Here is a 115,343-nt window from a genome sequence, read left to right as displayed (position 1 = left end):
TCGCTTCGGGTATGTCGTCGATCCCGCGAGAATCTGGTTGGGCCTCGGAACGCGTTTCTGACATGTGTCAGAGCAGCAGATCGTGATCATGCCGTATCTCGTCCGGACGGCGACGAATGCGAGTATCAATCGCACCGTCTCTAGGGGCCCGGCCATATGGGGGATGCGGCGCCGTCGGTCATCGCGATTCGGGCAATGCGGCCATCCCGCTCATAGCGAACCCGGTCAATCGCGACCTGACGCTCGCCTTTGAACGGTGCGGGGCCAGCTTGCCGATCCCAACGATGATAGGCGATCATCCAATCCCCCGACGGTGATTGAACGAAACTGTGATGGCCGGGTCCCTGATGCCGTGCGTCGCTCCCAAGTATCTCGCCTCGATAATGCCACGGCCCTGTCGGCGAGGAGGCGGTGGAATAATGCACCGAATAGTCATCCGCGTTCCAGCGACCGTGACTGTATGACAGATAATAAGTGCCGTTGCGTTCGTGCATGAACGCACCTTCCGTGAAACGCCGGGGTTGCTGTATCGTTACTTCCCGACGGATCGATACCATGTCCGGCGCCAGCTCCCATATGCGGAGCCGCGCCCCTGCGCTGCCGCCGGCATATAGATAGATGCGACCCGATCTGGGGTCGGAGAAGACCATCGGGTCGATCGCTTCGAACGGCTTCGGATCCTTTTCCGCCTTGCCGACGAGCGGACGACCGCTGTCGCGATATGGGCCTTCAGGCCGATCTGCGATGGCGACCCCGATACGGCTGGGCGTGGGATTCTGTGGGCCTACCGAATAGTAGAGATACCATTTGCCGGCTCGCGTCGCGACGGCGGGCGCCCATAGGAAATGCTCCCGTGCGCCGTCCTCGCCTATCCAACCGATCTCGTCCCGCTGGATCAGCGTACCGCGGCTGCGCCACTCCTTCAGGTTTGCCGAGGAGAAGGCACCAAACCGGTCCGCCTCCCATGCCCCACCGGGCCCGCCGGTCGGAAAGATCCACAATTCGCGGCCGATCACCATTGCATGGGGATCGGCACCCTGAAATTGCGAATTGTCAGCCAAAGCCGCTGTGGCGAACAGCCCTGTTGCCGACAGGGTCGATAGAAACGCGGAAAGGCTGCGCATGATCTGCTTCATCCTGATGATCGTCAGAACCGGAACCGCACACCTAATGAATAGGTCCGCTCCAGATACACGATCTGGCGGGCATATTGATCGCCGGCGTCGTTGAACTGGCGGTAGCGACGCAGCGGATTGCCGAGCAGGTTAACGATATCGAAGGCCAGGCGACGCTGGGGATGAGCGAGCGGCGGGCGTGCATGGTCGTCGGGGCAGACCGCACGAACATGCGGTATCGCTCGTGTCGAGGAGATGATGGCGACCTGCGGTCGCGTTTGCGTGAGCTGGCGTAGCAGCGCCGGCGGTTCGGCTATCGGCGTCTGCACATCCTGCTGCGCCGGGACGGCATTACGATCAACCGCAAGAAGACCGAGCGGCTCTACCGGGAGAACGAGCTGACGGTCAGGCGCCGGAAGGGACGAAAGCGCGCGGTTGGCGCACGGGCGCCCGCGTCGGTGCTGGCGCTCCCAAACCAGCGCTGGAGCCTGGACTTCGTGCACGACCAGCTTGTTACCGGCCGACGGTTCCGCATGCTCAACATCGTCGACGACGTCACGCGCGAGTGCCTCCGGGCGGTGGTGGACACGTCGATTTCGGGCCGGCGGGTCGTGCGCGAGTTGACCGATCTGATCGCCGAACGTGGCAAACCGACGATGATCGTCAGCGACAACCCTGTCTCGAGCTCTTCGAGAGGGGAACCGAACTGACGTCGAACGCGGTGCTCGCCTGGTTCGGCGACGTAGGCGTCGAGTGGCATTACATCGCGCCGGGCAAGCCGACGCAGAACGAGTTCGTCGAGAGCGTCAACGGTCGCATGCGCGACGAGCTGCTTAATGAGACGCTGTTCCTCACTATCGGTCAGGCCCGCTCGATCCTCACCCGCTGGGTCGACGACTACAACACCGAGAGACCGCACTCCTCGCTCGGCTACGCTACCCCGGCCGCATTCGCTGCCGGGCTCGAACAGCAACGGGCGGGGTTGACCCCGCCCGTTGCTTCACCTGCGCTCATGCGTAACAAAACCGTTCTGTCTCTGGCCGCAATTGGATGAAAGACTGGTGTCACGTCACGCCCATGCGGGGGTCGTATCAAATAAATCCTTATGCAGCCAAAAATGACAGCTTGGGGGCATAAGTTGCCAGCATATAGGTGTCAGGTGACGATGTGGTTTATTTCATTTCCAACGCGAGCCTTTGATTGGTTCAACTATCGCGCCTTGTTAATGCATAAAATGGGGATGTCACCCGCAACGAAGGACTGCATCGCTCCGATCCTGCTCTGCCCCATCATGCATCAGCCAACTCGACTGGCCCAACCGTGTCGTCGTCCCAGTCCGGGTCCTCGGTACAGCATCCCGACGCAGGATCAGCTGAATGTCGAAGTTCGCGGTGGGTCCGGCCACTTGTCGGATCGTCGTGATCATCCGCTCGCGCAGATTGCTGCCATCGAAGAACGCGTCGAATTGGGCACGTGCGAGAGGTCCTATCTTCACGCGGAATCGACCCGCGACGTCGATTGCCGTGGCGCCAAGCACTGCATCGGTCGCAAGCCGTGCGTAGGCTGCAGCCGTCTTTCCCCCACCAAGCCGCGTTTGTTCATTTGGGCCAATGCGGATGCGGCGTGGCTCCAGTTCGATCACCTCGACCGGCACGTCGTACAGCGAGGCCAGTGTGCGGCGCAGCGCGTCGGGGGAACGGACACGCCGCGCCAGTAGCCCCGCCGCCCCCAGGATACGAGGGTCCTCGCCCGGCGCGGTTAGCCCGGCCAGTGCCGCCAGCGCGCGCGACACGGGATCGGTCAGCGACCCCTTCGTCTCGCCGAACCCCACCGGCACCCGGTATTTCGCCCAGGCGCGGTAGAACAGGCTGATCGCGCGGTGGTTGAACAGATCGACGAACGCGCCGAACGCTTCGTCCCGCGCGCGGTCACGGGCGACGACCAGTTCGGTGTAATGATCGGGCATCACCCCCATCGGACCAGTCAGCCCCATGAATGCAGCCTCCATCCGGACATGTCCGCCCGGCGCGACCTGCGTCGCTGCCCCCAGTTCCGCATCTGGGTGCCGCGAGCCGCGCATGGCGACGAAGCGGACCGGCTCCGCCGCGGGGCGCACGTCGCCACCGATCGCCGGGCCACCGATCGCGGGTCCGGCGGTCGTGATTCCGGATGCGGCGATCACCTGCCGCACCGCCTCGAAAAATTCCGCGCGCAGTCCCTCCGGCAGATCGGCGGGGGATACCGGCAGCGCCGCGCTCACGACAAGGTCCGCGTGCCCGTGCGCGCGGGCCATTGCTGCCAGACCTCGCGGTCGCCCGCCAGCGTCAGGCGCAGGCGGCTGAACGCGTTGATCGCCGCCATCGCCGCGAACAGCCGATCGAGCAGCGTTCCCAGCAGGAACGCGCCCGATCCGGACAGGCGACGATCCTCGAACTCGGCGATCACGTCGATCCCGCTGATGAAGGCAATATGCCCCCCCGCCGGTGCCCGCGCGCTCGATACCGTGGTGGTCAGCGTCTTCAGCCGTTCGCGCAGGATGCGGCTGGCGGTGCTGGGCTGATATTCGTGCAGGACCAGCAGTTCCTTGACCAGCGACAGCGCCAGCGCCGGCTCCGCAATGCTGATCTGCCCCAGCGACAGGTGCGAAATCAGCCGCCACAACGCCCCCGCCCCGCGCTGTGGACGCAGAGTCGGCGACGGCGCGGTGATCAGTTCCGCACCCGACACCAGCGAGGCGGCCGTACTTAGCATCAGCTTCGGCCGGCCGCCGCCGAACGGCAGCGCGGCGGCCAGATTGCGGTTGGTGCAGGTCAGGTCGATCGAGGCGACGTGATCCGCATCCGCCACCACCGCGCCAGCGGTATCGGTCAGCGTCAGGAACATGTCATCGCCCCCAGTCGGCGCGGTGGCGGTGCGCCGAGTCAGGTGCCAGTAGCGCAGGCCCGGCGATCCGCGATCCTCGCCGGTGCCGAAGAACGGGCTGTACGCCTGTTCGCGACCGGTGCGATCGGCCACAATCAGCCGGTCGACCGAATAGACCTCGGTCGTCGCCTCCCGCCGGGCATCGGGGATGATGCGATGCTCGAACCGGCCGGGGACGAGGCGGATCGGTTCCGCCGCCTGTTCGAACAGGTTGACGACGGGCGTGGCGAACAGGCGGAAATCGCCGGCGGTAACCAGCCGTTCCAACGCCGGATCGAACCGGTCGAGATACAGGAACGCCTCCATCGTCCGCTTGCCGTCGCGCAAAGTCTTGGCGGCCATGCCGGTGATGTCGAAGAACAGGAACTTGTCGGGAAAGCCGTGATATTCGCTGAGCAGCGCGTGCGCCGGATCGCTGACCGCGCCCAGCGGCAACAGTACCTCGTCTGCCGAAAAGCCAACCGCGCGGATCGCGTCGCGACCAAGGATCACCGGATCGGCATCCACCGCGCTGTCCGCCAGCGCGACGGAGATCGTGCCGCCGACCACCAACTCGTACAGCATCTGCGACACGCGCGGTTCGGCATGGATGTGAAACCGCAGCCGGTCGATCCCCAGCGACCCGAAATCGGCGTCGCCCAGACACGTCAGCGACAGGCGCAGCACACCGGTGGCATGGCCCGCCGCGCGGTTCAGCGGCGCATCCAGCGGCAATCCGCCAACCGCGGCGGCGGTCAGCTCGATCGGCCACAGTTCGATCGGATAACCGGTGCGGAAACGGACCGGCTCCCCCTCCACCGGCTCGGTCAGCACCTCGGTCCGCGCGGGCAGCGTCGCCGACCCGCGCATCCCCGGCCGGGGCGTCACCTGCATGATCGACATGGCGGGGAACGGGCGCAGATAATGCGGATAGAGGATATCGAGCAGCGCGGTGGTCAACTCGGGGAAATCGTCGTCCAGCTTCATCCGCGTGCGCGCGTTGAGGAAGGCGAACCCCTCCAGCAGGCGCAGCACATGCGGATCGTCGATCGTGTCGGCGGAAATGCGCAGCTGGCTGGCGACCTTGGGATTGGCGGCGGCGAACTCACCCGCCATCGCCCGCATGAAGCGCAGCTCGCTGTTGTAATAGGGCAGGATGTCGTCGAACATGCCGGTCAGCCCCCGATCACCAGTTGCGCGCGGACAGGATCGACATGGCTGTCGAAATACATCTCCTCGCGCTTGGTCCCCAGCATCACCGTGCCGGTAACGCGGAAGCGCAGCGTGGCATCCAGTTCGTCGCGATTGGGCAGCACCGTCACCTCGAACCGGCCGAGCCGGGGTTCCAGCCGCCGCAGCTGCTTCTCCGCCTCCTCGACGAAGCGCGCGCGGAAATCGGCGGAGGCGAGGCTTTCGTTGGTCAGGTCGTCGAGCCCATAGGCGAGCAGCGAGCGGTCCAGTTCCTCGAACCAGACCGGCCAGCTGAGCAGGTGCCGACGGCTGTTCAGCATCGCCTCGATATCGCGGCGCAGGCTTTCGCGCTGCGCGGCGATGCCGCCGTCGCCGGCCTGATGGATGCTGGTGCGGTCGAGCAGGCTGCCAGCGATCATGCGGCGGTATCCGGGGCAACGCTCAATTCCTCGAATCCGTCGAGCGTCAGGATATCATCGCCCGCCAGCCAGCCGCGCTGGCCGATGCCGCGCAACCGCCCGTCCGCCTCCTCGACCCAGTCGGTCGCGCGGCCCAGCCGGTGGGTGGCACCGCCGTCGCCGCCCGCGAACGGGTAGAGCGCGGGGATATAGACGGTGCCGCCCGGCCCGCCCGTCACCTCGATCTCGGCGGGGCGCCATACCAGATCGCGCAGCCGTTCCGGTTTGGCGGGGCGGAGTGCGGCGACCTGCGACAACGGCACCCACAGATAACGGCCGTTGCCGGTCAAGACCTCCAGCACACCCGCCACCCGGTCGTCGAGATCGCGGAATCCCTCGTGCCGCTGGCCGTCCACCGTCACCGTCAGCGCCGGGGGTTCGTCGGCGAGCGGCGCGGTGCCCGCCAGCAGCGCGAGCGCGGCGACGACGCCGGCATCCGGTTCGGTCACCAGATCGGGCGGGCGGCGCTCGGCAAAACTCTGGTCGCGCCATGTTGCCGCGCGGATCAACTGGCGCAGCAGCGCGAGGCCCACTGCGCGCGACGGATCATAGGTGCCGGCCAGATCGGCGTGGTTGTCCGCCTTGTCCCACTCCCCCAGCACGATCAGGATATCAGCGAGGTCGAGCCGGGCGCGGGCATCGTCGGGCCTGGCCCGCACCCGCGCAGCGGCCAGCGCGCGCGCCTCGTCCAGCCGCGCGTCGCGGAGCAGGGCGGCGAGTTCGGGATCGGACGGGTGGGTCATGCCGCGCGCGGCTCCTGAATGGTGGTGACGAGGTGGAATTCGCTGACGACCTGATCGAGCTGGAAATGCGGTTTCAGCGCGATCCGGCATTCATAGGCGCCGGGCTTGCCCGCGATGTCGGCGACGGTGATGCGGCCTTCGCGCAACGGGAACCGCGCCTTGGCGTCGTAATCCATGTCGTCGCCGCCGCTGGTGTAATCGTTCAGCCAGCGTTGCAGCCGCATCTCGCATTCGGTGGCGGACTGGAACGATCCGATCCATTCGCGCCCGATCACCTTGATGTAATGGGCGAAGCGCGCGACGCACAGGATGTAGTTGAGCATCGTGCCCAGCCGTTCGTTGACCCGCGCCACCTCCGACCCGAACACGCGGGCGGGGCGGTGGAGCGAGGGCATGTTGTGGATCGCCAGGAACGGCGTGTCCTTCACCCGGCGGATCGCGATGAACCCCGCCTCGGCCAGTTCGCGGTCGATCGTTTCCGATACATGCACCTCGACCGGGGGTTTCACGATCTTGCCCGGCGCGTCGGTCGCGAAATCGACCGGGGGCAGCGTCGCCACCACCCCGCCTTCCAGCCGGTCGCGCACGGTGCCACGGATCGCCGCCAGCCAGCGATGATCGCGAAACGCGCGCAGGCAGATGTCGCCGAACGCAAGCGCCCCCGGCCCCCACAGCACCTGCCGGTCGTCCGCGTCGTAGCGAAAGCCGATATCCCCGGCGCTGCGCCCCCGCCAACTGCCGCGCAACCGCACCCGCGGCACCACCAGCCCCAGAAAGCGCGAGTCCGGCAGCTGTTGCAGGCTGTGCAGCCGCAGGTAATCGGGCTGGCGGAAATCGGCGGCGATCGACTGGCGGCGATCAAGTTCGGCGAACCCGTCCAGCCCGAACAGGCCGGGCGCACCATCCATCACGATCGGCGCGAAAGCGGCGGCGGCGACCTGCGCCAGCATCCGCAGTGCGCCGACATCGTCGCCGGGATGATCGCGCGACGGCCGGTGCTGCACCGCATAGAGCGCAAGGATCATGGAGAACGGCACGCCGCCGGGCATGTCGAATTCCTGATTGTAGACGATGTCGAACAACGCGCTGTGTTCCACATCGACGCTGCGTTCGAAATCGCGGACCAGTTCCGCCCAACGCGCATCGAACAGCCGCAACCGCGACAGGCCGTCCGCACCCAGCCCCTGCACCAGCCATGCGATGCCGCGCCACGCCGCCTCCAGCGTAGCGAAGCGGGGATGGACGAGGATCGCGTCGACCTGCACCGACAGCATCGTGTCGATTGCCGCGACCGCGCGGTCGATCCGCCGCCGCAACGCCCGCCGCGCCGCCGCCTCACCGCCGGGATCGGGCGTGACATCCGGTGGCGGCACGAGCAACCCGCCCGCATCGCCACCGCCCAGATCGGTGAAGCGATCCGCCCCCGGCTCTGCCGCCGGATCGGGTACCGCGCCGTTCGCGTGGCCGGTGTCGAACCCGGCGACCTTGCCGGCATCGGGTGCGCGATCTACTGGGGCGACGTCTGCGCCGGCCCCGTCGTCGTCCGCCCCCGTTGCTCCCCCCGCCGGCGTCATGCCTTTTTGGGAATACGCGCCACCAGCCGGAGGGACGCACTCAGTTCCTCCATCTGCAACCATGGCCGCAGATAGGCGACCGCGTTGTACGATCCCGGCGCGCCCGGCACCGGCGACACCTCGATCCGCGCCTCGCGCAGCGGGAACTTGGCGCGGATTTCCTGCCCGCCGCCCTCGGCCGCGTTGACGTAGTTCAGGATCCAGCGGTTCAGCCAGCCCGACACGTCGTCGACCTCCATGAACGAGCCGATCTTGTCGCGCGCCATCACCTTCAGATAATGCGCGAACCGCGACGAGGCGAGGATGTAGGGCAATCGTGCCGAGATCGCGGCATTCTCGGTCGCCTCCGCCCGGTCGTACTTCTTGGGCCGCTGCGTCGTCTGCGCGCCAAAGAACACCGCGTAATCGGTGTTCTTGTAATGCGACAGCGGCAGGAAGCCGAGATCGGACAGTTCCTTTTCCCGGCGCGAGGTGATCGCGATCTCGGTCGGGCATTGTTCGGACATGTCGCCATCGTCCGACTGGAACAGGTGCGTCGGCAGGTTGCTGACCTTGCCGCCGCCCTCGGCCCCACGGATCGCGGTCGTCCAGCCGCTTTCGGCGAAGGCGTTGGTCATACGCGTGCCCAGCGCATAGGCCGCGTTCATCCAGCAATAATCGTCATGCGCCAGCGGCCGGGTGGCACCGCCGCCCGATACCGGTGCCTCCTCATAGGCGAACTCGTCGATCCGCTTGGTATCCTCGCCATATGGCTGGCGGGCAAGGACGCGCGGCATTGTGAGCGTCACGAAACGCGAATCGTCGGTGTCGCGGAACGCCCGCCACTTGGTGTAGTCCGCGGCCTGAAACTTCTCGCTCAGGTCCCGCGGCTTGGACAGTTCCTCGAACGTATCGAACCCGAACATCTGCGGCCCCGCTGCCGCGACGAACGGGGCGAATGCCGCCGCCGCCACGCCCGACAGGTTGCGCAGCAGTTCGACATCCTCCTGACCCGCACCGAAATAATAATCGCCGATCAGCGCGCCATACGGCTCGCCGCCCGGCGTGCCGAACTCGTTCTCGTAGATCTTCTTGAACAACGTGCTCTGGTCGAACTCAGTCGCGCGTTCCAGATCGCGGGCGAGATCGCGCTTGCTGGCGTTGATGACGCGGATGCGCATGTCGCGCCCCGTCTCGCTGTTGGTCACCAGATAATGCAGCCCGCGCCAGCTGCCCTCCAAAGCCTTGAACTTCTCGTCGTGCATAATCGCGGCGAGCTGCGCCGACATCTTGGCGTCGATCGCGGCGATCGCGTCCCGCATCGTTACGGTGAAGTTGCGCGAATAGCTGACCGTGCCGGCCAGCGCCTCGTCGGTAAATGCGCGGAGCAGTTCGGCGACCTGATCGGGCTCGGTCTGGCGAGTCGCGCCGATCACCTCGTCGAGCAGGCTGCGCCCCTCGGTCAGCGTCGTGGTGGTGGCGGGCGAGGCAAGGCCGCCGCGGTTGATGTCGCTCATCGGTCAGGCGTCCTTTCCGGGGGTCGGCGCGGCCGGTCCGTCGCGGCCCAGTTCGGCATGCAGCGCCTCCAACTGGCCGCTGTCCTGCAATACCTGCTCCAACAGCGTCTCTAGCTGTTCCGAACTGTCTGCCTTGGTCATCAAATCGCGCAGCTTGGTGCGCGTCTCCATCAGGCGACGCAGCGGTTCGACCTGCTGGACGATCCGGCCGGGCTCGAAATCCTCCATCGATTCGAACTTCAGATCGACCGGCAGGGTGCTGCCATCGTCCTTCAACGTATTCTCGACGCGCAGTTTTAGGCCTGGCGACATGCGCTGCATGACCTGATCGAAATTGTCGCGATCGATCTGGATGAACTTGCGATCGCGCAGCGGCTTGAGCGGCTCGGTCGGATCACCTGAGAAATCGCCCATCACCCCCATCACGAAGGGCAGTTCCTTTACCTCGACGGCACCCTCCGTCTCGACGTCATAGGTGATGTGGACACGGGGCTTTCGCACCCGCTTCAGCTTGTCGTGAACGCTTTCGGCCATGTTCTCACCCCGTTAGTAACCGTTGTCGTCATTGCCGCCATCCGCGCCACGACCGATGCCGGCCCGCAGCAGGAACAGCGCACGTTGCTCACCGTCCGGCAGGAGTTCCGCCAGCAGTTCGACCGCCGTCAAATTCGCCCGCCGCACCACATGCCTCAGGCTTTCCCCCACGATGGATTGTGGTTCGTTACGGTCGAAGAACGCTGCGACCTCCAAGAGGGTTGCAAGCGCCCGTTCACGGTTCATCGGTTCGGGTGCCGGTGGTGGGGCGGCGACTGGAATCGCCTCCCCCTCCGCACCGGTCGGCGCGACGACGACCGGTTCCTCCACCGCCGCCGCCTCGACCTCGCCTAAGTCGTTACCGGGACCATGGACGCGCAGCAGGGCCGCCGCGTCCTCTAGTGGGCGTGATACCTGCGAGCCGAAGCGGCCGAACGGCGTATGCGCGTCGATCACCCCCATCAACCGGTCGAGCGCGGCCAGCGCCGCCGCGATTCCCGCCGCCGCTTGCCCGGCGAAATCGGGCGAGGCGCGGTGGATCGCATCCTCCATCGCGGTGATCTGGGCACGGCGGCGCTCTACCAGTTCCTCGGCCAGATCGGGGTCTTCGTGCCGGGTGCTCTGCGCCTGCACCGTCTCCACCGTCCACAGCGCGACGGCGGGATGCTCGTGGTCGCTCAGTGGCAGCAGCTTGATCGGTTGCAGCAGCGTGCCGACATCGCCGTTGCCGAACAGGCCGAACAGCGGTGCGACGCGGGTCTCGACGCCGTCCTCGTCTTCCTGCGGGTGCAGCCCCTCGTTCCAGAACCGCTCGACCAGCCCGGCGAGCAGATCGAACCCCGCCGCCACCCCGGGAAAGCCGTCGCTGCGCAACCATGCCTCGGTCAGCCAGGCGGCGACCTGCAGGTCCTTGGTTTCCGCCAGCAGCGCGGTGCCGCCCTGCGCCACCGTTTCCCAGGCGCGGATGCCCGCCAGCAACGGCACCGCATCGGGATCGCCGGAGGTGATCGCGTTGCGTTCCGCCAGCCGCGCCTCGTTACGCGCGTCCTTGATCGCCAAATACAGGCCGGAGCCGCTGCCGCCGCCGCCACGCACGTCTGGGCCGGCGCCCGTCAGTCCGTCCGGCCCCTCGATCGGGGCGAGCAGTTCCTCGATGGCGAAACGATCATTCATCCAGGCTTCCCCCACCGGTGTCATGAGGTGCCATCGCCCATGATGGCCGTCAAGCTGCGGGTCGCACTGGCAAAGTGCGCTGCCCCCTGATAATCGCACGCACAGGGTGCCCGCGTCGGCCGAAGGGGAAAATCGCGTGCTGGAACTCGTCGGGCGTTACCGGATCCTGGAACAGATCGGCGAAGGCGCGATGGCCGACGTCTACCGCGCCTATGATCCGCATATCGATCGCGCGCTGGTGGTGAAGGTCCTGAAGGCCGAATATCGGCAGGACCGCGAATATTCGATTCGCTTCCTGCGCGAGGCACGGGCAGCGGGCGCGCTGTCCCATCCCGGCATCGTCACCATCTTCGATGTCGGCGAGATCGACGGCTATCCGTTCATCGTCATGGAATATCTTGACGGCGAACCGCTGTCGGAAGTGATGAAGGCTGGTGCGCTGACCGCGCCGGAGGTGATCTCGATCGGCATCCAGCTGTCGTTCGCGCTCGGCTATGCCCATGCGCAGGGCGTGATCCATCGCGACGTGAAGCCGTCGAACATCATCGTGTCGCCGGATCGCAAAACGGTGAAGCTGCTCGATTTCGGTATCGCCCGCGTGGCCGAAGGCGACCTGTTCGAACAGGAATCGCTCAAGACCCAGATCGGCCAGGTGGTCGGCACGCCGCGCTACATGAGCCCCGAACAGGCGCTGGGCCGCGATCTCGACGGGCGGTCGGACATCTTCTCCCTCGGCGTCGTGCTGTACGAACTGGCGTCGGGCCGCCGCGCCTTCCCCGCGGTGAACGCCGCCACGCTCGCCACCCAGATCGTGCAGGCCGATCCGGAACCACTGGCCAACGTGGCGCACGATGTGCCGCGCGGGTTGCAGTTCATTATCGGCAAGGCGATGAGCCGCGATCCCGCGCAGCGTTTCGCCGACGGCCACCGCATGGCGGAGGCATTGCGCCGCGAACTGTCGGTCAACCGCACCGTCGCACGCGAGGCACTTGAGCGGCGTCAGTATATTCCGTTCGCCGTGAAGCTGGCGGTGCTGCTTACGCTCATCACCGCCGTCGTGCTCGGCGCGTCGGTGGTGACCGCGATCGTGACTCAACGGCGCGCGATGCGCGACGTGGCGCTGGCATCGGGGCAGGCGATCTCGTCGTTCGTCGCCAACAACGCCGCGCTTCGCGCGGTAGACAACGCATCGCTGCCGCCGGAGGCGCAGGACTGGCTGCCGGTGGAGATCTTCGTCCGCTCCGCCGCGGCCGATCGCGGCATCCGGGGGATCACCGTCGTGGATGCCGGCGGGGTCGTGCGCGCGGCCAGCGACGCGACCCGGGTCGGCCGCCCCTACCGCGCCCCGACCGGGGAAAAGGCAGTGGAAAGAAACGACGGCATCACCGTCACCTCCGTGGCGGGGGGCGAGGGGTTCCGCTTCGTCCGGCCGATCACCTATGCCGGACGCGGGTTCGGCAAGGTCGACGTGGCGGTGGATGCCACCGCGCTACGTGCCGCCTCGCGCACGTCGGAACTGGCATTGCTGCTCGTCTCGATCGTTACGCTCGGGGCGGTGGCCGCCGCCGCCTATCTCAGCGGCCGGATGCTGAAATCCCCGATCGAGCGGCTGCGCGACGCGCTGTACGACATCGCCCGCGGCAATCTCGACTTCCGCATCTCGCACAGCCGCAAGGACGAATTCGGCGAATTGTTCGACGGGGTGAACATGGTCGCGCAGAGCATGGAGGAACGGCTCAATTCGGTCGAGGCGCTGCTGCTAGACCCGCCGTCGACCCCGGCCGAGCGGACCGAGACCGCCCCTGCCCTCGAAACCGTCATTCTCGCGCAGGTTGAAGGCGTCCGCCGCCCTGAACCGACCCCAGACCCGGCGGCGACCGATGCCGATCCCGACGCGCCCCCGCCCGAACGCGTCCGCACCTGGGCGCATGACGATGACGAGGACAGCACGCTGGCCGGCGAATTGCCGGACAACCGGATGTAGGGTCGTCGGGCCGCCGGCCATATCGGCCAGCGTGGGATGCCACGGCCTGTCCCATTCCGTCATTGCGAACGCAGCAAAGCAATCCGGAGCCCAGCGCGTGACGCACTGGATTGCTTCGCTACGCTTGCAATAACGGATGGATGAGTTTCACGCCATCATACGCTAAAACCGTCCCGTCGTCGCGAGCGGAGGGCGCCATGACAGGGCGGGGATCGAGTGATCCCCGCCCTGTCACGCCACCTAGCGCGTCTGAACCGCGCCCTGGATACGCCGCGCCCGCGCCAGATCGGCGGCGATGGCGCGGTTGTCAGGATCATATTGCAACGCCCGGCCGAGCAGGGAGACGGCGCGGTCGATCCGACCGGCGGTCATCTGCTCCAGCCCCTGGCGGCGATAGCGCAACGCGGTGGCAGGATCGTTCTGGGGGGCGGCGGGTGCCGCGCCGGTCGCTGGCGTGGCCCCGGTCGCCGGCGCGGTCCGCCGCGGCGGCCGGACCCGCGTCACCGGCGGGCGCGACCGCTGCACGCCGGGGCGTGACGGTTCGCGTACCCGGCCCGGCATCTGGATGATGTCGCCGGGCTTCAGCATGTTCGGCGCGATGCCGCTGATTCGCGCAAGCGCATAGAATTTGTAGGAGTCACCCAAATAGTCGAGCGCGAGCGTGATGAAGGTATCACCTGGCGCAACGACGTAGCTAAAGCTGTTGCGTGGCACCATCGCATAGGGATTACCCTTGATCGACTGTTCCAGCACCTTCGCCTCGCGACGGCCGGGGTCCTGCGCCAGCAGCGCGTCGAGTTCCACCCGTGCGGCCTTCTCGTCGTTGCGGTTGAGCAGATCGACCACGCGTGCCAGCCGCTGCGTCGGGTTGAGGCCGGGCGTCGCCTGCGGCATATCGCCGGTATTCCCGGTCGCGGGGGCGACCGGTGCCGCTTCCGGCGGGGCTGGCAGCGGCTGCAGTTCGGCCTTCTTACCACAACCGCCCAGCAGCGTCAGCATCGCCGCCGCCGCCAGCATCGTTCCCGTCCGCGCGGCGCGCGGCTGACCTTCATTTATCATCATGACACCCCTGATTGGCCCGACTTCGCGGACATTCCCTATCGCCCTAACCTATCGCAAACGTTGCAGCGTGTCGTCCTGCGCCGCATCCGCCCGGATCAGGACGAAACTGACATTGTCCTTCGCGCCGTGTGCCAGCGTCAGTTCCAGCAGCCGGTCTGCCGCCTCATCCAGGCTCTGGCTCGTCGTCAGCACATCGGCGATGCCGTGATCGTCGATCATCCCGGTTAGCCCGTCCGAACACAGCAGGAAGATGTCGTCGCCCTCGATCGGCCCGCTGTGCAGGTCGAGCGCCAGACTTTCCTGCACGCCGACCGCGCGGGTGATGACGTTGGACCGGCCGAAGGCGGGCGCATCGGCGCGGTTCAGGGCACCCGAATCGATCAGTTCCTGCACCATGCTGTGATCGCGCGTAATCTGGTCCAGCCGGCCGCCACGCAACAGGTAACCGCGGCTGTCGCCCGCCCACAGGCAGGCATAATGACCGCCAAAGGCAAGCAGCACGACCACCGTCGATCCGATTACCGTGCCGGGCGCGGACAGCCGGGCATGGGCGACCAGTGTGCGGTTCACCCGCTGGATCACGTCCTGTACATTGTCCAGAAAGGCAAATCCCGAATCCATCGGATCGATCGCGACCAGCGCATCGACGATCATCCCGCTGGCGAGATCGCCGCGCTGGTGCCCGCCCATCCCGTCCGCCACCGCCCACAGGCCGAGCGCGGTGCGCGAGAGGACGCGGTCCTCGTTCAGCTTGCGCACCCGCCCGACATGGGTGCGCTCCACCGCCACGAATGCGAGATCGCGCCGTTTCATCCCGTCCTCCCCGACAGCAAGGCGCGGAAGGCGTCGCCGACCGGCAGCCGCGCATCGTCACCGGCGGGCGCATCGGCCCCCGGATGCCACCAGCCGGTCGCCGGCGCCGCCGCGTCGCCCGGCGGGTCGATCGCCGCGACCGCCGCCAGCGCCGCCAGCGCCGCATCCGCCCCCTGCCCCGCATCCCGCACCGCGACCAGCGCATCCGCCGCCGCCGCGCACCATGTTTCCGCGGCCTCGCGTCCCGCCGCTGCGCTGGTCACGGTCGCGACCACCGGGAAGATGCGCCCGACCCCGTCGCCGCTGGCGACCGCCACCGCGATCACCAGTCCTTCCGCGCTCGCGACGGCAAAGCGCCAGCCGTCGAGCGCAGCGACCGCCGCGTCCAGCGGCGTCCCCGCCGCCACCGCGCCGCCCAGTTCGCCGTCCAGCCAGTCGTCGATCCGGGTCAGCACCGCCCCCGGCCCGCCCCGGCGCACGAAATCGCCATGCGCGGGCAGCTTGCCGACGATCCCGACGATCGGCGTAGGGGCGGATGTCATCACATCGCCGCCGGACATTGGAAACTCGCCAGTTCGGGCAGGCGGAACGGGCTGGGGCCGGACAGCACCCGGATGCGGAACGACGCGGTCGCGCCGCCATCGGTCACGCTGACGACCAAGCCGCTGGCCGTGACGTTGCTGACCGGATTGTCGCGCAGGAAGCGGAACAACGCCCAGTCGCCGTTCCATTGCCGAATGCTGGGAGTGGCCGAGCCGCTGTGCTGCACGCTCATCGTCACGCCTGGCGCATTGCCTGGCCAGCGCATCTCTACCCCGCGCCGATTGACCCGGTCGAACGCAGCTGGCGCGCCATCGACGGTCAGCGTGACCGCGGAGGCATCACCACCGACCTGGATCGGCTCGATCAGGAAACGCAGGTTGGGGCGGATATCACCGGGCTTGAAGAACACGTCGCGGATGCGCCCCGCCTTGCCCAGTTGCGCCACCGCCTGCGGCGACAGGCCCAGCGCGCGACCCGACTGGGTCAGTGCCCAGTTGCGCCGCGACGTATCGATCTGCCCGGACAGGTTGGTCGTCACGAACGCGTCGATCAGGCCGGAGGGGCGGAACAGCCGGCTGAAATCGTCGACCGTCGCCTCGCGCGGGGATTGGCGGAACGGGAAGCCCATCGCGGTGATGCTGCGGCATTCCGGCCCCAGCTGCGCGGCATATTGCGTCTTCAGCCCCGTCCGCGCGTCGCGGTTGAGCTGCGTGGTGGAGGCAGAGACGAAGCCGTTGAACAACCGTCCGGCCGCCGGCGGCATCGTCGCCGCCACCTGTCCCAGCCGCGCGGTCGCCGCCATCGCGCCGGCCTGCCGGTCGCGCTGGAGCAACGGATCGCCCAGCCCGGCGGCGGAGCGCACGGCGGTGCCGGTATCGCCCACCGCGGTCAGCGCGTTCAGCGCATCGTCGATCGGCGCGGGGCCGGTCGCCGGGTTCATCTCACGCAGCCAGCGGAAATGCTCGACCACCTCGTCCAGCGGTCCCGGCGGGCCGGCGGGCGCGGTGGCGGCGGCGTTGCCGACCTGATCGGCACGCTGCATCCCGCGATAGATGTTGCGCGAGAAGATCGATCCGACCCGCAGCGCCGCCGATCCCTTGCCCTTGCGCAGCGACGGCGGCGTCAGGTTCGTCTCGTCCGCCCAGGACTGGAACAGCGCCTTGACCGGCGAGGGCGGGCGCACCGCCATCCGCAACCGTTCGTCCATCGGCATCTCGCCGCTGACGACTACGTCGTCGATCGTCTCGTCCCAGCGGCGCGTGAAATCGGCGAGATAGGTGGTCAGCAGTGCATCCTTCACTGCGCCCGCGCGACTGTCGAGCAGCCCGCCGCCCGCCATCGCCGGCCCGCCCGTGACCCATGACTCGTCCGCCGACTGGGTGGCGTAGCGCCCGATCGCGGGCACGACGTTCTGATAGAAGAACCGCCGCCGGAACATGCCGGGGATACCGGCGGTCAGCGCTTTGCTCGACCGGCGCGTGAACAGCCGCGACGTGCCGACGCCCGGCACCTGCGCCAGCGTCCATTCGGGCAGGTTGCGTAAGGCCGGGTCCGCCAGCATCTGCGCATAGACCCGCTCCCCCGGCCCCAGCGAGGCGACGCGCGCGCGCGCATCCGCGATCACCGTCGCGCTCAGACGTGGCGGTTGCATCGGCCCGGCCAGCAGCGTGGCGAGGTGGCGGTGGAGCGCGGCGCGCGCCGGCGCCTGTTCCTCACCCGGCAGCCGTTCCGCCCAGTCGTCGTCGAACGCGGCGAGGATGCCGGCGCGGTCGAGCGGCGCGCCGGGCGCGCGGCCCAGCATCAGATAGAGGCGCAGCGCCGCATAGATCGCCGCACGATTGTCGCGTCCCTCCGCCGGTGCCTCGCCGGCAAGACCCGACAACCGGTCCTCCAGCCCCAGCAACAGGCGCGGCAGGAACTGGCGGTTGAGCAGGTTGCGGTACGCACCGTCCACCTGCACCCGGAAACTGTCCGCGCGGCCGATGCCCCATGAGAAACCCGGCGAGCGATCGTCGGGCGCGGCGGTGGAGGCGAAGGGCAGCGCGCGTGCCGCCTCCAGCGCCTCCAGTACCTGCAACACGTCGCTGTCGCTGACCGGGCCGGGCGGCAGGGTCGCCACCTGTTTGCCCAGCGCGGTGGCGCGCACGCCCAGCCGCTCGATCAGCGCGGCATTGCGGAAATAGCTGTACGTCCACAGCCCCAGCAGCAGCACCGCCGCCGCCGCCGCGCCGCCGATCGTGCCCAGCCGCACCAGCCGCGCCCGGCGTTCCTCCTTCGGATCGCGTCCGGCGAGCGCGGATTCCGGGAACACCACCTTGGTCAGCAGATCGCGCAGGAAATAGCTGCGCCCACGCGCCGGCTCCGCCCGGCCCGTCGCCAGCGGCAGGCCGAATCGCGCCGACAAGGCCCCCAGCAACCGGTCGATCGGCCGCCCGAACTGGGTGCCGCTGGTGAAATAGAAGCCGCGCACGAACGGGCGCGGTTCGTACTTCGTCTCGCGCGTGATCGTCGCCAGCATATGGCCGAGCGGCTGGCGCAGCGAGGCGAACTGCTGCGGAAACGCGAAGATCAGCCCGCGTCGCACCATGTCCTGTTCGGCCTGCACCCGCATCAGCACGCGCGCGTCGAGCCGCTCGACCAGTCGGTCGAACGCCACGTCCAGCGCCTGCGGGCTGGCGGCGGCATGGCCGAGGGGCGCGGTGGCGGCATCCGCGACCGACCACGTCTCGCCCCACACCTGCTCGCGTTCGTGGCTCGACATGTCGTCGAAGAATTCGGTGAAGCCGGCCAGCAGATCGAGCTTGGTCAGCAGGATGTAGATCGGCGTCCGTACCCCGAACGCGGTCTGCACCTCGTTGATCCGGGCGCGCACCGCGCGGCCATGCGCCACCGCCGCGCTCTCGTCCGCCCCGGTCAGGTCGGTGACGGAGATCGCGACGATGATGCCCGTCACCGGCTGGCGCGGGCGATATTTGCGCAGCAGGTCCAGGAACCCCTTCCACGCCTGCGCATCGACCGCCTCGTCGCTGTCCTGCGTGGTGTAGCGGCCGGCGGTGTCGATCAGCACCGCCTGATCCGTGAACCACCATTCGGTCGTCCGCGTACCGCCCAGCCCGCGCACCGGCTCGTCGCCCAGCGCCTGCGCAACCGGGAAATCGAGACCGCTGTTCTTCAGCGCGGTCGTCTTGCCCGCGCCCGGCGGGCCGATGATGATGTACCAGGGTAGTTCATAGACGAACTCGCCCTTCTTGCCGACCCGCGTCTCGCGCATCAGCTCCAGCGCGCGGGCGGCGCGTTCCTCCATCGCGGCGACGTCGGCGGCGGCTAGCGTTCCCTGCGGATCGGGGGAGGCCTGCGTCTCGCCCAGTTCGGCGATCATCGCCTGATTCTGGCGCTTCGCCTTCGCCCGCGTCCACCACAGCCGCACGCCATAGCCGGCGAACACCAGCGCGATCAGCGCGAGGCGCACCCACGCACTGCCCAAGGGCACCTTGCCCGCGATGGCGATCAGCGGTCCGACGAACCAGATCAGCAAGCCGACCAGCAACAGCCCGGCGACGGTCAGCACCCAGCGCGGCGGGCTGCGCCGCAGCCAATAGGGGATGTGCGGGCGGATCATCGGGTCGGCCCTTCGGCATAGGTCTTCGGAATCGCGACTTCGACGCGGCGGTTCTGGCGTCGGCCGGTTTCGGCGGCATTGTCCGCGACGGGTTGCGTCTCGCCGACGCCCGCCGGCTGCAACCGGTCGGCCGGCACGCCCGCCGCCTGCAACGCGGTGACCACCGCCGCCGCCCGCGCCTGGCTCAATGCCTGGTTCGAGGGGTAGCGGAGCGAGGCGATCCGCTGGTCATCGGTATGGCCGGTCACCGGCACCGGCCCCTCGGTGATGCCGATCGCCTGCGCGATCCGGCCCATCGTCTTGCCATACCCGGCATCGAGATCGGCGGAACCGGAGGCGAACAGCCCCCGGTCCTTCAACCGCACCGCCACCGCATCGGGATCGTCGGTCACGCCGACGCGGCCGGCATCGATATCGGGTTTCAATATGTCGAGGATGGTCAGGTACAGCTTGCTGTCACCCTCCGGCGCGGGCGCGGTGCGGTTCAGCTCCGCCGGGCCGGTGCGATAGACGGCGGACAGCGGCGCCAAAGCGTCGTCGCCCAGCGACGACAGGCGGAACAGGAAACCGGCGTAACAGGCCAGCAACAGAACCGCGAAGCCAGCGGCATAGACCCAAGCAGGAATCTCCCGCGTGATCGGCCGGTACGCCGCCTCCACCCCGCGCCATGCCGGCGACAGGCTGCGTTCGACCGGCCCGCGCAGGTTGCGGATCGCGGCGTAGAGCCGGTCGCGCAACTGCACCAGTCGGCTGGCGCCGCCGCGTTCCAGCCGCATCCGCCCCTCGAACCCGAACGACAGGCAGAGGTAGATCAGTTCCAGCAGGTTGGGCGACCGGCCCGGCCGCGCCTCCAGCGCGTCGGCCACCTCGAACATGCGGTCGCCGGACACGACCTCGTTGTGGAAGGTCGCGACCAATGTCTGCGCGCCCCAGCCGCTCTTCGCGCCCCACGGCGTCGACAGCACCACCTCGTCGATCAGCGCGCACAGGGCATAATGGCCATAACGCGATTCCTCGTCGCTGACCGCCAGTTCGCGGGTGCGGGTCTGGAACCGGCGCAGTTCGTCCACCACCGTCCGCCGCAGCCGCACCATGTCGTCGTGCGCCACCACGGAGCGCAGCGAATTGGCCAGCACGATCAGCGGCGTTCCCGCCGCCAGCAGCGGATTGGTGCTGGTGCCGGCAAAGCTTTCCAACGACGGCGCGGCGGGAGTGAACGGGCTTGCCGCCTCGCGCCGGGGCGGTTCGGAAGGGGTGGCACGCGGGGACGTAGTGGCGGGTCGCGCGAACGGGCCGGTGGCCGGCGCGCCGATCATCGTCCGGTCGCCATCGTCGCCGCCCGGTGGGGGCGGCGTATTACCACGGCCGATCATCGTGCGGTCGCCATCCTCGGGCGGATCGAAGGGGTTGCGACCGCCGCTCACCGGACGCGTCCGCGAATAGCCCACAACTCAAGGTCAAGATCGGGCACGTCGCCCGACACATGCACCGCCGCCGCTCCCGATCGCTCGATCAGCCGCCAGTCCTCCGACGTCGTGTTGATCTCGAAATAGACCATGCCGGCGCGGAACGGGATCTGGCGCGGTTCGGCCTGTAGCGGCCGGATCGGCGCGCCGCCGACCTGGAGATTGACGAGGTCGCGAATCCGCTCGACCCCGCCGATCTTGGTCCGCTTGGGCATGTTCTGGCGCAGCAGATCGGCATCGATCGACGAGCGCGCGGCGATCACGAAGGTGCAGTCCGCGAACAGCGACCGGTCGCTGATCCGAGCGACGCGGATGCCGTAGGCACGTTCCTCCAGCGGGATCGGGATCGCGGTCTGCTCGAACACCGCGCTCAGCGATTCGCGCAGGAACCCGATCACCGGCGTGAAGCTCGCCTGCAGATCGTTGTGGTTATACGCGCCCAGTTCGGGCGGCCGGTTGCTGCCCGTCTCAGTGAAGGTGGCCAGTTCACCCGCCAGCGCGATCAGCGCGCGGTACAGCTCGATCGGGTGAAGCTCGCCCGTCGCGGCGAGGTGGCGGATCACCGTCTCGTTGCGGTTGACCAGCATCAGGATCAGGAAATCGGTGATCTCGGCGATGCTCTTGCCGCCCGGATCGGCCAGCCGCCCCGCGATCGCCGCGCCGCGATGCTGCAATAACCCGCTGATTTCGGCCAGGAAGCCGCGCAGTTTCGCCGACACGTCGCAACTGACGGTGGTGGGGATGAAATCGGGGTCGATCACCAGCGATCCGTCCGCCCGCCGTTCCACCAGCCGCGCCACCGGCAGCGTGACGTACCCGGCCAGTTCCTGATGATCGTCGATCAGCCGCAGATTCAGTTTCGCCACCGTGATCGGCGCGGCGCCATCGGAGCCGGCGATGACGTCGTTCACCTCCACTTCCTGCCCGATCCAGCGCAGCGGCGGGCCGCCGGCCACGTCCAGCCGCGCCTCGTACCCGCCGGCGCGGCGGATCGGCACCGCCAGATGGATCAGGCTGTTGCGCAGCGATCCCGGCACCTCCAGCGGCAGCGGATGGTCGTCCGCCCCCGGCGCGTCGAACATCGTGCCGTCGGGCATGATCCCCGCCGCGCGCGACAGCGCGATCTTGCCGGTGCGCAGCAACGCCTCGTCGATTTCCAGATCGGCGAAGCCATAGCCGACCGGGTTCAGCCAGCGCAGGCCGTTTTCCGACCGGCGATCCAGATACCGTTCCAACTGCTGGAAATGCTGGGTGCGCAGGAACATTCCCTCCGCCCAGAGAACCTTGTTGTTCCAGTACATCGTCTCAGCGTTCCCCGCTTCGCTTGAACCGGCCGGTCAACGCCCATGCCCCGGTGCATCGATCTGCCGCAGTTGGTCTTCGTAGGATTCGCGGAACGCCCGGTTGATCGGGCCGTCCACGCTGTCGTCCGCCTCGCGCCGCTGCGCCGCGAACTGTTCGACATAATCGCTCCACGCCGCCGCACTGCGCTGTCCCGGCATCACGAAACCGCGATTGGCGGTGCGCGCCTCGATCTCGGCCGGCGACAGCAGGTCGAACGTCGCGCCGATCGCGCCGCGCATCCCCGCCAGCACGCACAGCATATGCGCCTTTACGTCGTGCAGCGCCTCGCTCAGCGCGCGTTCGCCGGTGATGTAGCCGGAACCGTCTTCGCTGCGCAGCAATTCGATCGCGATCCGCTGCGGCGGCACCCATTTGAACGGATTGTTGCCCTCCGGCCGGATCGTGGTGCGAACCATGCGGAAATCGTTCTTCAGCGCGGTCCGCTCGCTCATCAGGTCGGCGACGCCCAAGATCGCCTGCCGATAGACCGCGCCCAGCCGCTCCATCAGCAGCGCACGGTCCTCCCCCGCGAACGCGTTGGGCGACAACCGCGCCCCCGCGCAGAAACTGTCGAACAGCGCATCGTCCCCGTTGGCGGGGACGGTGGTCGGTGCAAGTGCGGGGGCCGAAGCCGGCGGCAAGATCGGATCGGCCACGGGCGCCGCCACCGGCAGGATAGGATCGTCCGCCATCACCGGCGGCGCGGGCGGCACCGGCAGGATCGGATCGACGATCGCGGCTGGTAACGGCGTGACCGGCGGCTCGCTCCGTTGCACCGGTGCGGGTGGGGGCGCGGCTGCGGGCGTCACCGGCACGGCATCCCAGTCGGAGGGGATGGCGATGTCGCCGGGCACCGCCGGTCCGGGTTCGCGCAGGATCGGACTGACGAACGGCGCGTCGAAGCCCAGCCCGTGTTCGCGCGCGGGCGGCGGCGGCGGTTCGGCCCAGCCCTGGGGTGTCCCGATCAATTCCGTATGATCCGGCCGGCGATGCGGCGCCACCGGGTCCCAGTCGCCCGCCGTGAATTCGCGCCGGCGTTCCCACGCGTCGACACCGTCACCCGGTTCGTCGTCCAGCTTGATCGGATCGGGGCGCAACGCGCTGCCGAACGGGTCGCGCGGCTTGGGCGGCGGGGCGTCCGCATCGTCGCGCGCCAGCGAGAAGGGATCGTCCCCCGCCACCGGCTTCTCCTCGACGACCGCGCCGGCATCCTCCTCGGCGACGATCATATAGGGGCCGAACACGATGCTCTCCCCGCGCGACACGGAAACCGGCCGGTCATGGTCCAGCCGGGTGCGCGGATTGCCGACGAACACGCCGTTGGCGCTGGTGTCGCGGATCGTCAGCATCCCGCCCCGCACCGCGACGGTCAGGTGCAGGCGCGACATGTCGCGTTCGGGATCGGGCACCTGCCAGTCGGCCTTGATGCCGCGGCCGATCGTCATCTCCCCCTCGTCCAGCACGCGGCTGTCGATCTGGCGCGACGGGTCCTGCCGGTGGAACAGGCGCAGCCGGATCATGCGCGCCCGCGCCCCAAGATACTGCAATCCCGCATTCTCACCGTTCCCTGAAAGGTTTCACGAACACCGATCCGCCCTGCGGGATCGGCCCGACATGGCGTGCGACCGTCCCGTAATCGCGATCGCCCGGCCGATCGCGGATCAGCGCATCGCCGATCACGCCGCCATCGGTCGTCGCCCGCAATTCGAGCACGATGGTGCCATCAAGTTCCTGCGTCGCCACGCCGATCGTCTCCTCACCCTTCGGTACCTGCACAGCCGCGATCAGCAGCGCGGCGACGGGCAGGCCGATGGCGGTCCACCGTTCACGCATCGCCGGACCATTCGTCCAGCCGCTTCGCCACCTCGGCACGCAGTTCGTCCAGCTTCGGCACCCATTGCTCGTCGAACGTCGCATCCCACACCAGATCGCGCCACGCGAAGGTCGCGCTGCACGTTCCGCTCTGCCCATCTTCGGAACGGCACGACACCGCGACGCCGCCGTCCTCGCCTTTGTACACGTACCGGTTCACCGTGGCGCCGGCCGACCGCGCCACCCTGGTCAGCCTGCCCGTCTTCGGCTGGGGTGCCTGCCCCCTGGCGACCGCACAGGCGCGCGGCACCTGATCGATGACCGGCGGCGTGTTGAAGTTACAGAATTTTTCAGTCGTTCCCAGGATCACCCGAACCTGCTCGGCCGGGGCGGTTTCCGATCCCAGCACGAAGTACAATCCATCGTAATCATCCTTGGGCAGGAAGAAGACGTTCTCCTCCTCCAACGCCTGCTCGGGCAGATTGAAGACGTGGCCACCCACCTTCTCCTGCTTCATGGCCGCACCTGAACAGCCGGCAGCCAGTAGCGCCAGTAACCACCCAGTGGCTGCCCGCATCGCACGCTCCCCATCATCGCGCCTCGTTCATCCAGATTTGTTCGTACATGTCCGATTCCCACTCGGTCCCGGTAACGGCCGTGCCGCCGAAGGTACGCTTGGGCAGGCCGTTCGCGACGAAGACGTCGTGGTGATAGCGACTGACCAATGACGGCGTCGGTGTCACGCCGCGTTCGATCAGGTCGGTATGGGCATGCATCAGTTCCCGCCCGATCTTCTCCACCTTCGCATCGGCGACGGCTTCGGGCATGTCCCAGCCGTCCGCCCGCTTGATGAAGTTCTTCAGCCGCCAGTTCGAGAACTGACCCATCGCGGTGTCGTTCCTGACGATGCCGATCGCGGTTTCACCGATCGGATCGCCGCGCTTCATCCGCGATTCCCAATAGGCTTCGCGCTGGTTCGCTTCGTCGAACGCCTTTTCCTGTGGCGAGATCGGGGGCGTCGCCCATCGCGCATCCTCGCCACCGGCAGCGGCCGGCGCGCCGGCCCCACCCGCGCTGGCCCCACCCGCGCCACCGGCACCGGCACTCCCGGCTCCGCTGCCCGACAGCGCCATCACCGGATCGCCCGTAGCGACCTTCTTGCCCCCCGCTCCCGGCCCGCCGCCGCCCGGTGCCGCCGCCGCGCCGCCGGACAGCGCCATCGCCGCGGTCGCCGCCGCCTTGGCGGGCGGCGAGACGGCGGCGACCGGAAAGGACGGGCCGCCGCAGTTCAGGTTTACGGTCGGCGCATCGATCCACACCCCCTCGGGCGAGATCACGATCGTGCTGGCGCCGACCTTCAGAGTCACCGCCTCCATCGATTCGATCAGGATGGGCTTTTTCGCGAACAGGCGGCTGGTCGTGTCGACCGTCACCTCCTGCAATCCCTTCACGTGCGCGAACTCGTCCTTGGTCACCTCGCGCCGGAAATCGCGGCCGGAGCGCAGATAGACCTCCTCCGCCCCGCCCTTGTCCTCGAACAGGAACTCGTGCGCCAGCCCGCCCTCGCCAAACGTGCGGAAACCCGCCTGCGTCAGGTTGGCGGGTACCTTGTAGCTGTGCTGGTTGCTGCCATTGTACAGGCACCCGACCACCACAGGCCGGTCGGCGCGACCCTCGACGAAATCGACCAGCACCTCCATGCCGGGGCGCGGCACGAACTGCGCGCCCATCTGGTTACCCGCCCATTGTTGCAGCACCCGGACCCAGCAGGTGGAGGCGCCCGCCACGTCCCAATGGAACTTCACCTTCACCCGGCCATGGCCGTCGGGATCGTTTTGATCGACCACCACCGCGGTCTGCGGGCCACGGCTGGAGGCGCGCGGCGTGCTGCGCTCGGGGCGGAAGGTCTGCGCGCTCGGCTGCGCCTCGAACTGCTGCTCGTACGAAGGCTCGCCCTCGTCCTGCCCGTAAGGGTCGAACGCGTCGTGACTGACCGAGCGGACGACGATCCGCCGTTCGCGCGGCGACAGCCGGGGATCGTCGACCTGGAAGCGCGCGGCGGGGGCGAAGGCGACGTACGAGCCGCTGCCCTGCATCGTCACCGCACCGCTTTCCGATCCCTCGATGCGCAGCTTCGCGCGGTCGCGGCCGGCGCCGGGATCGGTATAATCCTCGGCGTATCGATAAATCTGGCCGCTGCCGGCCGCCCAGTCCAGCTTGCTGGGTGCGGTCACCGGGCTGAGATCGCCGGGCTTCGCGAAATCATAGTCATGCGTCACGACCTTCGCGGGCGTGCTGGCATAGCCCATCTGCAGGTCGCGCAGGCCGCGCAACAGATGATCGCGCCGGAACGACAGGTCGAATGGATCGCCGTCATAATAGCCGGACGGATCGCCCGCCAGGAACATGCGATGCTTGTAGGGGGCCGCGCCCTCGTCGAAGCGGAAGTGATAGAAGACGCCCTCGTCCTCCATCAGCCGGCTGACCAGCGCAAAATCGCTTTCGTCCTGCTGGACGATATAGGGCCGGGTGGCCGATGCCCCGTATTTGCCGTCGTCGAAGGCGATGCGATGTTCGCCGAGAATTGTCGCGATCACCTGACGCGCACTCTTGTCGGTGAAGATGCGGCGGTTGCGGGTCAGCGTCAGCGCCTCGAACGCCGGGGCGACCTCGATCGCGAACTCGACGTAGCTGCCCTTCTGATGGACGTGCCGGAACGATTTGCAGCGACCGTTGATCCGCCGCGATTCGGCCATGTCCGACGTGCCGAGCGAAAAGGTGATGGGCGCGTTGATCCACGCCGCAGCGGGCGGGATATCGCCCTGCGACCGCAACGTCAGGTGGAACAGGAACGGCGTGGAGATGCGTTCCTCGCCGGTCAGGCGGAACAGCTTGTACTGATCGATCGACCCCGGCGCTTCCAGGATATGCAGGAAGTTGTTGCTGTCGCGGTCACCCATGATGAACCTTGTTCCCTGCGGGGCATCGCGTGCGGGTGCCGGACGCGATCGTCGCGGCCGCCGATGGCAACGTGGGCGGCATCGCTGCCGCCCGCGCCGTCACCCGGATCAGACCTTGGCGGCCTTGGTGAAGTCGTAGCCGCCGCGCACGGCGCGCTCGTTATTCGCCTCGTCCTTGAGGAACTGGTTGAATTCCACCGACGAGAAATTGAGCGTGATGTTCTCGGTCGGCTCGCCGCCCTGGCCGCTGCCGGACGTGGAGAAAGATGAGCAGATCACGTTCTTCAGCACATATTCGATGTACTTCGTCTCACCCGTCTCGGACGCCTGTACCGTCACCGCCAACGTGGCAGTGTCGGTGTTCTTGCCCTGCAATGCCTGGAGCATGAACGGGGTCGTCGTGTCGTCCTGCCGCTTGACGAGGTGCAGGTCGCCCGGTGTCACCTTACCGGCCGACAGACGGTTGCCCGCCGCGCCGACGGTGGTCTGCACCGCGACCGAAAAGCCCCAGTTATAGGCGTCGATCTCGATCCAGCCCTTGTACGGACCGGCAGTCACCGCGCCCTGCAGCGAACCAAGCTTCATATAAATCGGCATAACTAATCTCCTAGGGGGGTGGTGGGTAATTTAGCCGAAGCATCAACGTGCTACATGATTATGAACTGTTCAACCCATCTTTAAAGGTTAACGCGATACTTCCGGTGGTATCGACGCCCAGTTCGATGCGGTCGCAGACGGTGCCGTCGCCCCGCGCCGCCAGGATACGCGCGGCGAGATCGGGGGCGATCGTGCCCTGGATCACCGCCTCCACGTTCCGCGCGCCGCTTTGCGTTTCGGTGCACAGCGCGGCGATCGCATCGACCGCCGCCTCGTCCCACGTCAGGGTGGCGCCGAAACTATCCGCCACCCGCCGCCCCAGCCGACCCAGCGCCAGTCCGACGATCTCGCGCAGCACGTCGGGCGTCAGCGGCAGATAGGGTACGATGGTGGTGCGGCCCAGAAACGCCGGGCGGAAATGGGCAAGCAGGTCCGGGCGCAACGCCGCCACCAGCCCGGCGGAATCGGGCATCGTGTCGGGATCGGCGGCCAGCTTCTCCAACGTGTCCGACCCCGCATTCGACGTCATGATGATCATCGCGTTGCGAAAATCGATCTCGCGACCCTGCCCGTCCTTCACCCGGCCGGCGTCGAACATCTGGTAAAAGATGTCCTGCACGCCGGGATGCGCCTTCTCCATCTCGTCGAGCAGGATCAACGAGAAGGGCTTGCGGCGCACCGCCTCGGTCAGCACCCCGCCCTCGCCGAACCCGACATAGCCCGGCGGCGCGCCGAGGAGCATTGATACCTTATGCTCCTCCTTGAACTCACTCATGTTGATGACGGTCATGTTCTGCGCGCCACCGAAGAAAGTGTCGGCCAGCGCCACCGCCGTCTCGGTCTTGCCGACGCCCGACAGGCCGACCAGCAGAAACACGCCGGTGGGCTTGCGCGGATCGGCCAGGCCGGCGCGCGACACCCGCACCGACCGCGCGATCGCGGCCAGCGCCTGATCCTGCCCGCGAATCCGTTCCGCCAGCACCGTTTCCAGTTCCATCGCGTTGCGCAGTTCGTCCGTCATCATCCGGCCGACCGGGATGCCGGTCCACTGCGCCACCACCTCGGCGATGGCATGGGCGTCGACCATGTCGAACACCATCGGCCGCTCGCCCGCCAGCGCGGCCAGCGCGGCGCGGTGGGTGGCGATCGAAGCGCGCAATTCGCCGGCCGCCTCGTCGCCATCGGCGGCGTCCAGCGCGGCGCGATCCGCCTGCATCGCCTGCACCAGCTCGCGTTCCCGCGCCCAGCGTGCCTCCAGCGCGGCACGCTCGTCGGCGACGGCGGCGATCTCGGCGTCCAGCGCCGCGATCCGCTCGCCATGATCCGCACCGCCCGTCGTTTCGCGCAGCACGATGCCGTGTTCGACCGCCAGCGCGGTGCCGCGCCGCGTCGCGCTCTCGATCGCCGCCGGGATCGCCGCCTGGCTCATCGCCACCCGGGCGCACGCGGTATCGAGCAGGCTGATCGACTTGTCGGGTAGTTGGCGCCCGAAGATATAGCGATGCGACAGCCCGACCGAGGCGGTCACCGCCTCGTCGAGGATGCGGACGCCGTGATGCTTCTCCAGCGTCGCAGTCAGCCCGCGCATCATCTCGACCGCCGCCGCCTCGTCCGGCTCCTCGACCTTGACGACCTGGAAGCGGCGGCTGAGCGCGGCATCCTTCTCGAAATATTTCTTGTACTCGGCCCAGGTCGTCGCCGCGATCGAGCGCAGTTCGCCGCGCGCCAGCGCCGGTTTCAGCAAGTTGGCGGCATCTCCCTGCCCTTCCGCCCCGCCGGCACCGACCAGACTGTGTGCCTCGTCGATGAACATCACCAGCGGCTGCGGCGACGCCTTGGCCTCCTCGATCACCTGCTTCAGCCGGTTTTCGAACTCGCCGCGCACCCCCGCGCCTGCCTGCAACAGACCGAGATCGAGCGACAGCAAGCGCACGTTCTGCAAGGCCGGCGGCACATCGCCCGCCACGATGCGTAGCGCAAACCCCTCGACCACCGCGGTCTTGCCCACGCCGGCCTCGCCGGTCAGTATCGGGTTGTTCTGGCGACGACGGGTCAGGATATCAGCGAGCTGCCGGATTTCGGTGTCGCGACCGATCACGGGATCGATCCCGCCATCGCGCGCCCGCTGGGTCAGATCGATGCAATAGGTATCCAGCGCCTTGCCGGACTGAGCCATCGGCGCCGCGCCAACGCCTTCTGGTTCCGCAGACGCGGCAGGACCATCTGGATGCCCTGCGCCTGTGATCATAAGCAGGTTCGCCGCCAGCGCATCCACCGGGACACGCTTGAGTTCGCTGGCCGCTTCGCGCAACGCCGGTCCGGTGTCGCGATCTGCGAGCAGAGTCAGCAGAATGTCGCCGCCACCGACCCGCTCTGCCTGCCGCTCGATCGATGCGTCCAGCCATGCTTCACGCGCGATCCGTACCAAGCGAGGGGACAAGGCCGGGGGGCGGCCATTACCGCTTTTAAACTGGTCGATCAGCCCGTTCAGCTTGGTCGCCACCCGCCCGGCATCGACATTGAAATGACCGAAGATCGCGGCAACCTCGCCATCAGGCTGTTCCGACAGCTTCAATAGCCAATGCTCGGGCTCTATATCGTAGTGGGTGCGCGACAGTGTGATTGCGGCAGCACCCTCCAAGGCATCACGCGCCTGGGGTGACAAGCGTTGGATCAGTGCCTTGAGGTTCAATTCGGCACCATCGTATGCCGATCGCGAGCATAGGCCACATCTTTCCCCCCGAAACCTGTCGAGCCGAACACTTCAACAGACATTTGGTGCCATCAAATTCGCATCATCGGCATTCTTGTCGGTTCGTACCAAGTCTGGATTTTCGCCCCGGACCCATTAACCCATTGCACAAGCGCCTAATTCGCATCGCAACCCAGGCAGCGCGTCGAAAGAACGATCACATTTTCAATTTCCATAAGAGGAGGTTGCATGGGGTCACTATTCGAGGATCCTCGTCATCCATATCACGGCAGGAGCAGTTTTTAGGAATGAACGTCAGCAGGCCCACGGCACAGGCGATGCTCGATCAGAACAGGCCGAGACAGTATACAAAAAGATACAGTTCAATCTGCTGGCTTGCGAAGCGGAGTAGCAGACGAAAGCGGCTTCGTCGCCCTGCACGCTCCGTTCGCACAAGAAGACGCGCGAATTACGGGCCTGCCCCCACAGCTGCTGCTCGAGCACCGAACGGTGCCGGTCTGCGACCAGCGATTTAGTACCGACGTCTCGGTCTGCGGTCCGGTAGCGGTGACGGCTGCAGGACTTCGCCGGCGGTAGATACGGCCGGCTGCAACCGGACCGCGGGCGAGCTGGGGCAATGGTCAGGTGCAGGGGCTCGCCGGATCGGGATCGGGAACGGGACAGGGGAAAAACCCCTTGTTGCCGATATCGGCTATCGTCCCGGCGCGTGGATCGCCGGGGATGCGCCACTGGCCATTCGTCTTGAAGGCGGCTGCGTCGGCCTGATGCGCGCCGTCGAGCAGGCGAACCATGAAGGGGAACGCACGGCGGATCGCTGGATCGCGAGTCCAGCCAGGCGCGTCGATGATATCGTAGCTGTAGCGCATCCGCTCCCCGCCGGCGCCGTCGCTCTCGGTGCGCACCCGTGGTCGACCGTCGTCGCCAGATAGCGGTTCGCGCTCGATCAGGCCGGCGGCCACCAGCGCCTCTATGCTGGGGGATGTCATCAGGTCTTCGCTGAATTCGAGCGGCCCCGAGGCGGCGACGAGCGTGGCGCAGGCGCGCACGCCATCCACCTGCCGGGCGAGCTGGGAGCGGGGTGCATCGCCACCGGCCGCCGGCCCGCCCGCATCGGCGGAGCAGCCGGCGGACAACAGGGCCACGAGCGCTGGAAACGCTACGGCAAGGCGCGCATTCAAGACTTGAGCCCAGCGCGACCATCGGGGAGAGATGCTTGGAGAGCGTTTCCAGCACGTCCTGCGCTTTGCGAAGCTCGCCCGCTGTGAGCGTCGGATCCTTGCCGAACCAGCCACCCTTGTCATAGAAAGGGCGCTTCAGCACGATCTTGCATAACTCGTCGACCCGGTTCTCCACGTCGCTACCGGGCCGGTCGATACCGATCGATTGCGACTGACCGATCACGCCGATGCCGACCTTGGGCATGGCTGCCGACACGAGCAGCTCGATCCGCTCCTTGTCGTTCGACTTCTGCGCTTCGAACGTCTAGTTATACGTCTTACAGGCGGCGTTATAGGCTCGTATATAGGGGTTGGCTACGTTGGCCTGCCGGAGATCGATCCAAGCCAATACTTTGAGGCGAAACTCATCGCCCCTTCTCGTCATATGTCCGTCCTATGTATCGAGCCCAGCGGCGCACGGTATCATCATGATGATCGTCTCGCCTAATGTACGAAATTCTGGACGTATCCGTGAATCAATCCCGCCCCTAATCACCAAGCCGCGCTGCACGCTGGTTGAGTGATATGCGCATTGGTCCCTTGGGTGTAGTCCCCGTGACCATGGCCTGGCCTGTTAAGCCCGACTGGTCATAGCTACCTACCCTGATGACGCGGATGGGCCCCCCCGTTTTTGCGGGCAACTAAGCATCTGTTTATATCTGCCCTCAGCAACCAGTTGGCTATCAATATGGCATCCGGCCTTCGGATCGGGTGCGATCAGCGCGGTCACGCCCTGCCCCACGGACAGGCGTTTGAGTTCGGTCTTCGACTTGCCCTGCATCATCCGGGCAACGAAGCCCGGTAGTCCCGGCACCGACATCTCCACCGTCGTGGAGGTGATACCCCACCGGCCAGGTGGCAGCGCCTGATCGGCGGCCAGCGCGGCGGTGGGAAGAAGGACAAGCATGGCAGCTGAAAATCTAAGCATGGTCACCATGTAAGGCGCGCGCATCCCGGAACCACCAGTCGTGCATGATCTCGGCACACCAGAACAGGGCCCTATCCTGCGCCTTGTGTCACCCCGCCTAGTCGTCAGTTCGATCAGTATGAGGCTGGCCGACCGGCTTGGCGTCTCCGCCGGCCGGTCGGCATCGAACGGTAGGAAAATCGCCCTATTTCAGAAAGCGATCGAACCACGCCACCGATCGTCGCCTGACATCGGCGGCATGGTCGCGATCGCGGATGGAGTGCCCCTCGTCGGCGTAGATGACGAGGCTGGTCGGCACACCAAGTTCCTTCAGCGCGTGCCAATACTCGATCGATTGGGTCGGCGGCACTTCGATGTCACGCTCGCCGACGTAGATGAACGTGGGCGTCTTAGCCTGCCTGATAAAGGTGATCGCCGACACGCGGGCGTAAGCCTCGGGATCGTCATACATGGAGCGGCCAAAGAACGGGATCATCCACTGATCGATGCCGTTGGTGCCATAGTAGCTGATCCAGTTGGACAGTCCTGCCCCCGCCACGATCGCCTTGAACCGAGTGGTCTGGGTGTTCGCCCACATCGACATGAACCCGCCGTAACTGCCACCGGTCAGGCCAAGGCGCGCATCATCGATTGGCGCCACCTTCTCGACCGCGTCGATCCCGGCCAAGATGTCGCGCAGGTCGCCGCCGCCGAAGTCGCGCCGGTTGGCGGCGGTGAACGCTTCGCCTTGGCCATAGCTGCCACGCGGGTTGGGCAGGAACACCCAGTATCCCGCCGCCAGCAACGCGCCCGGTCCGCTTTCACGCGTGACGTAGTTGGGCGTCGATGCCGACGCGGGACCACCGTGGACGATCGTCACCATCGGCGCCTTGGCCGCTGGCTTCTCCCCAGTCACCGGCGCAAGCAACCAGCCCTGGACGTCGAGGCCGTCGCTCTTCCAGCTGACGCTGCGAGCGACCGCATTGGCCGGGGCGACATCATTATCCCGTGTAATCTGCCGGGCCTGGCCAAGCGGACCGGCATAGAGCGCCGGCGCATGGGCAAAATCCTGCAACGCGGTCGCCATCGTCCGGCCATCGGCGCTAATCGCCACCCGGCCGTCGCCGGCAGCGAAGCTGGCCGGGCGGCTCCAGCGCACGGTCGCCTTGCCATTCGCAGCAAGCCCGACCACCTGCGCCGCGTCACCGGCGAGCCGCGTCGCCACCATCCCTGTGCGTGGCCAGGCGAGCGAAGTGACCGTCGCCTTGGCCCCGGCAGTAAGGTTGACTGGCTCGCCACCGGCCAGCGGCACCGTCCACACGTCGCCACCGATCGAACCAAAATCGCTCATCAGGCCGCCGATGTAGGCGACGGTCCGTCCATCCGGAGACACGCGTGGCATGTTGATCTGGGTCTTGGGGCTGGCGATCTGGCGGACAGCCCCCGTCTCCGCATCGATGGCGTCGAGCGTTGCCACCCACCAGTTGTTGTCGCCGTTGCCGAGCGCGCTGGTCGCGACGAGCGCCCGCCCGTCGGGTGCCCAGTCATATTCGTAGATGTAGCGTTGCGCCGGGGAAAGCGCGCGGATCGCGCCGGTGGCGAGTTCGATGACGGCGATCCGTTGTTCGTCGCTCTTCTCGCCGATTTCACCGACCTGGCGAACGCCCGCCTGCGCCGCACCCGCCTCCTTGGCCGCATCGTAGGTGGCGAGCAGGGCCAGCCGGCGACCGTCGGGCGAGAAGCGCAGCGTCTGGGCGATGCCGTCGAGCCCGGCGACCTGCCGCTCGCCCGCATCGTCTGCCAGCATCACCGACACACGTCCCTTGTCACGCGCCAGGAAGGCGAGCCGACCGTCGGCGGCGAAGGTGGGTGAACCGTAGGTGCAGGTGCGGCACGGATCGATCCTGCGAACAATGCCGCCGTCACGCACGCGCCGCACGACCACCGCCGCATGGTCCGCCGCGACATTTTCGATCGCCACGATCCGGTCACCCCTGGGGGCGATCTGGACTGCGGCAAATTGGTGGATGGGTCCGGTCTGCGCCGCGACCGCCGCCGGTGCCGCGGCAATCAGCAGCGCGATCGTCGCCCGCATCACTTCGACGCCGTTGCGGTCGCCGTCAGCCCGCGATCCTCCAGCATGGGCTCGATATCCGGGTCCTTGCCATAGAAGGCACGGAACATCGGTCCGTAATCCTCGGTATGGCCCTTCGACAGGATCATGTCGCGGAAGCGCTGGCCATTCGCCCGCGTCAGCCCGCCATGGGCCATGAACCACGCATATGCGTCGTTGTCGAGCATCTGCGTCCAGAGATACGCGTAATAGCCTGCGGCATAGCCACCCGCCCAGATGTGCGCGAAATAGCTGGTCCGGTAGCGCGGCGGCACATCCTTGGTATCGAGACCTATGCCGGCGAGTTTCGCCGCCTCGAACGCATCGACATCGGCCGGCGTCGATCCCGCCGGCAGCGCGTGCCATTCCTGATCAAGCGTCGCCGCGGCCACCAGTTCGCCTAGTTCGTAGCCCTGATTGAACTTCGCCGCGTTCTTGATCTTGGCGACCAGCGTGGCGGGCATCGGTGCGCCGCTGCGATAGTCCTTGGCGTAGTTGGCCAATATCTTCGGATCGAGCGCCCAATGCTCGTTGAATTGCGATGGGAACTCCACCCAGTCCCGCGCGGTGTTGGTGCCGGAGACCAGCGGATAGGTCTGGTTCGCGAATAGCCCGTGCAATGCGTGGCCGAACTCGTGGAACATCGTCGTGACGTCATCGAACGTGATGAGCGCGGGCTGGCCGGGTGCCGGCTTGGTGAAGTTGGCGACGTTGTACACCACCGGCTTGGTGCCGAGCAGCCTGGACTGGCCGACGAAGTTCGACATCCAGGCGCCGCCGGCCTTGTTGTCGCGCTTCCAGTAATCGAAATACATCAGCCCCAGTTCGGACCCGTCCTTGTCGTACACGGTGAACACGCGCACGTCGGGCTGATAGACGGGGATGTCGCGACGTTCCTTGAAGGTGACCCCGTAGAGCTGTCCTGCTGCAAAGAAGACGCCGTCGGTCAGCACGCGGCTGATCTCGAAATATGGTTTCAGCTCGTTCTGATCGAGGTCGTACTTGGCCTTGCGGACCTTCTCCGAATTATAATCCCAGTCAGCGGGCGTCAGTGGATAGGATGTGCCGCTGGCATCGATCGTCCGCTGCAACTCAGCCGCCTCGCGCCGCTGCTCGGCGGCAGTCGCGGGGACCAGCTGCGCCATGAAGCGCTTGGCCGCCTCGGGCGTCTTCGCCATCTGATCATAGAGCGAATAGGCGGCGTAGTTGGGATAGCCGAGCAGCTTCGCCTTTTCCGCGCGCAGCCGCGCGATCCTGACGATCAGCGCCCGGGTATCGTTGGCGTCCCCCTGTTCGGCGCGGGTCCAAGCCTTGGCGAACAACGCCGCGCGCGTCTGCCGATCAGTGAGCGAGCCGAGCGCCGGCTGCTGCGTCGTGTTCTGGAGCGACAGCACATATTTACCGGGCATTCCGCGATCCTTGGCACCCTCTGCTGCCGCGGCAATCTCCGCGTCACTGAGTCCTGCAAGCTTTGCCTTATCATCGACGACCAGGGCCGCAGCCTTGGTCGCGGCGAGCAACTGCTGCTGGAAGGCAGTAGTTGCTGAGGAAATTTCGGTGTTCAGTGCGCGCAGCTTGGTCTTGTCGGCATCGCCCAACTGGGCGCCGGCGTGCAGGAAATCGCTGTGATACAGTTCCAGAACCTGCAGCTGCTCGGACGTCAGGCCCAGTTTGTCACGCTGCTTATAAAGCGTGTCGACCCGCGCGAAGAGCTGTGGGTCGAGGTAGATGGCGTCGTCGTGCTGCGCCATCTTCGGCGCCATCGCGGAACGCGTCTTGTCGAGCGTATCGTTGGTGTTCGCCTGTGCGACGCCGAAGAATGCTTGGGTGGCGCGATCAAGCGTGCGACCGGAGCGCTCCATCGCCTCGATCGTGTTCTGGAAGGTAGGTGTCGAACGCTGAACCCGGATAGCCCGCATCTCTACGATCTGTTCGGCCATGCCCCGCTCCAGTGCGGGCTGATAGTCGGCATCCGTTATCTGATCGAAGCGTGGTGCCTGAAAAGGTAGCGTGCTCGGCACGGTCAGCGGATTGGCACGACCGGGCGTCGGTGTCGCGTTGCCAAAGCCTGCCCGGGTCGGCACGGTCTGGGCATTCGCGCCAGCCGCGAGCAGGCCGAGCATGGCGGCGGAGTAGAGCCAGGGTGAACGGATCATTCTAAAGGCCTTCGAAGCAGGATCGATGCGGCCTTCTGCTCCCGTCACACCGCCGATACAATGTCTCGCTGATGTTGCTGGGGGAATGTTCTACAGGATGCAAGCAGGCGATTCACTCTCCTCCATCGCTGCGAAGATGCTCCACGACGAACGTCGATGGGGTGAGATCGCCCGGTTGAATTCGCTCATCACGCTAGGCCACTTGCTGGTCGGCCAGCTCCTGTGCATGCCTACCCAGGCAGCTCGCAATCCGCCTCCTGCCCCAATCACCTCGCCAACCCGCCCCGCTTGGGTTCCAGCCAATTTCCATCTATTCGTCTCGGCAGACGAGGTGAACCCGCTGCCGAGTACCTTGCATGATGTCGATGAGATCGTCGCCGACCCTCAGCGGAGCCAGGCAAAGAGTAAGGATTCGGCTGCCAGCGCGCAGATACAGGAGATCGTCGGCAAAGTGCGCGCCGATAAGGAGGTCCTGCTGAAGGGGCACATCCCGGCGTCGGCAGTGAAGGGCCCCCTCGCGATAGGTATGACCCGCGGACTACAGGGCGTCCAGATCATCGGCTTCGCCCTGACCGCCGCCCATATGACGCATGCTGCCCGTAAAAGTCACGACCAGCATAGCGTGAAACCGCTCGCCGCGGAAACTATCCGGCAGGCCGGAGGCTGGGCGTCAGCTTGGGCGGGAATGAAGATCGGTGCGGCAGGCGACGCGCTGGTGGGCATCGAGACCGGGCCAGGCGCTGCAGTCACTGGTGCGATCGGGAGCATCGCCGGAGGATTGGCAGGCTACTATGGTTTCGACTGGATCGCCGATCACATCGACAGGAATTGGCCGTGTCCAAGCTCCCTCCCCCGTGAATCGCATTCCATGATCTCGCCACTAACGATCCCCCCACTCAAGGCGCGGAGGAGGCATACATCGATCTCGATTGGTTACCGTTCTGGACGTCGCTGGATGACGCAGGTCAAGCGGCTTACCTTGATTGTTGGCAGGCCACCGCCGAGTGGCGGGACGTGATCCAGGAGCGGTACGGGTAAGAGGATTTCGACGTAGAGGAAGATGCCCGCGAGAGTGCCGCTTGGCGCCGCGAACACGGTCCGTCCGAAGCGCAATGACTGCGGCCACACCGAACGCACCATAAAGGCTGATGATCGGGTTCGGTCTCCGCCATGGACGACGACGTCTTGGTGTCGGTCTGCCGTTGATACGTAAGTGTCAAGGAAATCACCACGCTGCTCACCTCTGCCAAAGGTGGCGTCCCGGCAGCGGTGCGGCAGGTGGCTGCCATGCCGAACCGGGCAATCCTCGTTCGGTTGCTGCTCAATCAGGCGACCCGCGCGGAGAAAGCCGGCTACGGCCGACGGGCGCTGTTGCTCTACAGCCGAATGACGTCGATCGCGCCGGACTATATGCATCCCTGGTGGGAGCGCGCCCGGGTGGAGCTTGTCGACAACGACGTCGCGGCCGCCCGCGCCAGCTTTACTGCGATGCTGGAGATTACACGCGAACCTGCCTTGCGGGAACGGGTTAACAGCACCTTGGACGCGCTTTTCGCGCGATAGGGTCATACCAAGTCGCCATCATCCGACTTTGCTCGTCAGCCGCCCGACGCGTCCAAGATTATCAAGGGGGATATGAAAGGGGCGCGATGAGATCAACCCATCGCGCCCTATTTCCACTTTTCACAACCTGCTGATTTAGCAGGAGGAAAATGGTGCGCCCGGAACGATTCGAACGTCCGACCCTCAGATTCGTAGTCTGATGCTCTATCCAGCTGAGCTACGGGCGCCCGGTGGAAGCGCGCTATTAACAGGGTTCTCGGAGGGCGCAAGTGCGTTGCGTCGAAAAAATGCAGGTCGTAGGGCTGATCCATGCAGAAAATCGTCCTGATCGCCTCGATTGCGCTGTCCGCCCCCATCACGCTGGCTGCCTGTTCGCGGGATACCAATGCTTATCCTTCGCTGGCACAGCGACCTGCGGAGACACGCGGATTCGCCGAACCGGAGGCGCCCGCCCCTGAGCCGATCAGGGCCGACCCTGCCCTCGACACCGCGATTGCCGATCTGAGCAAGCGACTGGCCGCGATAAAGGCAAGCTTCGATCGCGATGCCGGGCAGACAGAACGGGCGGCGGCGGCGGCACGGGGGCGGGCGGTGGGCAGCGATGCCTGGCTGACCGCACAGACCGTACTGGCGGCACTCGACGACTGGCGGGCGCAGGCATCGTCACTGGCGAGCGATGCGGGTGAACTGGCCAGCGCGCGAGCGGCGACGCTGGCACCCGCCTATCCGGCGCTGAACGATCTGCAGGCAGCACTGACGGCAGAAGTGGCACGGCAGGATGCCACGATCGATCGTATTCAGGCGGCATTGCCCGCCGCCTGATCGGTCAGAACCCTTTTAGCAGCGGCAGCGTCGTCGCGTAATCGTCGGTCCACGCCGTCATGCCCGGCCGCACCCGCAGCGGTCGCCAGCCCGCCTCTTCCGCGGTCAGCGCCGTCAGGACCGCTTTGTCTCGCGAAAGTGCTACCCATACCGAAGAAGACGCCTCCGGATCGAGCGTCGACGGACGATAATCGAATTGCGCCGCATGCCAGCCGCCGTCACGCGCCACCGCCGCGACGACGGGTTCGAGATCGAGGAACCGGTTCGAGATATGGACGAGTAATAGTCCACGCGGGCCAAGTACGCGGGCATAGGTGACGAACGCTTCTCGCGTCATCAGGTGCATGGGCACCGAATCCGAGGAAAAGGCATCGAGCGCGAGCAGGTCGAGGTCGCCGGTCGCTTCCCGGTGCAGGCTGAGCCGGGCATCGCCCATGCGGATCACCGGATCAGGCAGGCACCGGCGCAGATAGGTGAACTGGCCCGTGTCGCGGGCTAATCGCACCACCGCAGGATCGATCTCGTAGAAGCGCCACGCCTGCCCCGGTCGTGCGTAACAGGACAGCGTTCCCGTCCCCAGCCCGACCACGCCGACCCGTGCTTCCGCACCATAGAGCCGGGGCAATGCCGCCATCGCCTGCCCTATCCCGGAACCACGTACATAATAGGTGGTCGGCATCCGCTCACGGTCGGGGCTGCCGCGCAACTGGATGCCGTGAACGGTGGTGCCGTGATCGAGTGCGCGCAGGCGATCGCCGTCGCGGATCGTATAGACGCCGAAATAACTGCGGGTACGGGCGCCCGGTTCGGCGGAAAGGATCAGCGAGCGATAGCCACCGAACAGGATCAGCGCGCTCGCCAGCACCGCCAGATAAGCCCATCGCGCCCCGATCGCGACGAAGCCGGTGGCGGCGATGACCAGGAACGACAATCCCTGCATCCCGCTACCGCCCGGTCCCTCGGCGCTGCCGAAGCCGATCGCGAAAAGAGCCGCGAGTGCCACGATCACGCCACCGAACACGAAAGGACGGCGGCGGCCCATCCACCAGTTGCGGAACAGCGCCAGCAGATGGGTTTGCGGCACCAATGCCCCCGCCGCCAGGATCAGCAGCGGGTATTCATAGGTCCAGTCGAACACTACCGGTGCGACCAGTCCGGCGAACACCCCGCCCAGCGCGCCGCCCGCCGACATGGCGAGATAGAAGCCGGTCAGCCGATCGGGGGCGGGGCGCCGCCGGTACATGGTGGTATGCAACGCCACCGACACCACGAACAGCAGCGCCAGCGCCACGCCGAGATTGAACCATGGTCGCTGCTGGTAGCCGCCCATGATGACGCCGCCGAACAGCAGGATCGTGATCGGCGCCATCCGCGTGATGAAATCGGCCATCTCGCGACGCTCGGCAAAGGCCACGGTGAAGCTCAGGAGATAGAGGCCGAGCGGCAGAACCCACAGCAACGGCATCGCGACGATGTCGGTCGTGATGTAGGTGGAGGTCGCCAGCATCAGCCCGGACGGGACGAGCGCCAGCATCATCCAGTACCGGACGAGGCGGCGTGCCGGCGTGGCACTGGCGACAGGCTCGGCCACCGGCATCGGCACGGTCCTGGCACGCGGCAGCATCGCCACACAGGCGATCACCAGGGCGATCAGCAGCACATAGCCGCCACTCCACAGCCAGCTTTGCGCGTGGACGGGCAGCAACGGCTCGACCAGCAATGGATAGGCGATCAGCCCGGCGAAACTGCCGAGATTGGATGCGGCATAAAGCGCATACGGGTCCTGCCCGCCGCTTGCGAGGCTGAACCAGCGCTGCACCAGCGGCGCCTGCGCCGATACCGCGAAGAACAGCGGTCCGATCGATCCCAACAACAGCCACGGCACCCAGATGGCGGGAGAGACGGTGACGGGCGGCTCCATCGCCATCAGCCCGATCGGCAACCACAGACACGCCAGCGCCAGCACGCCGAGATGGATCATCCCCTGCGCCAGTGGCCGTACCCGACCCAACCAGTGGGCGTAGGCATAGCCGCCGAGCAGCAGCGCCTGATAGACCAGCATCGCGGAATTCCACACCGCCGGCGCCCCCCCCAATCGGGGAAGCGCCATGCGGGCAACCAGCGGCTGGACCAGGAACAGCAGGAACGATCCGGTCAGGATCGTCGCGACGAACAGTCCCCGGCGGGCGCTTCCCGCCCGCCCGTCCCCGCCGATGCCGGCCTCAGGCATCGGCAACGCGACGCTCGACCGCGTGGGTGATGATCCGGTGGAGCGGATGCCCCGCCGGGAAATCGGGATGCTCGAAATCCAGATCGGGCCGGCGGATCATGCCCAGCCGGATCATCAGTCCCCATGAGGCGGTGTTGGCCCGCACCGTCCATCCCTCGATCCGCTCGCAACGCGTATTCGCCCAGCCCCAGGCCAAGCTCGCTTCCGCGGCCTCGCGGGCATAGCCCTGCCCCCACATCGATCGGGCCAGCCGCCAGCCAATCTCCAGTTCGCCATGCGCGCCCCCCATCCTGAGGCCGCAGAAACCCAGAAAGCGCCGGTCGCTGCGTCGCTCCAGAGCCCAGAAACAATGGCCGCGTTCGTCTTGCAACGCCGCCTGCCCGTCCATCCAGTCGGCAACGGCGGCACGACTGCGCGCGCCATCGAGATGGCGCATCACTTCCGGGTCGGCGCACAGCGCGGCCAGCGGGTCGAGATCGGCGGCCCGCCACGGTCGCAGCGTCAGCCGCGCGGTTTCGATCATGCGCCCAGCAACCGGGCAGCGTGTGCGGCATGATAGGTGAGGACACCCGAGCAACCGGCCCGCTTGAACGCCATCAGCGTTTCCAGCACCAGCGGATCGCGCTCGCCTGCGCCCACCGCCACCGCCGCCTCGATCATCGCATACTCACCGGACACCTGATAGGCGAACACCGGCACCTCGAACCGCCGCTTCACCGTCGCGACGATGTCGAGATAGGGCAGCCCCGGCTTCACCATGATGCTGTCCGCCCCCTCTGCCAGATCGAGCGCGACCTCGCGCAGCGCCTCCTCGGCATTGGCGGGATCCATCTGATAGGTCTTCTTGTCGCCCTTCAGCAGCCCGCGCGTGCCGACCGCGTCGCGGAACGGCCCGTAATAGGCCGATGCGTATTTCGCGGCATAGCTCATGATCTGGACGTTGGTATGGCCGCCGCTTTCCAGCGCGCCACGGATCAGACCGATGCGGCCGTCCATCATGTCCGACGGGGCGACGATGTCCGCGCCGGCCGCCGCCTGCACCAGCGCCTGCCCGACCAACTGCTCTGCGGTCGCATCGTTGACGACATAACCGGCGGCATCGACCAATCCGTCATGACCATGCGTGGTATAGGGGTCGAGGGCCACGTCGGTCAGCACGCCGACCTCCGGCACCGCATCCTTCAGGGCTCGCACCGCGCGGCACATCAGGTTGTCGGGGTTCAGCGCCTCGCGCCCGTCGTCGCTGCGCAGATGCGCGGGCGTGTAGGGGAACAGCGCGATGCAGGGGATGCCCAGATCGCGCGCCTCCCGCCCACGCGCCACAATACCGTCCAGCGACCAACGCGACACGCCGGGCAGACTGGCGACGGGTTCCTCCACCCCCTGCCCCTCGACGACGAACAGCGGCCAGATCAGGTCGGCGGGGGTCAGCACGGTTTCGGCGTGGAGCCGGCGGCTCCAGGCGGTGGCGCGGCTGCGCCGGGGGCGGATCGCGGGATAGGTGGACATGCCATGGTCCTTGCGGGATCGTGCCCGGTCCCGCAAGCGTTAGGGCGACGGTTACGGGAGTGTACCGAATGCGCGAGATCAAGTCGGCGGCGATGGTCATCAATGCCAAATCGCGTAAGGGGCAGAAGCTGTACAAGCGTGCCTGCGCGGCGATGAAGGGGCTTCCCTACGAAGTGGATGCCCGCGCGATCGAGGATCCAAAGCAGCTGGAAGCGGCGGTCCGCGACGTGCTGTCTGCGAAACCCGACCTCGTCATCCTCGGCGGCGGCGACGGGACGATCAGCGGACTGGTCGATCTGCTCGTCGGGCATGACGTGGTGCTGGGGGTATTGCCGCTGGGCACCGCCAACAGTTTTGCCCGTACGCTGGGTATCCCCCTGACTGTTGAGGGCGCGGTAGAGGTGATCCGGGCGGGGCACCGGCGTCGAATCGATCTGGGCATGATCGATGGTGATTATTTCGCCAATTGCGCCGCGATCGGGATCAGCCCGCAGATCGCGGAGACGGTGCCGCACGGTTTGAAGAAAGTGCTGGGCATGGTCGGCTATCTCGGCTGGGCGAGTTACCAGTTCGGGCGATTCAAGCCGTTCACGCTGCATGTCGATGACGGCACGACGAAGCGGAAGCTGCGGGTGGTCGAGGTCCGCATTTCCAATGGCCCCTATCATGGCGGCACCTGGCTGGTCGACGAGGCGGCGGTCGATTCGGGCGAGATCGTGGTGCAGGCGGTACGGGGGCACTACAAGCGCAAGCTGGCATACAACTGGGCGGCGAGTTTCTTCGGCCTGAAGGAACGCCATCACGACACGATCAGTTTTTCGGGGCGCAAGGTGACGGTGGATACCGATCCGCCGATGCCGATCTCGATCGATGGCGAGGTGCTGGCGAAAACCCCGGTCACCGCACGGGTGGCTGCGGCGGTGATCGAAGTGATGGCACCGCCGCCGCCTCAGGTCGTCGACCCAACCGGGACCGCTTCGTCGGGCTGAGGCACGCCGAGCGCGCCCCGCCGCCAGGGGCCATAGCGATAATAGAGCGTGGCCCCCACCAGCGTCGCGAGCGATCCAGCCGGAAAGCTCCACCACAGGGCATCGGCGCCCAGGGCGGGGCGCAGCCACAAGGACAGGCCGAGACGGATCGGAAACATCGCGACGAACAGGATCAGCAGCGGCCCCCACACCGCGCCGTTGGCGCGAACCGTTCCGAACAGCACCATCGTCACGCCGAACAGGATGAAGCTCCAGCTGGCGATCATGCTGATCCGCTGACCGATCGGGATCGCCGGACTGTCAGGCGCCAGGAACAGGCCGAGCGTGGTCCGATCGAACCACAGCACCGCCACCACCAGCACCCCGGTCAGCGCGATGTTGTAGAGGATGCCGATCCGCGTCACCTGCCCTACCCGGTCCCACCGGTCGGCGCCGATATTCTGCGCCGCCATCGCGCTGACCGCCGCCCCGATCGCCAGCGCCGGCATCTGGATATAACCCCATAGTTGCAACGTGATCCCGTAGGCCGCCGTGGTCGCCACCCCTTCGCGGTTGACGAGGCCGACCATCGCAAGGCCGGCCAGCGAGATGACCAGCATCTGTGCACCGATCGGCAACCCCTTGGCGAGGATCGTCTTCACCAGTGCCCGTTGCGGGCGAAGATAGGCGAGTTCCGCTCCGCGCAGCCGGATCGGCAGATCGCGCAGATTGATCCAGACGACCAGTGCCACGATCGAGACCGTGCCGGAAATCAGCGTGGCGAACGCCGATCCGGCGATACCCATCCGCGGAAACGGCCCCACGCCCAGAATCAGCAGCGGGTTGAGCCCCGCATCAAGGATCACGCCGAGGATCATGAACCACAGGGGCGTCATCGCATCGCCGGTGCCGCGCAGCCCCATCATCACCAGCACCAGCATCATCGACGCGGGCAGCCCTAGAAAGATGACGCGCAGATAATCCTCCGCCAGCGGCAATGCCTGTGGCGGCGTGGCAAGCAATATGAGGATGTCGTGGGTCGTCGCCCACCCCACCAGTGCCGCCACGACCGAGGCGGCCAGCACCAGCCCGATCGCGGAACCGAACGCGCGCCGCGCGCCCTCCACGTCGCGGCGGCCCCAGCTCTGCCCGATCAGAATCGTCGCCGCCATGCCGAACCCGAACACGGCGCCGAACATCAGGAACATTATAATGTTGGCATTGGACGTGGCGGCCAGCGCATCCTCGCCCAGGAAACGCCCCACCCAGATGGCGTTGATCGAGCCGTTGAGTGACTGGAGCACGTTCGACCCCAGCGTCGGCAGCGCGAACGCCATCAATGTGGGGCCGATCGGGCCGGTGGTGAGATCACGTCGAGGATTCGTCACCGTGCCGCTCCTGTTGGGATGGCCGCTATGCCCGATTGAGGCGGCCTGGAACATACCCCGTCACCCCTGCCCGTGCGGGGATGACGAACGTTCAGCCCAACCGGCCCAACGCCGCGTGCAGCCGGGCGGCTTCCGCCATCTTGTCGGCATGATCGGCCCGCGCCTTCTCTACGGCCTCGGGCTTCGCCCGCTCGACGAAGCTGGCGTTGGACAGACGCCCGCCCAGCGCGTCGCGCTCCTTTTCGGTGGCGGCGATCGCCTTGGCCAGCCGCGCGCGCTCGGCATCGAGATCGATCACGCCTGCCAGCGGCAGGACGAAGGTCGCCTCGTCCACCACCACCTGCGCCGCGCCACCGCTTGCACCGCCTTCCGCCAGATCGACCCGCGCCAGTCGGGCAAGCACCGGCTGCTGCCGGGCCAGCCGGGCTGTCGTTTCCTCGCCGGCATCGCGGACATGAAGAGGCAGGCGGGCGCCCGGCGGTACGTTCAGTTCGGTACGCGCCGCCCGGATTTCCGAAACGAGACGGATCAGCCAGTCGACCTCTTTGCTCGCTTCCGGATTCAGCGCACGCGCATCGGGCATCGGCCACTGCCCAACGATCAGGTCGTGCGTTCGCGGCGCCAGACCGTGCCACAGTTCCTCGGTGATGAACGGCATGAACGGGTGAAGCAGCATGAGGATCTGGTCGAGCGTCCAGCCGGCGACCGCACGCGTCTCGTCATCGATCCGGCCCCGTTCGTCCGCGGTCGACACCGCCCCCTCGACCCTGTTCGAGACCGGCTTGATGAGTTCGAGATACCAGTCGCAGAACCGGCTCCAGACGAACTGGTAGATCGCATTCGCGGCGGCATCGAACCGGTATTCGGCCAGCGCGAGATCGACCGCCTGCACCGTCGCCACGCATTCGGCGATGATCCACTGGTTCACCGCCTGGGTGGCGACAGGCGGTTCCAGCGAGGACGAACCGCCGATGCCATATCCTTGAGCGAAGCGGCAGGCGTTCCACAGCTTGGTCGCGAAGTTGCGATAGCCCTCGACCCGCTTCTCATCCATCTTGATGTCGCGGCCCTGGCTTTCCATCGCCGCCATGAAGAAGCGCAGCGCATCGGCGCCGTATTTGTCGATCAACCCCAGCGGATCGACGGTATTGCCCTTCGACTTCGACATCTTCGCACCATCCGCCGCCCGGACGAGGCCATGAAGATACAGCGTCTTGAAGGGCACATCGCCCATGAACTCGATGCCCTGCATCATCATCCGGGCATTCCAGAAGAACAGGATGTCGAATCCCGAGATCAACACGTCATTGGGATAGCGGTGGCCAAGCGTCGGGTCGCCATTCTCCGGCCAGCCCAGCGTCGCGAATGGCCAGAGCGCGGAGGAAAACCAGGTATCCAGCACGTCGGGATCGCGGGTCAGGACGACGCCCTCCCCCGCTTCCGCCTGCGCCTCGGCTTCGGTTTCGGCGACGAAAATGCGGCCATCGTCGGCGAACCATGCCGGGATCTGGTGCCCCCACCATAGCTGGCGCGATACGCACCAAGGCTGGATGTTCTCCATCCAGTTAAAGAAGGTCTTCTCCCACGTCTTCGGCACCAGCCGGATCGCGCCGCTGCGCACCGCTTCGATCGCGGGGGCGGCCAGCGTCTTGGCATCGACATACCATTGGTCGGTCAGCCAGGGCTCGATCACCACGCCGGACCGGTCGCCATACGGCGTCTGGATTACCCGATCCTCGACCCGTTCCAGTACCCCGGCCTCGTCCAGCATCGCAATGATGCGGGTCCGCGCCTCGAACCGGTCAAGCCCGATCAGATTGGCGGGCACGCCGCCGCAATCGACGATCCGCGCCTTGGCATCCAGCATGTTGAGCATGTCGCGCGCTTCGATCCCGGCGCGACGGCCGACCTCGAAGTCGTTGAAGTCATGCCCCGGCGTGATCTTTACCGCGCCCGACCCCAGTGCCGGATCGGCATGGTCGTCGGCGACGATCGGGATCAGCCGGCCGGTGATCGGCAGGCGCACCTGCGCTCCGATCAGCGCGGTGTAGCGTTCGTCCGCCGGGTTCACCGCCACCGCCATGTCGGCCAGCATCGTCTCTGGCCGGGTCGTCGCGACCGAGATCGTGCCGCTGCCGTCCGCCAGCGGGTAGGTCAGGTGCCAGAACTTGCCCTGCACCTCGCGCGTCTCGACCTCCAGGTCGCTGATCGCCGTGCCCAGCCCGGCATCCCAGTTCACCAGCCGCTTGTCGCGGTAGAGCAGGCCCCGCCGGTGCAGTTCGACGAACACCTTGATAACTGCCGCCGAAAAACCCTCGTCCATCGTGAAGCGTTCGTTGGACCAGTCCATCGAACAGCCCAGCCGGCGCAACTGCCGGGTAATCTGTCCCCCCGACTCCGCCTTCCACGCCCACACCTTGTCGATAAACACTTCGCGGCCCAGTTCGGTGCGCTTCACGCCCTCCTTCGCCAGATTGCGCTCGACCACCATCTGCGTGGCGATCCCGGCATGGTCGGTGCCGACCACCCACATCGCATCCTTGCCCTTCAACCGGGCATGACGGGTCAGGATATCCTGCAACGTGTTGTCGAGCGCGTGGCCGATATGCAGGCTGCCCGTCACATTGGGTGGCGGGTTGACGATCGTCCATGGCTCTGCCCCCGGCCGGTCGGGACGGAACAGGCCGTTCGCCTCCCAGTGCGCGTACCAGTGGCGTTCGATGGCGGCGGGGTCGAAGGTCTTGGGAAGCTCGGTCATACGCGAACCCTTAGCCGCGCTGCCCCCGTTTCGTCACCCCTTCAGGGTTGACGTGTCCACTGGTCCATCCAGCCCAGCACCTCGCCATACCATTGCCGCGAGTTCTTCAGCTTCATCACCCAGTGATTCTCGTTGGGAAATACCAGCAGGCGAGACGCCACGTCGCGGCGTTGTAGCGCCGTGAACGCCGCCAGCCCCTGCGTATAGGGGATACGGAAATCCTTCTCGCTGGTGATGACCAGCATCGGCGTCTTCCACCGGTCGACGAGGTTCACCGGATTCCATTTCTCGAACGCCTGTGGGTCCTGATAGTAGGTCTTGCCGCCATGTTCCCACTCGTCGAACCACAGCTCCTCGGTTTCGTAAGCCATCGCGCGCGCATCGAACACGCCGTCATGCTGGACGATGCACTTGAACCGGTCGGGCCACATTCCCTCGATCCAGTTCATCATATAGCCACCATATGACGCACCGAGCGCACAGGCACGGTCGGCATCCAGCCAGTCATGCTTCGCGATTGCGGCGGCGAGCCCCTTTTGCAGGTCCTCCAGTGGCCAGCCGCCCCAATTGTTGCGGATCGCATCGGTGAAACCCTGCCCGTATCCGGTCGATCCGTGGAAATCGACCGCGACCAGACCGTGTCCCGCCCCTGCGAAGACGGCGGGATTCCAGCGATAGGACCAGCTGTTGTTGCTCGACCCCTGCGGCCCGCCATGCACCATGTACGCGATCGGCACCTTGCCGCTGCGGCCCGCCGGGCGCACGACATAGCCATGGACGATGTCGTTATTGGCACCGGTGAACGAAAAGCGTGACACGGTCGGCATATCGATGCCCGCCAGCTTCGCGGCATTCACGTTGGTCAGCCGGTCGGCCCGCCCGGGACGGGTGACCCGGTAGTAATCGTCCGGCGCGGTCAGGCTGTTCAGGGCGATAATCGCGCCTTTCGGCAATATCGCGACCGCGCTGACATGCCCCTCACCGGTCAGCCGCGTCACCCGGCCGCCGGCGGCATCGACCCGGAACAGCGGCGTTTCCTGAACATCGTCGGCGGTGACGTACAGCGACCGGCCGTCGGGCGCCCAGGCGATCGATGCGATCGACCGGTCCCACCCTTCGGTCACCGCGCGCACCTGCCCCGTGGCGAGGTCGCGGATCATCAACACCTGTCGATCCGCTTCGTAGCCGGGACGTTTCATCGCGACATAGGCGAGGCGACTTCCATCCGGCGATACTGCGGGCAGCGTGTCGGTCGCGTCGTTCGCCTCGGTCAGGTTGACCGGCGCACCCGATCCATCGGCCGACGCCGCAAAGATATCGAGATTGGTCGAGGTCGCCTCGATCCGCCCCGCTTCCCGCAGCGCGAAATAGACGGTGCGGCTGTCAGGGCTCCATGCCACCTCTTCAGCCCCGCCGAATGGCTTGGACGGCGTATCCCCGACCAGCGTACCGCCGATCGCGACACCATCGCCGATCGCGCTCTGCGCCGTCAGCGGCAGGACGAACAGTTGCGACCGGGTGCCATCCGCCCATGTGTCCCAATGGCGGACGAACAACTGGTCATAGGTGCGGCCGCTGCCCGCACCGGCGGCTTTTTTCGCCACCGCCGGTGCCAGGCTGGGTGCCCCCGGCCGGCGATTCGCCCAGATCACCAGGCGACTGGCGTCGGGCGATACCCTGAACCCGTTGAACCCGCCGCCGAATGCAGTGATCGCCCGTGGCGCGCCACCGGTCACCGGTACTGCCCATACGGCGCCGTCACCGCCACCCTTGTTGGAGGTGAAATACACCGTGTCGCCGACGATCTGCGGATCGTTCTCGTCGACATCGGGTTCGGCGACCAGTTTTTCCGGCGCGGCGCCCCGTCTGGTCAGGTCGAGCCGCCAGAGGTCGTAGCGTCCCCGGTCCTGCGCCAGATCGGTTTCGCGCTGCGCCCAGACCAGCCAGTGCCCGTCCCTCGAGGCGACCGGCGCGCCGATCCGCGACAGCATCGTCACGTCGTCGATCGTCAACTGGCGGGCGGCGGCGGGGCTCGCGGCAAGGGCCGCCCCGATCAGGAAAAGATGCTTCATGACGGATAGTGCTAGAACAGCCGCGGGCCGGATCAAAGCCCCCGACCAATCCCGTACGCCGGTCAAACGATCAGGTGCGCGCGCCGGGCTTGTCGAGCACCTGCCGGATACGTTCGTTCAGTTCGGCCCGGCGATAGGGCTTGCGGATCAGTTCGTAGGACCGCGCACCCTCGTCGATCGCCTCGTCGGCGAAACCGGTGGTCAGCAGCACCGCGGTATGGGGGTAATCGCGCTTGATCGCATTGGCCAGCGCGACGCCGTTCATGCCGCCCGGCATCAGGATATCGGTGAACAGCAGCTGATAATCCCGGTCGGCCTGCATCGCATCCAGCGCGGCCCGTCCACTGCTGCACAGCGTCACGTCATAGCCCAGATCACGCAGCATCTCGCGTCCCAGTTCGCCGACCTCAGGCTGATCCTCCACCATCAGCACCCGCTCGCGTCCGCCGGCATCGCGCGCAGGCGACGCCGTGGGCCGCGATGCGACGGAGCCACTGGCGCGTGGGAAGTAGAGCGAAAATATCGCCCCGCTATTCTCGCCGTTGCGCGCGGTCGCAAGTCCACCGGACTGGCGCATGAAGCCATATACCATCGCAAGGCCCAACCCGGTGCCCTTGCCCACTTCCTTGGTCGTGAAGAACGGATCGAAGACCTTGTCGAGAACGGCGGCATCCATGCCCGGCCCGTCATCCGTCACCGTCACCACGACATATTCACCCGCATCCAGCCGAGGCGGAATATCCGCCTCGTCCCCCGGCAGCACGGCGTTGCGGGTCGTCAGCGTAATCGTGCCGGTGCCCCCCGCCGCGTCGCGTGCGTTGCCGATGATGTTGAGCAGCGCCATTTCCGCCTGCACCGGATCGATGCGACAATTCCACAGATTGTCGTCGAGCTGCCGGCGGACGGTGGCGCCCTCCCCCGCCGTGCGATCGATGATCGGCCGGAAATCCCCAATCAGCGAGTTGAAGTTGAGCAGCCGATCCCGCAACTCCTGCTTGCGCGCGAAGGCCAGCAGTTGCTGGGTCAGCATCGCACCGCGATTGGCGGAGGTGGCGATCGCCTCCACCGCACGTCTCGCAGAGCGATCATCCGGGGCGACGCGCGCTTCCAGAATATCGACATAACCCAGGATGACCTGCAACAGATTGTTGAAATCATGGGCGATGCCGCCGGTCAGCTTGCCGACCGCCTCCATCTTCTGTGCCTCGTGCAGTGCCTCCTCGGCCTCGCGACGGCGGGAGATGTCGAGCTGCGATGCGAAGAAATACAGAAGATTGCCGGCCTGATCGAGGACGGGCGACACGAACAGCGCGTTCCAGAACGTCGATCCGTTCTTGCGATAGTTCAGAACTTCGACCGCCACCTCTTCCCGCTTTTCGACCGCGGCGCGAACCTGCGCGATCATTTCGCGGTCGGTTTCCGGACCTTGCAGGAATCGACAATTGCTGCCGAGGATCTCATGCTCGGCATAGCCGGTCATGAACGTGAAGGCGTCGTTGCAGAAGATGATCGGATTGTCAGGCTGATGCGGATCGGTGACGATCATCGGCATCCGCGTGGTCTTCACCGCCGCGAAGAAGATATCGCTCGGTGCATCGTGCGGAGGACGGACATCGTTGATCCGCGACGGCGCCGTGGTACCGGCCTCGAATTCGGCGGTCGGTGTAACATGATCGTTCATGCCGCCATCAACCGGACACGGCGACGCCCGTTCCCCGCCGCGATAAACTACATCAGCGGCTGCCGGTAATACGTGCAATTTCGGCCGCTACATGCTGTTCGACGATCGCCGGCAACCGGCTGTCGAGCCAGTCGCGCAGCATCGGGCGCAGCATCTCCCGCACCAGCCCTTCCAGGCTGGCGTCCGCCGTGGGCGCACCGGCCGGCGTGGCCGCGGGCGCCGCGGCACTCAGGGTACGGGTCAACTGGTCGATCGCTTGCCGGCTCGCCGTCGCCGCCCGGTCAGACACAAGCGGCTCTACCGCGTCGGCATCGGGCTCGGACACTGCCGGGCGCGGTGGCGGTGGCGCCGGTACCGGCTCGTCGGCTTCTTCCGCCACCGGTTCATGACGGGGGGTGGAAGCCATGATCATCGGACGAGGCGCAACCACGGGCTCGGGCGTGATACGCGGCATCGGTGCGATCGGGTCGTCGAGTTCGAGGATCGAGTCGCCTTCATCGTCATAGGACACGGACGATGCCGTCGTCGCGATCGGACGCGCCGGGCGTCGCGATCGCACTGGCCCTTCGCCCTCCTCGGCCATGATCCGCTTGATGGACGACAGAATCTCTTCCATCGACGGTTCCGCGCTGATGTCACCCATTCCAGCTAAGTCCTGTACAAGCCGTCTTATTGGCGGTTTGGTGAGGCCGCACCTGTCGTCAACGCCGGGGTCCTGTCAACATCCGTCTTGAGCAACGGATCCTGCGGACGGACGACGCGGGCATTCTGCGCGGGGCTGCCTGCGGTGGACGTTCCGACCGGCACCGGCTCCGGATCGCTGTCGAAATCGTTGATGCTGTGGCGGACCCGACGATAGTTGAGCGTCGGGTCATATAGCGCGCCACCCTCCAGCCCCAGGTCGCGCGCCTCCGCATCGCCCATCGCAGCGAGCAGGGCGAACCCGGCCACATAGGCATCCCGCCGCGCGCTGACGAGCGTGACCTGGCTGTTCAGCAGTTCCTGTTCGGCGTTGAGAATGTCGAGGATCGTCCGCGTACCGACGCTGTTCTCGGCACGTACCCCTTCCAGCGACAGCTTGTTGGCATTGACCGCCGTCTCGGACGACGCGATCACCTCCAGGGACGATCGCCAGATCGCATAGGCGGAACGGGCCTGCGCGATCACATTGCGTTCGATGGCCGTGACGTTCTCGATCGCCTGGCTTTGCAGCGCCTGCGCCTGACGCACCTGCGCGGCGGGGCGCCCGCCCTGGAACAATGGCAGCGTCAGTTGCAGCCCGGTGGTCGCGGTCCGCTGCGAATTGGGTTGGGCGATCCCGGTAGCTGATGCGGGCGCTGATCCCAGATAATTAAAGTAATTGCCCTGCGCGACGGCGGATACCCGCGGCAACCGGTTGGCACGTGCCACTCCGACATCGAAGCGGCTGGCATCGCGCACCTTCTGCGCGGCCAGAATCTGGGGGTTGCTCTGCAACGCCTCCACCACGGCGGCGTCCGGGGTAGCCGGCAGATTGGGCAGCGTCGGCGGCTCTTCCAGCACACCCGGCGGTGCGCCGACGAAATTCAGGTAATTCTCGCGGCTTGAAACCAGCTGCGCCTGCGCCGACTGAAGTTGCGCACGGGCCTGTGCCAGCCGCGCCTCCGACTGGGCAACATCGGTTCGGGTCAGATCGCCGACCTGAAACCGGTCGCGACTGGCATTCAGGTTCGTTTCCAGCACGCGCACGTTCTGCGTATTGAGCCCGACGATAGCCTCGTCGCGGATCACGTTCATGTACGAGCCGACGACATTGGTGAACAGGTTCGCCTCGGTCCCGCGCAGATTGGCGCGTCCTGCCTCGACCCGCGATTCGGCGGCACGGACGCCATTGCGGACCGCCCCGCCCTGAAACAGCGGCACCGACAATTGCGCAATGCCGGTCGCCGATCGCTCCGGATTGAAGAAGGCGTTCGACGCCTGCACCGCATTCTCGTTGAACTGCCCGGTCAGATTGACGCCGGGCAAACCGCTTGCTCGTGCGATCGGCACGTTCTCGTCCGTCGCGCGCAGGGCCGCCCGCTGCCCGGTCAGGGTCGGGTTGCTGGCATAGGCGCGCGCCAATGCCTCGCGCAGCGTGTCTGCCGAGGCGGGCGCGGCAATAAGCATGATGCCGCCAACCGCGGCAGCCCGGAACCGGCGGGGAATCATCGGATCAGAAGCGAAATGCGGCGGGGCGCAGAAAGCCCGGCAGGACCACACACTCACTATCCGCGAAAGGAACGGCGGCATGACCACCTGCCGTCCGCCGCCCGACCGCGAGTCGGGTCACCCCGTTCTGCGCGATGCCCATCGCGATCCGGCCATCGACGCGCAGCTGCTCCAGCAACGCGGTCGGCAGTTCGTCGATCGCGCCGTCGATCAGCAGCACATCGTAAGGCGCACCGGCTGGATGTCCTGCCGCCATTGCTCCCTCGACCAGCTCTACGCCGGGAACATCGGCCAATGTCGCCCGCGCGATCGCGACCAGCGCCGGATCGCTTTCCACCGCCGTCACCCGCGCGCCGAGTTGCGCCAGGATCGTGGCGGTATAACCCGTTGCGGCACCGATCAGCAGCACGCGATCCTCGCGCACGATCTCCGCTTCGGTCAGCAGTCGCGCGGTAGCGAGCGGCGGGTTCTGGAAGCGTCCGCCGCCTAGCGGCAGCGCCCGATCGCGATAGGCGAGGTCGGGTGCGGTGCCCGGCACGAAATCCTCGCGGGCAATAGTCGCCATCGCGGTGACCACGCGGGCATCATTGACGTCGTTGGGGCGGAGCTGGCTCGCCACCATCGCCTGGCGGAAGACCGCGGTATCGGCGGCTGCGGAGGTGCTGATCGTCGTCATCCCTGACCTTCTGGCACGAGCGTCTTACCCATGCAATACACTAGTTGTCCCTATCATCTACCGCGCCTGCCGAAGCACGCCAAGCACCAATGCCGCGCCTTCGCCACCGACAGATAATTCGCCACCGGTCGAGGTGATAGCGATGCCTATTTTCAGGGATTGCGCCACCCGCCCTTAACAGGCGGTTGACCGCGCCGCCAAAACCCCCCATTGGCGCCGCCTCCACGCGATCGAGGCCCGATGGCGGAGTGGTGACGCAGAGGACTGCAAATCCTTGCACCCGGGTTCGATTCCCGGTCGGGCCTCCAATATCCCGTGTTCAGGCGCTTCCATGTGCCATTCCCCGCCCCGTCGAACGCAAAAAATAACCCGGCAGCGGACTGCCGGGTTCGAGGTTGACGCCTAGGGAGCAACCTGGCGCGTCACGTGGCTGCCGCCCCGGAAGGCGGCGGCAAGGTCGTCAATTGCCGTTGAGCAGCGCACCCTCGTTCGCGATCGCCTCGTTCCCGAGGCCCGCATCGGCGTTACCCAGCGAGTTGTCGAAGCCAAGCGTCGAATTGCCCTCGACCTCGCCAAGATTGCCCTCGGCCGGGAAATCACCCTCGTTCAACGTCAGTTCGTTGTCCGCGACGGTCGTCGTCGGTTCGGGCTTGGAGCAGGCGCCCAGCGACAAGGCGGCGGCGAGGGTGAGAGTGGCGGCGACGATCGGCTTCATGAATATGTCCCTTGTTGATGATCCGGCGGGCCCGGGCCTTTCGGCTTCGTCCCATATCGGCCATCATATCCCATCAAAACGATGGGGATTGAAAGAAAAGCTGTCGACCGGGATAGATTGGCTGCGACATGGCTCCGGCCCGCGAACGCCACCGGCCATCGTATTACCGACGGCGGCGTTGGACCCGGCACCGGGCCGTGCGTTATCCTGTCGCTCTGCACGGGGGATCATGATGACGGCACTGGTCACGATAAATGGCACCTTGATGGACGGCATGGACACCGATCGCTTCTCGATCGTGACGGTGTTCGGCGCGGCGACGCCGGCGCCCGCGTGGCAGGCGATGTTCGGTTGGCCGGCGAGCGGCGGCGATGCCGTGCCGCTCGACGTGCGATCGGTGGCGGATCGCACCCGCTGGGCGGCAAAGCTGGACGATGCCGTGCGCGGCGCGGATCGGGCGGTGCTGCTGGTCGCCGACGGACTTGGCTGCGCGGCGAGCGCATGGTGGGCGCGGTTGTCGCCCAGCGACTATGTGGCGCGGATCGCCGGCGCGATCCTGCTCGATCCGGGACGTGGCGACCATCGCGCCTTGTTCGATTCGCCACGGACCCGCCTGCCCTTCCCCTCGCTCGTGATCCAGCCGGACGGCGCGGCGGTCGGCGTAGCGGCGGACGATTGGGGCAGCCGCCTCATCGTCAACGGGCGCGAGCGGCGACGCGCGGATCGGCCGGTCGCGTGGCGGCAGGCGCAGCAACTGTTCCTGCGACTGACGGGTCAGATCGTCGAGCAGGACGTGAACCGGGCACGCGCGCGCATTGCCCGGCTCTGATCGTGCCGCCCGCCACGGCGGGCATGGCTGGCTGGATGCGAACAGCCATGTCGTGATCGTCGGCGGTGGCTTCAGCGGCGCCCTGATGGCGATCAACCTGTTCCGTTTCGGTGGTCCCCGCACGACGCTGGTCGAACGGGCGCCGGAGCGGCTCGGTCGCGGTATCGCCTATGGCGCCGCCCATCCCGGCCAGTTGCTCAACGTGCGGGCCGCGGCGATGAGCGCGTTTCCCGAGGATCCCGACCACTTCGCCCGTTGGGGCCGCGACCGCGCCGATGCCGCGCCGGCGGACTTTGTCGCGCGTGAAACCTATGGCGCCTATCTGCGTGAAACCCTGGCCACGGTGCGGGCTGCCGCGGGCGATCGACTGACGATCCTGTCGGGTGAAGTTCACGCCATCGACCGCCTTGCCGGCACCGCGCGGGTCACACTGGCGAAGGGTGACACGCTGGCGGCGGATGCCGTCGTGCTTACGCTCGGCAATCTGCCGCCGCACGCGCCACCCGGTATCGATCCCGCCGCCCTGGCCGCAGGCGTCTATATCGACGACCCTTGGGCGCAGGAGCCGGCGACGGGCCTGACGCGCCGGGACCGGGTCGTGCTGGTCGGCTCCGGTCTGACCGCGATCGATATCGCGCTACGGCTCGATGCGGTCGGGTTCGAAGGCCCTATCCTCGCCCTGTCCCGCCGCGGTCTCGCGCCGCGCCGTCATGTCGATGGCACCCCGCCCGCCCCCGGCTGGACGGAGACACCCGACATGCCGCTGTCCGCGCTGGTCGGCCGGCTGCGTACCGATGCCGCGACGCTCGGCTGGCGGGCGGCGGTCGACACGCTGCGGCCGGTGACGCAGCGCTGGTGGGCGCGGGCCGACGCGGCCACACGCGGCCGTTTCCTGCGACATTGCCGCCCCTTCTGGGATGTTCACCGCCACCGGCTGGCCCCGGCGGTGGCGGAGCGGATCGACGCGATGGTGACGGATGGCCGCCTGCGTTTCGCCGCCGGCAAGATTACCACGGTCGATCCCCACCCGCAGAGCGCGCTGATCCGCTGGCGACCACGCGGCGATCACGATTCGTGCGACACCATCGCCAGCCGCATCGTCAACTGCACCGGCCCGCAGGGAGACGTGCTGCGCACCACCGAACCATTGTTGCGCCAGCTCGTTGCGGACGGCATGGTCAGGCCCGATGCCCTGCGGCTGGGGATCGACGTCGACGACGGTTCGCGCGTGATCGATCGCAGCGGGCAGGCCCAAACAGATCTTTACTGCGTCGGGCCGATGACCCGCGGCAGCTTTTGGGAAATCGTGGCAGTGCCCGATATTCGCCGTCAATGCGCCGACCTGTCGCGGCGCCTGTCGAACAGCCACTGGATCGGCGAAGGATTGTAACCGGACACCGCGACCAGGGGCTGTCAGTCCAGATTGGGCCGCAGCCACCGCGTCGCCGTCGCCATGTCCACCCCGCGGCGGGTGGCATAATCTTCGACCTGATCCTGGCCGATCCGCGCGACGCCGAAATACTCTGCCTGGGCATGACCGAAATAGAGTCCCGATACCGCCGCGGTGGGCAGCATCGCGAAACTGTCGGTCAGCTCAAGACCCGTGTTCGCCTCGGCATCCAGCATGTCGAACAGCGTTCGCTTGAGCGAATGTTCCGGGCACGCCGGATATCCGGGCGCCGGCCGAATCCCGCGATACTGCTCGCGAACCATCGCCTCGTTGGTCAGTTGCTCGCCCGGCGCATAGCCCCACAGGTCGGTGCGGACATGCGCGTGCAGCCGTTCCGCGAATGCCTCCGCCAGACGATCCGCCAACGCCTTCAGCAGGATGTCGTTATAGTCGTCGTTGTCCGCCTTGAACCGCGCGATATGCGCGTCGATGCCGTGGATGCCGACCGCGAAGCCGCCCATCCAGTCGCCGGCGGGATCGATGAAATCGGCAAGGCACATGTTCGCGCGGCCTTCGCGCTTGGCGATCTGCTGGCGCAGAAACGGCAGCCGCACGGTCGCTTCCTGCGTCCGGTCGAGGTTGGGGATGTGAAACCCCTCGGGAATACTCGCGCCGTCGGGGCTGCGATGCGCCTCACGGTGCTGCGTATAGACCCAGACGTCGTCGTCATGCCGATGGCACGGCCATAGTCCGGCCACGCCCCTGGCCGTCAGCCACTTCTCGGCGATGATCCGGTCCAGCATCACCTGCGCATCTTCGTACAGCCCGGTCGCGCTTTCGCCGACGACCTCGTCGGTCAGGATCGCCGGGAAATTGCCGGCGAGTTCCCATGCGCGGAAGAACGGCGTCCAGTCGATATAGCCGCGCAGGTCGGCAAGGTCCCAGTCGTCGAACCGGTGCAAGCCCGGCCGTGCCACCGGCGGTGCCTTCAACGCCATATCGACGGTCAGCCCGCGCGCGCGCGCCTCGGCCAGCGGCAACAGATCGTTCTGTCCCTTGCTGGCCCGCGCGATCCGCACCTTCTCGTAATCGTCGGCGACGCTGGCGACATAGGCGTCGCGCTGCGTATCGCTGACCAGCGTCGTCGCGACGCCCACCGCGCGGCTGGCGTCGAGGACATGGACGATCGGACCGTCATAGGCCGGCGAGATGCGCAGCGCGGTATGCACCTTCGATGTCGTCGCGCCGCCGATCAGCAGCGGCATCGTCATGCCGGCGCGCTTCATTTCCTCGGCGACGGTCACCATCTCGTCCAGCGACGGCGTGATGAGCCCCGACAGGCCGATCATGTCGGCATCATTCTCGTTCGCGGCCGCGATGATCTTCGACCATGGCACCATCACGCCCAGATCGACCACGTCGAAGCCGTTGCACTGGAGCACGACTCCGACGATGTTCTTGCCGATATCATGCACGTCGCCCTTCACGGTCGCCATGATGATCTTGCCCTTGCCCTTGGCACCCGGTTCCTTCGACGCCTCGATGAAGGGCAGCAGGTGCGCCACCGCCTTCTTCATCACCCGCGCCGATTTCACGACCTGCGGCAGGAACATCTTGCCTGATCCGAACAGGTCGCCGACCACGTTCATCCCGTCCATCAACGGCCCCTCGATCACCTCGATCGGGCGGGGGAACAGCTGCCGGCATTCCTCCGTATCCTCGACGACGTGCAGGTCGATGCCCTTGACCAGCGCATATTCCAGCCGCTTGTTCACCGGCAGGCTGCGCCATTCCGCCGCCTGTTTCTCGGCAACGGCATCGGTGCCGCGATATTTTTCGGCCAGCGCGACCAGCCGGTCCCCCGCCTCCGGATCGCGGTTCAGGATCACATCCTCGCACGCGGTGCGCAGTTCGGGATCGATCGCGTCGTACACGTCCAGCTGGCCGGCGTTGACGATCCCCATATCCATCCCCGCCGGGATCGCATGGTAGAGGAAGATCGAATGCATCGCCCGGCGCACCGGCTCGTTGCCGCGGAACGAGAAGGACAGGTTGGACAGCCCGCCCGAGATGTGGACGTGCGGGCAGCGGACCTTGATCTCCTTCACCGCCTCGATGAAATCGACCGCATAATTGTTATGCTCCTCGATCCCCGTCGCCACCGCGAAGATGTTGGGATCGAAGATGATGTCCTCGGGCGGAAAGCCGATCCCCATCAGCAGGTCATAGGCGCGGGCACAAATCTCGACCTTGCGTGCCTGCGTGTCCGCCTGCCCCACCTCGTCGAACGCCATCACCACCACGGCGGCGCCGTAGTTCATGCACTTGCGGGCATGGTCGAGAAACTGCTCCTCGCCCTCCTTCATGCTGATCGAATTGACGATCGGCTTGCCGCTGACGCATTTCAGCCCCGCCTCGATCACGCTCCACTTGGAACTGTCGATCATGAACGGCACCCGCGCGATATCGGGTTCGGCGGCGATCAGCTTCAGGAAGGTCGTCATGGCGTGGTGCGCGTCGAGCAGCCCCTCGTCCATGTTGATGTCGACCACCTGCGCACCGTTCTCGACCTGCTGGCGCGCGACCTCGACAGCGCGCGCATAGTCGCCGGCCATCACCATCTTCTTGAACGCCGCCGATCCGGTGACGTTGGTGCGTTCGCCGATATTGACGAACTGGGTGGCGGAGGATGTGGTGGTCATGAGGCGTCCGGGAAACCAGCAAAAAGTTCGGTGAGCGCCGCTTCGTCGGCGATCTCGCCATCCGAGCGGTAGCGTTCGATCTCGACATGCCCGTCCTCGAACACCTCGATTTCCCAGCGTTCGCCCGGCAGGGCGGCATCGATCATGATCGCATCGTCGCGGATGCTGGTGATCGAATGATGAATACGCGCCGCGTTCAGCCGGGCGATGATCTGAAAGGGGGTCATGCCGCCATCGTGAAGGGTTCGAGACCGGCCAGCCGCGTCTGCACCGGCGGCACCGGCACCGCGCGCGGCGGCAGGCCGCGTACTTTCTGCGCCATCGCCGCGATGTGCGCGGGCGTCGATCCGCAGCACCCGCCCAGCACATTGACCTGCCCCGCGACGGCCCATTCGCCAACCAGCCCGGCGGTGGTCGCCGGTTCCTCGTCATACGCGCCCAGTTCGTTGGGCAGGCCGGCATTGGGATAGATCATGATGAGCGTGTCGCACGTCTCGCTCAGCGTCTTCACGTGCGGGCGGAGCTGCTCCGCACCAAACGAGCAGTTCAGCCCGATAGTCACCGGCTTCGCATGGCGCACCGCATGCCAGAACGCTTCCACCGTATGCCCCGACAAATTACGGCCCGACAGGTCGGTCAGCGTCATCGACAGCATCAGCGGCAGGTCGCGGCCCAGATCGTGCGCGGCGTCCAGCGTCGCCATGATCCCCGCCTTCGCGTTCAGCGTGTCGAAGATCGTCTCGATCAGGATGAAGTCCACCCCGCCTTCGACCAGCGCGTCGATCTGTTCGCGGTACACGCCTTTCAGGTAATCGAAGTCGATCTCGCGATAACCGGGATCGTTGACGTCGGGCGACAGCGACAGCGTCTTGTTGGTCGGTCCGATCGCGCCGGCGATAAAGCGCGGGCGGCCATCCTTCGCCGCGAACTCGTCGGCGACGCGGCGGGCCATCCGCGCGCTTTCGACATTGATCTCGCGCACCAGATGCTCTGCGCCATAATCGGCCTGGCTGATCCGGTTGGCGGAGAAGGTGTTGGTCTCCGCGATATCCGCCCCCGCCGCGAAATAGGCGCGGTGGATCGATTCCGGCACCTCCGGCTTGGTGAGTGCCAGGATGTCGTTATTGCCCTTCTGGTCGTGGTCCAGTCCCAGATCGCCGGCATAGTCCGCCTCGGACAATTTCCAGTTCTGGATTTCCGTGCCGAAGGCGCCATCGGTGATGAGGATGCGCTTCGCCGCCTCGGCCTGCAGCTTCTCGCGTGCCGTCATGTCCTGTACCTCGCCGCTCACGCCGCCACCGCCTCGGCGCCGGCCTTTGGCCGAACCCCGAGCAGATGGCAGATCGCATAGGCCAGTTCGGCCCGGTTGAGCGTGTAGAAATGCAACTGCTTGCATCCCCCCGCATATAACCGGCGTGACAGTTCCGCCGCCACCGTCGCCGCCACCAGCTGGCGTGCGGCGGGATGCGCGTCCAGCCCGTCGAACAGCCGTTCCATCCATGCCGGCACTGCGGTGCCGCACATCGCGGACATGCGACGGACGCTGGCGAAGTTCATCACCGGCATGATCCCCGGCACGATCTCCGCATCGATCCCGGCCGCTGCGACTTGGTCACGGTAGCGGAAGAACGTCTCCGGCTCGAAGAAGAACTGGGTGATCGCGCGCGTCGCGCCCGCGTCCAGCTTGCGGCGCAGATTATCGAGATCGGCGGCGGCATCCGCCGAATCGGGGTGCGACTCCGGATAGGCCGCGACCGAAATCTCGAACGGGTGCAGTCGCTTCAATCCCGCGACCAGTGCCGCCGCATTCTCGTACCCGCCGGGATGGCTGACGAATTTTCCGCCACCACTGGGCGAATCGCCACGCAGCGCGACGATGTGGCGGACGCCTGCCGCCCAATATTCCTCGGCGACCTGATCGATCTCCGCGCGGGTCGCCTCGACGCAGGTCAAATGCGCCGCCGCCGCCAGCGACGTCTCGCGCTGGATGCGCGCGACCGTGGCGTGCGTCCGTTCCCGCGTCGTGCCGCCCGCGCCATAGGTGACCGAGACGAACCGGGGGCCGAGCGGCTCCAATGTCCGCACCGCATCCCACAATTGCTCGTCCATCTTCTCGTTCTTGGGCGGAAAGAACTCGAAACTCACATCCAGATCACCGCCGACATCGGCGTAAAGGGGCGATTCCAGCGCGCATCGCGCCTCCGCCAGCTGGTCCACCGAAATCGTCATGCCGCCTTCACCTCGTGCAGGGCCGGCGCAAATTTCCGCGCCAGCCACAATTTCACCGTCAGTTCGCCGCCGCCCAGCGTTTCCACCCGCGCGATCCGCAGCCCCGCCGCCTCCGCCCAGCCCGCGACCTGTTCGTCGGCGAAGCCCAGCCGGACATGCGCGTCCTGCGTGCGCAGTTCCTCGCGGTCGTGAGCGGCGAAATCGACGATCAGCAATCGCCCGCCGCCGGCCAGCACCCGTGCCGCCTCCGCGATCGCGGCACCGGGCTGCTGTGCGAAATGCAGTACGTTATGGATGATCGCCACATCGGCGGCACCATCCGTCATCGGCAGTGCATTGATATCCGCCTGCCGTAATTCCGTATTGGCGGCGCCGGCCAGCTTGGCGCGCGCCAGCCGCAGCATCTCCGAGGATCGATCGATCCCCAGTGCCGCGTCCGCCCGTGCGCCGAACAGCTCCAGCATCCGCCCCGTACCCGTACCGATATCGATCAACGTGCCCAGCGGAGCGGGCCCCAGCACCGCCGCCATCGCCGCCTCGACCTCACTCTCGGCGACATGGAGCGAGCGGATCGCGTCCCATTCGCCGGCATGCGCCTCGAACCACGCCGCCGCCGACGCCGCCCGATCGGCGCGCACCGCCGCCAGCCGCGCCGCGTCCGCCACCGCCCAGTGATCCGGCTGTCCCGCGCTCCAGCCGTCGAGCGTGGCAGCGATCGGCCCCACTACCTCCGGCCGCCCCAGCGCGACGAACACCCAGCTGCCTTCCTTGCGGCGCTCCGCCAGACCGGCATCACACAGGATCTTCACATGCCGCGATACCCGTGGCTGGCTCTGCCCCAATACCTGGGCCAGTTCGCCGACCGACAACTCCATCCGCCGCAACAGCGCCAGGATTCGCAGACGGCTGGCGTCGCCCAGCGCACCGAAGATGTCGAGCGGATCGATCATGGATCATCATATAAAGAAATCTTTATATGCGGTCAATCGAACTGGTTGGCTGGACCCGATTGCTTTCGGTAGCGTTACGGTTCGCGATGATCCCCCCTTGGGGTCGCCGCAACGGGAGAAACGCAATGAAGAAGTTCGTCGTGCCGGCCCTGGCCGCTGTCGCCATGCTCGCCGCCTGCAGCCAGAATGCGCAGAATGAGACGTCGGAGGCCGCCAACGCGATCGCTGCCGATACCGCCGCCACCACCGAGAACGCGACCGCCGACGTCGACGCAGCGACCGATCGCGCGCTGAACTCGGCAGAGCGCAGCGTCGACAATGCCGGTGTCGCGATCGATCGCGCCGCCGACAAGACCGGTGCGGCCCTCGACAACGCGGCCGACGATGCCGCCGCTGCGGGTGACCGCGCCGCCGACGCCACCGGCCGCGCGCTGGAGAACACCGGCAAGCGCATCCGCGACTGACCGACCGGTTTGCCGGGCGACGATCGCGTCGCCCGGCACGTTTTCCCACAGGAGCCGTCATGAACAAACGCCTCGGCTCGACCGACCTTCATCTGTCCCCGCTCGTTCTGGGTGGCAATGTCTTGGGATGGACGGCGGACCGTTCGGCCAGTTTTGCGGTGCTGGACGCCTTCGTCGCGGGCGGCGGTACGATGATCGACACCGCCGACGTCTATTCGGCCTGGGTAGATGGTCACCGCGGCGGTGAGTCGGAAACCATGATCGGCGAATGGCTGAAGGCCAGCGGCCGTCGCGATGACGTGCTGATCGCAACCAAGGTGGGGATGCTCCCCGGCGAAGGGGGCGAAAAACTGGCGCCTGCGCGGATCGTCGCCGGCTGCGAGGCGTCGCTGCGCCGCCTCGGCACCGACCGGATCGACGTCTATTATGCGCATCAGGACGATGACGCCGTCCCGCAGGAGGAGGTACTCGCCGCCTTCGGTTCGCTGATCGCCGCCGGCAAAATTCGTGTGCTGGGCGTGTCCAATTTCACCGGCCGTCGTTTGAAATCGGCGATCGACGCATCGCGCGGAACCGACCTGCCGCGCGTCCATGTCCTCCAGCCGGAATATAATCTCGTCAGTCGCCATAAATTTGAGGGCGAGTTGCAGGATTACTGCGTGCAGGAGAATGTCGCGGCCCTGCCATATTATGGTCTGGCCAGCGGCTTCCTGACCGGAAAGTACCGCAGCACCGCCGATCTCGGCAAAAGCGTGCGGGGTGGCTCGATGGCCGATCTGCTGACCGGGCGCGGCGCGGCCGTGCTGGCGGCGATGGACGAGGTGGCAGCCGAAACCGGCGCGACGCTGCCGCAGATCGCCCTCGCATGGCTGATCGCCCAGCCCGGCGTCGCCGCACCGATCGCCAGTGCGACCAGCGTGGAACAACTGGCCGATCTGTTGCCGGCGATCACCCTCGAACTCGATCGGGACCAGTTGGAGCGGCTGACCAACGCGGGCGTCTGACCGGCATGGCGATCATGGCGGAGTATATGATATCATCGGCTTCGTCATGATCCTGCCCCGCCCTCTGCTTGCTTTCGCCGCCGCCGTCGTCTGGCTGCTGACTGCCACTGCTGCCCAGGCCGCTGTAACGGTGACGTTCTGGAGCCATGAACTCGGCAACAGTTTCCCTCACGCCTTCTTCACACTGCGCGGGGTGCCCGATGCCGGCGGACAACCGGTCGACGTCAATTACGGCTTCACCGCCCGCACGCTCAGTCCCGCGATCCTGTTCGGCACCGTTGCGGGGAAACTGGATATTGCCAGGCCATTCTACATGGCGGGCAGCGACGCCCAGTTCTCGGTGATCCTGACTGATCGGCAATATGCGGACCTGCTTGCGCTGGTGGCGGCATGGGGCGGTAAGAACGGCGAAAGTCGCTACAACCTCAACCGCCGCAACTGCGTCCATTTCGTGCGGGAAGCCGCCCGGCTTGTCGGATTGACCGGCCTCAATCATCCCGGCCTGATGAAGAAACCACGCTCGTTCCTGAAGGCGGTGGCGGCGGCCAATCCGGGTCGCGTCGTCGTGCTGAACCTGCCCGGTCGCGCCTATCTGGCCACGTTGCCGGCCTTGCCCGCTCCTTCGCGCTGACCGGCCGGGCGCAACTCCAGCAGATCGAGGATCGACTGATAGGCCGGGCGCGGCAGCACCATTCGCCAGCGCGCCGGCCCGATCCGCTCCATCATCCCCACCATGTCGCGCCCCGCATCGCGCCCGTAATCGAGCGGCCGTTCGTCCGCCAATGTCATCGACCCCAGGAACACCGCCCGCGCATCGGTGTCCGGGTAAAGCGATCCCACCGGGCGCTGCCGGCCGTCGAGTCCGGTCAGCCGCAGCGCCGCCGCGTCTTTGGATGGGTCGCCGGCGGTGATCAGGCAGCGGGACCACTCCTGCTCCGCATATACCGCCCCGACATGGCCGCGCCGCCCCAGCTTGACCATCCGGCAGTCATACTCGCCCACGGGCGGCATCGCGCCCGCCAGCGTCCGGTCGGGATCGAACAGGGCTGGGTCGCGCATGATGACCGCCGCCGCGGCCCGATCGGTGCGGGCCTCACCCAGTGCCTCGGTCCAGGCGGATCGCCACGCCCGCAACCGCGACCGATCGAGCGCGGTCGCCAGCCGCCGCCAGTCGACGCCATCCGTGCGTTGCGCGATCGCACCGGTCACCGGCATCGTCGCGAGCAGGACGAAGCCGACAAGGCATTTCCTCACGCGGCGGTCCAGCCGCCATCCATCGTCAGGTTCGCGCCGGTGATCGCCTTCGCCTCCTCCCGGCACAGGAACAGACCGAACGCCGCGACCTGTTCGGGCGTCACGAATTCCTTGGTCGGCTGCGCGGCGAGCAGCACGTCGTTCATCACCTGATCGCGGGTCATGCCGCGTGCCTTCATCGTATCGGGAATCTGGTTCTCGACCAGCGGCGTCCAGACATAGCCGGGGGAGATGCAATTGGCGGTGATCCCGTCGCGTGCCACCTCCAGCGCCACCGCCTTCGTCAGTCCCGCCACACCGTGCTTGGCCGCGACGTAGGCCGCCTTGTTGGGGCTGGCCACCAGCGAATGGGCGGAGGCAGTGGAGATGATCCGCCCCCATCCCTTCGCCCGCATCGCCGGGATCGCGGCGCGCATCAGGTGGAATACGGAGGTCAGGTTGATCGCGATCACCGCATCCCATTTCTCCGGCGGGAAATCCGCGACGGGCGAGACATGCTGGATACCGGCATTGGCGACGACGATGTCGCACCCGCCTGTCTCCGCCACCGCACGCTCGACCATCGCGGCGATCTGTTCCGGCTTCGTCATGTCGGCCGGATCGTAGAGCGCCGCCACGCCGCTGGTCGCCGCCAGTTCACGGCGTGCGTGCTCGATCGCATCCGCCTCGCCGAACCCGTTCAGCACCACGTTCGCGCCCTCGGCGGCGAAGGCGCGGGCAAAGGCCAGCCCGATCCCCGACGTCGATCCCGTCACCACCGCCGTCTTGCCGTGCAGAAAACTGTTCGCCATCACCGCCGCCCCTTGTCCCGTGTCGGTTCGACAACGCCGCAATCGGGCGACGGTGCCGCAACCGCTATGCGCTTCGTGCATTTCACTATCGCAACGATCAGGCGGATTTTCCATGCGGCTCGACGATTACGATCCCAACGACATCAATGTCGGCGACCAGCGTGGCGAAGGCGGCGGTGGCGGCGGCTTCGGGGGCGGGGGTGGCGGCCTGTTGCTGGGCCTGTTGCCGATGATCGGCAGTCGCTTCGGCTGCGGCGGCATCGTCGTCGTGCTCATCATCCTGGCGGTGATGGGACTCAATCCGCTGTCGCTGCTCGGCGGTGGCGGCGGATCGACCTCGACGCAGGTCACCCGCTCCGCCCCGGCCGGCGGAAACGAAGCCGTGACTGCCTGTGCGGTCAATCCCGAGAGTCGCGCCGCCTGCAATGCATTTGAATCCGCACAGGATACCTGGGTGGCGCTGTTCGCCAAGAGCAACCAGCAATTCGTAAAGCCGACGCTGCAATTCTATGGCGGGTCGGGCAAATCCGGTTGTGGCGCGGCGCAGGCGGCGATGGGGCCATTCTATTGCCCGACCGATCGGGGCATCTATCTCGACACCAGTTTCTTCAACGAACTGGCCAACCGCTTCGGCGCCAAGGGCGATTTCGCGCAATATTACGTGATCGCCCATGAATTCGGCCATCATATCCAGAACCTGCTCGGCACCTCCGATCAGGTGCAGCGCATCCAGCGCACCGCCGGCGAGCGGGAAGGCAATGCCGCCTCGGTCCGCCTCGAACTCCAGGCGGATTGCTATGCCGGCGTCTGGGCCGCCGCGAACCGCAACCGGCTCGAATCCGGCGATATCGAGGAGGGGATGACCGCCGCACGAGCCATCGGCGATGATACGCTCCAGCGTGAAGGCCAAGGTCGCGTCGTACCCGACAGCTTCACGCACGGCAGTTCCGAACAACGGATGCGCTGGCTGCGGCGCGGTCTGGAAACCGGCGACCCGGCCCAGTGCGATACCTTTTCAGGCGCGATATGATGCGATCAGGCGCATACGTTCGTGATCGGTCAGGTCGGGTACGGCCACCTGCCCGGTCGCGGCGGCGATAGCGGCGGCCTCCACCACCGCCATCACCGCCAGCGCCTGCACCGGGGGCACCGGATTGGCCCCCTCCCCGCGCAGCGCGGCGGCGATGGCGGCGTAATAGCATCGCTGGTCACCCGCCTCGGCGGGCCGGGTGGTCACATTGCCCTCACGATCGAACAGGCGCAGCGGGTCGTCGTTCACGCCCCACCCGTCCGTTCCCGGCCGGATACCACTCAGCAATTGCGCCTCCTGCCGGTCGGGACGATTCTTCACGATGGTGCCGCCGTCACCATGGACCACGAAACGCGGCGATCCGCCCGCGACCAGCATCGCGGCATGCAGCACCGCCCGCCGCCCATCGCCATGGTCGAGCACGACATGCGCCCAGTCGTCCGCCAGGGCGCTCTCGCGTTGCCGCGCCATCGATGCCTGCACCCGCTCGGGCAGGCCGAACAACAGGATCGCCTGATCGACGAGATGTGGCCCCAGATCATACCATATCCCGCTACCGGGTGAGCCATCCTCCCGCCAACGTACCCGGACGGCGGGGCGAAACCGGTCGATATGCGATTCCAGATGTACCGGCCGGCCCACTACGCCCTCCCGAATGGCCCGGCTTACCGTCAGCCAGTCACTGTCCCAGCGGCGGTTGTGGAACACCGACAGCAACCGGTCCCGCGCATTCGCCAGCCCGATCAGGTCGCGCGCCTCGGCGGTATCGAGCGTGAAGGGCTTGTCGACCACGACGTGCCGCCCCGCCCGCAACGCCGCGATCGCCAAGGGCGCATGGCTGGCATTGGGGCTGGCGATCACGACCAGATCGATCGCATCCGACGTCGCCACCGCCAGGGGATCGGCCGCCACCGTCACGTTCGGCAGGTCGGCATGGACCTTGGCCGCATCGCTCGACGCCACCAGCGTCAGCGCCATGCCGGGCACGCTCGCCAGCAGGGGCGCGTGGAAGGTCCGCGCCGCATAGCCATAACCGATCAGGCCCACCCGGATCATCACCCGCATTCTCCCTCATCCGCCGTCCGGTTTGAAAACCGGTCACGCGGTGGCCATAGACGGTTCGCCATTCCCGCAACAGGACGACCCCGCCCATGCCATCGCGCCCCCGGCTCTACTTCGATGGCGGTTGCCGCCCGGCCGGCATGGAAACCGCCGTCGTGCTGTGCGGCGTGGCCTATATCGCTGACGATCTGGGGCCGGGCGACAGCATGGATGCCGAATGGCATGCCCTGATCGCCGCCGTGCGGCTGGCGCAGGCACAGGGCGTGACCGATCCCGTTTTCCTCGGCGATTCACGCGCGGTCATCGCGCAGGCTACCGGTGCCGCGAAGGCGCGAGGGCCGGCGCTCGATCATCTGGCAACCTTTCGCGCGCTGACCGCCACGATGCCGCTACACGTCCGCTATGTCCGGCGATCCCGCAACCTCGCCGGCATCGCGCTCGACCGTCGCCACGACGGCGCGGTCCGCCAGCCCTTTCCATGCGTTATGTCATCATGACCGAGACGATCGACCAGCTCCGCGAACGGATGGAGGCCGCTGCCGCCGCGATGGATTTCGAACAGGCGCGTATCCTGCGCGACCGGATCAACCTGCTGCGCGGCGGCACGCCCGATGCCGATGCCGCAACGGCCGACACCGCCGGTCTTACCCGCCAGCGCGCGGGTGCGATGGGCCTCGGTACCGGCCAGCCCCGCGTCGCACCGCCCCCCGGATGGACGCCGCCACCCAGACCCGATCCGATGACCAGCGGCCGGTCCCGTCGCGGCGACCGGCGGTAACGGGGTCAGGCGGCGTCGGCTACCACGCCCATGCCGACCAGATCGCGCGCCACCGCCTCCGCGATCTTGATCCCGTCGACCGCGGCGGACAGGATACCGCCGGCATAGCCCGCCCCCTCGCCCGCCGGATACAGGCCGGCGGTGTTAACGCTCTGCAAATCCTCGCCGCGCGGTACTCGCACCGGTGACGAGGTCCGCGTCTCCACGCCCGTCAGCACCGCATCCGGATGGTCGTATCCGGGTATCTCGCGCCCGAACGCGACCAGCGCCTCGCGCATCGCGGTCACCACGAAATCGGGCAGGCAGTCGGCCAGATCGGTCAGCCGCACCCCCGGGCGATAGGACGGGATCACGCTGCCCAGGACAGTAGAGGGCCGCCCCGCCAGAAAGTCGCCCAGCCGCTGCGCCGGCGCATGGTAATTTCGCCCACCCACCTCGAACGCGCGGCTTTCCCAATGGCGTTGCAGGTCGATCCCCGCCAGCGGGTGCCCCGGATAATCGCGGGCGGGATCAATGCCGACCACGATCCCGGAATTGGCGTTGCGCTCGTTGCGGGAATACTGGCTCATGCCGTTGGTCGCGACCCGCCCCGGCTCCGATGTCGCCGCCACCACCGTGCCGCCCGGGCACATGCAGAAACTGTAGACGGTGCGCCCGTTCTTGCAGTGGTGCGACAGGCTGTACGCCGCCGCCCCCAGATCGGGATGCCCCGCGCATGGACCGAACCGGGCACGGTCGATCCAGCTTTGCGGATGCTCGATCCGCACCCCGATCGAAAACGGCTTGGCTTCCAGTTGCACGCCGCGCTCGTGCAGCATCGCAAAGGTATCGCGCGCGCTGTGCCCCACCGCCATCACCACCGGTCCGGTGTCGATCGTCTCGCCGGTCTGGAGCCGCAGGCCGCGCAACCGCCGCCCGCCATCCGCATCCACCGCGATATCCAGATCGTCCACACGCGAACCGAAGCGATATTCGCCGCCCAGCGCCTCGACTGTCGCCCTCATGCTTTCCACCATCGTGACCAGGCGGAACGTGCCGATGTGCGGATGCGCCTCCGTCAGGATTTCCGGCGGGGCACCCGCCTTGACGAACTCGGTCAGCACCTTGCGGCCCAGATGCCGGGGGTCCTTGATCTGGCTCCACAGCTTGCCGTCCGAAAACGTGCCCGCCCCACCCTCGCCGAACTGCACGTTGGATTCGGGGTTCAGCTCGCTGCGGCGCCACAGGCCCCAGGTGTCCTTGGTGCGTTCCCGCACCACCTTGCCGCGGTCGAGGATGATCGGGCGGAATCCCATCTGCGCCAAGATCAGTCCCGCGAACAGACCGCATGGCCCCGCCCCCACCACCACCGGGCGCGGCCCGGCATAGCCGGCGGGTGCCTTCAGCGGAAAGCGGTAACCGGTATCGGGCGTCGGGTTGACGTGGCGGTCGCGCCGGCACCGCGCCAGCACCGGCGCCTCGTTCTTCACCGTCACGTCGATCGAATAGACGAACTGGATGTCCATCTTGTCGCGCGCGTCATGCGCCCGCCGCGCCACCGTATAGCGCACCAGATCGCGCGGCGTGATCCGCAGCCGGTTGCGGATCGCGGCGGCCAGCGCCTCCTCGGGATGGTTGATCGGCAGCTTCAGTTCGGTGATGCGCAGCATGGCCGCGCATCTACCCCTGCTGCCGACCCCCCGCAATCCGCGATCAGGCTGCCGCAACCACCGGCAAGGTCGAGCGTCGCCGCGCGCGAAGCGTGCCGCCGACCAGCCCGAACCCGACCAGCATCAGCGCCCACGTTCCGGGTTCCGGCACCGCCCCGATCAACGGCGCATCGAGGCGGACCAGGATGAACTCGTTATTGTCCGCCACCCCGGTGCCACGGCCCCCACCCCCGGGAAAATTGTTGTCGTTGACCAGCATCAGCGTCTGGTTGTCGACCGCCATGACGCTTTCGATCGTGACGAACGGAAAGCGGAAGGCATTGCTGCCGTCGCCGTTCAGGTCGTTCGGGTCGGCGATGTCGAGCAGATCGAGCACGTTGCGCTTGATGAGCCGTCCGTTCGCGTCGACCTGATCGAAATCGACCATGAACACGCCCTTGAAAGCGGCAGTGGCACCGCTGCGGCCATCGCGTTCGATGACCAGGAAGCGGCGATCGTCGATCGCCGTCATCTCGCCGATATTGGTGCCGCCGGTCAGTTCGTAGGTATAGCGTTCGTCGGTGAACGCGCCCGCCGCCACGTCGAACGCGTTGATCCGCAGTGTCCGCGCGGGATCGCCCGCCACCGTCTGCTCCAGCAGCGTGTACAGCGTGTCGCCGTCCGGGGTCAGCGCCATGCCCTCGAACCCGCCGCTGCGGGGCAGGTTCGACGTGCCGGTCGACAGCGGACTGTCGGGCGACTGCACGCCCGGCAGCGAGATCGCGGAGCCGATCACCTTGAAATTGGCATCGGTGTGGATCAGGAATGGCCCGAATTCGTCACCGAAATAGTAAGACCCGTCGGCCATCCGGCGAAAGCTTTCGACATCCAGATCGGCCCCGGTCAGCAACCGCCCGTCGCGGATCGCCGGATCGACCGGGATTGCGCCGCCATAATAGGTCGCCCCGTCAGCCTGGATCGGCAGGCCCAGCTGCCGGTTGGGATCGCTCAACGCGCTGCTGGCGTTGCGGGTCACGGTACCGGTGCCACCCGTCGCGGTCCGGAAATCGATGTCCAGGTCATGGACGAGCAGCAACGCATCGGCCGAATTCGCCTTCGTGCCGAACCCGTTGTCGGACAGTGCCGTGTAGCCGCCACGACCATTGGCGATGATCGAGGAAAAACCCTGTATGGGCTGCTGCCCCACGAACGGTCCCGTATAGCCGCTGCCGCCGATCCCGAACTGGCCCGATGTGGGACCGGGAATGAAGGTCGCGGCGGGCAATTGCGCGTAACCCACCAGCGTGGCCGCACTGGTGGCGGAACAACCAAGCGCCGCAGCGGCAGCGGCGGCAAGCATCGAAACGGCACGCATCTAAGTGTCTCCCATCATTATGAACGATGCGTTAAGCATCTGTCATGACGGTGTTATGTCAGCACGGCGACGGTTTCGGGTCGGTCGTGCACGGCTATGGCATCGCCCCCGCTGCGGGCGTAGACGGGCGGCCATGGCCGATCGGCCGTCCCCCGTTGAGGAAAGTGCATCATGACCCTGCCGGACCTTCTGCTACCCACCTGCACGCAGATGCTCGGCACGATGTCGAACTGGCTGGACAAGGCGGCGACGCAACGTTCCGGTGACGAGGCGGCACTGCTGTCCGCCCGGCTTGCGCCCGACATGTTTCCCCTGTCCACGCAGATCCGGTTTGCCTGCGTTCAGGCACTAGAAGGCGTGGCCCGCCTGCGCGGCGAAGCCTTCCCGGCAACGATCGCGGTATTGCGCGATGAAGGGCGCAACGCCGCCGGACATCCCGGATCGATCGCCGATGCGCAGGCCCGGATCGCCGAGACGCTGGCCGCGCTGCAAGTCGCCGCCGCGACCATGCCGGATATCGATCCGGCCGCCCCGATCGCCCACAGCCTGCCGCAGGGCATGGTATTCGATTTCACCGCCGGACAATATGTCCGCGACTGGGTGATCCCCCAATTCTACTTCCACGTGATGACCGCCTACGCGATCCTGCGCGCGCAGGGAGTCGAGCTGGGCAAGGCGGATTACGTCGCCCATCTGTTCGGCTGTCTGCGCCCCGGCACGATGCCGGCGGCCTGACGCGACGGGATCACGTACAGACCACAACAGACGGAGACGGGCGATGAATGCCACCTATGATGCCAGGCTGGGGCTCTATATCGCGGGCGAATGGTTGGGTGCGACCGGGCGCGACACGCGTGACGTGCTGAACCCGGCGACGGGCGCCGGGCAGGCCGCCTTGCCGCTCGCGACCGAGGACGATCTCGATCGGGCGCTGGCGGCCAGCCAGCGGGGCTTCGACGCATGGCGCGCGACCCCGCCGGCCGAGCGCGCGGCGGTGCTGACGCGGACGGCGCAGTTGCTGCGCGAGCGCGTCGATCACCTCGCCCGCGTCGCCACGCTCGAACAGGGCAAGATCCAGGCGGAGGCGAAGGGCGAGGTCGCCTTTGCCGCCGCCCTGCTTGATTTCCACGCCGCCGAATGTCAGCGCGTCTATGGCCGGGTGCTGCCGCGCCCCGCCGGTTCGCGCTCGATGGTCCTCCACCAGCCGGTCGGCCCGGTCGCCGCCTTCTGCGCGTGGAACTTCCCGATCATGAACGTCGTGCGCAAGCTGGCGCCGGCACTGGCGGCGGGCTGCTCGATCATCATCAAGCCGTCGGAGGAGACGGCAGGAAGCGCCGTGGAGGTGATGCGCTGCTTCCAGGATGCCGGACTGCCCGGCGACGTCGCCCAGTGCGTGTTCGGCGTGCCCGACATGGTGTCGCGCCATCTGCTCGCCTCGCCCATCACCCGCAAGCTCAGCTTCACCGGATCGGTGCCGGTCGGCAAGGCGCTGATGAAGCTGGCCGCCGACACGATGATGCGCACCACGATGGAACTGGGCGGTCACGGCCCGGTGCTGGTGTTCGACGACTGCGATCTGGACCGGACGCTCGACACGCTGGTCGCGCACAAGTTTCGCAACGCCGGCCAGGTCTGCGTCGCAGCGACCCGTTTCCAGGTGCAGGACGGCATCTACGATCGCTTCGCCGCCGGGTTCGCGGCGCGGACCCGCGCGCTGCGGGTCGGTGACGGCATGGATGCGGCCAGCCAGATGGGACCGATGGCCAATGCCCGCCGCCCGGACGCGATCGCGGAGTTCGTCGGCGATGCGACCGCGCAGGGCGCGCGTCTGCTGGCGGGGGGCGACCGGGATGGCGATGCCGGCTTCTTCTTCCAGCCGACCGTCCTGTCCGACGTGCCCACCGCCGCGCGGGCGATGAACGAGGAGCCGTTCGGCCCGATCGCGTTGCTCAGCCGCTTCGCGACCGACGAGGATGCGATCGCGGAGGCGAACCGCCTGCCCTTCGGCCTCGCCGCCTATTGCTTCACCGAGAACGGTCGTCGGCAGAACATGCTGGGCGATACGATCGAGGCGGGGATGATCGCGATCAACAACGTCCGCCTCAGCTATCCCGACAGCCCGTTCGGCGGCATCAAGGAAAGCGGCCACGGGTCGGAAGACGGGCCGGAAGGGATCGCCGCCCATCTCGTCACCAAGACGGTGCATATCAGCTGACCGGAGGGGGTCAGAGGCCGGCTTCCTCCAGCGCCTGGGCGATCTCCGCATCGGCGGCGGGATCGTCCTTGGGCGTCAGCCGGCCCAGCACCGTCTGCACGCGCTTTTGGGCGACCTGCAGCGTCTTGTGCCGCACCTCGCGGATGGCGTTGGTCCGCCATGACGGGCTTTCGCCCAGCAATGCCGCCCACTTCGCCTCCTCCGCCGCCAGCACGGACAGGGCCAGCCGCAGGCCGTCGCGTCGGCCATGGGCATAATCGTCAACCATCGGGCACCTCCAGCCGACGCCGCCCATAGCGGCTGGATCGCGGGCGGGGAACATCGCCGCCGTCCGGTTCTCGGCCCCCTCCCGTTTACCTGCGGAAACCGGGACCGGTCGGCGAGGGCCATGGTAGCTGATCGAACCGTTTCCACCTGCCGTCGTGCAAGGACGTTCCTGTGCGATCACGGCGGCTGCACAGCCATCCACGCTGGCGATCACCGACCGCGCCCCCATATTCTGCCACGATGAGCGAAATACGACGAATGGCGGGCCGGCTGACGGATGCCGATCAAATGCGCGACGCGGCCACCGAACCGGATTTCGTCGTCATCGACGTCGAAACCGCCTGCGCCCGGGTCAGCAGCATCTGCCAGATCGGCATCGTCGGCTTCCGCGACGGCCGGGAGGTCTTTTCCTACGAGACGCTGCTCGATCCGTGCGACGAGTTCCACGCCGTCAACACCCGCATCCATGGCATCGCCGCGCATCATGTCGCCGGCCAGCCCAACTTCGCGCAGGTCCATGCGATCGTCGACGGCCATCTCGCTGGCCGGATCACGGTCGCGCATTCGTATTTCGACAAGGGGGCGCTTCACGCCGCCTGCCTTGTGCATGATCGCCCGTCGATCGAGACGCGCTGGCTCGACAGCGTCCGCGTCGCCCGGCTGGCATGGCCCGATCTGGAGAATCACCGTCTCGGCGGTCTGGCGCGTTACCTCGGTATCGCCCACCGCCATCACGACGCCTTGAGCGACGCGCGCGCCGCCGGGTGGGTCATCGTCAAGGCGATCGATCATACCGGACTGTCGCTGGCCGACTGGATGGCCCCGCCCCGGCAACCGGGACCACCCCCGCCCGCCGCCGCCGACGGGCCGTTGCGGGGCGAACGGATCGCGATCCTCGGCGAACCGCGCGACGGCCCGCTCGCGCATCAGCTCGCCGCGCGGGGCGGCACGATCATGGCCGCCATGGGCCTGACGACGACGATGCTGGTGATCGCCGCCGCCGCCCCCTTTCCGCCATCGATAACGAACGCCACGGCCTATCGTCGGGCCATGAAGGCCATCGCCGCGGGCCGGTCCGTCACAATCGTATCGGCGGCGGCGCTGCGACGGACGGGGTTCGACCCCCGCCCGTTTCGCTCACCAGGTGCTGGCTGACGTCGTTCAGCGACCGCCCGCCAGCCATGCCTCCACCGCCGGGCGGATGCGGTCGGCCGCAGCCTTGCGGACCGCGATCGTCGTCAGCGCCCGGCGCACGCCGCCCCGGTCGCTTTCCTTGATATACTGGTCCGCATAACGCTGGATCTTCCCTGGCATCGCCGGGTCGTTCGATCCGGCGCCCAGGCCGACGATATAGCCCGACCGCGTGCTTTCCTCCAGGAACGCCTCGACCAGATCGCGGTTCGCCACCGCCCAGTCGAAGGCGAGGTCGGGGTTGCGATTGGCAATCGCGCGCAGCAGCGATGCCTTTTGCGGGGCGGTGATCGTGTCGGTGCGCAGCAGGTCGAGCGCCCGCTGGTTGAGCGCCGGATCGCGCGCGCCGCCCAGCAGGACGACGAACCGGTTCTTCGCGACCGGATTGGTTTCCGCCTTCGTCAGCGCCAGCAGCGTCTCCCATTCCGCCGCGGTCGCGTTGGTCGCGTAGGTGGACAGGATCGGCGCGCGGATCGCGGGCGGGATCGCGGTGGGGTTGCCAGCCAGTTGCGCCACGTAACGACGCGCCCGTGCCGCCACGTCCGCATCGCCGTTCGCGCCCAGCCGGCCGACCAGCGTCTCGCGCAGGTTGGAGGTCGGTGCGGTTTCGCCGGCCTTCGGTTCATACCCCACCCGTGCCAGCACCGGCGACAGCCGCGCGATGGCGCGGGCACGAAGCGGCGCTTCCAGCGGCGTGCCGGAGAAGAAGCCGGTCAGCGTCCCCATCTCGCCCGCCACCGCCTGCCATTCCAGCGGGTGCGCGCCGGTCTGCACCCGGTCCGCGGTCTCGAAGCTGCGCGCCAGATCCTGATAGCCTCCCATCGCCAGCGCGAAATCGTCGCCCAGCAGGCCCAGCCGGTCTTCCAGCGTCATGCGGGTGAAGTCGCGCACCAGCGCATCGTGCGCCGGCCGGTCGTAGAGGACGCGGGCATAGCTCTGCTTGCCCAGGTTGGCGACCAGCGTACCACAGCCGGTCAACGACACCGGCCGTGCCGCCGGCCCGCTGACGATCGCATCGGTGCGTTCGCCGGGGCTCTTGCCGCCCACCATCCCGAACGTCACCGGCACCTGCCAGGTCTGCGCCGCCTTCGACGCCTCATCCAGTCCGAAACGCCCCTGCGACACGCTCGCGGTGGTCTTTCCCCCGGTGCAGCGGACATCGGCCACCGACACCAGCGGCACGCCGCCCTGCAACGTGAAGCTGTGCGCGATCGCGGTCACCGGCTTGCCCGATGCCGCCTCCAGTTCGGTCCACAACTGATCGGTGACGGTGTTGCCGTATTTGTATTTCGCCATGTAGCGGCGCACGCCCGCACGGAAGGGCACCTCGCCCAGATACGCCTCCAGCATCCCGATCACCTGCTGGCCCTTGGCATAGGTGATGCCGTCGAACGCCTCACCGATCTGCTCGACCGAGGCGATCTTGCGGATGATCGGATGCGTCGCGGCGGTGGCGTCGGTGCCCATCGCCCCCTCGCGCTCGCCGATGACCGCCGCCGCGTGCGAATCCCAGCTGGGATTGAACTTGTTGGATGCCTTGCCTTCCATCCACGAGGCGAAACCCTCGTTCAGCCACAGGTCGTCCCACCAGCGCATCGTGACCAGGTTGCCGAACCACTGGTGCGCCATTTCATGCGCGACGACGGTGTAGATGCGCTGGCGGTTGCTTTCGGTGGCGCGGGCGGGGTCGAACAGCAGTTCGCTTTCGAAATAGAAGATCGCTCCCCAATTCTCCATCGCGCCGAAGAACTGGCTGGAACCCGGCCCGGCGATATGATCCATCTTGGGCATCGGATAGGGCTGGCCGAAATAATCGTTGTAATAGGGCAGCAGCTTCGCCGCCGCACCCAGCGCGTAATCGCCCTGCCCGACCACGCCCTTGCGGCTGATGATCCCCATCTCGACCGTCCCGGCGCGCTGCGTCTTGCGCTCCAGATCGCCCATGCCGAGGAACAGCAGATAGCTGGACATCACCGGCGTCTCGCCGAACTTGTACAACTGCTTGCCGCCGGCGATCGACGTCACGCTGGTGGCCGGCATGTTGGAAAAGGCGAGTTGCCCCGCCGGCGCTTCCGCGCTCAGGCGGAACCGCGCCTTGAACGCCGGTTCGTCCCACATCGGCGCGAAGCGACGCGCATCGGGCGCCTCGAACTGGGTGGCGAGCATCCGCACCGGCGATCCGTCCGCCTTGGTGTAATCGATCGCGAACAGGCCGGAGGCGGAGCGGTTGATCTTGCCCGTCCACTGCATCGACAGGCTGTGGCGGCCGACCTTCGCGGCACGCGGCAGCCGCAGCGTGACGCGCTGTGCCTCCTTGTCGACGCTCACCCGCGCCGCGCGACCGTCGAACGTGGCGCCGATGATGTCGAGATCGGCGGCGTTCAGCGTGATCGTCCGGGTCGCGTGGCGCACCTGCACCGTCACCGTTTCCGAACCGGAGAAGAGCAGCGTCTGCGCATCCGGCCGCACGTTGATGTCGTAGCTGATCGGTACGACGTCGGTCGGCAACTGCCCCTGCGCCAGTGCCGGTCCGGACACAGTGACGGCAAGAAGGACGGCAAGCTTGTTCATCGTTAACTCCGGCGAAAGGCGTTTGTCGCACCGGTACACCGTCCCGCCGACGGGACAAGGGGTGGCAAACGGAGCGCTCGCGGGATCGGGGGGCGTCTGGAACGGGAGATAATCATTCGCTCGCGGGGCGCGGCGGTGGCGCCACCCATCATGGGTGGCGCGAGTGACGGGGCTCGAACCCGCGACCTCCGGCGTGACAGGCCGGCGCTCTAACCAACTGAGCTACACCCGCAGACCCTGCAGACCGCGTCGGTGCGGTCCACGATGGACTTCGGCTTCGATGGGTTGCTCCATTCCGGTCAGGGAATGGCGCGAGTGACGGGGCTCGAACCCGCGACCTCCGGCGTGACAGGCCGGCGCTCTAACCAACTGAGCTACACCCGCTTGGAAGCGAGGCCGGCCAACTAGGCGAGCCCCCCCGCCCTGTCAACGGGCGTTTTTCATGTATCGTCGCGTCCGTCGTCGCCGGCATCGTTGCGCTGGCGCTTCCGGTTGCCGCGCTGCTGGACCAGCGTACCGTGTTCGAACAGAAACCCGGCGATGTCCGGCTTGCCCGCCGCGCCCAGCACGGTCTGGATGATGATGAGCAGCGGCACCGCCAGCAACGCCCCCAGCGTACCCCACACCCACCCCCAGAAACTCAGCGAGATCAGGATCAGCAGCGGGCTGATCGTCAGCCGGTGGCCGACCACGAACGGCGTGATCGCGTTCGCCTCGATCAGGTGGAATCCGTACATCATCGCCGGGGGCAGCATCGCCATCCAGATGTCGGAAAAGGTCATCAGACCGCCCAGCGCCAGCAGGAACGCGCCGATGACCGGCCCGAAATAGGGGATATAGTTCAGCAGCGCGACGATCCCGCCCCACATGGCGGGATAGGGCATCCCGATCGCCCACAGTGCCGCGCCCGTCACCACGCCCAGCGTCACGTTGATGACGGTGATCGTCCCCAGATAGGCCGACACGTCGTCGATCACGTCCTGGATCACCCGCGCGGTCGCCATCGCCCCGTCGAAACTGGTGCGGCCGGTGATCGTGCGCCGCCGCATCCGCGTCCAGCCGGACAGGAAGAAGAAGATGATGAGCACGCCGAACAGCACCTGCACGATCAGCGCGGGGGCCGAGGTCGCGGCCAGTTCCAGCACCGATCCGGGGGCCGCGACCGCCGTGGTGCTGGGCCGGCGGATCGGGGTGGAGGCGATCTGCCGCAGCGTCTTGTTCACATAGGCTTCGAGGTTGGAATACAGGTCGAACAACGGGGCCAGATTGTCCTGTATCCGCCCCAGCCGCGACGGCAGCAGGCGAAAGAAATCGGTCGCCGGCACCACGATCGCCGCCAGCGCGATGTTGACGATGACGATGAAACTCAACAGGCAGATCAGCGCCGCCAGCGTCGACGGCACCCGCCGCCGTTCCAGCCATTCCAGTACCGGCACCAGGGCCACCGCGATCACCAGCGCGGTCGTCAGCGGCAGGAAGAATTCGGCCCCCTCCTTCAGCGCGAACGGCAGCGCCATCGCCAGTCCGATGCCCGCGGTCAGCGTCAGGGCGGCGAGCAGCCGGTCGCGCCGCATGGCGATCCGCACCGCATCGTCCGCCCCCACGCCCACAGGCACGCCCAGCAGGTTGTCGGCAGGAGTATCGGGGGTCGACAGGCGGTCACGCTCGGGCATGGCGCGATCCTAGGGCGGATCGGCGGCGGGCGCCACCACCCCGGCAATCGTCAAAACCGGCCGACGAACGGCCCGGTCCGTCGTCAGTTCTGCTCGATCGCCATCAGCAACGTGCCGGCATAACGCGGCTCGGCCGGGTTATGCAACTTGCTGCCCTGGAACCGGCGCGGCGTGATCCGCAAGGCACCCAGCCCGGCGAGCTTGAACGCGCCGATCTTTTCTTCCTTGGGCGGGCGGCCATCACGCTCCAGCGTGACGGCATCGACGTACAATTCGTCATGGCGGGTATAGATCGCGTGTGGTGCCAGCGTCACCTCGCCGCGATTATAGGTCGCCGCGACCGCCAGTTGCTTGACGATCGCTTCGAAGATCACCGCCGGCGATGGCGGCGGGCCGGCATTGGGGCGCTCGACCTTGGCACTCATGTCGTTCATCCCGTTCCCTCTGCCCGTTTTACCGCAGTGCAGCAATAACGATATGGCGAATGGATCGTTTCACGATGGAACGCGGCCCGCCGCGGGACAAGGGCGGGGGATGCTCCACCCCCGCCCCGCCGCTCACTTGGCCGGACCCATCAGCTTCTGCGCGAAATAGGTCGTCTGCAACGCCTGCAACCGCGCACCCTGTGCGATGTCGGCATCGCCGGAATGGCCGCCCGTGGTATCCTCGTAGAACAGATAGGGCAGGCCATATTCCTTCAGCCGGGCCGCGAACTTGCGGGCATGCTGCGGGCCGACGCGGTCGTCCTTGGTGGTCGTCATGATGTACGGCTCGGGATAGGCCACGCCGCGCCGGATGTTGGCGTAGGGAGATATCTTCTCCAGGAACGCACGCTCCTCCGGCACCGTCACCGATCCGTATTCGTCGACCCATGATGCGCCCGCCGCGATCTTTTCATAACGTACCATGTCCAGCAGCGGCACGCCGATCGCCACCGCATTCCACAATTCGGGATGCTGGTTGAACTCCACGCCCATCAGCAGCCCGCCGTTCGATCCGCCATAGATGCCCAGCTTCTTCGCGCTGGTGATCTTGCGGGCGAACAGGTCGCGCGCCACCGATGCGAAATCGTCGTAGATCACCTGCCGCTTGGTCTTGCGACCGGCATCGTGCCACGCCGGGCCGAACTCGCCGCCGCCGCGGATATTGGCCAGCACGAACGCGCCGCCATTCTCCAGCCACAGCTTGCCCGTCGATCCCAGATAGCTCGGCAATCGCGAGATCTCGAACCCGCCATAGGCGGTCATGATCGTCGGCGTCGTGCCGTCCAGCGGCCGGTCGCGGCGATGGACGACGAAATACGGCACCCTGGTCCCGTCGGTCGAGGTCGCCTCGAACTGTTCGACCACCTGTCCCGTCGCGTCGAACTTCGCCGGCAGCGACTTCACGGTTCGCGGGGCGGCAGTGGCGCCGGCGTCGATCGACTGCAGCGTCGTCGGCGTCGTGAAGCCGGTGACGCCCAGATAGGCCAGATCGCTGCGATCGGTGGTGCTCGCCACCCCCACTGCCAGATTCTCCGCCACCGGCACTGCCCGCGTCGACCAGCCATCCCCCGCCGGCGCCAGTACCGAAACGCGGCCACGCACATTGTCGGTATAGGCCACGATCACCCGGTCGCGCGTCGTCGCCACCTCCTGCACCGCCTGTCGCGGTGTCGGGGTGAACAGCGGGCGCGGCGTGGCCTTGCCTGCCTCGATCTCGGCCAGCGGCACCCAGGCCGCCGCGCCGGCGGGGATCGCACCCCAAGGATCGCTCGTCTCGAAGATCACCCGGCCCGCGACCATCCCGACCGGGTGGGCCCGTGCCGGAATGTCCAGTTTGTGCGTCCCCTTCGGAGTCCACACCAGCGTATCGCCGCCGAAGAACTGCTGCCGCCGTCCGATCAGGACCAGCCGGTGCCCAGCCCCGTCGGTCATCACGCCGGCATAGGTGCCGAGCTGGTCGCCCGGCTCACCGCGATACACCTCGGTCGCTGCGGCCAGCGGCTGGCCGCGCTTCACCATCTTCACCACGAACGGATAGCTCGACGCGGTCAGCGTCCCCGCCCCCCAGTCGCGGCTGACGAGCAGCGTATCCCGATCGAGCCACGCCGCCCCCTGCTTGCTGGTCGGCAGATCGAACCCGCCGGGCACGAACTGCCCGGTCTGAAGGTCGAATTCGCGCAGCGTCACCGCATCTTCGCCACCCGCCGACAGATTGACCAGGCAATAGCGATCCTCGGGCTGGAGGCAGTTCGCCCCCTTCCACACCCACTGCTTCCCCTCGGCCTTCGACAACGCATCGAGATCGAGCGCGGTCGTCCAGCGCGGCTGCGCGGCGGCGTAATCCGCCTCGCTCGTCCAGCGCCAGATGCCCTGCGGATGCTGCGCGTCGCGCCAGAAATTATAGATGCGGCCGAACCGCTGGTCCGGCATCGGGATGCGATCCTCCGCGCTGGCGATCGCCAGCGCCTGCGCATAGAAGCCCGCATAGCGGGGGTCGTTCTGCAATCGCGGCAGGGTGCGGGCATTCTCGGCCTCCACCCAGGCGAGCGGCTTGGCGCCGTCCTTGTCTTCCAGCCAGATATAGGGATCGTCGGTCATCGCCGTCGTCTGCGCCACCAGCGGCGTGATCGCAACCACGGCTGCTATCGCCAACGCACTGGCCGTTGCCACTGTCATGCCCCTTCGGGTCCGTTTCCGCATCGATGATCTCCCCAGCCACTGTCGCAAAGCCCCGTACCCGGTCTTGCTCCGGGGCCTTGTGCCGGGTGACGCCGCCGCGATCAATGCGACGCTTGTCCCGTTCGCGAGTTTAGGCGCGATATGACCCATCCCGCCCCCGTCGACGGTCTGCGAACGCCGCAACGCTTCCTCGCCATCGCCGCGATCTCCGCCGGCACCGCGCTGGTCGTGATCGACGGCGCCATCGCCACCGTCGCGCTGCCGACGATCGCGCGCGACCTCAACGTCGCCCCCAGTTCGGCGGTTGCGGTCGTCACCGTCTATCAACTGGTGCTGGTGATGACATTACTGCCCTTTTCCGGGCTGGGCGACCGGATCGGCCTGAAACGCCTGTATCAATGGGGCCAGCTGGTGTTCGCGGTCACGACGCTGCTCTGCTTCTTCGCCAAGAGCCTGCCGTTCCTGCTGATCGTCCGCGCGGTACAGGCGCTGGGCGCCGCGGCGGCGCTCAGTGTCTCGTCGGCCCTGTTGCGGTCGATTTATCCAACGCGGCAACTGGGACGGGGACTGGGCATCAATTCGGTGGTCGTATCCTCCTCCGCCGCCTTCGCTCCCACGCTCGGCGGCCTGATCCTCGGCGTCGCGCCCTGGCCCTGGGTGTTCGCCAGCGCGGTACCCTTCGCCATCGTCAGCCTGCTGCTCGGTCGCGCCCTGCCCGCCCCCGCGCCGCGCGAAGAACCGTTCGACGTGCTGGGCGCGGTGATGTGCGCGGGCATGTTCGGACTGGTGATCGGCGGGCTGGAGACGGCGGTGCATGGCGACAGCCCGGTCGTCTCCGCCGCGATCGTCGCGGCGGGTGTGCTGGTCGGCATCCTGTTCATCCGCCGCGAACGGGGGGAAGTCGCACCGATCCTGCCCGTCGACCTGCTATCGAAACCGGTGCTGGCGCTATCGACGCTGGGCGCCTTCACCGCCTTTGTCGCGAGTATGACGCTGCTGCTGTCGCTGCCTTTCCGGCTCCAGCACGGCTTCGGCTTTGCCCCGTCGGAGATCGGCGCGGCGATCGCGCCGTGGCCGCTGACGACGATGATCGTCGCGCCGCTCGCGGGCTGGCTGTCCGATCGCTATCCCGCCGGGTTGCTCGGCGGGGTCGGCATGGCGCTGGCGATCGCGGGGCTGACCGCGCTCGCCTTCCTGCCCGCCGATCCGGACTATCTGGCGATAGCGTGGCGGATGGCGCTGACCGGGGCGGGGTTCGGGCTGTTCCTGTCGCCCAACGCCCGGCTCATCATCGGCTCCACCCCGCGCGAACGCGCCGCCGCCGCCGGTGGCCTCATCTCCACCACCCGCATGGTCGGGCAGACGACGGGCGCGACGGTGGTCGCGGCGCTGCTGGCAATGGGACTGGGCACGGGTGGCGATCCCGCGCTGATCGCGGCAGCGCTGGCGCTGGTCGCGGGGCTGTGCAGCCTCGCCCGGTTGCGCCCGTCGCTGCGCAACCCGCGGCGCGACGAGGCCGCCGACGCCCAGCCCGGCACGCAGGTCCGGTAGCGGCCAGCGGCCCGGCGGGGGAACGGGGCCAGCGACAAGGCGTTGTCGCGACACATCAATCCACCCGGAGAATCCCCGATGCCCTATGTCAAAACCCGTGACGGCACCGACCTTTACGTCAAGGACTGGGGTTCGGGAAAGCCGGTCATCCTGCTCCACGGCTGGCCGCTCAACGCCGACAGCTGGGACGAACAGGCAATGGCGCTGGCCGATGCCGGTTTCCGCGCCATTGCCTATGACCGGCGCGGGTTCGGCCGGTCGGGCCAGCCATGGTCGGGCTATGACTACGATACGCTGGCCGACGATCTGGCCGACGTGATGAAGGAAGCGGGCGCCGATCAGGACGCCACCATCGTCGGCTTCTCGATGGGCGGCGGCGAGGTCGCGCGCTACATGAGCCGCCACGGGGGCAAGGGCGTCGTCGCCGCCGGCCTGATCTCGTCGGTCGTGCCTTATATGCTCCGGACCGACGACAATCCGGACGGTACGCCACAGTCGACGTTCGACCAGATCGCCGATGGCATCAAGGAAGACCGGCCGAAGTTCTTCCGTCACACCTTCGTGCCGCAGTTCTACGGCGTCGGCTATATCAGCCATCCGGTCAGCGACGATGTCGTCCACTGGTCGACCGGCCTCGCCATGCAGGCGGGGCTGAAGCCGACGCTGGCCTGTGCGCAGGCGTTCAGCCACACCGATTTCCGGCCCGATCTCGCCGCGTTCCGGGTGCCGACGCTGATCGTCCATGGCACCGGCGACAAGACCGTGCCGATCGACGCCTCGGCCCGCGCCGCCGCCGCCGGCATCACCAACAGCCAGCTGGTCGAATATGACGGCGCGCCCCATGGCCTGAACGTCACCCATGGCGATCGCTTGACGCAGGATTTGCTGACCTTCCTCGGCCGGTAACCGCGTCTTGGGGGGGGGCGGTTCATGACGACCGGCCCCCACCCTACTTCAGCGGTACGATCACCTCGTCCGGGTGGGATACGTTCAGTTCCTTGCGGACCATCTCGTCGACCATGTCCGGATTGGCATGGTCGGGATCGAGCAGCGCCACCCGGTTGCGCAGCACTTCGCGCTTGTGGTCCAGCACCGCATATTCCCGCTCGCGCTTCGCCAGTTGCCGCTTGTAATCGCCATAAGCAAGTGCACCGTTCGGCCCCAGCACCGCATAGGCGCCGAAGAACGCCATCACCGCCAGCACCGCCGCCGGCATCGCGGCCCGCCGCAACGTCCGGCGCAGCGTCGACGGTTTACGCGACTTGCCCGACGATTTGGAGCCAGCGCGCATCGCCTATCGCCCGATCAGCACGTCGCGGCCGGCATAGCGCGCCGCGTCGCCCAGTTCTTCCTCGATCCGGATCAGCTGGTTGTACTTCGCCAACCGGTCCGACCGGGCGAGGCTGCCCGTCTTGATCTGGCCGCAGTTGGTCGCGACCGCCAGATCGGCGATCGTCGCATCCTCCGTCTCGCCCGACCGGTGGCTCATCACCGCGGTGTACTTCGCACGCTGGGCCATCGACACGGCTTCCAGCGTCTCGGTCAGCGTGCCGATCTGGTTCACCTTCACCAGCAGCGAATTGGCGAGGCCGTCCTTGATCCCCTGCCGCAACCGCTTCGGGTTGGTCACGAACAGGTCGTCGCCGACCAGCTGCACCTTGTCGCCGATCAGGTCGGTCAGCACCTTCCAGCCCTCGAAATCGTCCTCGGCCATGCCGTCCTCGATCGACAGGATCGGATAGCGCCGCGTCAGGTCGGCCAGATATTCGGCCATTTCATGGCTGGACAGGATGCGGTTCTCGCCGCTGATGTCGTACTTGCCATTCTTGAAGAACTCGGTCGCCGCGCAGTCCAGCGCCAGCATCACGTCCTCGCCCGGCTTGTACCCTGCCGTCTCCACCGCCCGCATGATGAAATCGAGCGCATCGGTGGTCGACGCGATGTTCGGCGCGAAGCCGCCCTCGTCGCCCACGCCGGTCGCCAGTCCCTTGTCGTGCAGCGCCTTCTTCAACGTGTGGAAGATTTCGGAACCGCAGCGGACCGCCTCGACGATGCTCGACGCACCGACCGGCATGATCATGAATTCCTGGAAATCGATCGGATTGTCGGCATGTTCGCCGCCGTTGATGATATTCATCATCGGCACCGGGATCAGATGCGCCGCGACGCCGCCGACATATTTGTACAGCGGCATCCCGCGTGCTTCCGCCGCCGCCTTCGCCGCCGCCAGGCTGACACCCAGGATCGCGTTGGCACCCAGCCGGCCCTTGTTGTCGGTGCCGTCCAGCTCGATCATCGCGGTATCGAGATCGGCCTGGTCCTCTGCATCCATGCCGATCACCTTGTCGGCGATCTCGTCGTTCACCGCCTCGACCGCCTGGTCGACGCCCTTGCCGCCCCAGCGGCTCTTGTCGCCGTCGCGCCGCTCCACCGCCTCGTGCTTGCCGGTCGATGCGCCCGATGGCACGGCGGCACGACCGAAGCTGCCATCCTCCAGCAGCACGTCGACCTCGACGGTCGGATTGCCACGGCTGTCGAGGATCTGGCGGGCATGGATATCGATGATGGCGGTCAAGGCAGCGGCTCCCGGTGCGGTCTGTTCACATCGCTCCTATCGCGACGGCGTGAAGCGAGCAATGATTGCCGTACCGGTTGCAGGGAACCGCGACCGCAACGACTGGGTTGAACCTCGCAACGATTTGAAGGAACGGACCATGCCCGACGACGATCTGAAGCCCTTGACCGACGCCGACATCGCCCCCGCCGCCCCGGCAACCACCGCGACGACCGACTTCGATGTCGACCCGGCGCATCGCACGAACGACGGTGGCTCCGACACCGATCGCACCGATACCGACGGCGCCAAGCCGAAGCTCGATGCGAAGCAGGCGATCCGCGACGGCGCCAGCAAGGCCGCCGGTCAGGCGACCGAAAAACTGCGCGCCTATGCCGATGACGGCAAGGAACGGGCCGGTTCCGCTCTGGACCAGCTATCGCAGTTGCTTACCGATGCCGCCGCGCAGGTCGATGGCAAGCTGGGCGAGCAATATGGCCAATATGCCCGCTCCGCCGCCGATCAGGTGCAGGGCTTCGCCGATACGGTCCGCAACAAGGACGTCGATGCCCTGATCGACGATGCCCGCGGCTTCGTGAAGGCCAGCCCCGGCGTGGCGATCGGCATTGCCGCCGCGCTCGGCTTCGTGGTCGCCCGGCTCGTCCAGGCGGGTGTCGAAACCCGGGATCAGGGATGACGGCGATGCCCTCTGACGGCGCGATGCCCGCGCCGGATCACGGCATGGGCGAACCGGGACTGACGACGCTGATCGGTCGGCTGATCGACGAAAGTCGGTCGGTCGTGTCGGCCGAGGTGACGTTGTACAAGGCCAAGGCATCGGAACGCATCGCGGCCTATAAATCCGCGATCGTGTTCTTCGCCGCCGCCGGAATACTGGCACTGGCGGCGCTTGTCGCCCTGCTGGTGGGATTGATCGGGGCGCTCGCGACCCTGGTCGGCCCGCTGGCGGCGACGCTGATCGTCGTGGCGGTCGTCCTCGTCATCGCCGCCGTCCTGGCGGTGATCGGCCGCGGCAAGCTTGCCGCACCGGAGTTGTCGCAATGAGCGGCCCCAAAACCGATCTCGCCATCGCCGAGGCGGAAGCGGCAGCCGCCCGGTTGCGTCTGTCGGGCACCGTGTCCGATATTCAGGCCCGCCTCGATCCGGCGGTGCTGGCCGAGGATGCCCGACAGGTCGGGTTGACCGCGGTCAGCGTCGGGGTGGACGGCGCCCGTCGCAATCCCGGCGTCGTCGCGGCTGCGGTCGCGGCCACCGGTCTGGTGCTGGCCCGGCATCGCATCGCCGGCATCTTCCGCCGCCGCCGCGCGCGCAAGCCCGTACCCGCCGCCCCCCGATCCTCCGATTGAACCTTCGTCAAGGATGACCATCATGACCGATACCCACCGGCAAGACCCCAACCACCCCGATCACCGCTCCACCTACGATCAGGCCCGCGAATCGGCATCGCGCGTCTATCACGACGCGCGTGACAAGGCGGCCGACGCCTATGACACCTCGGTGCAGGCCACTAAGGAGGTCGCACATCGCGCCGCCGACGGCATCGAATCGAATCCGCTCGGTGTGCTGGCCGGTGGCCTCGTGGTGGGCGCGCTCGTCGGCTCGCTGCTGCCGCGCACGGCCAGGGAAAAGGAACTGCTCGCTCCGATCGGCCGCAAGCTGAGCGCGACGGTGCAGCAGGCATTCGCCGCCGCCAAGGAAGCCGGCAAGCAGGAACTCGATCAGGCCGGCCTCACCCCCGGTGCGGCCCGCGATCGTGGCCGCTCGCTGCTCGATGGCGTCGCCAAGGCGGTGTCGAGTGCCGGTTCGGCTGCGGCCAGCGCCGCCCGTAAGTCCGATACCGTCTGATCCCAATCGGTTGCGGCGCGATCTGATCGGGTCGCGCCGCAGCGCAACACGAGCATTGCCGCCCCCCCGCGCATTGCCTAGAAGTGGCCGCCATGAGCAGCAAACTTCACCTCGTCTTCGGCGGCCGAGTCCGCGATCCGCAAACGCTCGATTTCATCGACCCGTCCGCCTTGGAGGTCGTCGGGGTCTTCCCGGATTATGCCAGCGCCGAAAAGGCATGGCGCGCCGCTGCCCAGCGCACCGTCGACGATGCGGAAATGCGCTTCGTCGTCGTCCATCTGCACCGGCTGCTCGAACCCGATCTCGTCAAGCCTGCCTGATATACCGGCCTGCTGGCGATAGCGGCGTGGCTCAGGCCCGCCGATATCGCCAGCCGAGCAACGGTCGCGCCAGCACCAGTCCGGCGACGAAACCGCCGATGTGCGCACCGATCGCCACCGTCACGCCACCCATGCCCGCGAAGCCGATCAGCAACTGGATGCCGATCCACGCCGCCGCCAGCCAGACGATATGGATGATATGCGCCGGCACCGGCCCCATCCGCTTCGTCCGGCGCTTTCCGAACAGCACCGCATAGGCACCGACTACGGCGGAAATCGCCCCGCTCGCCCCGATCATCGGCAGGGCGGAGGCGGGCGAAAACACCCATTGCATCGCCGCCGCCGCATAGGCCCCGACTAGATACAGGATCGCGATCCCGCCCGCACCCACCGCGCGTTCGGTTTCCCGACCGCAAAACACGAACATCAGCAGGTTGAAGGCCAGATGCGCCCAGCCGCCATGGATCAACGTCGCGGTCAGCGGCGTCAGCCATAACGGCACCGCGACCGCCAGACCGGACGGCAACACCGCCCCGTCGACACGCAACGGGATGAAGCCCGCCCCGATCGCGGCCTGCGACAGCGTCCCCGTCAGGATCAGCAGCGCGGATACCAGCACCGTCGCGGCGGCGATCACCACCGTCGCGCGTGACGATCCCGGCATGTCGGACGACGGTGTCAGATGAAGGCGATCTTGGAGACGACGTAGTAACGGTCGCCCGCCGGCACCGACACCTCGACCTCCTCATCAACCTTGCGCCCGATAAGCGCCCGGCCCAGCGGAGAATTATAGCTGATCCGCCCTGTCTTGGCGTTCGCCTCGGTCTGGCCGACGATCTGGTACGTCACCGGCTTGTCGTCATCGTCGAGCAGCGTCACCGTCGCCCCGAACACTACCTTGTCACCCGACAGGTCGCGCGGATCGATGATCTGCGCCCGGCTCAACTTGTCCTCGATGTCCGAGATCGTGGCCTCGTTCTGGCCCTGCTGCTCCTTGGCGGCATGATATTCGGCATTTTCGGACAGGTCGCCATGCGCCCGCGCTTCCTCGATCGCATCGACGATGTGCGGCCGCTCGGCTTTCAGACGCCGCAATTCCGTGGTGAGCGTCTCATAGCCCTCCTGGAGCATCGGCATCTTTTCGACGGTCGCCATGTATATTCCCCAATTCCAGTTCGTCGACCCGCCCATAGGCGGGCAGTTCGCGTATCAGTCGATCCGATCGACGTCAGTTGTGCGACTGCGAATAATAGGCTTGCAGCGGCCGTACTTCAAGCGTCCCCCCCGATGCGGCGATCGCATGGGCCGCCTGCACGCTGGCCGGCGCCGTCGTGAAGTAGGGGATTCGCCCCGCCAGCGCCGCCTGCCGGATCGGCTTCGAATCCTTCAGCGACTGCCAGCCCTCGGTCGTGTTGAAGATCAGGGCGATGCCGCCGTCCGCGATCCGGTCGACGATATGCGGCCGGCCCTGTGCCACCTTGTTGATCCGCTCCACCGGCAGACCGGCGCGTTCCAGATATTCCGCTGTGCCGCTGGTCGCGACGATGGTGAAGCCCTGATCGACCAGCAGGCGGATCGCCGGCACGATCTGGGGCTTGTCGCCATCCTTCAGACTGACGAACACCGCGCCGCCGGTCGGCAGGACGGTACCGGCCCCCAACTGCGATTTGGCGAAGGCGGTAGTGAAATCTGCTGCAATTCCCATGACTTCGCCGGTTGATCGCATTTCCGGTGACAATACCGGATCGACCCCGGGGAAGCGGTTGAACGGGAACACCGCCTCCTTCACCGCATAATAATCGATGTGCCGGTCGATCGGCGGCAGGTCGGCCAGCTTCTCGCCCGCCATCACCCGCGCCGCGATCTTGGCGATGGGCACGCCGATCGCCTTGGCGACGAACGGCACCGTCCGCGACGCACGGGGATTGACCTCGATCAGATAGACCTTTCCGTCCTTCACCGCGAACTGAATGTTCATCAGCCCGACGACGGACAGGCCACGCGCCAGCGCCTCGGTCTGCCGTTCGATCTCGGCGATGATCTCCCCCGACAGCGAATAGGGTGGGATCGAACAGGCGCTATCGCCCGAATGGACCCCCGCCTCCTCGATATGCTGCAGCACGCCCGCGACCACCACGTCGGTGCCGTCGCAGATCGCATCCACATCAACCTCGATTGCATCACGCAGATACTGGTCGATCAAAACTGGTGCATCACCAGATACTTGGACGGCAGTCTGGATATAATCCTCCAGCTGCGACGGCCCGTCGACGATCTCCATCGCGCGGCCACCCAGCACGAAGCTAGGGCGCATCAGCACTGGATAGCCGACCCGCTCGGCGACGATCAGCGCCTCTTCCCGGCTGCGCGCGATCCCGTTCGACGGTTGCAGCAGACGCAACCGGTCGACCAGTGCCGCGAATTGTTCGCGATCCTCCGCCAGATCGATCGCCGCCGGGCTGGTGCCGAGGATTGGAATCCCCGCCGCCTCCAGCGCACGTGCCAGATTGAGCGGCGTCTGCCCCCCGAACTGCACGATCACGCCCACCAGTTCACCGCGCGACCGCTCTACATCCAAGATCGCCAGCACGTCCTCGGCGGTCAGCGGCTCGAAATACAGCCGGTCCGACGTGTCGTAATCGGTGCTCACCGTCTCCGGGTTGCAGTTGACCATGATCGTCTCGTACCCGGCATCCGCCAGCGCGAAACAGGCGTGGCAGCAGCAATAGTCGAACTCGATCCCTTGCCCGATCCGGTTCGGCCCGCCGCCCAGGATCACCACCTTGCGCCGATCGCTCGGCTGGCTTTCATCCTCGGGCTCGCCGAAGCTGGGTGCCTCGTAGGTCGAATACATATACGGCGTCTTCGCATCGAACTCCGCCGCGCAGGTGTCGATCCGCTTGAACACCGGGCGCACGCCCAGTTTCAGCCGGTGGGCGCGCACCTCGCCCTCGGTCACACCACCGGTCATCGCCTTGACGACCTCGTGGATCAGGCCGCTGCCCCGTGCGATTCCACGAGTCATGCCGCGCAGATTGGCGGATTGCAGCGCCAGCCATGCGAGACGCTTGTCGCTGAAGCCCATCGCCTTCAACCGGCGCATCCCCGCCGCCTCGATCGGCAGGCCGTGTTCCATCACTTCCGCTTCCGCCGCGACGATCTCGGCGATGCGTTCGAGGAACCACGGATCGTATTTCGCGATCGCATGAACCTCGGCGACGGTGAAGCCCTCACGCAGCGCCTGCGCCGCCACCAACAGCCGGTCCGGCGTCGGCGAGGCGAGTGCCGCCTCGATCTCCGCCCGCGGCGCGCCGATCAGGTGATCGACATGGTTGAACCCGGACAGCCCGGTTTCCAGCCCGCGCAACGCCTTCTGCATCGATTCATGGATGTTGCGGCCGATCGCCATCACTTCGCCGACCGACTTCATCGCGGTGCCCAGCGTCGGCTCGGCCCCCTTGAACTTCTCGAAGGCGAAGCGCGGGATCTTGGTGACCACGTAATCGATCGTCGGCTCGAACGACGCCGGGGTCGCGCCGGTGATGTCGTTCTCGATCTCGTCGAGCGTGTAGCCCACCGCCAGCTTCGCCGCGACCTTGGCGATCGGGAAGCCGGTGGCCTTCGACGCCAGTGCCGACGAACGCGACACGCGCGGGTTCATCTCGATCACGACCAGCCGGCCGTCCTTCGGATTTACCGCGAACTGTACGTTGGAACCACCTGTTTCCACACCGATTTCACGCAACACCGCGATCGATGCGTTGCGCATGATCTGGTATTCCTTGTCGGTCAGCGTCAGCGCGGGCGCGACGGTGATGGAATCGCCGGTATGGACGCCCATCGGATCGACATTCTCGATCGAGCAGATGATGATCGCGTTGTCCTTGCGGTCGCGCACCACCTCCATCTCATATTCCTTCCAACCGAGCAGCGACTCCTCGATCAGCACCTCGGTCGTCGGCGACAGGTCCAGCCCGTTGCGCACGATCGCGAGGAACTCGGCGCGGTTATAGGCGATGCCGCCGCCCGACCCGCCCATCGTGAAGCTCGGCCGGATGATGGCAGGAAGGCCAACCTTATCAAGACCTTCCAGCGCTTCCTTCTCAGTATGCGCGATCGCGGAGCGGGCGCTTTCCAGCCCGATCCGATCCATCGCGTCACGGAACTTCAGCCGATCCTCCGCCATGTCGATCGCATCGGCGTCCGCGCCGATCATCTGCACGCCGAACCTGTCGAGCGTCCCGTCGCGGAACAGCGCCAGCGCGGTGTTCAGCGCGGTCTGCCCGCCCATCGTCGGCAGCACCGCGTCCGGCCGCTCCTTCTCGATGATCTTCGCGACCACCGCCGGCGTGATCGGCTCGACATAGGTCGCGTCGGCCAGTTCGGGATCGGTCATGATCGTGGCGGGATTGGAGTTGACGAGGACGATGCGATAGCCCTCCTCCTTCAACGCCTTGATCGCCTGCGTGCCCGAATAATCGAACTCGCACGCCTGCCCGATGATGATCGGCCCCGCGCCGATCACGAGGATGGAGGAGATGTCGGTGCGTTTTGGCATCAGCGTTCCTGAACGATCTTGATGGCGTGCCCGAAGCACTGGTCTGACTGTGCAATTATGTCGGCGTGATTGGCGTTATGTGACACGAAAAGCGTGTCAGACTGCCAGGTCATCTTGACGGACGGCTGACCACGTAGAGCCAAGGCGCGGCATTCATCTGTCCACAACCCTTGTTTCATCAGCATCACGACACGAGAAAAGCCGGTGGTGGCACCACAATCCGTCATCTGATTCCGGGCGGTGATATCGCCAGTGGCGGATGCAGCGGCGCTATACACCGTTGTATGACACATGCCGCTTCCCAGCGTTGCGTCGAGAAGCCAAAGTCCACCGCCGATCAAGGCAAGTAGCGTCAGGGCTAGAATCGCCAGCCCTTTAGCCGCTCGCTTCAAAGACGTTCACCTAGCGATCCCACAAACCGCTCGAACAGATAGAAACTATCCTGCGGCCCTGGGCTCGCCTCCGGGTGATACTGCACGCTGAACGCCCGCCCGCCCTCGATCTCCAGCCCCGCGTTGGAGCCGTCGAACAGCGACACATGCGTCTCGGTCACACCCTGCGGCAGGCTGTCACGTTCCACTGCGAAGCCGTGGTTCATGCTGGTGATCTCGACCGCACCGTCGCTCAGCCGCTTGACCGGGTGGTTGGCACCGCGATGGCCCTGGAACATCTTGGTCGTCCGCCCGCCCAGCGCCAGCGCCAGCAACTGGTGGCCCAGACAGATGCCGAACAGCGGCTTGCCGGTGTCCAGCAACTGCCGGATCACCGGCACCGCATAGTCGCCGGTCGCGGCGGGATCGCCGGGGCCGTTGGACAGGAAGATACCGTCCGGCCCCAGCGCCATCACCTCGTCGAAGGTCGCGGTTGCCGGCACCACCGATACCTTCGCCCCTGCCTGAGCAAGATTACGGAAGATATTGTGTTTGCTGCCATAATCGATCGCGACGACATGCGGGCGATCCGCCGCGCCGTCATCCGCGCCATAGCCGAAGCCCAGCCGCCAGATGCCGCCTTCCCAGTTCCCGTGCGTCTCGCGCGTCACGGTCCTGGCAAGGTCCATCCCCTCCAGCCCCGGCCAGCCGCGCGCCATCGCCAGCAGCGTGTCGAGATCGAACCGCCCGTCGGCCGAGTGCGCGATCACGCCGTTCGGCGCGCCACCGCCCCGGATGCGCCGGGTCAGCGCGCGGGTGTCGATCCCCGCCAGCCCGATCCGCGCATGGCGGCGCATCCAGCCGTCCAGATTCTCCATCGCCCGGAAACTGGACGGCGCGGTCGGCATTTCGCGCACGATCATGCCCAGTGCATGGGGGTTGTCCGCCTCCACATCGTCCGGGTTCGCGCCGACATTGCCGATATGCGGGAAGGTGAAGCAGATCATCTGGCCCGCGAAGGACGGGTCGGTCATGATCTCCTGATAGCCGGTCATCGCGGTGTGGAAGCACACCTCGCCGACCGCCTCCCCCTCGGCGCCGAAGCCATGGCCCCAGATCACGTCGCCGCTGGCGAGGACGAGAACGCCGGTGGCGCCCTCCGGCTGCGGGGGCGCGGATACGACGGGCGCGGCAAATGTCGTGGCGTCGGCCATGATGCGGCGGGCACTCCTTTGGATCAGCGATGTCGCTAAGCCCCGCCCGCTAAAGACGCCCACCTCTCCCGTCAATCTGCTATGGCCGCGCCACCATGATTCGAGACGACATCAAATCCGCCCAGCTCGCCGCCATGAAGGCCGGCGACAAGGAGGCGCGCGCCGCCATCTCCCTGATCCAGGCCGCGATCAAGAACCGCGATATCGAGGCGCGCGCGCCGCAAAGCCGCGAGGGCAAGGCCCCCGACGACGACGACGTTCTGGTCGTCGAGGTACTGCAGAAGATGGTGAAGCAGCGCCGCGAATCGATCGCGATGTACGAAACCGGCAACCGCCCCGAACTCGCCGCCGCCGAGGCGGCCGAGGTCGCGGTGATCGAACGCTTCCTGCCGCAGCAGATGGACGAGGCCGAGACGAAGGCCGCGATCGAGGCGATCAAGACCGATCTGGGCGCCACCGGCATGAAGGACATGGGCCGGGTGATGGCCGAACTGAAATCGCGCCACGCCGCCACGCTCGACATGAGCAAGGCGAGCGGGCTGGTAAAGGCGGCGCTCGCCTGATCTGCCTTACCTGATCTGTCCTACAGGCGCGGCCGGCGCTATACCGGCCGCGCTCTTTCTCAATCCTGGTCGCCCGGAAAGTCGCACATCGGCGCACGGACCGCTGTAGGATGCGACTTTAGTGACTTTTCGTGCGGCTTCCCGCTTGCCGATCACGACGGATGCGGACATAGGCGTTATAAAGCGCGCATGAGCCTCTCACCCGCCTTTCTCGACGAACTGCGCGCGCGCACGTCGCTGTCGGCGCTGATCGGCAAAACCACCAAATTGCAGAAGGCCGGCCGCGAGATGCGCGGCTGCTGCCCGTTCCATAACGAAAAGACGCCCAGCTTCTACGTCAACGACGACAAGGGCTTCTATCACTGCTTCGGCTGTTCGGCGCATGGCGATGCGATCCGCTGGATGACCGACCAGCGCGGCCTGCCCTTCATCGATGCGGTCAAGGAACTGGCGCAGACGGCGGGCATGGAGATGCCGGCACAGGATCGCCAGTCCGCCGAACGCGCCGAAAAGGCGAAGGGCCTGCACGAGGCGATGGCCGATGCCGCCACTTGGTTCACCGAGCAGTTGCACGGGCTTGCCGGTAACGAGGCGCGCCAGTTGCTCGACCGGCGCGGCATTGCGGCGGAGACGGCGCGCACCTTCGGCATGGGGTTCGCCCCCGATTCGCGCGGCCGGCTGAAGGCGGCATTGAAGGATTACGGCGATCCGATGCTGGTCGAATCCGGCATGTTGATCCACGTCGAGGGTAAGGAACCCTACGACCGGTTCCGTGGCCGCCTGATGATCCCGATCCGCGATGCGCGCGGCCGGACGATCGCGTTCGGTGGCCGCATCATCGGCGAGGGTGAGCCGAAGTATCTCAACTCCCCCGACACCCCCCTCTTCGACAAGGGCCGCACCCTCTACAACCTCGATCGCGCGGCGCCGGCCGCGCGCAAGGCGAACCGCGTGCTGGTGGTCGAGGGGTATATGGACGTGATCGCGCTGGCGCAGGCGGGGATCGCGGAGGCGGTCGCCCCGCTCGGCACCGCGCTGACCGAGCATCAGCTGGAACGGCTGTGGCGGATGATCGACGTGCCGATCCTGTGCTTCGATGGCGATGCCGCCGGGCAGAAGGCGGCACTGCGCGCCGCGCACCGGGCGCTGCCGCTGCTCCAGCCCGGCCGCAGCCTGTCGTTCGTCACCCTGCCCGGGGGGCAGGACCCCGACGACCTCGTCAAGGCGGGCGGCGCGGGAGCGATGGAGGCATTGCTGCGCGAGCCACAGCCGCTGGTCGATCGGCTGTGGCGCAACGAGGTCGCCGCCGAACCGCTCGACACGCCCGAGCAGCGCGCCGGCCTGAAGCGCCGTCTCGCCGAACTGGCCGGGGGCATCGCCGACGATTCGGTACGGGCCGAGTACCAGTCCGATTTCCGCCGCCGCTTCGATGCGCATTTCACGCCGCAGCGCAAACCGTTCGTACCGTTCCAGCGCGGCCGCCAGCCATGGCGCCCCGGCCCGGCCCTGCCCACCGGCCCCGTGACCGAGGATGCCAAGGCGTTCCGTGCCGCCGGGATCGATCGGGTGCTGGCGAAGGCGGTGCTGGCCGGTCTCATCCGCCATCCGGTGGAGATCGCCCGTCATATGGAGGTGCTGGGCAGCCTGCGCCTCGCCGACGGGGCGCTGGGCCGGCTGTTCGAGGCGGTGGTCGATGTCGCGCTGGAGGACCGGCGCACCGGCGACGCGCTTGATAGTGCGCACCTCGTCACCATATTGCAGAAGTCCGGTTTCGGGGAGGTCGCCAGCGATCTCCTGCGGGCCGATGCCATGCCCTATTCGTTCACGCAGCCGTTCGGTGATGACCAGCGATCCCGCGAGGATCTGGACGAGGCGATCGCCATCCTGATCGCCCGGCCCGAGGTCGATGCGCAACTCGCTCAGGCGACGCAGGCGATGCAGACGCGCTTCACCGATGAGGCGTTCGAACGACAGGTGGCACTGGTCAGGGAAAAACAGGCGTTGGAAATGCGACTTGCAAACCTATGTCAGTCGAACGAAGACGCCCGATCGTTGGGTTTCGAGGGTAATTGATGGCGAAGGCTAACATGGCGGCAGATACGACCGAGGCTCCGGAAACGGGTGATGCGCCGCTGATCGATCTCAACGATGCGTCGGTCAAGAAGATGCTCGCCCGTGCCAAGAAGCGCGGGTACATCACCTATGACCAGTTGAACGAGGCGTTGCCGCAGGATCAGCTGTCGTCCGACCAGCTTGAGGACGCGATGGCCGCGCTCAACGAGATGGGCATCAACATCGTCGAGAACGAGGAGGCCGGCGAGGACGGCGAGCCCGAGGAACGCGCCGACGATGCCGAGGAGCCGGAGGCTGCCGACGACGGCACCGCCGACACCGCGCTGCCGGAAAAGAAGAAAGAGACGATCGATCGCACCGACGATCCCGTCCGCATGTACCTGCGCGAGATGGGCGCGGTCGAACTGCTGTCGCGCGAGGGCGAGATCGCCATCGCCAAGCGGATCGAGGCGGGTCGCGACACGATGATCCTGGGGCTGTGCGAAAGCCCGATCACCTTCAACGCGATCATCGACTGGTCGACCGCGCTCAATGAGGGCACGATGCAGCTGCGCGAGATCCTCGATCTCGATGCGATGCTGTCCAAAGGCCCGTCGCCCGAACAGGTCGAAGGCGCCGAGGAAGAAGGCGACGAGATCAGCGAAAAGACCGCGGGCGCCTCGTTCAAGGAAGAGGAAGAGCCCGAGGAACCCTCCGCCGATGAGGACGAGGACGGCGAGCGTCGCACCCCCCGCCCCTCCGACGACGAGGACGAGGACAACACCCTCTCGCTCGCGCAGATGGAGGAGCAGCTCAAGCCGATCGCGCTCGAACGCTTCGCCAACATCACCGCGCTCTACAAGAAGTTCGCCAAGCTTCAGCAGACCCGGCTCGACTCGATGGGCGCGGGCGGTGAACTGTCGGCAGCGGACGAACGCAAGTACCAGAAGCTGCGCGAGGACCTGACCGCCGAGGTCGAGAGCGTCCAGTTCCACAACGCCAAGATCGAATATCTGGTCGATCAGCTCTACGCCTTCAACCGTCGCCTGACTGCGCTGGGCGGTCAGATGCTGCGGCTGGCGGAGCGGCACAAGGTGCCGCGCAAGGACTTCCTCGACCGCTATATCGGCCATGAACTGGACGACACGTGGCTGGTCACGGTCGGCAAGGTCGATAAGAAATGGACCGCCTTCGTCACCAACGAGGGTGAGGCGGTCGATCGCATCCGCACCGAAATCGGCGAAATCTCGCAGGCGACCGGCATGGCGCTCGCCGAGTTCCGTCGCATCGTCAACATGGTGCAGAAGGGTGAGCGCGAGGCGCGGATCGCCAAGAAGGAGATGGTCGAGGCGAACCTGCGCCTCGTGATCTCGATCGCCAAGAAATACACGAACCGCGGCCTGCAGTTCCTCGACCTCATTCAGGAGGGCAATATCGGCCTGATGAAGGCAGTCGACAAATTCGAGTATCGTCGCGGCTACAAGTTCAGCACCTATGCGACCTGGTGGATCAGGCAGGCGATCACGCGCTCGATCGCCGATCAGGCACGCACGATCCGTATCCCGGTCCACATGATCGAGACGATCAACAAGCTGGTCCGCACCAGCCGCCAGTTCCTGCACGAGCAGGGCCGCGAACCGACCCCGGAGGAGATGGCCGAGCGCCTCTCCATGCCGCTGGAGAAGGTGCGCAAGGTGATGAAGATCGCCAAGGAGCCGATCTCCCTTGAAACGCCGATCGGCGACGAGGAGGATTCGCATCTCGGCGACTTCATCGAGGACAAGAACGCGGTCATCCCGGTGGATGCCGCGATTCAGGCGAACCTGAAGGAAACCGTCACCCGCGTCCTCGCCAGCCTGACCCCGCGCGAGGAACGCGTGCTGCGGATGCGCTTCGGTATCGGCATGAACACCGATCACACGCTGGAAGAGGTCGGCCAGCAGTTCAGCGTGACGCGCGAACGCATCCGCCAGATCGAGGCGAAGGCGCTCCGCAAGCTGAAGCACCCCAGCCGCAGCCGCAAGATGCGCAGCTTCCTCGACCAGTAAGATCGCAGGGGTCGTGGTGTCCGCACCACAACCCCGTCCATTGTTTAATACAGCCCCTATCAATGACCGTCCGTCGCTCGACATCGCAGCGTGTGCCCCGCCTTTTACTGCGGGATGACGTCATCCTGATCCATCCCGTTCCCACCCCGTCGTTGCGAGCGCAGCGAAGCAATCCAGGGCGTCACGCACTGGGCTCTGGATTGCTCCGCTACGATCGCAACGACGGATGCGCAGGTTTCACGTCCTCATCCTTTAGGCGATGGGGCGCCCATCCCTGCGGATCGCGAACAGAAACGGTAGACGAGCCTCAAAGCCCCGCCAGGCAAAGGCCAGCGGCTTCGCATGACGACCGGGCATCTGATGCCAATGTCCAGAACCGGGCACATCGTTCGAACGCTTCTGACCGGGTGGTGCAGCCCAACTGTCATGCCCGGGCACAGGCGACTGGACAATCTGCTCCACCATGCGGGCTCCACCAGCCGGCATTGCTCGCTATCCGCAGATAGCCGGGCCCCCGTCAGGCGATGATATGCGGCACGAACCGGGCAAGATCGCGGGTGATGGCTACGTCGTCCTCGCGGATCGACATGGCGACCGCTTCGTCGCCAACGATCCACGATCCCACCACGGGGCGGAACCCGTCATGGTCGGGCAGCGGCGCCAGTGCCTGGACGATATAGCCTTCCTCGCCATAACCGCCCGCCGGGCCATGCTGGACATCGCTACCGTCGACCAGTTCGATGTCCCAGCCCTCCCGCGAAAAGAACGGCTTCCTTGCATAGCGTGGCCCGATGTCCGCCACCGCTGTCGGATCGTCGGCAAAGGCGGCAGGCAGCAGATTGGGGTGACCGCGATGCCGCTCCCACAGCAGCGGCAGCATCGCCTTGTTCGACAGGATCGCCTTCCACGCCGGCTCCAGGAACAGCGCGCGGGCCGTGGTCAGGTGCGCGGCATAGGGCTCACGCAGCATGTCTTCCCAAGGATACAGTTTGAAGATCGCCGCGATGATCGTGCCGGTCTCGTCGACGAAACGGCCGTCGCCATCGACGCCGATACGGTTCACCGCCACGAACTCCGGATCGAGCCCCGCCTGCCGCGCCACATCCTCCAGATAACGGACCGTCTGCCGGTCTTCCGGATGATCGGCATCGCTGGCGAAATGGAGCAGGCTGCCCGGTGTCAGGATCGCGCCCATCCGCCCGACCAGCGCCTCGTGCAGGCGGTTATACTGATCGGCCTCGGCGGGTAGCGCGCCGGTCGCGATCATGTCCTCCAGCCATTGCCACTGGAACAGCGCGGTCTCGAAGATGCTGGTCGGCGTGTCGGCATTATATTCCAGCATTTTCGCCGGCCCGGTGCCGTCATAGCTGAAATCGAACCGACCATAGAGCGAGGGCGCCCGCGCCGCCCAACTGCGCGCGATCACGTCGCGATGGTCGTCGGGGATGGCGAGGCGATGCATCAGGGCCTCGCTGCCCGCCGCCTCCGCCACCAGATCGAGGCACATGGCATGGAGCTCGCCGCTCGGCCCCTCGATCCGTTCCTCCACCTCGTCGAGCGAGAAGCGGTAATAGGCGCGCTCGTCCCAGTACCGCTCACCGCCGAGATGGTGGAAGGTGAAGCCCATCCGCTCGGCGGTCGCCTGCCAGTCGGGCCGCTCGGCGGCGGTGATGCGGTCCATCGCCTATTCGCGCGGCAGCGCGCGGACGCCGGTATCGTTGGGCAGCCGCTTCGTTTCGCCGCCGTCTGCCGATCCGCCCTGCGGGCCAGCGAGCCGGGCGAGGATGTCGTCGGCGCTGCTCGATCCCTCCAGCAGCCCGGCATTGCGCAACTTGGCGTCGAGATCGGCGCCGGTGCGCATGTCTTCGAGTTCGGCGGAGGCGCGGAACTTCTCGTCGCGGATCGCCTGCTGTTCCTTGATCCGCTTCAGGCTGTCCGCCGCCGATCCCATCGACGACAGGGTGCCGCCATAGCTGGCCGCGACGCTGGCCTGTGCCTTCTGCACGCTCTCGTTGGCGCGGACGACCTCGACCTCACGCGACAGCGCCTGGATCTTGCCGTCGGACTGCTTGATGATACCGCGGATGCGGTCCTCGGCGGTGCGCATGTCGGCGATCTGCGGCGTCTTGGTCGCCTCCTCCGCCTCGATCGAGGCGAGCCGTTCGGCCACCTCGCGGGCCAGGTCCATGTCGCCGCGCTGCATCGCGGCGCGCGCCGAGCTTTCGTACTTGCCGCGCTGCGCGACCAGCCCTTCCAGTTCCTTCTCGATCAGCCGGCGGCGCGCGGTCAGCGTCGCGAGATCGTCGCGCGCCTTGCCCTGCGCGGCATGGGCGTCGCGGATTTGCTGGTCGAGGATGACGAGCGCCCGCTTGTCGACGGCCGCCTGCCCCGCTTCGTGCGCGGTGCCACGGATCAGGGTGACGAGCTGTTTCCACATGGTACGATATCCTTCAGGCGGCGAACGCGGTACGCAGATCGTCCGCGGCGGAGATGGCGTTGTCGGCCAGCACCCGCAACTCCAGCACGATCATCTCGATCGGCGAGGCGGCGGCGAGTTCGCCGACCAGTTCGTAATAGTCGCGACCGTCCACCTCGGTGATCGCGAAGTTGGACAGCGGCACCACCTTCTGCGCCTTCAGGATGAAGCGGTTGAAGGCATCGGCACTTTCCTGCTCGTCGACCGGCCACAACAGCGTCGAGGCGACGATCTGGTCGCCCGCCGCGCTGAGGAACACCGCAAGATCGCCATGCTCGCGCATCGTGACGTGCAGCACCGGCTCGTCACCCGCCAGCGGCTGGACCGCGAATTCGCCGTCATAGCCGCGCAGCGCCGCCGCCAGTGCATCGATCGTCCAAGGCTCCGACAAATCCCGTCCCTTTCCATGGCTGTCGCTTGACACACCAAGCACGACACCGCAGCACTTGCAACATGGGGAAGCGCGATGACGATCACCGCGGACAATGACCGGACGGCGGAACGTGGCGGAGCCGCGCCGGACGGGTGGGCTGGCTGTCGTGCTGCGCCGATTGTATCTTGCCGCCAGCGAACTGCATCCCGGCATCCTGTTCGCGCTGCTGCTGGCGCATATGGCAACCAGCCATGTCGCGCTGCGGCTGGCCGGCGAGGCCGATCTGCGTTCCCCGATCGCGTTCATCTACTGGTATGCGACGACCGCCTCGACGGTGGGCTATGGCGATCTGTCGCCCAAGGGGGATGCCGGCCGGTTGTTCGCCGCCTTCTGGGTGATGCCGGGGGCGATCGCGCTGTTCACCACCGCGATCGCGCGCACCTTTGCCGGGCTGTCCCAACGCTGGCGTCGCCGCCGCCTCGGGCTGGGCGACTATAGGGCGATGCGGGGGCATGTCGTCCTGATCGGGCACGAACCCGCGCGCACCGCGCGGATGGTCGCCGAACTGGCCGCCGACGGGCGGCGTGACATCGTGCTGGTCGCGACCGAGGAACTGCCTGGTGACGATCCCGCCTTTCGCTATGTCCGGGCCGGCAGCCTGACCGCGCCCGCCGACCTGCACCGCGCCGGTATCGCCACCGCCGCGCGCATCGTCGTCTACGCCACCACCGACGCCGAGACACTGGCCGCGACGCTGGCGGTGACGGCGTTGAACGACGATGCCCATATCGTCTGCTTCCTGCGCGACGGTGATACCGCCCGACTGCTGCACGCGCATTGCCCGGCGGTGGAAGTGGTGCTGACCCCGACCGTGGAACTGGTGGTCAAGGCATTGAGCGACCCCGGATCGAGCCATCTGCTCGCCCAACTGGCCAGCCACACCGATACCGGAGCGACGCTCTATGCCTGCCGGGCGGATGGCGGGGGCGGGTATGACGAGGTCGCCGGGCGATTGCGCGAACGCGGCGCGGTGCTGGTCGCCAGTTGTCCGGCGGGTGCGAATACACCGCGGTTCGATCTCGATCGACGGATCGTCGACGGCGATCGCCTGTTCTACGTCGCCAAGGAGCGGCTATCGTCATGATCTGGAAATCACTCTTCGGCCTCGACCAACGTCCCGCCACCGCCCGGCTGGCGGAGGTGCGCAACATCACCATCGGCCGCACCGTCCGGCTGGACGCGCTGGCGTGGCGGATGCTGGAGAATACCGGCTTCCGTCTGGAACGCGACACGCTGGAGATCACCGCGCAGGGCGTCATCAAGCTGGACGACGGCAGCCACGTCCACCGTTTCTATACCGACGACGAACTGATGCTGCAGGCCGTCAGCCAGCAGGCGGACGGATCGGACGCGGACGATTTCACGCTGTTCCGGCCGTGGTCGAGTACCTACCCCGCCGGGCGCGGCGACAAGGAGGCGTTCCTGCAGCGGATGGCGAAGGCGCGCTGGGACGAGGACGGCCTGCCCCCGTTCGATCGTTTCTGGTATGACGAGGACGACCGCGACCAGCCGCCGGTGCAGCTATGGGAAGCGGTCTATTACGAACGCGATGCCGACCCGGTCCGCCACATCCGCCAGACCTGCATGCTCTATTCCCGCGACCTGCAACCGGCCGGCACGGAACTGCTGCTGGCGTTGGCGATGGAGCCGGAGGGCGGGGATTACACGCACGAGATCATGGTCGGCCTGCCGCTAGGTTTGGCCGAATTCAGCGCCTGAGGGGGAAACATGGACTATCTCACGCACGGCTTTCTGGAGGGCGCGGGACATTTCGTCGTCGCCTTCGGCCTGGCCTGCCTGCTGCTGGCGGTGTTCAAGCGGCTGTACCAGATGTCGACACCCTATGACGAGGCAAGCCTGATCGCGGCGGGGAATGTCGCCGCGGCCGTTGCGCTGGGGGGCGCGATCATCGGCTTCGCGCTGCCGCTAGCCTCTGCGCTCAGCGTGACGGCCGACCCGATCGAGTTCGCCGTGTGGGGGGTGCTGGCCGGGGCGGTGCAGATTCTCGCCTCGCTGATCGTGCGGCGCTTCGTCGTGCGGGACATGACTGCCCGGATCGAGGCGGGTAATGTCGCCAGCGGCATCTATCTGGCGGCGACCTCGATCGGCGTCGGGTTGCTCAATGCCGCCAGCATGACCTATTGAGGGACGCGTGATGGATACTTCCTCCCGCCCGCCGGCCCGCCGGCGTATGCGCTCCGCCGCCGCTGGTCTGACGGCGATCGGATCGGTCGCGATGCTCACCGGGTGCGACCCCAGCCCTGAGGAAATGTCCCGGAAACAATTCGGTCCACCGACCGAGGTGGCGGCGTTCAAGTCCGTTAGCGAATGCGTTGCCGCTGACGACTATACGCAGGCGCAGTGCGAGGATGCGCAACGTACCGCCGCCAACGACGACAATCGCACCGCCCCCCGCTTCGCCGACAAGGATATGTGCGAAGCGCAGTTCGGCAACGGATCGTGCCAGCCGCGCAATGATGGCGGGCAAAGCTTCTTCGCCCCCCTGCTGACGGGCTTCCTGATCGGGCAGATCGCGAACGGGGGCGGCTATCGCTACGGCGGGCTGTACCGCGACCGTCGCGACGACCGTTATTATACGGGTTCGGGCGCGTGGCTGTACAATGGCGGCTATGGCGGGCGGGGCTATCGCTATCAGGTCGGGTCGCAGGCGATCAACGCCCCGGTCACGACCTCGCGTATCCAGACGCGCAGTTCGGTGGTATCACGGGGCGGTTTCGGCGGCCGGTCAAGCTCACGCGGCGGCTGGGGCGGATAGGGCCGTATTGGAAGGTCGCCGCGCAAGTAATTGATACGCGGCGGATCAGGCCGGCGTTGACGCTGCCGATGAAGAACCTAGGGTTCGGGCATCGTCACGCCGGAGGGTGCCATTCATGAACCGTCGCCATTTTCTTGCCGGGAGCACCGCCGTCGGCGTCGCTACCCTGTCACCGCTGACCCGGCTGGCCGCTCAAACGCCTGCCGCCACGACGGGGCCGGGCGACGCTCGCCTGACCGCGACGTTCGATGCCATCCTTGCTGAGACGATCAAGGAAGCGCCGGAATTCGCGACCGCACTCGGATTCGACAAGGGGGCGAACGCCTCACTGAAATACAAGCTGGGGGATGATTCCGCCGCCGCCCGGGCACGGTCGCTGGCGCGGGCGAAGCGGAACGCGGCGCAGTTGCGCGCGATCCCCACCACTACCCTGTCACCCGCCGCGAAGGTGGACCGCGATGTCGTTCTCTATTCGATCGACCAGCAGATGGTCGGCCCCGAACGCTTCGACATCGATACGCCGATCCGCCCGTACCGGATCACCCAGCAAGGCGGAGCCTATTTCTCGCTACCCGATTTTCTGAACTCATCGCACACCATCGCCACGACGGACGATGCCGAAGCCTATCTGGCCCGGCTGGAGGCGATGGCGGGTGCGCTCGATACGGATAGCCGCGAACAGGAGGCGGAGGCGGCACGCGGCCTGCTCGCTCCCGGTTTCTCGCTCGATCTGGCGCTGGGCCAGATGGTTGCGCTGCGCAGCCCTGCCCCGGCCGACAGCAGTCTGGTCGGATCGGTGGTCCGTCGTGCCGCCGCCGCGAAGCTGACCGGTGATTACGGCCCCCGTGCCACGACCATCGTGCGCGACAAGGTCTATCCCGCACTCGACCGCCAGATCGCGCTGATCCGCCGCCTGCGCCCCTCCGCCCGCGACGCCGCCGGGATCTGGGCGGTGGCGCAGGGCGACGCGATCTATGCCGCCGCGCTGGCAGGTGCGACGACGACCACTCTTTCCCCTGCCGACGTGCATCGCATGGGGCTGGAACAGGTCGCGGACCTGACCGCGCAACTGGATGCGATCCTGAAGGGCCAGGGAATGACGACCGGCAGCGTCGGCGCGCGGCTGACCGCCCTCAACGCCAGCGCCGCACAGCTTTATCCGGACACCGCCGCCGGTAGGGCCGATCTGATCGCGAGCCTCAACAGCGGCGTCCGCGCGATGCAGGCAAAGCTCCCAAGGGCTTTCATCAACCCCGCTGACGCCCCGCTCGAAATCCGGGCGGTACCGATCGAGATACAGGACGGTGCGTCGAACGGTTACTATTCGCGTGCGACGCTCGATGGGTCGCGGCCGGCGATCTACTGGATCAACCTGAAAAGCGTCGGCGACTGGCCGAAATATACGCTACCCAGCCTGACCTATCATGAAGGTGTGCCCGGGCATCACCTCCAGATTTCCACCGCACAAGCGGCCGATACGCATGTGCTGCGCAAGATCAGCTTCTTCGGTGCCTATCTGGAAGGCTGGGCGCTCTATGCCGAACAACTGGCGGACGAGCTGGGTGGCTATGCGGGGCCGATCGAGCGTGCCGGTTACCTGCAATCATTCCTGTTCCGCGCCGCGCGGCTGGTGGTCGACACCGGCATCCACACGCAGCGGTGGAGCCGGGAGAAGGCGACCGATTACATGGTCGAAACCGTCGGCTTCGCGCGCGGCCGTTCGCAGCGGGAAATCGAGCGATATTGCACGATGCCGGGCCAGGCGTGCAGCTACAAGATCGGTCATGCCAGCTGGCTGCGCGCGCGCGCCAATGCGCAGCGTATCGCCGGCGACAAATTCGATCTGCGCCAGTTCCACGAGGTGTTGCGGAGTGGTGCGGTGCCGCTGGTGATGCTGGAGGCGATGGTCGAGGAACAGGCACGGGCGATGGCCGCTCGCGCCTGATCCCTGTGGTGTCACCTGTGAAGTTGAACAGAGGGATCATCGATTGCTCCCCGCCGATGATCTGCTAACGCCCTATTATAAGACAAATGGGATGTGGTGATGCAGGTAGGGCGGCGGGAATTCGTGGCGGGGGCGGGTACGCTCGCGATGCTGGGCGGCGGACAGATCGCGGTCGCGGCGGACATATCGCCTGCCGCGTCGCCCCGGCTGCGCGAGCGGCTGGCGACATGGCGGTTCCATCTTGGTCACGCCGCCGATCAGGCACAGGACTTTGATTTCGGCCGCAATCAGCGCACCTTCGCCAAGGCCGGCGCAGCGACCGCCGAGGCGGCGATGGCTGGCTTCGACGATAGCGGCTGGCGCATGGTGCGCGTGCCGCATGACTGGGCGGTCGAACTGCCCTTCGCTCCGCCCGCCGCCCCTGCGCCCAAGGACAGCGAGGACGCAGTCGCCGCGCACGGCTTCAAGGCGATCGGGCGGGCATTCCCGGCGAACAGCGTCGGTTGGTACCGAACCGCGATCGCCGTCTCGCCGGATGATCGCGATCGCAGCATCTGGCTGGAATTCGACGGCGTGTTCCGCGACTGCATCGTGTTCGTGAACGGCTATGTCGTTGCCACCAACGAGAGCGGATATGCGCCGTTCGCCGCATCGATCGGCGATTTCCTGAACTATGACGGCAAGCCCAATGTCGTGGCGGTGCGGGTCGACGCGTCGCTGGGCGAAGGCTGGTTCTATGAAGGCGCCGGCCTGTACCGCCATGTCGATCTGGTCCGCGCTGCGACGGTGCACGTCCCGCAATGGGGCAGCGTCGTGCGTAGCGAGGTCACCGGCGACGGGGCCACCCTTCATACCGGGCTGGAGGTACGTAACGACGGCACCGCCGCGGTCGATGCCATCGTTCGCCAGTCGATCGTCGCCCCCGACGGGCGCACGCGCACCCCCCTGCCCGACACCGCCGTCCGGATCGATCCCGGCGCGACGGTGACCGCCGAGGCGAGCGCGGCGTTGCGCGCACCGGCCCTGTGGTCGACCGAAACGCCGCATCTGCACCGGCTGGTCAGCGAAATCGTGGTGAACGGCGCGGTCGTCGACCGGTACGAGACGCGGTTCGGCATCCGCGTGATCCGGTTCGATGCGGCGCGTGGCTTCCTGCTCAACGGCCAGCCGACCAAGCTGCTGGGTACCTGCAACCATCAGGATCATGCCGGCGTCGGCACCGGCATTTCCGATGCGCTGCACGCGTGGCGGATCGATCAGGTGCAGGCGATGGGTTCCAACGCGTGGCGTAACGCGCACAATCCGCCCGCGACCGCGCTGCTCGATCTGGCCGATGAAAAGGGCCTGTTGATGATCGTCGAGGCGCGGCGCAACAGCAGCGATCCCGTGGCGATGGACGAACTCGACCGCATCGTGCGGCGTGACCGCAACCATCCGTGCATCATCGCCTGGTCGCTGGGTAATGAGGAACCGCATCAGGGCACGGATCGCGGCGCGCGGATCACCACCGCGATGCAGGCGGCCGTACGCAAGCTGGACCCGACCCGCCCGACCACCTTCGCGCTGGACAACAGCTGGGACAAAGGCGTCGGCAAGGTCGTCGACGTGGTCGGCTTCAACTATCGTACCGACCAGATCGAGGCGTTCCACACCGCGCATCCCGACGTGCCCGTCTATGGATCGGAAACCGGCAGCACCGTGTCGACGCGCGGCGCCTATGCCAATGATCCCGCCGCGCATATCGTGCGCGCCTATGACACCGAGCATCCGTGGTGGGCATCGACCGCAGAGGCATGGTGGACGATCGCGGCGACCCGGCCCCATATTGCCGGCGGCTTCATCTGGACCGGCTTCGACTATCGCGGCGAACCGACCCCCTATGCCCAGTTCCCCAGCATTTCGAGCTATTTCGGCGTGCTCGACACCTGCGGCTTCCCCAAGGACAATTTCCATTACTACCGTGCATGGTGGCGGCCGACAGAGCCGATGGTCCACCTGCTGCCGCACTGGACCTGGCCGGGGCGCGACGGGCAGCCGATCGAGGTGTGGGTCCATGGCAATTGCGCGGAGGTGGAACTGCTGCTGAACGGCCGTTCGATCGGGCGCAAGCCGATGCCGCGCAATGGCCACTTGGCCTGGATGGTGCCCTATGCGGCCGGTCGGCTGGAAGCACGCGGCTATGATCGCGGCCGCCGGGTAGCGGCCGACGTCCGCGAAACCGCCGGCACGGCTGCGCGGATCGAACTGGTTGCGGATCGCCGGTTACTGACGACGACGGGTGACGACGTCGCGATCATGCGCGCAACGATCCTCGATGCACGGGGACGGCCGGTACCCGATGCGGATCATCTGATCCGGTTCGCAGTCGTCGGCGATGCGGCGGTCATCGGAGTCGGCAACGGCAATCCGACCAGTCTGGAACCCGATCACGCCAGCGAACGCCGCGCCTTTCACGGGCTGGCCCAGGCGATCGTGCGAGCGGGGACGAAGGGTGGACCGATCGCGATCCGGGCAACGGGTGACGGTCTGGGGGAAGGCCGCATTTCGTTGCTTGCCAAACCGGCCTGAATTCTCTCTTACGCCCGCAATCGATTTATCATATTTAAAGTGGCGGCTGGCGCAGATCGGCCGTTGGGGGGGAGATTTTTAATGAACCGCAAGGCATTCCTACTGGTCGCTGTCAGCATGGCGGCGATCCTCGATGCCGCGTCGGCACAGGCGCAGGCACCGGCGCAGACCGGGACCGCGCAGAGCAGCCTGGGCGGCACGACCAGCGCGTCGCCAACCGCCGGGCCCGCCAGCGTATCCGACCAGACGCCCAGCGATCAGGCACCGGTCGATCCGGCAGCGGGCGATCAAGGCGCTGGCGACGACATCGTCGTCACCGGTTTCCGCCAGTCGCTGCGCACCGCGATCAACCAGAAGCGCAACGCCGACCGGGTACAGGAAGTGCTGTCGGCCGAAGACCTCGGCAAGCTGCCCGAGGCGAGCATCGCTGAAGCATTGGCCCGCCTGCCTGGTCTTGCCACCAACCGCGACCGTGGCAACGGCACGCAGATTTCGATCCGCGGCCTCGGTCCCGATCTGGTCAACACATTGCTCAACGGTCGCGAGATCGTCTCCGCCGAGGCCAATCGCAACATCCGCTACGAACAGTTTCCGGCCGAGATGTTGAACGGTGCGTCGGTCTTCAAATCGCCGACCGCAACGCAGGTAGAAGGCGCGATCGCCGGGCAGGTCGACCTTCGCTCGGTGCGCCCGCTCGATCTGCAGAAAGGCCGGATCGCAATCAATCTGCGCGGGTCGTACAACGACGTGGCCGACGACATCGCCGATGCCAAGCCGTTCGGCTATATCGGCAGCATCTCCTATGTCGGGCAGTTCGCCGACGACACGCTGGGCATCGCGCTTGGTTATTCCGGCCGGCGTCAGGCCAATGCGACGGTGCGCACCAACATTTTCCGCCCGACCAACAGCTTTGCCGACCTTAACGGCGACGGACAGGGCAACGACAACATCCCATTCGGGTTCGAGGCGCTGGTACGCGGCGGTGACGACGTTCGCCACGGCGGGGTCGCGGCGGTGCAATGGAAACCGGCGGGCGGCAATATCGAGGTCAATGGCGACTTCTTCTACAGCCACGTCAAATTCGACGAAACGCAGCGCGGGGTGCGGGCCGAGGGGCTGCCGTTCGGCAACGGCTTCGCCAATCCGACGCTGGTCGGCGGGTTCGTCACCGGCATCACCGCGACCAACACCGGTGTCGATTTCGGTCTCGACGTGCGCAACGTGAACGAGATGTTCCGCTTCACCGACGATCTCTATGCCGGCGGCCTGAACGCCAAGTGGAGCAATGACGGCTGGACCATCACTACCGACGCCGGTTACTCCACCACGCACCGCGACCAGCGGTTCGTGACGCTGCGCACCGAATATTCGGCGACCGCCAACGGCTTCACCTTTCAGGACCGGTTCGGCATCAACGGATCGTTCCTGACCAATCCCGGTGGCGTGCCGACTTATGCGTTCAACCGCGACCTGACCGATCCATCGGTCAACCGCATCTCCGAATTCCAGATTCCGACCAATGGCGGCGGCGCGCCGCTCATCAATGACGAACTGTTCTCGTTGAAGAGCGACGTGACGCGCGAGGTTGGCGGGTTTATCGCCAATGTATCGGCGGGCGCCCGCTTCACCGACCGCCGCAAGGACCTGACGCAGCGGACGCAGTTCGGTTTCATCGATGCCGCCGCCCGCGTCGCGGTGCCCGCCGACCTGATCGTCGGGGCAGTCCGTTTCCCCGGCGCCTATGCCAACCTTCCGCAGACGCTGGCGATCGACATTCCGGGTGCGTTGCAGCAGTTCTTCGGCACGATCGACCCGCAGGAATCGTTCTTCGACCAGTCATCCAGCTGGGTGGTCAAGGAAAAGACCTGGGCCGGTTACGTCCAGGCGGATATCGACAGCATGGTCGGCGACATGCCGCTGACCGGAAACATCGGCGTCCGCGCGGTGCGGACCAGCGAACGGTCGAGCAGCACGGCAATCGACGGTCAGGGTGCCATCGCTACCGCAACGCCGTTCAGCGTAAAGAACAGCTTCACCGACTGGCTGCCCAACCTCAACCTCACGCTGAAGCTGAACCCGGAGATGCAGGTTCGCGTCGGCGCCAGCAAGGCGCTCGCGCGGGCACCGCTCGACAGCCTCAATGCCGGCTTCGGCGTGTTCACCAGCGGTGGTACGCCGTCGGCGACCGGTGGCAATCCCAACCTGGAACCGTTCCGTGCCAAGCAGCTTGATCTGACGTGGGAATGGTATTTCGACCGGGACAGCGCGCTGACGGTATCGGGTTTCTACAAGGACCTCGACACCTATATCTTCAACTCGGTCACGCCCTATGTCGTCACCGATGCCGGCGGCAACCAGATCACCGGCACCTTCACGCAGCCGCGCAACGGCCAGGGCGGCAAGGTGAAGGGGGTCGAGGTGCTGTTCCAGAAGGCGCTGACCTTCCTGCCCGCGCCGCTCGACGGGTTCGGCGTGTACCTCAACTATTCCTATACCGACAGCAAGATCACGGTGGCGGAGGCGGACAATGCGATCGGTTCGCTGGGTCTGCCCGGCCTGTCGAAGCATGTCGGCAACGCGACGCTCTACTACAGCAAGAGCGGGTTCGAGGCGCGGGTCGCCTATCGCTATCGCAGCGCCTATGTCACCGAACTGGGCGATACCGACCGGCTGCTCTACACCCGACCCGAAGGCGTGCTGGATTTCCAGACCTCGTACAAGTTCGGCGACGATTCACGTCTTCGCGGCGTGGAACTGCTGTTGCAGGCGAACAACCTGACCGACGAGCCGTTCGAAACCTATTACGGGGACAAGCGCCTGCAAGGCAGGTACGAAAAGTTCGGCCGCCGCTTCATGGCCGGTATCGGGTTCGGCTTCTGATGCCGGGCCTGTTCGCCACTCTTGCCCTGCTACTGACCGGGGCCGCGCCAGCCGCAGCATTGCCACCAAAACCAGCGGGCGGCCTCTATCTCGGGGCCGACCTGTCCTACGTGAACGAGATGGAGGATTGCGGCGCGATCTATCGATCGGCGGGCAAGCCGGTCGATCCGTTCGTGCTGCTCGCCGGCAAGGGCGGCAACATCGTCCGCGTCCGCCTGTGGAACGACGCGACGTGGACGAAGTACAGCGACCTCGCCGACGTGACGAAGACCATTCGTCGCGCGCGGGCGGCGGGAATGCAGGTGCTGCTCGACCTCCATTATTCTGACGACTGGGCCGATGGCGACAAGCAGATCGTGCCGGCCGCCTGGGCGAAGCTGGATACGTCGGGACAGGCCAAGGCGCTCTACGATTACACCCGCGACGTGCTCGGCAAGCTGGATGCGCAAGGCCTGATGCCGGAGATGGTGCAGGTCGGCAACGAGACCAACCCGGAACTGATGGCCGGCCCGAAAAAGGCGATCGACTGGACACGCAACGCGACGCTGCTGAATGCCGGGATCAAGGCGGTGCGGGATGCGGGCAGAACCGCCCGGATCAATCCGCGCATCATGCTCCACATCGCCCAGCCCGAGAACGTCGAGCCATGGTTCGACGACGCAACCGCCGCGGGAGTGATCGATTACGACGTGATCGGCATCAGCTATTACAAGAAATGGTCGACCCGCTCGCTGGCCGAGATGGGGCAGACGATCGCGCGGGCGCGGGATCGGTACAAGGCGGACGTGATCGTGGTCGAGACAGCCTATCCGTTCACCATCGACAATGCCGATACCTCCCCCAATCTGCTCGGTGCCGACACGCTGGTCGCCGGCTATCCGGCAACGCCGAAAGGGCAGCGCGACTATCTGATCGCGCTGACCCGAACGGTGGCCGCGTCGGGCGGCATCGGCGTGGTCTATTGGGAACCGAACTGGGTCTCCACCCGCTGCGGTACCCGGTGGGGCAAGGGATCGAACTGGGAGAATGCCGCCTGGTTCGACTATAAGCGGCACGAGGCGTTGCCTGCCTTCGACTTTCTGCGACACGATTATCGTGGGAAACGCTGATCGACCGTTACGAAGTCGGATGACAGGATCGATGCGGAATGACATCGCAGGGCGATGGTCGCACGATCCATCATGACCCATGCCCGGCCGCGCAGCGCCCCCGACGGCGGCGATGCCGGGCACAACCTGACCCGCACCATGCTCGATACGCTGGGCAAGGCGATCGTCACCGGCCGCTACGAAGACCGGCCCTTCCCGACCGAGGCGGAAATCGCCAAGGCGCACGGCGTCAGCCGATCCGTCACGCGGGAGGCGGTGAAGATGCTGACCGCCAAGGGCATCGTCAGCGCACGGCCGCGGCAGGGCACGATCGTCCGCCCGGTCGCGCACTGGAACCTGTTCGACGTCGATGTCCTGCGCTGGATACTGGATCGAAAATTCTCGATCGACCTGCTGATCCATTTCAACCAGTTGCGGCTGGGGATCGAGCCGGAAGCAGCGGCCCTCGCCGCCCGCCTCCACGACGCGGCCCAGATGCAGGCGATCGATGCCGGCCTGCAACGGATGAAGGACGCCGAGGCGGGCAGTGACGATCCCCTAGACGCCGATATCGCGTTCCATGTAGCCATCCTGCACGCGGCGCATAACCCGTTCTACGCGCAGTTCGAGGAGGTCGTCGCCACCGCGCTGCGCACGTCGATCCGCTTCACGAACAAGGCCAAGGGCCGCAGCGCCAATATTCCCGAACATGCCGCTGTCGCCCGCGCTATCGAACGACGCGACAGCGACGGGGCCAGAACCGCGATGCGCCGGATCATCGGGGACGTACTCGACCTGATCGACGTGGCAGGCCGACGCTCGCCCTCCCGTCATGACTGAAGCCATTTGATCCACTCACCATAGGGGTGGCAGGTGGCGAGGTGGTGGGTGGTGCCGCCGGGCCAGCAGGTGAGCATCAGGCGGACCTCGCGGCGGCATTCGGTCCACTCG

At 66.6% G+C, this 115,343-nt stretch carries 96 protein-coding genes, 4 tRNA genes and 3 pseudogenes (1 of these 103 running past the window's edge); 38 read left to right on the top strand and 65 right to left on the bottom strand.

The window, feature by feature from the left end; genetic code table 11:
- On the top strand, positions 1-61 hold the end of the coding sequence (locus ABD719_RS11730; protein WP_344693559.1) for a TonB-dependent receptor domain-containing protein. The gene continues 1,943 nt to the left of window position 1, outside the view; 61 of the gene's 2,004 nt are visible here — the last part of the coding sequence; its start codon lies off the left edge, out of view; it ends in the stop codon at positions 59-61.
- A gap of 79 nt (positions 62-140) precedes the next feature.
- On the opposite strand, the gene ABD719_RS11725 is transcribed toward ABD719_RS11730, so the two are convergent.
- Complete coding sequence (locus ABD719_RS11725; RefSeq protein WP_344693558.1) at positions 141-1,124, bottom strand: family 43 glycosylhydrolase; 984 nt, start codon at positions 1,122-1,124, stop codon at positions 141-143.
- Between the two features lie 158 nt (positions 1,125-1,282).
- Here ABD719_RS11725 and ABD719_RS11720 point away from each other — a divergent pair.
- A pseudogene (locus tag ABD719_RS11720) lies at positions 1,283-2,169 on the top strand (IS3 family transposase); the annotation flags it as partial.
- 189 nt (positions 2,170-2,358) lie between these two features.
- Here the strand turns inward: ABD719_RS11720 and tssG are convergent.
- Genes tssG through tssA form a run of 8 tightly spaced genes read right to left on the bottom strand, consistent with a single transcriptional unit; the run spans position 2,359 to position 11,185 of the window.
- Complete coding sequence (gene tssG, locus ABD719_RS11715) at positions 2,359-3,375, bottom strand: type VI secretion system baseplate subunit TssG (RefSeq protein ID WP_344693557.1); 1,017 nt, start codon at positions 3,373-3,375, stop codon at positions 2,359-2,361.
- Positions 3,372-5,186, bottom strand: coding sequence for a type VI secretion system baseplate subunit TssF (gene tssF, locus ABD719_RS11710; protein ID WP_344693556.1), 1,815 nt, complete (start codon positions 5,184-5,186; stop codon positions 3,372-3,374). Before tssF ends, tssG begins: the two co-directional genes overlap by 4 nt.
- Before the next feature lie 5 nt (positions 5,187-5,191).
- Positions 5,192-5,626, bottom strand: a complete 435-nt coding sequence (tssE, locus tag ABD719_RS11705; protein ID WP_344693554.1) for a type VI secretion system baseplate subunit TssE — start codon at positions 5,624-5,626, stop codon at positions 5,192-5,194.
- The gene (locus ABD719_RS11700) at positions 5,623-6,408 is read right to left on the bottom strand and encodes a type VI secretion system accessory protein TagJ (protein WP_344693553.1); all 786 of its coding nucleotides are present in this window, start codon (positions 6,406-6,408) and stop codon (positions 5,623-5,625) included. Before ABD719_RS11700 ends, tssE begins: the two co-directional genes overlap by 4 nt.
- Positions 6,405-7,982, bottom strand: a complete 1,578-nt coding sequence (gene tssC, locus ABD719_RS11695) for a type VI secretion system contractile sheath large subunit (RefSeq protein ID WP_344693552.1) — start codon at positions 7,980-7,982, stop codon at positions 6,405-6,407. Before tssC (ABD719_RS11695) ends, ABD719_RS11700 begins: the two co-directional genes overlap by 4 nt.
- Complete coding sequence (gene tssC, locus ABD719_RS11690) at positions 7,979-9,478, bottom strand: type VI secretion system contractile sheath large subunit (protein ID WP_344693551.1); 1,500 nt, start codon at positions 9,476-9,478, stop codon at positions 7,979-7,981. The genes tssC (ABD719_RS11695) and tssC (ABD719_RS11690) overlap by 4 nt, the downstream gene beginning before the upstream one ends.
- Before the next feature lie 3 nt (positions 9,479-9,481).
- Positions 9,482-10,012, bottom strand: a complete 531-nt coding sequence (gene tssB / locus ABD719_RS11685) for a type VI secretion system contractile sheath small subunit (protein WP_344693550.1) — start codon at positions 10,010-10,012, stop codon at positions 9,482-9,484.
- A 12-nt stretch (positions 10,013-10,024) separates the two neighbouring features.
- The gene (gene tssA / locus ABD719_RS11680) at positions 10,025-11,185 is read right to left on the bottom strand and encodes a type VI secretion system protein TssA (protein ID WP_344693549.1); all 1,161 of its coding nucleotides are present in this window, start codon (positions 11,183-11,185) and stop codon (positions 10,025-10,027) included.
- Positions 11,186-11,321: 136 nt separating this feature from the next.
- Here tssA and ABD719_RS11675 point away from each other — a divergent pair, with 136 nt between their 5' ends.
- Positions 11,322-13,169 carry a protein kinase domain-containing protein gene (locus ABD719_RS11675; protein WP_344693548.1) on the top strand — a complete coding sequence of 616 codons (1,848 nt, stop codon included), beginning with the start codon at positions 11,322-11,324 and terminating at the stop codon, positions 13,167-13,169.
- Between the two features lie 240 nt (positions 13,170-13,409).
- On the opposite strand, the gene ABD719_RS11670 is transcribed toward ABD719_RS11675, so the two are convergent.
- The 16 genes from ABD719_RS11670 to ABD719_RS11595 form a co-directional block, all read right to left on the bottom strand.
- Entirely contained in the window at positions 13,410-14,228 is an 819-nt protein-coding gene (locus tag ABD719_RS11670; protein ID WP_344693547.1) for a tetratricopeptide repeat protein, read from the bottom strand.
- A 51-nt stretch (positions 14,229-14,279) separates the two neighbouring features.
- The gene (locus tag ABD719_RS11665) at positions 14,280-15,044 is read right to left on the bottom strand and encodes a PP2C family protein-serine/threonine phosphatase (protein WP_344693546.1); all 765 of its coding nucleotides are present in this window, start codon (positions 15,042-15,044) and stop codon (positions 14,280-14,282) included.
- Positions 15,041-15,586, bottom strand: coding sequence for a type VI secretion system-associated protein TagF (tagF, locus tag ABD719_RS11660; protein ID WP_344693545.1), 546 nt, complete (start codon positions 15,584-15,586; stop codon positions 15,041-15,043). The genes ABD719_RS11665 and tagF overlap by 4 nt, the downstream gene beginning before the upstream one ends.
- Positions 15,586-19,206 carry a type VI secretion system membrane subunit TssM gene (gene tssM, locus ABD719_RS11655; protein ID WP_344693544.1) on the bottom strand — a complete coding sequence of 1,207 codons (3,621 nt, stop codon included), beginning with the start codon at positions 19,204-19,206 and terminating at the stop codon, positions 15,586-15,588. Before tssM ends, tagF begins: the two co-directional genes overlap by 1 nt.
- Positions 19,203-20,630 carry a type VI secretion system protein TssL, long form gene (gene tssL, locus ABD719_RS11650; RefSeq protein ID WP_344693543.1) on the bottom strand — a complete coding sequence of 476 codons (1,428 nt, stop codon included), beginning with the start codon at positions 20,628-20,630 and terminating at the stop codon, positions 19,203-19,205. Before tssL ends, tssM begins: the two co-directional genes overlap by 4 nt.
- Positions 20,627-21,973, bottom strand: a complete 1,347-nt coding sequence (tssK, locus tag ABD719_RS11645; protein WP_344693542.1) for a type VI secretion system baseplate subunit TssK — start codon at positions 21,971-21,973, stop codon at positions 20,627-20,629. Before tssK ends, tssL begins: the two co-directional genes overlap by 4 nt.
- 36 nt (positions 21,974-22,009) lie before the next feature.
- Positions 22,010-23,536 carry a type VI secretion system-associated FHA domain protein TagH gene (gene tagH, locus ABD719_RS11640; protein WP_344693541.1) on the bottom strand — a complete coding sequence of 509 codons (1,527 nt, stop codon included), beginning with the start codon at positions 23,534-23,536 and terminating at the stop codon, positions 22,010-22,012.
- A 37-nt stretch (positions 23,537-23,573) separates the two neighbouring features.
- Positions 23,574-23,849, bottom strand: coding sequence for a hypothetical protein (locus tag ABD719_RS11635; RefSeq protein ID WP_344693540.1), 276 nt, complete (start codon positions 23,847-23,849; stop codon positions 23,574-23,576).
- Entirely contained in the window at positions 23,842-24,405 is a 564-nt protein-coding gene (locus ABD719_RS11630; protein ID WP_344693539.1) for a hypothetical protein, read from the bottom strand. Before ABD719_RS11630 ends, ABD719_RS11635 begins: the two co-directional genes overlap by 8 nt.
- 13 nt (positions 24,406-24,418) lie before the next feature.
- Positions 24,419-26,788 (bottom strand): type VI secretion system Vgr family protein, encoded by a 2,370-nt coding sequence (locus ABD719_RS11625; RefSeq protein WP_344693538.1) that lies wholly within the window; start codon positions 26,786-26,788, stop codon positions 24,419-24,421.
- Between the two features lie 108 nt (positions 26,789-26,896).
- Entirely contained in the window at positions 26,897-27,385 is a 489-nt protein-coding gene (locus ABD719_RS11620) for an Hcp family type VI secretion system effector (protein WP_192127451.1), read from the bottom strand.
- A gap of 58 nt (positions 27,386-27,443) precedes the next feature.
- Positions 27,444-30,077, bottom strand: coding sequence for a type VI secretion system ATPase TssH (gene tssH / locus ABD719_RS11615; RefSeq protein WP_344693537.1), 2,634 nt, complete (start codon positions 30,075-30,077; stop codon positions 27,444-27,446).
- A gap of 641 nt (positions 30,078-30,718) precedes the next feature.
- Positions 30,719-31,240 (bottom strand): hypothetical protein, encoded by a 522-nt coding sequence (locus ABD719_RS11610; RefSeq protein WP_344693536.1) that lies wholly within the window; start codon positions 31,238-31,240, stop codon positions 30,719-30,721.
- 673 nt (positions 31,241-31,913) lie between these two features.
- A complete protein-coding gene (locus tag ABD719_RS11605; RefSeq protein ID WP_344693535.1) occupies positions 31,914-32,252 on the bottom strand; it encodes a hypothetical protein in 339 nt (112 codons plus the stop codon).
- Positions 32,253-32,427: 175 nt separating this feature from the next.
- Positions 32,428-34,317 carry a S9 family peptidase gene (locus ABD719_RS11600; RefSeq protein ID WP_344693534.1) on the bottom strand — a complete coding sequence of 630 codons (1,890 nt, stop codon included), beginning with the start codon at positions 34,315-34,317 and terminating at the stop codon, positions 32,428-32,430.
- On the bottom strand, positions 34,317-36,491 hold the full coding sequence (locus tag ABD719_RS11595) for a M3 family metallopeptidase (protein WP_344693533.1): 2,175 nt from the start codon (positions 36,489-36,491) through the stop codon (positions 34,317-34,319). Before ABD719_RS11595 ends, ABD719_RS11600 begins: the two co-directional genes overlap by 1 nt.
- A 97-nt stretch (positions 36,492-36,588) precedes the next feature.
- Here ABD719_RS11595 and ABD719_RS11590 point away from each other — a divergent pair, with 97 nt between their 5' ends.
- Positions 36,589-37,509 (top strand): LysM peptidoglycan-binding domain-containing protein, encoded by a 921-nt coding sequence (locus ABD719_RS11590; RefSeq protein WP_344693532.1) that lies wholly within the window; start codon positions 36,589-36,591, stop codon positions 37,507-37,509.
- Between the two features lie 269 nt (positions 37,510-37,778).
- On the top strand, positions 37,779-38,054 hold the full coding sequence (locus ABD719_RS11585) for a SirB1 family protein (RefSeq protein ID WP_344693531.1): 276 nt from the start codon (positions 37,779-37,781) through the stop codon (positions 38,052-38,054).
- Between the two features lie 150 nt (positions 38,055-38,204).
- Here ABD719_RS11585 and ABD719_RS11580 read toward each other — a convergent pair.
- Positions 38,205-38,281 (bottom strand) — tRNA-Arg (locus ABD719_RS11580).
- A gap of 82 nt (positions 38,282-38,363) precedes the next feature.
- Here ABD719_RS11580 and ABD719_RS11575 point away from each other — a divergent pair.
- Complete coding sequence (locus ABD719_RS11575) at positions 38,364-38,876, top strand: hypothetical protein (RefSeq protein WP_344693530.1); 513 nt, start codon at positions 38,364-38,366, stop codon at positions 38,874-38,876.
- Between the two features lie 4 nt (positions 38,877-38,880).
- Here ABD719_RS11575 and ABD719_RS11570 read toward each other — a convergent pair whose 3' ends face one another.
- From ABD719_RS11570 to hemB, 3 genes are read right to left on the bottom strand one after another with little or no spacing between them, the layout of a single operon-like run.
- On the bottom strand, positions 38,881-41,106 hold the full coding sequence (locus ABD719_RS11570) for a spermidine synthase (RefSeq protein WP_344693529.1): 2,226 nt from the start codon (positions 41,104-41,106) through the stop codon (positions 38,881-38,883).
- Positions 41,099-41,629, bottom strand: a complete 531-nt coding sequence (locus tag ABD719_RS11565) for a GNAT family N-acetyltransferase (RefSeq protein ID WP_344693528.1) — start codon at positions 41,627-41,629, stop codon at positions 41,099-41,101. Before ABD719_RS11565 ends, ABD719_RS11570 begins: the two co-directional genes overlap by 8 nt.
- Positions 41,626-42,615 carry a porphobilinogen synthase gene (hemB, locus tag ABD719_RS11560; RefSeq protein ID WP_344693527.1) on the bottom strand — a complete coding sequence of 330 codons (990 nt, stop codon included), beginning with the start codon at positions 42,613-42,615 and terminating at the stop codon, positions 41,626-41,628. Before hemB ends, ABD719_RS11565 begins: the two co-directional genes overlap by 4 nt.
- A gap of 68 nt (positions 42,616-42,683) precedes the next feature.
- Here hemB and ABD719_RS11555 point away from each other — a divergent pair, with 68 nt between their 5' ends.
- Positions 42,684-43,604: a diacylglycerol/lipid kinase family protein gene (locus ABD719_RS11555; RefSeq protein WP_344693526.1), complete on the top strand. Its 921-nt coding sequence runs from the start codon at positions 42,684-42,686 to the stop codon at positions 43,602-43,604.
- Here ABD719_RS11555 and ABD719_RS11550 read toward each other — a convergent pair.
- The 7 genes from ABD719_RS11550 to ABD719_RS11520 all read right to left on the bottom strand — a co-directional run bounded on the left by ABD719_RS11550 (position 43,565) and on the right by ABD719_RS11520 (position 54,348).
- Positions 43,565-44,971 carry an MATE family efflux transporter gene (locus tag ABD719_RS11550; protein ID WP_344693525.1) on the bottom strand — a complete coding sequence of 469 codons (1,407 nt, stop codon included), beginning with the start codon at positions 44,969-44,971 and terminating at the stop codon, positions 43,565-43,567. The genes ABD719_RS11555 and ABD719_RS11550 overlap by 40 nt on opposite strands.
- 91 nt (positions 44,972-45,062) lie before the next feature.
- Positions 45,063-47,729 (bottom strand): valine--tRNA ligase, encoded by a 2,667-nt coding sequence (locus ABD719_RS11545; protein WP_344693524.1) that lies wholly within the window; start codon positions 47,727-47,729, stop codon positions 45,063-45,065.
- 41 nt (positions 47,730-47,770) lie between these two features.
- Positions 47,771-49,801 (bottom strand): S9 family peptidase, encoded by a 2,031-nt coding sequence (locus ABD719_RS11540; protein WP_344693523.1) that lies wholly within the window; start codon positions 49,799-49,801, stop codon positions 47,771-47,773.
- Between the two features lie 70 nt (positions 49,802-49,871).
- Positions 49,872-51,482 carry a histidine kinase famiy protein gene (locus ABD719_RS11535; RefSeq protein WP_344693521.1) on the bottom strand — a complete coding sequence of 537 codons (1,611 nt, stop codon included), beginning with the start codon at positions 51,480-51,482 and terminating at the stop codon, positions 49,872-49,874.
- Positions 51,483-51,534: 52 nt separating this feature from the next.
- Complete coding sequence (locus ABD719_RS11530) at positions 51,535-52,125, bottom strand: DUF2497 domain-containing protein (RefSeq protein WP_344693520.1); 591 nt, start codon at positions 52,123-52,125, stop codon at positions 51,535-51,537.
- 26 nt (positions 52,126-52,151) lie between these two features.
- Positions 52,152-53,630 carry a TolC family outer membrane protein gene (locus ABD719_RS11525; protein WP_344693519.1) on the bottom strand — a complete coding sequence of 493 codons (1,479 nt, stop codon included), beginning with the start codon at positions 53,628-53,630 and terminating at the stop codon, positions 52,152-52,154.
- Between the two features lie 46 nt (positions 53,631-53,676).
- Positions 53,677-54,348: a protein-L-isoaspartate O-methyltransferase family protein gene (locus ABD719_RS11520; protein ID WP_344693518.1), complete on the bottom strand. Its 672-nt coding sequence runs from the start codon at positions 54,346-54,348 to the stop codon at positions 53,677-53,679.
- Positions 54,349-54,582: 234 nt separating this feature from the next.
- Between ABD719_RS11520 and ABD719_RS11515 the strand changes: the two genes are divergently transcribed.
- Positions 54,583-54,656, top strand: a tRNA-Cys gene (locus ABD719_RS11515).
- 152 nt (positions 54,657-54,808) lie between these two features.
- Here ABD719_RS11515 and ABD719_RS11510 read toward each other — a convergent pair.
- Positions 54,809-55,063, bottom strand: coding sequence for a hypothetical protein (locus ABD719_RS11510; RefSeq protein ID WP_344693517.1), 255 nt, complete (start codon positions 55,061-55,063; stop codon positions 54,809-54,811).
- Positions 55,064-55,295: 232 nt separating this feature from the next.
- Between ABD719_RS11510 and ABD719_RS11505 the strand changes: the two genes are divergently transcribed.
- Positions 55,296-55,892: an alpha/beta hydrolase gene (locus ABD719_RS11505; protein ID WP_344693516.1), complete on the top strand. Its 597-nt coding sequence runs from the start codon at positions 55,296-55,298 to the stop codon at positions 55,890-55,892.
- Positions 55,879-57,282 carry an FAD/NAD(P)-binding protein gene (locus tag ABD719_RS11500; protein ID WP_344693515.1) on the top strand — a complete coding sequence of 468 codons (1,404 nt, stop codon included), beginning with the start codon at positions 55,879-55,881 and terminating at the stop codon, positions 57,280-57,282. Before ABD719_RS11505 ends, ABD719_RS11500 begins: the two co-directional genes overlap by 14 nt.
- 23 nt (positions 57,283-57,305) lie before the next feature.
- Here ABD719_RS11500 and metH read toward each other — a convergent pair whose 3' ends face one another.
- From metH to ABD719_RS11475, 5 genes are read right to left on the bottom strand one after another with little or no spacing between them, the layout of a single operon-like run.
- Positions 57,306-59,984, bottom strand: coding sequence for a methionine synthase (gene metH, locus ABD719_RS11495; protein WP_344693514.1), 2,679 nt, complete (start codon positions 59,982-59,984; stop codon positions 57,306-57,308).
- Positions 59,981-60,211 (bottom strand): hypothetical protein, encoded by a 231-nt coding sequence (locus tag ABD719_RS11490; protein ID WP_344693513.1) that lies wholly within the window; start codon positions 60,209-60,211, stop codon positions 59,981-59,983. Before ABD719_RS11490 ends, metH begins: the two co-directional genes overlap by 4 nt.
- The gene (locus ABD719_RS11485; RefSeq protein WP_344693804.1) at positions 60,208-61,254 is read right to left on the bottom strand and encodes a homocysteine S-methyltransferase family protein; all 1,047 of its coding nucleotides are present in this window, start codon (positions 61,252-61,254) and stop codon (positions 60,208-60,210) included. Before ABD719_RS11485 ends, ABD719_RS11490 begins: the two co-directional genes overlap by 4 nt.
- Positions 61,255-61,271: 17 nt before the next feature.
- Positions 61,272-62,213 carry a methylenetetrahydrofolate reductase [NAD(P)H] gene (gene metF / locus ABD719_RS11480; protein ID WP_344693512.1) on the bottom strand — a complete coding sequence of 314 codons (942 nt, stop codon included), beginning with the start codon at positions 62,211-62,213 and terminating at the stop codon, positions 61,272-61,274.
- Complete coding sequence (locus ABD719_RS11475; protein ID WP_344693511.1) at positions 62,210-63,163, bottom strand: ArsR/SmtB family transcription factor; 954 nt, start codon at positions 63,161-63,163, stop codon at positions 62,210-62,212. The genes metF and ABD719_RS11475 overlap by 4 nt, the downstream gene beginning before the upstream one ends.
- A gap of 125 nt (positions 63,164-63,288) precedes the next feature.
- Between ABD719_RS11475 and ABD719_RS11470 the strand changes: the two genes are divergently transcribed.
- From ABD719_RS11470 to ABD719_RS11460, 3 genes are read left to right on the top strand one after another with little or no spacing between them, the layout of a single operon-like run.
- On the top strand, positions 63,289-63,627 hold the full coding sequence (locus ABD719_RS11470; protein WP_344693510.1) for a hypothetical protein: 339 nt from the start codon (positions 63,289-63,291) through the stop codon (positions 63,625-63,627).
- A gap of 59 nt (positions 63,628-63,686) precedes the next feature.
- Positions 63,687-64,631: an aldo/keto reductase gene (locus ABD719_RS11465; RefSeq protein ID WP_344693509.1), complete on the top strand. Its 945-nt coding sequence runs from the start codon at positions 63,687-63,689 to the stop codon at positions 64,629-64,631.
- Positions 64,632-64,677: 46 nt separating this feature from the next.
- Entirely contained in the window at positions 64,678-65,262 is a 585-nt protein-coding gene (locus ABD719_RS11460) for a hypothetical protein (protein ID WP_344693508.1), read from the top strand.
- Here ABD719_RS11460 and ABD719_RS11455 read toward each other — a convergent pair.
- Both ABD719_RS11455 and ABD719_RS11450 read right to left on the bottom strand, forming a co-directional pair.
- Entirely contained in the window at positions 65,220-65,885 is a 666-nt protein-coding gene (locus ABD719_RS11455) for a DUF4893 domain-containing protein (protein ID WP_344693507.1), read from the bottom strand. The two genes, ABD719_RS11460 and ABD719_RS11455, sit on opposite strands and share 43 nt — an antisense overlap.
- Entirely contained in the window at positions 65,882-66,676 is a 795-nt protein-coding gene (locus ABD719_RS11450; protein ID WP_344693506.1) for a 3-hydroxybutyrate dehydrogenase, read from the bottom strand. The genes ABD719_RS11455 and ABD719_RS11450 overlap by 4 nt, the downstream gene beginning before the upstream one ends.
- A gap of 112 nt (positions 66,677-66,788) precedes the next feature.
- Here ABD719_RS11450 and ypfJ point away from each other — a divergent pair, with 112 nt between their 5' ends.
- Positions 66,789-67,706: a KPN_02809 family neutral zinc metallopeptidase gene (gene ypfJ / locus ABD719_RS11445; RefSeq protein ID WP_344693505.1), complete on the top strand. Its 918-nt coding sequence runs from the start codon at positions 66,789-66,791 to the stop codon at positions 67,704-67,706.
- On the opposite strand, the gene ABD719_RS11440 is transcribed toward ypfJ, so the two are convergent.
- Positions 67,692-68,762 carry an oxidoreductase gene (locus ABD719_RS11440; protein WP_344693803.1) on the bottom strand — a complete coding sequence of 357 codons (1,071 nt, stop codon included), beginning with the start codon at positions 68,760-68,762 and terminating at the stop codon, positions 67,692-67,694. The genes ypfJ and ABD719_RS11440 overlap by 15 nt on opposite strands.
- A gap of 95 nt (positions 68,763-68,857) precedes the next feature.
- On the opposite strand from ABD719_RS11440, the gene ABD719_RS11435 reads away from it, so the two are divergent.
- Complete coding sequence (locus tag ABD719_RS11435; RefSeq protein ID WP_344693504.1) at positions 68,858-69,265, top strand: reverse transcriptase-like protein; 408 nt, start codon at positions 68,858-68,860, stop codon at positions 69,263-69,265.
- Positions 69,247-69,546, top strand: a complete 300-nt coding sequence (locus tag ABD719_RS11430) for a UvrB/UvrC motif-containing protein (RefSeq protein ID WP_425567162.1) — start codon at positions 69,247-69,249, stop codon at positions 69,544-69,546. Before ABD719_RS11435 ends, ABD719_RS11430 begins: the two co-directional genes overlap by 19 nt.
- Before the next feature lie 5 nt (positions 69,547-69,551).
- Here ABD719_RS11430 and ABD719_RS11425 read toward each other — a convergent pair whose 3' ends face one another.
- The 3 genes and pseudogenes from ABD719_RS11425 to ABD719_RS11420 form a co-directional block, all read right to left on the bottom strand.
- Positions 69,552-71,195 (bottom strand): NAD(P)/FAD-dependent oxidoreductase, encoded by a 1,644-nt coding sequence (locus ABD719_RS11425; protein WP_344693503.1) that lies wholly within the window; start codon positions 71,193-71,195, stop codon positions 69,552-69,554.
- Positions 71,196-71,238: 43 nt separating this feature from the next.
- Positions 71,239-71,352: pseudogene (locus tag ABD719_RS18705) on the bottom strand (PEPxxWA-CTERM sorting domain-containing protein); the annotation flags it as partial.
- Between the two features lie 90 nt (positions 71,353-71,442).
- Positions 71,443-72,534, bottom strand: a pseudogene (locus tag ABD719_RS11420) (esterase-like activity of phytase family protein); the annotation flags it as partial.
- Positions 72,535-72,720: 186 nt separating this feature from the next.
- Here ABD719_RS11420 and ABD719_RS11415 point away from each other — a divergent pair.
- Together ABD719_RS11415 and ABD719_RS11410 are read left to right on the top strand one after the other, a co-directional pair.
- Entirely contained in the window at positions 72,721-73,284 is a 564-nt protein-coding gene (locus ABD719_RS11415) for a DUF1993 domain-containing protein (protein WP_344693501.1), read from the top strand.
- 43 nt (positions 73,285-73,327) lie between these two features.
- On the top strand, positions 73,328-74,764 hold the full coding sequence (locus tag ABD719_RS11410; protein ID WP_344693500.1) for an NAD-dependent succinate-semialdehyde dehydrogenase: 1,437 nt from the start codon (positions 73,328-73,330) through the stop codon (positions 74,762-74,764).
- A gap of 10 nt (positions 74,765-74,774) precedes the next feature.
- On the opposite strand, the gene ABD719_RS11405 is transcribed toward ABD719_RS11410, so the two are convergent.
- Complete coding sequence (locus ABD719_RS11405; RefSeq protein WP_344693499.1) at positions 74,775-75,032, bottom strand: hypothetical protein; 258 nt, start codon at positions 75,030-75,032, stop codon at positions 74,775-74,777.
- Positions 75,033-75,319: 287 nt separating this feature from the next.
- Between ABD719_RS11405 and ABD719_RS11400 the strand changes: the two genes are divergently transcribed.
- On the top strand, positions 75,320-76,186 hold the full coding sequence (locus ABD719_RS11400; RefSeq protein ID WP_344693498.1) for an exonuclease domain-containing protein: 867 nt from the start codon (positions 75,320-75,322) through the stop codon (positions 76,184-76,186).
- Positions 76,187-76,192: 6 nt separating this feature from the next.
- On the opposite strand, the gene ABD719_RS11395 is transcribed toward ABD719_RS11400, so the two are convergent.
- The 6 genes from ABD719_RS11395 to ABD719_RS11370 all read right to left on the bottom strand — a co-directional run bounded on the left by ABD719_RS11395 (position 76,193) and on the right by ABD719_RS11370 (position 83,126).
- Positions 76,193-78,793 (bottom strand): M1 family metallopeptidase, encoded by a 2,601-nt coding sequence (locus tag ABD719_RS11395; protein ID WP_344693497.1) that lies wholly within the window; start codon positions 78,791-78,793, stop codon positions 76,193-76,195.
- A gap of 155 nt (positions 78,794-78,948) precedes the next feature.
- Positions 78,949-79,025 (bottom strand) — tRNA-Asp (locus ABD719_RS11390).
- A 75-nt stretch (positions 79,026-79,100) separates the two neighbouring features.
- A tRNA-Asp gene (locus ABD719_RS11385) sits at positions 79,101-79,177 on the bottom strand.
- Between the two features lie 56 nt (positions 79,178-79,233).
- On the bottom strand, positions 79,234-80,466 hold the full coding sequence (locus ABD719_RS11380) for an AI-2E family transporter (protein WP_425567161.1): 1,233 nt from the start codon (positions 80,464-80,466) through the stop codon (positions 79,234-79,236).
- Between the two features lie 83 nt (positions 80,467-80,549).
- Positions 80,550-80,900, bottom strand: coding sequence for a hypothetical protein (locus ABD719_RS11375; RefSeq protein ID WP_425567160.1), 351 nt, complete (start codon positions 80,898-80,900; stop codon positions 80,550-80,552).
- 123 nt (positions 80,901-81,023) lie between these two features.
- On the bottom strand, positions 81,024-83,126 hold the full coding sequence (locus ABD719_RS11370; protein WP_425567158.1) for a prolyl oligopeptidase family serine peptidase: 2,103 nt from the start codon (positions 83,124-83,126) through the stop codon (positions 81,024-81,026).
- A gap of 144 nt (positions 83,127-83,270) precedes the next feature.
- On the opposite strand from ABD719_RS11370, the gene ABD719_RS11365 reads away from it, so the two are divergent.
- On the top strand, positions 83,271-84,680 hold the full coding sequence (locus ABD719_RS11365) for an MFS transporter (protein WP_344693496.1): 1,410 nt from the start codon (positions 83,271-83,273) through the stop codon (positions 84,678-84,680).
- 78 nt (positions 84,681-84,758) lie between these two features.
- The gene (locus ABD719_RS11360) at positions 84,759-85,586 is read left to right on the top strand and encodes an alpha/beta fold hydrolase (protein ID WP_344693495.1); all 828 of its coding nucleotides are present in this window, start codon (positions 84,759-84,761) and stop codon (positions 85,584-85,586) included.
- A gap of 43 nt (positions 85,587-85,629) precedes the next feature.
- Here the strand turns inward: ABD719_RS11360 and ABD719_RS11355 are convergent, their stop codons facing one another.
- Together ABD719_RS11355 and eno are read right to left on the bottom strand one after the other, a co-directional pair.
- Complete coding sequence (locus ABD719_RS11355; RefSeq protein ID WP_344693494.1) at positions 85,630-85,971, bottom strand: FtsB family cell division protein; 342 nt, start codon at positions 85,969-85,971, stop codon at positions 85,630-85,632.
- A gap of 3 nt (positions 85,972-85,974) precedes the next feature.
- Positions 85,975-87,255, bottom strand: a complete 1,281-nt coding sequence (gene eno, locus ABD719_RS11350) for a phosphopyruvate hydratase (RefSeq protein ID WP_344693493.1) — start codon at positions 87,253-87,255, stop codon at positions 85,975-85,977.
- A 139-nt stretch (positions 87,256-87,394) separates the two neighbouring features.
- Here eno and ABD719_RS11345 point away from each other — a divergent pair, with 139 nt between their 5' ends.
- The 5 genes from ABD719_RS11345 (at position 87,395) to ABD719_RS11325 (ending at position 89,420) form a co-directional block, all read left to right on the top strand.
- Complete coding sequence (locus tag ABD719_RS11345) at positions 87,395-87,931, top strand: hypothetical protein (RefSeq protein ID WP_344693492.1); 537 nt, start codon at positions 87,395-87,397, stop codon at positions 87,929-87,931.
- Positions 87,928-88,299, top strand: coding sequence for a phage holin family protein (locus ABD719_RS11340; protein WP_344693491.1), 372 nt, complete (start codon positions 87,928-87,930; stop codon positions 88,297-88,299). Before ABD719_RS11345 ends, ABD719_RS11340 begins: the two co-directional genes overlap by 4 nt.
- Positions 88,296-88,601: a DUF3618 domain-containing protein gene (locus ABD719_RS11335; protein WP_344693489.1), complete on the top strand. Its 306-nt coding sequence runs from the start codon at positions 88,296-88,298 to the stop codon at positions 88,599-88,601. Before ABD719_RS11340 ends, ABD719_RS11335 begins: the two co-directional genes overlap by 4 nt.
- Positions 88,602-88,623: 22 nt before the next feature.
- Entirely contained in the window at positions 88,624-89,100 is a 477-nt protein-coding gene (locus ABD719_RS11330) for an ElaB/YgaM/YqjD family protein (protein ID WP_244646974.1), read from the top strand.
- Between the two features lie 92 nt (positions 89,101-89,192).
- Positions 89,193-89,420, top strand: a complete 228-nt coding sequence (locus ABD719_RS11325; RefSeq protein WP_192129652.1) for a DUF4170 domain-containing protein — start codon at positions 89,193-89,195, stop codon at positions 89,418-89,420.
- Positions 89,421-89,451: 31 nt separating this feature from the next.
- Here ABD719_RS11325 and ABD719_RS11320 read toward each other — a convergent pair whose 3' ends face one another.
- The 5 genes from ABD719_RS11320 to carA all read right to left on the bottom strand — a co-directional run bounded on the left by ABD719_RS11320 (position 89,452) and on the right by carA (position 95,563).
- Positions 89,452-90,084, bottom strand: a complete 633-nt coding sequence (locus tag ABD719_RS11320; RefSeq protein ID WP_344693488.1) for a rhomboid family intramembrane serine protease — start codon at positions 90,082-90,084, stop codon at positions 89,452-89,454.
- A gap of 14 nt (positions 90,085-90,098) precedes the next feature.
- Complete coding sequence (gene greA / locus ABD719_RS11315) at positions 90,099-90,575, bottom strand: transcription elongation factor GreA (protein ID WP_192129639.1); 477 nt, start codon at positions 90,573-90,575, stop codon at positions 90,099-90,101.
- A gap of 73 nt (positions 90,576-90,648) precedes the next feature.
- Entirely contained in the window at positions 90,649-93,978 is a 3,330-nt protein-coding gene (carB, locus tag ABD719_RS11310) for a carbamoyl-phosphate synthase large subunit (protein ID WP_344693487.1), read from the bottom strand.
- Positions 93,978-94,370 (bottom strand): hypothetical protein, encoded by a 393-nt coding sequence (locus tag ABD719_RS11305; RefSeq protein WP_344693485.1) that lies wholly within the window; start codon positions 94,368-94,370, stop codon positions 93,978-93,980. The genes carB and ABD719_RS11305 overlap by 1 nt, the downstream gene beginning before the upstream one ends.
- Entirely contained in the window at positions 94,367-95,563 is a 1,197-nt protein-coding gene (gene carA / locus ABD719_RS11300) for a glutamine-hydrolyzing carbamoyl-phosphate synthase small subunit (RefSeq protein ID WP_344693484.1), read from the bottom strand. Before carA ends, ABD719_RS11305 begins: the two co-directional genes overlap by 4 nt.
- A 95-nt stretch (positions 95,564-95,658) precedes the next feature.
- On the opposite strand from carA, the gene ABD719_RS11295 reads away from it, so the two are divergent.
- The 3 genes from ABD719_RS11295 (at position 95,659) to rpoD (ending at position 100,226) form a co-directional block, all read left to right on the top strand.
- Complete coding sequence (locus tag ABD719_RS11295) at positions 95,659-96,126, top strand: GatB/YqeY domain-containing protein (protein ID WP_192129635.1); 468 nt, start codon at positions 95,659-95,661, stop codon at positions 96,124-96,126.
- A 189-nt stretch (positions 96,127-96,315) separates the two neighbouring features.
- Positions 96,316-98,199 carry a DNA primase gene (dnaG, locus tag ABD719_RS11290; RefSeq protein ID WP_344693483.1) on the top strand — a complete coding sequence of 628 codons (1,884 nt, stop codon included), beginning with the start codon at positions 96,316-96,318 and terminating at the stop codon, positions 98,197-98,199.
- Complete coding sequence (gene rpoD / locus ABD719_RS11285) at positions 98,199-100,226, top strand: RNA polymerase sigma factor RpoD (protein WP_192129633.1); 2,028 nt, start codon at positions 98,199-98,201, stop codon at positions 100,224-100,226. Before dnaG ends, rpoD begins: the two co-directional genes overlap by 1 nt.
- A gap of 517 nt (positions 100,227-100,743) precedes the next feature.
- Here the strand turns inward: rpoD and ABD719_RS11280 are convergent.
- Genes ABD719_RS11280 through ABD719_RS11270 form a run of 3 tightly spaced genes read right to left on the bottom strand, consistent with a single transcriptional unit; the run spans position 100,744 to position 103,093 of the window.
- The gene (locus ABD719_RS11280) at positions 100,744-101,907 is read right to left on the bottom strand and encodes a glutathionylspermidine synthase family protein (RefSeq protein ID WP_344693482.1); all 1,164 of its coding nucleotides are present in this window, start codon (positions 101,905-101,907) and stop codon (positions 100,744-100,746) included.
- Between the two features lie 3 nt (positions 101,908-101,910).
- Positions 101,911-102,663, bottom strand: a complete 753-nt coding sequence (locus tag ABD719_RS11275) for a PspA/IM30 family protein (protein ID WP_344693481.1) — start codon at positions 102,661-102,663, stop codon at positions 101,911-101,913.
- A gap of 13 nt (positions 102,664-102,676) precedes the next feature.
- A complete protein-coding gene (locus tag ABD719_RS11270) occupies positions 102,677-103,093 on the bottom strand; it encodes a YjfI family protein (RefSeq protein ID WP_344693480.1) in 417 nt (138 codons plus the stop codon).
- Between the two features lie 112 nt (positions 103,094-103,205).
- On the opposite strand from ABD719_RS11270, the gene ABD719_RS11265 reads away from it, so the two are divergent.
- From ABD719_RS11265 to ABD719_RS11225, 9 genes are all read left to right on the top strand, one after another.
- Positions 103,206-104,219 carry a potassium channel family protein gene (locus ABD719_RS11265; protein WP_344693479.1) on the top strand — a complete coding sequence of 338 codons (1,014 nt, stop codon included), beginning with the start codon at positions 103,206-103,208 and terminating at the stop codon, positions 104,217-104,219.
- A complete protein-coding gene (locus ABD719_RS11260) occupies positions 104,216-104,854 on the top strand; it encodes a DUF2491 family protein (protein ID WP_344693478.1) in 639 nt (212 codons plus the stop codon). The genes ABD719_RS11265 and ABD719_RS11260 overlap by 4 nt, the downstream gene beginning before the upstream one ends.
- A gap of 9 nt (positions 104,855-104,863) precedes the next feature.
- Positions 104,864-105,280, top strand: coding sequence for a DUF350 domain-containing protein (locus ABD719_RS11255; RefSeq protein WP_344693476.1), 417 nt, complete (start codon positions 104,864-104,866; stop codon positions 105,278-105,280).
- 10 nt (positions 105,281-105,290) lie between these two features.
- Positions 105,291-105,911, top strand: a complete 621-nt coding sequence (locus tag ABD719_RS11250; protein WP_344693474.1) for a DUF1190 domain-containing protein — start codon at positions 105,291-105,293, stop codon at positions 105,909-105,911.
- Positions 105,912-106,026: 115 nt separating this feature from the next.
- Positions 106,027-107,856: a DUF885 domain-containing protein gene (locus ABD719_RS11245; RefSeq protein ID WP_344693472.1), complete on the top strand. Its 1,830-nt coding sequence runs from the start codon at positions 106,027-106,029 to the stop codon at positions 107,854-107,856.
- A gap of 99 nt (positions 107,857-107,955) precedes the next feature.
- The gene (gene galA / locus ABD719_RS11240) at positions 107,956-110,424 is read left to right on the top strand and encodes a beta-galactosidase GalA (protein WP_344693471.1); all 2,469 of its coding nucleotides are present in this window, start codon (positions 107,956-107,958) and stop codon (positions 110,422-110,424) included.
- A gap of 81 nt (positions 110,425-110,505) precedes the next feature.
- A complete protein-coding gene (locus ABD719_RS11235; protein WP_344693470.1) occupies positions 110,506-113,304 on the top strand; it encodes a TonB-dependent receptor in 2,799 nt (932 codons plus the stop codon).
- On the top strand, positions 113,304-114,413 hold the full coding sequence (locus ABD719_RS11230) for a glycoside hydrolase family 53 protein (RefSeq protein WP_344693469.1): 1,110 nt from the start codon (positions 113,304-113,306) through the stop codon (positions 114,411-114,413). Before ABD719_RS11235 ends, ABD719_RS11230 begins: the two co-directional genes overlap by 1 nt.
- A gap of 72 nt (positions 114,414-114,485) precedes the next feature.
- A complete protein-coding gene (locus tag ABD719_RS11225) occupies positions 114,486-115,232 on the top strand; it encodes a FadR/GntR family transcriptional regulator (protein ID WP_344693467.1) in 747 nt (248 codons plus the stop codon).
- Positions 115,233-115,343 lie beyond the last annotated feature (111 nt).

Origin of the sequence: Sphingomonas cynarae (assembly GCF_039537815.1) — a bacterium.
In the GTDB taxonomy this organism is placed as follows: domain Bacteria; phylum Pseudomonadota; class Alphaproteobacteria; order Sphingomonadales; family Sphingomonadaceae; genus Sphingomonas; species Sphingomonas cynarae.
The sequence above is the reverse complement of the archived record's forward strand: the minus strand, read 5'-3'. Positions and strand labels throughout refer to the sequence as shown.

Coding starts and splice junctions, on each gene's coding strand:
- ABD719_RS11725 (WP_344693558.1), bottom strand. CDS start 1,124: ATGCGCAGCCTTTCCGCGTTTCTATCGACCCTGTCGGCAACAGGGCTG.
- tssF (WP_344693556.1), bottom strand. CDS start 5,186: ATGTTCGACGACATCCTGCCCTATTACAACAGCGAGCTGCGCTTCATG.
- tssE (WP_344693554.1), bottom strand. CDS start 5,626: ATGATCGCTGGCAGCCTGCTCGACCGCACCAGCATCCATCAGGCCGGC.
- ABD719_RS11700 (WP_344693553.1), bottom strand. CDS start 6,408: ATGACCCACCCGTCCGATCCCGAACTCGCCGCCCTGCTCCGCGACGCG.
- tssC (WP_344693552.1), bottom strand. CDS start 7,982: ATGACGCCGGCGGGGGGAGCAACGGGGGCGGACGACGACGGGGCCGGC.
- tssC (WP_344693551.1), bottom strand. CDS start 9,478: ATGAGCGACATCAACCGCGGCGGCCTTGCCTCGCCCGCCACCACCACG.
- tssB (WP_344693550.1), bottom strand. CDS start 10,012: ATGGCCGAAAGCGTTCACGACAAGCTGAAGCGGGTGCGAAAGCCCCGT.
- tssA (WP_344693549.1), bottom strand. CDS start 11,185: ATGAATGATCGTTTCGCCATCGAGGAACTGCTCGCCCCGATCGAGGGG.
- ABD719_RS11670 (WP_344693547.1), bottom strand. CDS start 14,228: ATGATAAATGAAGGTCAGCCGCGCGCCGCGCGGACGGGAACGATGCTG.
- ABD719_RS11665 (WP_344693546.1), bottom strand. CDS start 15,044: ATGAAACGGCGCGATCTCGCATTCGTGGCGGTGGAGCGCACCCATGTC.
- tagF (WP_344693545.1), bottom strand. CDS start 15,586: ATGACATCCGCCCCTACGCCGATCGTCGGGATCGTCGGCAAGCTGCCC.
- tssM (WP_344693544.1), bottom strand. CDS start 19,206: ATGATCCGCCCGCACATCCCCTATTGGCTGCGGCGCAGCCCGCCGCGC.
- tssK (WP_344693542.1), bottom strand. CDS start 21,973: ATGTACTGGAACAACAAGGTTCTCTGGGCGGAGGGAATGTTCCTGCGC.
- tagH (WP_344693541.1), bottom strand. CDS start 23,536: ATGATCCGGCTGCGCCTGTTCCACCGGCAGGACCCGTCGCGCCAGATC.
- ABD719_RS11635 (WP_344693540.1), bottom strand. CDS start 23,849: ATGCGTGAACGGTGGACCGCCATCGGCCTGCCCGTCGCCGCGCTGCTG.
- ABD719_RS11630 (WP_344693539.1), bottom strand. CDS start 24,405: ATGCGGGCAGCCACTGGGTGGTTACTGGCGCTACTGGCTGCCGGCTGT.
- ABD719_RS11625 (WP_344693538.1), bottom strand. CDS start 26,788: ATGGGTGACCGCGACAGCAACAACTTCCTGCATATCCTGGAAGCGCCG.
- ABD719_RS11620 (WP_192127451.1), bottom strand. CDS start 27,385: ATGCCGATTTATATGAAGCTTGGTTCGCTGCAGGGCGCGGTGACTGCC.
- ABD719_RS11605 (WP_344693535.1), bottom strand. CDS start 32,252: ATGGTGACCATGCTTAGATTTTCAGCTGCCATGCTTGTCCTTCTTCCC.
- ABD719_RS11600 (WP_344693534.1), bottom strand. CDS start 34,317: ATGCGGGCGACGATCGCGCTGCTGATTGCCGCGGCACCGGCGGCGGTC.
- ABD719_RS11595 (WP_344693533.1), bottom strand. CDS start 36,491: ATGATCCGTTCACCCTGGCTCTACTCCGCCGCCATGCTCGGCCTGCTC.
- ABD719_RS11590 (WP_344693532.1), top strand. CDS start 36,589: ATGCAAGCAGGCGATTCACTCTCCTCCATCGCTGCGAAGATGCTCCAC.
- ABD719_RS11585 (WP_344693531.1), top strand. CDS start 37,779: ATGCCGAACCGGGCAATCCTCGTTCGGTTGCTGCTCAATCAGGCGACC.
- ABD719_RS11575 (WP_344693530.1), top strand. CDS start 38,364: ATGCAGAAAATCGTCCTGATCGCCTCGATTGCGCTGTCCGCCCCCATC.
- ABD719_RS11570 (WP_344693529.1), bottom strand. CDS start 41,106: ATGCCTGAGGCCGGCATCGGCGGGGACGGGCGGGCGGGAAGCGCCCGC.
- ABD719_RS11565 (WP_344693528.1), bottom strand. CDS start 41,629: ATGATCGAAACCGCGCGGCTGACGCTGCGACCGTGGCGGGCCGCCGAT.
- hemB (WP_344693527.1), bottom strand. CDS start 42,615: ATGTCCACCTATCCCGCGATCCGCCCCCGGCGCAGCCGCGCCACCGCC.
- ABD719_RS11555 (WP_344693526.1), top strand. CDS start 42,684: ATGCGCGAGATCAAGTCGGCGGCGATGGTCATCAATGCCAAATCGCGT.
- ABD719_RS11545 (WP_344693524.1), bottom strand. CDS start 47,729: ATGACCGAGCTTCCCAAGACCTTCGACCCCGCCGCCATCGAACGCCAC.
- ABD719_RS11540 (WP_344693523.1), bottom strand. CDS start 49,801: ATGAAGCATCTTTTCCTGATCGGGGCGGCCCTTGCCGCGAGCCCCGCC.
- ABD719_RS11535 (WP_344693521.1), bottom strand. CDS start 51,482: ATGAACGATCATGTTACACCGACCGCCGAATTCGAGGCCGGTACCACG.
- ABD719_RS11530 (WP_344693520.1), bottom strand. CDS start 52,125: ATGGGTGACATCAGCGCGGAACCGTCGATGGAAGAGATTCTGTCGTCC.
- ABD719_RS11525 (WP_344693519.1), bottom strand. CDS start 53,630: ATGCTTATTGCCGCGCCCGCCTCGGCAGACACGCTGCGCGAGGCATTG.
- ABD719_RS11520 (WP_344693518.1), bottom strand. CDS start 54,348: ATGACGACGATCAGCACCTCCGCAGCCGCCGATACCGCGGTCTTCCGC.
- ABD719_RS11510 (WP_344693517.1), bottom strand. CDS start 55,063: ATGAAGCCGATCGTCGCCGCCACTCTCACCCTCGCCGCCGCCTTGTCG.
- ABD719_RS11505 (WP_344693516.1), top strand. CDS start 55,296: ATGACGGCACTGGTCACGATAAATGGCACCTTGATGGACGGCATGGAC.
- metH (WP_344693514.1), bottom strand. CDS start 59,984: ATGACCACCACATCCTCCGCCACCCAGTTCGTCAATATCGGCGAACGC.
- ABD719_RS11490 (WP_344693513.1), bottom strand. CDS start 60,211: ATGACCCCCTTTCAGATCATCGCCCGGCTGAACGCGGCGCGTATTCAT.
- ABD719_RS11485 (WP_344693804.1), bottom strand. CDS start 61,254: ATGACGGCACGCGAGAAGCTGCAGGCCGAGGCGGCGAAGCGCATCCTC.
- metF (WP_344693512.1), bottom strand. CDS start 62,213: ATGACGATTTCGGTGGACCAGCTGGCGGAGGCGCGATGCGCGCTGGAA.
- ABD719_RS11475 (WP_344693511.1), bottom strand. CDS start 63,163: ATGATCGATCCGCTCGACATCTTCGGTGCGCTGGGCGACGCCAGCCGT.
- ABD719_RS11470 (WP_344693510.1), top strand. CDS start 63,289: ATGAAGAAGTTCGTCGTGCCGGCCCTGGCCGCTGTCGCCATGCTCGCC.
- ABD719_RS11465 (WP_344693509.1), top strand. CDS start 63,687: ATGAACAAACGCCTCGGCTCGACCGACCTTCATCTGTCCCCGCTCGTT.
- ABD719_RS11460 (WP_344693508.1), top strand. CDS start 64,678: ATGATCCTGCCCCGCCCTCTGCTTGCTTTCGCCGCCGCCGTCGTCTGG.
- ABD719_RS11450 (WP_344693506.1), bottom strand. CDS start 66,676: ATGGCGAACAGTTTTCTGCACGGCAAGACGGCGGTGGTGACGGGATCG.
- ypfJ (WP_344693505.1), top strand. CDS start 66,789: ATGCGGCTCGACGATTACGATCCCAACGACATCAATGTCGGCGACCAG.
- ABD719_RS11440 (WP_344693803.1), bottom strand. CDS start 68,762: ATGATCCGGGTGGGCCTGATCGGTTATGGCTATGCGGCGCGGACCTTC.
- ABD719_RS11435 (WP_344693504.1), top strand. CDS start 68,858: ATGCCATCGCGCCCCCGGCTCTACTTCGATGGCGGTTGCCGCCCGGCC.
- ABD719_RS11430 (WP_425567162.1), top strand. CDS start 69,247: ATGCGTTATGTCATCATGACCGAGACGATCGACCAGCTCCGCGAACGG.
- ABD719_RS11425 (WP_344693503.1), bottom strand. CDS start 71,195: ATGCTGCGCATCACCGAACTGAAGCTGCCGATCAACCATCCCGAGGAG.
- ABD719_RS11415 (WP_344693501.1), top strand. CDS start 72,721: ATGACCCTGCCGGACCTTCTGCTACCCACCTGCACGCAGATGCTCGGC.
- ABD719_RS11410 (WP_344693500.1), top strand. CDS start 73,328: ATGAATGCCACCTATGATGCCAGGCTGGGGCTCTATATCGCGGGCGAA.
- ABD719_RS11405 (WP_344693499.1), bottom strand. CDS start 75,032: ATGGTTGACGATTATGCCCATGGCCGACGCGACGGCCTGCGGCTGGCC.
- ABD719_RS11400 (WP_344693498.1), top strand. CDS start 75,320: ATGCGCGACGCGGCCACCGAACCGGATTTCGTCGTCATCGACGTCGAA.
- ABD719_RS11395 (WP_344693497.1), bottom strand. CDS start 78,793: ATGAACAAGCTTGCCGTCCTTCTTGCCGTCACTGTGTCCGGACCGGCA.
- ABD719_RS11380 (WP_425567161.1), bottom strand. CDS start 80,466: ATGCCCGAGCGTGACCGCCTGTCGACCCCCGATACTCCTGCCGACAAC.
- ABD719_RS11375 (WP_425567160.1), bottom strand. CDS start 80,900: ATGAACGACATGAGTGCCAAGGTCGAGCGCCCCAATGCCGGCCCGCCG.
- ABD719_RS11370 (WP_425567158.1), bottom strand. CDS start 83,126: ATGACAGTGGCAACGGCCAGTGCGTTGGCGATAGCAGCCGTGGTTGCG.
- ABD719_RS11365 (WP_344693496.1), top strand. CDS start 83,271: ATGACCCATCCCGCCCCCGTCGACGGTCTGCGAACGCCGCAACGCTTC.
- ABD719_RS11360 (WP_344693495.1), top strand. CDS start 84,759: ATGCCCTATGTCAAAACCCGTGACGGCACCGACCTTTACGTCAAGGAC.
- ABD719_RS11355 (WP_344693494.1), bottom strand. CDS start 85,971: ATGCGCGCTGGCTCCAAATCGTCGGGCAAGTCGCGTAAACCGTCGACG.
- ABD719_RS11345 (WP_344693492.1), top strand. CDS start 87,395: ATGCCCGACGACGATCTGAAGCCCTTGACCGACGCCGACATCGCCCCC.
- ABD719_RS11340 (WP_344693491.1), top strand. CDS start 87,928: ATGACGGCGATGCCCTCTGACGGCGCGATGCCCGCGCCGGATCACGGC.
- ABD719_RS11335 (WP_344693489.1), top strand. CDS start 88,296: ATGAGCGGCCCCAAAACCGATCTCGCCATCGCCGAGGCGGAAGCGGCA.
- ABD719_RS11330 (WP_244646974.1), top strand. CDS start 88,624: ATGACCGATACCCACCGGCAAGACCCCAACCACCCCGATCACCGCTCC.
- ABD719_RS11325 (WP_192129652.1), top strand. CDS start 89,193: ATGAGCAGCAAACTTCACCTCGTCTTCGGCGGCCGAGTCCGCGATCCG.
- ABD719_RS11320 (WP_344693488.1), bottom strand. CDS start 90,084: ATGCCGGGATCGTCACGCGCGACGGTGGTGATCGCCGCCGCGACGGTG.
- greA (WP_192129639.1), bottom strand. CDS start 90,575: ATGGCGACCGTCGAAAAGATGCCGATGCTCCAGGAGGGCTATGAGACG.
- carB (WP_344693487.1), bottom strand. CDS start 93,978: ATGCCAAAACGCACCGACATCTCCTCCATCCTCGTGATCGGCGCGGGG.
- carA (WP_344693484.1), bottom strand. CDS start 95,563: ATGGCCGACGCCACGACATTTGCCGCGCCCGTCGTATCCGCGCCCCCG.
- ABD719_RS11295 (WP_192129635.1), top strand. CDS start 95,659: ATGATTCGAGACGACATCAAATCCGCCCAGCTCGCCGCCATGAAGGCC.
- dnaG (WP_344693483.1), top strand. CDS start 96,316: ATGAGCCTCTCACCCGCCTTTCTCGACGAACTGCGCGCGCGCACGTCG.
- rpoD (WP_192129633.1), top strand. CDS start 98,199: ATGGCGAAGGCTAACATGGCGGCAGATACGACCGAGGCTCCGGAAACG.
- ABD719_RS11280 (WP_344693482.1), bottom strand. CDS start 101,907: ATGGACCGCATCACCGCCGCCGAGCGGCCCGACTGGCAGGCGACCGCC.
- ABD719_RS11275 (WP_344693481.1), bottom strand. CDS start 102,663: ATGTGGAAACAGCTCGTCACCCTGATCCGTGGCACCGCGCACGAAGCG.
- ABD719_RS11260 (WP_344693478.1), top strand. CDS start 104,216: ATGATCTGGAAATCACTCTTCGGCCTCGACCAACGTCCCGCCACCGCC.
- ABD719_RS11255 (WP_344693476.1), top strand. CDS start 104,864: ATGGACTATCTCACGCACGGCTTTCTGGAGGGCGCGGGACATTTCGTC.
- ABD719_RS11250 (WP_344693474.1), top strand. CDS start 105,291: ATGGATACTTCCTCCCGCCCGCCGGCCCGCCGGCGTATGCGCTCCGCC.
- ABD719_RS11245 (WP_344693472.1), top strand. CDS start 106,027: ATGAACCGTCGCCATTTTCTTGCCGGGAGCACCGCCGTCGGCGTCGCT.
- galA (WP_344693471.1), top strand. CDS start 107,956: ATGCAGGTAGGGCGGCGGGAATTCGTGGCGGGGGCGGGTACGCTCGCG.
- ABD719_RS11235 (WP_344693470.1), top strand. CDS start 110,506: ATGAACCGCAAGGCATTCCTACTGGTCGCTGTCAGCATGGCGGCGATC.
- ABD719_RS11230 (WP_344693469.1), top strand. CDS start 113,304: ATGCCGGGCCTGTTCGCCACTCTTGCCCTGCTACTGACCGGGGCCGCG.
- ABD719_RS11225 (WP_344693467.1), top strand. CDS start 114,486: ATGACCCATGCCCGGCCGCGCAGCGCCCCCGACGGCGGCGATGCCGGG.